Source organism: Mesorhizobium sp. P2_A8, from assembly GCF_056404935.1.
In genome coordinates this window covers 166968-278248 of sequence record NZ_JBFUDB010000001.1, presented here as the reverse complement: position 1 = coordinate 278248, position 111281 = coordinate 166968, and the positions used below count along the sequence as shown (strand labels likewise).

107 protein-coding genes and 1 tRNA gene (1 of these 108 only partly in view) are annotated in these 111281 nt (G+C 63.3%); 49 read left to right on the top strand and 59 right to left on the bottom strand.

Translation table 11 applies throughout. The annotated features are described in order from the left end of the window. Nucleotides 1-2029, top strand: partial view of a xanthine dehydrogenase family protein molybdopterin-binding subunit gene (locus AC1D10_RS01370; protein ID WP_477268436.1) — the 3' portion only. Its footprint begins 212 nt before the window's first position; the window shows 2029 of its 2241 coding nt (coding positions 213-2241); its start codon lies beyond the left edge, outside the window; it ends in the stop codon at nt 2027-2029. A gap of 65 nt (nt 2030-2094) precedes the next feature. After that, a complete protein-coding gene (locus AC1D10_RS01365; protein WP_477268434.1) occupies nt 2095-2469 on the top strand; it encodes a c-type cytochrome in 375 nt (124 codons plus the stop codon). 274 nt (nt 2470-2743) lie between these two features. Here the strand turns inward: AC1D10_RS01365 and AC1D10_RS01360 are convergent, their stop codons facing one another. Further along, a complete protein-coding gene (locus AC1D10_RS01360; RefSeq protein ID WP_477268432.1) occupies nt 2744-4273 on the bottom strand; it encodes a winged helix-turn-helix domain-containing tetratricopeptide repeat protein in 1530 nt (509 codons plus the stop codon). Nucleotides 4274-4502: 229 nt separating this feature from the next. Between AC1D10_RS01360 and AC1D10_RS01355 the strand changes: the two genes are divergently transcribed. Then, nucleotides 4503-4757 carry a DUF1127 domain-containing protein gene (locus tag AC1D10_RS01355; RefSeq protein ID WP_477268430.1) on the top strand — a complete coding sequence of 85 codons (255 nt, stop codon included), beginning with the start codon at nt 4503-4505 and terminating at the stop codon, nt 4755-4757. A 162-nt stretch (nt 4758-4919) separates the two neighbouring features. Here the strand turns inward: AC1D10_RS01355 and AC1D10_RS01350 are convergent. Then, nucleotides 4920-4996 (bottom strand) — tRNA-Arg (locus AC1D10_RS01350). A gap of 279 nt (nt 4997-5275) precedes the next feature. After that, entirely contained in the window at nt 5276-6766 is a 1491-nt protein-coding gene (locus AC1D10_RS01345) for an ATP-binding protein (RefSeq protein ID WP_477268428.1), read from the bottom strand. 277 nt (nt 6767-7043) lie between these two features. Here AC1D10_RS01345 and rpmH point away from each other — a divergent pair, with 277 nt between their 5' ends. The 4 genes from rpmH to AC1D10_RS01325 all read left to right on the top strand — a co-directional run bounded on the left by rpmH (nt 7044) and on the right by AC1D10_RS01325 (nt 10103). Next, nucleotides 7044-7178, top strand: a complete 135-nt coding sequence (rpmH, locus tag AC1D10_RS01340) for a 50S ribosomal protein L34 (RefSeq protein ID WP_008833937.1) — start codon at nt 7044-7046, stop codon at nt 7176-7178. 16 nt (nt 7179-7194) lie between these two features. Beyond that, a complete protein-coding gene (rnpA, locus tag AC1D10_RS01335; RefSeq protein WP_111545239.1) occupies nt 7195-7548 on the top strand; it encodes a ribonuclease P protein component in 354 nt (117 codons plus the stop codon). 14 nt (nt 7549-7562) lie between these two features. After that, nucleotides 7563-9377 (top strand): membrane protein insertase YidC, encoded by a 1815-nt coding sequence (yidC, locus tag AC1D10_RS01330; RefSeq protein ID WP_477268426.1) that lies wholly within the window; start codon nt 7563-7565, stop codon nt 9375-9377. A gap of 165 nt (nt 9378-9542) precedes the next feature. After that, nucleotides 9543-10103 carry a fasciclin domain-containing protein gene (locus tag AC1D10_RS01325; RefSeq protein WP_477268424.1) on the top strand — a complete coding sequence of 187 codons (561 nt, stop codon included), beginning with the start codon at nt 9543-9545 and terminating at the stop codon, nt 10101-10103. A 162-nt stretch (nt 10104-10265) separates the two neighbouring features. Here the strand turns inward: AC1D10_RS01325 and AC1D10_RS01320 are convergent, their stop codons facing one another. From AC1D10_RS01320 to AC1D10_RS01310, 3 genes are read right to left on the bottom strand one after another with little or no spacing between them, the layout of a single operon-like run. Next, complete coding sequence (locus AC1D10_RS01320) at nt 10266-11813, bottom strand: DHA2 family efflux MFS transporter permease subunit (protein ID WP_477268422.1); 1548 nt, start codon at nt 11811-11813, stop codon at nt 10266-10268. Further along, nucleotides 11810-13102: an HlyD family secretion protein gene (locus tag AC1D10_RS01315; protein ID WP_477268420.1), complete on the bottom strand. Its 1293-nt coding sequence runs from the start codon at nt 13100-13102 to the stop codon at nt 11810-11812. The genes AC1D10_RS01320 and AC1D10_RS01315 overlap by 4 nt, the downstream gene beginning before the upstream one ends. Next, nucleotides 13095-13559: a MarR family winged helix-turn-helix transcriptional regulator gene (locus AC1D10_RS01310; protein WP_477268418.1), complete on the bottom strand. Its 465-nt coding sequence runs from the start codon at nt 13557-13559 to the stop codon at nt 13095-13097. Before AC1D10_RS01310 ends, AC1D10_RS01315 begins: the two co-directional genes overlap by 8 nt. Before the next feature lie 172 nt (nt 13560-13731). Here AC1D10_RS01310 and AC1D10_RS01305 point away from each other — a divergent pair, with 172 nt between their 5' ends. The 3 genes from AC1D10_RS01305 (at nt 13732) to yihA (ending at nt 15472) form a co-directional block, all read left to right on the top strand. After that, nucleotides 13732-14052: a hypothetical protein gene (locus AC1D10_RS01305; protein WP_477268416.1), complete on the top strand. Its 321-nt coding sequence runs from the start codon at nt 13732-13734 to the stop codon at nt 14050-14052. 125 nt (nt 14053-14177) lie between these two features. Further along, entirely contained in the window at nt 14178-14816 is a 639-nt protein-coding gene (locus tag AC1D10_RS01300; protein ID WP_477268414.1) for a CatB-related O-acetyltransferase, read from the top strand. Further along, nucleotides 14813-15472, top strand: coding sequence for a ribosome biogenesis GTP-binding protein YihA/YsxC (gene yihA, locus AC1D10_RS01295; protein ID WP_379105078.1), 660 nt, complete (start codon nt 14813-14815; stop codon nt 15470-15472). Before AC1D10_RS01300 ends, yihA begins: the two co-directional genes overlap by 4 nt. Nucleotides 15473-15579: 107 nt before the next feature. Here yihA and AC1D10_RS01290 read toward each other — a convergent pair whose 3' ends face one another. Then, entirely contained in the window at nt 15580-16314 is a 735-nt protein-coding gene (locus AC1D10_RS01290; RefSeq protein WP_477268411.1) for a TetR/AcrR family transcriptional regulator, read from the bottom strand. A gap of 144 nt (nt 16315-16458) precedes the next feature. On the opposite strand from AC1D10_RS01290, the gene AC1D10_RS01285 reads away from it, so the two are divergent. Together AC1D10_RS01285 and AC1D10_RS01280 are read left to right on the top strand one after the other, a co-directional pair. Next, nucleotides 16459-17643: an HlyD family secretion protein gene (locus AC1D10_RS01285; protein ID WP_477268409.1), complete on the top strand. Its 1185-nt coding sequence runs from the start codon at nt 16459-16461 to the stop codon at nt 17641-17643. A gap of 22 nt (nt 17644-17665) precedes the next feature. Then, the gene (locus tag AC1D10_RS01280; RefSeq protein ID WP_477268407.1) at nt 17666-19261 is read left to right on the top strand and encodes a DHA2 family efflux MFS transporter permease subunit; all 1596 of its coding nucleotides are present in this window, start codon (nt 17666-17668) and stop codon (nt 19259-19261) included. Between the two features lie 222 nt (nt 19262-19483). Here the strand turns inward: AC1D10_RS01280 and msrB are convergent, their stop codons facing one another. The 4 genes from msrB to AC1D10_RS01260 form a co-directional block, all read right to left on the bottom strand. Then, a complete protein-coding gene (msrB, locus tag AC1D10_RS01275) occupies nt 19484-19987 on the bottom strand; it encodes a peptide-methionine (R)-S-oxide reductase MsrB (protein WP_477268405.1) in 504 nt (167 codons plus the stop codon). A gap of 212 nt (nt 19988-20199) precedes the next feature. Next, nucleotides 20200-20757, bottom strand: a complete 558-nt coding sequence (locus tag AC1D10_RS01270; protein ID WP_477268403.1) for a fasciclin domain-containing protein — start codon at nt 20755-20757, stop codon at nt 20200-20202. 214 nt (nt 20758-20971) lie between these two features. Beyond that, a complete protein-coding gene (locus AC1D10_RS01265; protein ID WP_477269792.1) occupies nt 20972-21703 on the bottom strand; it encodes an anti-sigma factor in 732 nt (243 codons plus the stop codon). Further along, nucleotides 21700-22239: a sigma-70 family RNA polymerase sigma factor gene (locus AC1D10_RS01260; protein ID WP_379105067.1), complete on the bottom strand. Its 540-nt coding sequence runs from the start codon at nt 22237-22239 to the stop codon at nt 21700-21702. Before AC1D10_RS01260 ends, AC1D10_RS01265 begins: the two co-directional genes overlap by 4 nt. A 237-nt stretch (nt 22240-22476) precedes the next feature. On the opposite strand from AC1D10_RS01260, the gene AC1D10_RS01255 reads away from it, so the two are divergent. Further along, the gene (locus AC1D10_RS01255) at nt 22477-23973 is read left to right on the top strand and encodes an amidase (protein WP_477268401.1); all 1497 of its coding nucleotides are present in this window, start codon (nt 22477-22479) and stop codon (nt 23971-23973) included. 217 nt (nt 23974-24190) lie between these two features. Further along, nucleotides 24191-25084 (top strand): acetylglutamate kinase, encoded by an 894-nt coding sequence (gene argB / locus AC1D10_RS01250; RefSeq protein WP_379105064.1) that lies wholly within the window; start codon nt 24191-24193, stop codon nt 25082-25084. A gap of 31 nt (nt 25085-25115) precedes the next feature. On the opposite strand, the gene AC1D10_RS01245 is transcribed toward argB, so the two are convergent. From AC1D10_RS01245 to AC1D10_RS01235, 3 genes are all read right to left on the bottom strand, one after another. Further along, nucleotides 25116-25514: a RidA family protein gene (locus AC1D10_RS01245; RefSeq protein WP_477268398.1), complete on the bottom strand. Its 399-nt coding sequence runs from the start codon at nt 25512-25514 to the stop codon at nt 25116-25118. Between the two features lie 246 nt (nt 25515-25760). Continuing rightward, a complete protein-coding gene (bchE, locus tag AC1D10_RS01240) occupies nt 25761-27308 on the bottom strand; it encodes a magnesium-protoporphyrin IX monomethyl ester anaerobic oxidative cyclase (protein WP_477268396.1) in 1548 nt (515 codons plus the stop codon). Between the two features lie 116 nt (nt 27309-27424). Then, nucleotides 27425-27901: an Lrp/AsnC family transcriptional regulator gene (locus AC1D10_RS01235; protein ID WP_027040109.1), complete on the bottom strand. Its 477-nt coding sequence runs from the start codon at nt 27899-27901 to the stop codon at nt 27425-27427. A gap of 139 nt (nt 27902-28040) precedes the next feature. On the opposite strand from AC1D10_RS01235, the gene phhA reads away from it, so the two are divergent. Further along, the gene (gene phhA, locus AC1D10_RS01230; protein WP_477268393.1) at nt 28041-28877 is read left to right on the top strand and encodes a phenylalanine 4-monooxygenase; all 837 of its coding nucleotides are present in this window, start codon (nt 28041-28043) and stop codon (nt 28875-28877) included. Nucleotides 28878-28983: 106 nt separating this feature from the next. Here the strand turns inward: phhA and AC1D10_RS01225 are convergent, their stop codons facing one another. After that, nucleotides 28984-29466, bottom strand: coding sequence for a MarR family winged helix-turn-helix transcriptional regulator (locus AC1D10_RS01225; RefSeq protein ID WP_477268391.1), 483 nt, complete (start codon nt 29464-29466; stop codon nt 28984-28986). A 95-nt stretch (nt 29467-29561) separates the two neighbouring features. On the opposite strand from AC1D10_RS01225, the gene AC1D10_RS01220 reads away from it, so the two are divergent. Next, nucleotides 29562-29729, top strand: a complete 168-nt coding sequence (locus tag AC1D10_RS01220; protein ID WP_477268389.1) for a hypothetical protein — start codon at nt 29562-29564, stop codon at nt 29727-29729. 79 nt (nt 29730-29808) lie between these two features. Here AC1D10_RS01220 and AC1D10_RS01215 read toward each other — a convergent pair whose 3' ends face one another. From AC1D10_RS01215 to AC1D10_RS01205, 3 genes are all read right to left on the bottom strand, one after another. Then, nucleotides 29809-31248 (bottom strand): GMC oxidoreductase, encoded by a 1440-nt coding sequence (locus tag AC1D10_RS01215; RefSeq protein WP_477268387.1) that lies wholly within the window; start codon nt 31246-31248, stop codon nt 29809-29811. Next, a complete protein-coding gene (locus AC1D10_RS01210) occupies nt 31245-31460 on the bottom strand; it encodes a hypothetical protein (RefSeq protein ID WP_477268385.1) in 216 nt (71 codons plus the stop codon). Before AC1D10_RS01210 ends, AC1D10_RS01215 begins: the two co-directional genes overlap by 4 nt. A gap of 202 nt (nt 31461-31662) precedes the next feature. Further along, nucleotides 31663-32424 carry a GGDEF domain-containing protein gene (locus AC1D10_RS01205; protein ID WP_477268383.1) on the bottom strand — a complete coding sequence of 254 codons (762 nt, stop codon included), beginning with the start codon at nt 32422-32424 and terminating at the stop codon, nt 31663-31665. Between the two features lie 161 nt (nt 32425-32585). Here AC1D10_RS01205 and AC1D10_RS01200 point away from each other — a divergent pair, with 161 nt between their 5' ends. Continuing rightward, nucleotides 32586-33293, top strand: a complete 708-nt coding sequence (locus AC1D10_RS01200; protein ID WP_477268381.1) for a pyrimidine 5'-nucleotidase — start codon at nt 32586-32588, stop codon at nt 33291-33293. 33 nt (nt 33294-33326) lie between these two features. Here the strand turns inward: AC1D10_RS01200 and AC1D10_RS01195 are convergent, their stop codons facing one another. Next, complete coding sequence (locus AC1D10_RS01195) at nt 33327-34166, bottom strand: LOG family protein (RefSeq protein WP_477268379.1); 840 nt, start codon at nt 34164-34166, stop codon at nt 33327-33329. Between the two features lie 228 nt (nt 34167-34394). Here AC1D10_RS01195 and dapD point away from each other — a divergent pair, with 228 nt between their 5' ends. From dapD to AC1D10_RS01175, 4 genes are all read left to right on the top strand, one after another. Next, entirely contained in the window at nt 34395-35249 is an 855-nt protein-coding gene (dapD, locus tag AC1D10_RS01190; RefSeq protein WP_379105039.1) for a 2,3,4,5-tetrahydropyridine-2,6-dicarboxylate N-succinyltransferase, read from the top strand. A 70-nt stretch (nt 35250-35319) separates the two neighbouring features. Then, nucleotides 35320-35673: a DUF805 domain-containing protein gene (locus AC1D10_RS01185; RefSeq protein ID WP_477268376.1), complete on the top strand. Its 354-nt coding sequence runs from the start codon at nt 35320-35322 to the stop codon at nt 35671-35673. Continuing rightward, nucleotides 35666-36043: a DUF805 domain-containing protein gene (locus AC1D10_RS01180; RefSeq protein WP_256752423.1), complete on the top strand. Its 378-nt coding sequence runs from the start codon at nt 35666-35668 to the stop codon at nt 36041-36043. Before AC1D10_RS01185 ends, AC1D10_RS01180 begins: the two co-directional genes overlap by 8 nt. 12 nt (nt 36044-36055) lie before the next feature. Then, nucleotides 36056-36832, top strand: coding sequence for a hypothetical protein (locus AC1D10_RS01175; protein ID WP_477268374.1), 777 nt, complete (start codon nt 36056-36058; stop codon nt 36830-36832). Here the strand turns inward: AC1D10_RS01175 and AC1D10_RS01170 are convergent. Then, entirely contained in the window at nt 36732-37775 is a 1044-nt protein-coding gene (locus AC1D10_RS01170; protein ID WP_477268372.1) for a 2-dehydropantoate 2-reductase, read from the bottom strand. The genes AC1D10_RS01175 and AC1D10_RS01170 overlap by 101 nt on opposite strands. Before the next feature lie 115 nt (nt 37776-37890). Here AC1D10_RS01170 and dapE point away from each other — a divergent pair, with 115 nt between their 5' ends. Beyond that, a complete protein-coding gene (gene dapE / locus AC1D10_RS01165; RefSeq protein ID WP_477268370.1) occupies nt 37891-39084 on the top strand; it encodes a succinyl-diaminopimelate desuccinylase in 1194 nt (397 codons plus the stop codon). Nucleotides 39085-39086: 2 nt separating this feature from the next. Further along, complete coding sequence (locus AC1D10_RS01160) at nt 39087-39719, top strand: transporter (RefSeq protein WP_379105033.1); 633 nt, start codon at nt 39087-39089, stop codon at nt 39717-39719. Here the strand turns inward: AC1D10_RS01160 and truA are convergent. The 4 genes from truA to def form a co-directional block, all read right to left on the bottom strand. Then, nucleotides 39689-40456: a tRNA pseudouridine(38-40) synthase TruA gene (gene truA, locus AC1D10_RS01155; RefSeq protein WP_477268368.1), complete on the bottom strand. Its 768-nt coding sequence runs from the start codon at nt 40454-40456 to the stop codon at nt 39689-39691. The genes AC1D10_RS01160 and truA overlap by 31 nt on opposite strands. 131 nt (nt 40457-40587) lie before the next feature. Further along, complete coding sequence (locus AC1D10_RS01150; protein WP_379105031.1) at nt 40588-41097, bottom strand: GNAT family N-acetyltransferase; 510 nt, start codon at nt 41095-41097, stop codon at nt 40588-40590. Next, entirely contained in the window at nt 41094-42029 is a 936-nt protein-coding gene (gene fmt / locus AC1D10_RS01145) for a methionyl-tRNA formyltransferase (protein ID WP_477268365.1), read from the bottom strand. Before fmt ends, AC1D10_RS01150 begins: the two co-directional genes overlap by 4 nt. 4 nt (nt 42030-42033) lie before the next feature. After that, nucleotides 42034-42564 (bottom strand): peptide deformylase, encoded by a 531-nt coding sequence (gene def, locus AC1D10_RS01140; RefSeq protein ID WP_477268363.1) that lies wholly within the window; start codon nt 42562-42564, stop codon nt 42034-42036. A 103-nt stretch (nt 42565-42667) separates the two neighbouring features. On the opposite strand from def, the gene AC1D10_RS01135 reads away from it, so the two are divergent. After that, a complete protein-coding gene (locus tag AC1D10_RS01135; RefSeq protein ID WP_477268361.1) occupies nt 42668-43939 on the top strand; it encodes a DNA recombination protein RmuC in 1272 nt (423 codons plus the stop codon). Nucleotides 43940-43953: 14 nt separating this feature from the next. Here the strand turns inward: AC1D10_RS01135 and AC1D10_RS01130 are convergent, their stop codons facing one another. The 3 genes from AC1D10_RS01130 to AC1D10_RS01120 form a co-directional block, all read right to left on the bottom strand. After that, nucleotides 43954-44358: a GFA family protein gene (locus AC1D10_RS01130; protein ID WP_477268359.1), complete on the bottom strand. Its 405-nt coding sequence runs from the start codon at nt 44356-44358 to the stop codon at nt 43954-43956. Between the two features lie 73 nt (nt 44359-44431). Next, nucleotides 44432-45397 carry a cation diffusion facilitator family transporter gene (locus AC1D10_RS01125; protein ID WP_477268356.1) on the bottom strand — a complete coding sequence of 322 codons (966 nt, stop codon included), beginning with the start codon at nt 45395-45397 and terminating at the stop codon, nt 44432-44434. Nucleotides 45398-45543: 146 nt separating this feature from the next. Beyond that, the gene (locus tag AC1D10_RS01120; RefSeq protein WP_477268354.1) at nt 45544-46353 is read right to left on the bottom strand and encodes a transglutaminase-like domain-containing protein; all 810 of its coding nucleotides are present in this window, start codon (nt 46351-46353) and stop codon (nt 45544-45546) included. Between the two features lie 212 nt (nt 46354-46565). On the opposite strand from AC1D10_RS01120, the gene AC1D10_RS01115 reads away from it, so the two are divergent. Together AC1D10_RS01115 and sugE are read left to right on the top strand one after the other, a co-directional pair. Then, on the top strand, nt 46566-46691 hold the full coding sequence (locus AC1D10_RS01115) for a hypothetical protein (protein ID WP_258591069.1): 126 nt from the start codon (nt 46566-46568) through the stop codon (nt 46689-46691). Nucleotides 46692-46896: 205 nt separating this feature from the next. Further along, on the top strand, nt 46897-47211 hold the full coding sequence (gene sugE / locus AC1D10_RS01110; protein WP_477268352.1) for a quaternary ammonium compound efflux SMR transporter SugE: 315 nt from the start codon (nt 46897-46899) through the stop codon (nt 47209-47211). A 165-nt stretch (nt 47212-47376) separates the two neighbouring features. On the opposite strand, the gene AC1D10_RS01105 is transcribed toward sugE, so the two are convergent. Beyond that, nucleotides 47377-47805, bottom strand: a complete 429-nt coding sequence (locus AC1D10_RS01105) for a DUF6481 family protein (RefSeq protein ID WP_091575699.1) — start codon at nt 47803-47805, stop codon at nt 47377-47379. 314 nt (nt 47806-48119) lie between these two features. Here AC1D10_RS01105 and AC1D10_RS01100 point away from each other — a divergent pair, with 314 nt between their 5' ends. Further along, nucleotides 48120-49181, top strand: coding sequence for an LLM class flavin-dependent oxidoreductase (locus AC1D10_RS01100; RefSeq protein WP_477268349.1), 1062 nt, complete (start codon nt 48120-48122; stop codon nt 49179-49181). Nucleotides 49182-49220: 39 nt separating this feature from the next. Here the strand turns inward: AC1D10_RS01100 and AC1D10_RS01095 are convergent, their stop codons facing one another. After that, complete coding sequence (locus AC1D10_RS01095; protein ID WP_477268347.1) at nt 49221-50051, bottom strand: helix-turn-helix domain-containing protein; 831 nt, start codon at nt 50049-50051, stop codon at nt 49221-49223. 94 nt (nt 50052-50145) lie between these two features. Beyond that, nucleotides 50146-50700 (bottom strand): carboxymuconolactone decarboxylase family protein, encoded by a 555-nt coding sequence (locus tag AC1D10_RS01090; protein WP_477268345.1) that lies wholly within the window; start codon nt 50698-50700, stop codon nt 50146-50148. Between the two features lie 302 nt (nt 50701-51002). Here AC1D10_RS01090 and AC1D10_RS01085 point away from each other — a divergent pair, with 302 nt between their 5' ends. From AC1D10_RS01085 to AC1D10_RS01075, 3 genes are all read left to right on the top strand, one after another. Further along, the gene (locus tag AC1D10_RS01085; RefSeq protein ID WP_477268343.1) at nt 51003-52172 is read left to right on the top strand and encodes an AI-2E family transporter; all 1170 of its coding nucleotides are present in this window, start codon (nt 51003-51005) and stop codon (nt 52170-52172) included. A gap of 68 nt (nt 52173-52240) precedes the next feature. Next, nucleotides 52241-53242 (top strand): LLM class flavin-dependent oxidoreductase, encoded by a 1002-nt coding sequence (locus AC1D10_RS01080; protein WP_477268341.1) that lies wholly within the window; start codon nt 52241-52243, stop codon nt 53240-53242. Nucleotides 53243-53354: 112 nt separating this feature from the next. After that, entirely contained in the window at nt 53355-54125 is a 771-nt protein-coding gene (locus AC1D10_RS01075; protein ID WP_477268339.1) for an inositol monophosphatase family protein, read from the top strand. Between the two features lie 91 nt (nt 54126-54216). On the opposite strand, the gene AC1D10_RS01070 is transcribed toward AC1D10_RS01075, so the two are convergent. From AC1D10_RS01070 to AC1D10_RS01045, 6 genes are read right to left on the bottom strand one after another with little or no spacing between them, the layout of a single operon-like run. Further along, nucleotides 54217-54678, bottom strand: a complete 462-nt coding sequence (locus AC1D10_RS01070) for a MarR family winged helix-turn-helix transcriptional regulator (RefSeq protein WP_477268337.1) — start codon at nt 54676-54678, stop codon at nt 54217-54219. Further along, nucleotides 54675-55259, bottom strand: coding sequence for an amino acid synthesis family protein (locus AC1D10_RS01065; protein ID WP_477268335.1), 585 nt, complete (start codon nt 55257-55259; stop codon nt 54675-54677). Before AC1D10_RS01065 ends, AC1D10_RS01070 begins: the two co-directional genes overlap by 4 nt. Continuing rightward, the gene (locus AC1D10_RS01060) at nt 55252-56133 is read right to left on the bottom strand and encodes a UPF0280 family protein (RefSeq protein WP_477268333.1); all 882 of its coding nucleotides are present in this window, start codon (nt 56131-56133) and stop codon (nt 55252-55254) included. The genes AC1D10_RS01065 and AC1D10_RS01060 overlap by 8 nt, the downstream gene beginning before the upstream one ends. Next, nucleotides 56133-57674 (bottom strand): 6-hydroxynicotinate reductase, encoded by a 1542-nt coding sequence (locus AC1D10_RS01055; protein WP_477268331.1) that lies wholly within the window; start codon nt 57672-57674, stop codon nt 56133-56135. Before AC1D10_RS01055 ends, AC1D10_RS01060 begins: the two co-directional genes overlap by 1 nt. Next, entirely contained in the window at nt 57671-60487 is a 2817-nt protein-coding gene (locus AC1D10_RS01050; protein WP_477268329.1) for a molybdopterin-dependent oxidoreductase, read from the bottom strand. Before AC1D10_RS01050 ends, AC1D10_RS01055 begins: the two co-directional genes overlap by 4 nt. Beyond that, nucleotides 60484-61347: an FAD binding domain-containing protein gene (locus AC1D10_RS01045; protein WP_477268326.1), complete on the bottom strand. Its 864-nt coding sequence runs from the start codon at nt 61345-61347 to the stop codon at nt 60484-60486. The genes AC1D10_RS01050 and AC1D10_RS01045 overlap by 4 nt, the downstream gene beginning before the upstream one ends. A 263-nt stretch (nt 61348-61610) precedes the next feature. Here AC1D10_RS01045 and pncA point away from each other — a divergent pair, with 263 nt between their 5' ends. Together pncA and AC1D10_RS01035 are read left to right on the top strand one after the other, a co-directional pair. Next, nucleotides 61611-62225 carry a bifunctional nicotinamidase/pyrazinamidase gene (gene pncA, locus AC1D10_RS01040; RefSeq protein WP_477268324.1) on the top strand — a complete coding sequence of 205 codons (615 nt, stop codon included), beginning with the start codon at nt 61611-61613 and terminating at the stop codon, nt 62223-62225. Nucleotides 62226-62253: 28 nt separating this feature from the next. Then, nucleotides 62254-63678, top strand: a complete 1425-nt coding sequence (locus tag AC1D10_RS01035; RefSeq protein ID WP_477268322.1) for a sodium:proton antiporter — start codon at nt 62254-62256, stop codon at nt 63676-63678. Here the strand turns inward: AC1D10_RS01035 and AC1D10_RS01030 are convergent, their stop codons facing one another. The 8 genes from AC1D10_RS01030 to gcvA all read right to left on the bottom strand — a co-directional run bounded on the left by AC1D10_RS01030 (nt 63679) and on the right by gcvA (nt 72618). Continuing rightward, nucleotides 63679-64398: an ABC transporter ATP-binding protein gene (locus AC1D10_RS01030; protein ID WP_477269790.1), complete on the bottom strand. Its 720-nt coding sequence runs from the start codon at nt 64396-64398 to the stop codon at nt 63679-63681. A gap of 11 nt (nt 64399-64409) precedes the next feature. Continuing rightward, nucleotides 64410-65135, bottom strand: coding sequence for an ABC transporter ATP-binding protein (locus AC1D10_RS01025; protein WP_477268320.1), 726 nt, complete (start codon nt 65133-65135; stop codon nt 64410-64412). After that, a complete protein-coding gene (locus AC1D10_RS01020) occupies nt 65132-66094 on the bottom strand; it encodes a branched-chain amino acid ABC transporter permease (protein ID WP_477268318.1) in 963 nt (320 codons plus the stop codon). The genes AC1D10_RS01025 and AC1D10_RS01020 overlap by 4 nt, the downstream gene beginning before the upstream one ends. After that, nucleotides 66091-66972, bottom strand: a complete 882-nt coding sequence (locus AC1D10_RS01015; protein ID WP_477268316.1) for a branched-chain amino acid ABC transporter permease — start codon at nt 66970-66972, stop codon at nt 66091-66093. The genes AC1D10_RS01020 and AC1D10_RS01015 overlap by 4 nt, the downstream gene beginning before the upstream one ends. Nucleotides 66973-67153: 181 nt before the next feature. Further along, a complete protein-coding gene (locus tag AC1D10_RS01010) occupies nt 67154-68455 on the bottom strand; it encodes an ABC transporter substrate-binding protein (RefSeq protein ID WP_477268314.1) in 1302 nt (433 codons plus the stop codon). 214 nt (nt 68456-68669) lie between these two features. Further along, nucleotides 68670-70148: a hypothetical protein gene (locus tag AC1D10_RS01005; RefSeq protein WP_477268312.1), complete on the bottom strand. Its 1479-nt coding sequence runs from the start codon at nt 70146-70148 to the stop codon at nt 68670-68672. A 30-nt stretch (nt 70149-70178) separates the two neighbouring features. After that, entirely contained in the window at nt 70179-71483 is a 1305-nt protein-coding gene (pncB, locus tag AC1D10_RS01000; protein WP_477268310.1) for a nicotinate phosphoribosyltransferase, read from the bottom strand. 160 nt (nt 71484-71643) lie between these two features. Continuing rightward, entirely contained in the window at nt 71644-72618 is a 975-nt protein-coding gene (gene gcvA / locus AC1D10_RS00995) for a transcriptional regulator GcvA (protein WP_477268308.1), read from the bottom strand. A gap of 266 nt (nt 72619-72884) precedes the next feature. On the opposite strand from gcvA, the gene speB reads away from it, so the two are divergent. The 10 genes from speB (at nt 72885) to AC1D10_RS00945 (ending at nt 84074) form a co-directional block, all read left to right on the top strand. Continuing rightward, nucleotides 72885-73946, top strand: a complete 1062-nt coding sequence (gene speB / locus AC1D10_RS00990) for an agmatinase (protein ID WP_379104979.1) — start codon at nt 72885-72887, stop codon at nt 73944-73946. An 81-nt stretch (nt 73947-74027) separates the two neighbouring features. After that, nucleotides 74028-74834 (top strand): transporter substrate-binding domain-containing protein, encoded by an 807-nt coding sequence (locus tag AC1D10_RS00985; RefSeq protein ID WP_477268305.1) that lies wholly within the window; start codon nt 74028-74030, stop codon nt 74832-74834. Between the two features lie 6 nt (nt 74835-74840). Continuing rightward, the gene (locus AC1D10_RS00980; RefSeq protein ID WP_477268303.1) at nt 74841-75497 is read left to right on the top strand and encodes an amino acid ABC transporter permease; all 657 of its coding nucleotides are present in this window, start codon (nt 74841-74843) and stop codon (nt 75495-75497) included. Continuing rightward, on the top strand, nt 75494-76141 hold the full coding sequence (locus AC1D10_RS00975; protein ID WP_477268301.1) for an amino acid ABC transporter permease: 648 nt from the start codon (nt 75494-75496) through the stop codon (nt 76139-76141). The genes AC1D10_RS00980 and AC1D10_RS00975 overlap by 4 nt, the downstream gene beginning before the upstream one ends. A 239-nt stretch (nt 76142-76380) precedes the next feature. Then, complete coding sequence (locus AC1D10_RS00970; protein ID WP_477268299.1) at nt 76381-78822, top strand: hybrid sensor histidine kinase/response regulator; 2442 nt, start codon at nt 76381-76383, stop codon at nt 78820-78822. Continuing rightward, nucleotides 78822-79199: a response regulator gene (locus tag AC1D10_RS00965; RefSeq protein ID WP_477268296.1), complete on the top strand. Its 378-nt coding sequence runs from the start codon at nt 78822-78824 to the stop codon at nt 79197-79199. Before AC1D10_RS00970 ends, AC1D10_RS00965 begins: the two co-directional genes overlap by 1 nt. A 276-nt stretch (nt 79200-79475) precedes the next feature. Further along, nucleotides 79476-79868, top strand: a complete 393-nt coding sequence (locus AC1D10_RS00960; RefSeq protein WP_477268294.1) for a response regulator transcription factor — start codon at nt 79476-79478, stop codon at nt 79866-79868. Continuing rightward, entirely contained in the window at nt 79868-81610 is a 1743-nt protein-coding gene (locus AC1D10_RS00955) for a YaiO family outer membrane beta-barrel protein (protein WP_477268292.1), read from the top strand. The genes AC1D10_RS00960 and AC1D10_RS00955 overlap by 1 nt, the downstream gene beginning before the upstream one ends. A 2-nt stretch (nt 81611-81612) precedes the next feature. Then, nucleotides 81613-82650, top strand: coding sequence for a HEAT repeat domain-containing protein (locus AC1D10_RS00950; RefSeq protein WP_477268290.1), 1038 nt, complete (start codon nt 81613-81615; stop codon nt 82648-82650). Further along, nucleotides 82650-84074 carry a glycosyltransferase family 2 protein gene (locus AC1D10_RS00945; RefSeq protein ID WP_477268288.1) on the top strand — a complete coding sequence of 475 codons (1425 nt, stop codon included), beginning with the start codon at nt 82650-82652 and terminating at the stop codon, nt 84072-84074. The genes AC1D10_RS00950 and AC1D10_RS00945 overlap by 1 nt, the downstream gene beginning before the upstream one ends. 15 nt (nt 84075-84089) lie before the next feature. On the opposite strand, the gene AC1D10_RS00940 is transcribed toward AC1D10_RS00945, so the two are convergent. From AC1D10_RS00940 to AC1D10_RS00900, 9 genes are all read right to left on the bottom strand, one after another. Next, nucleotides 84090-84374 (bottom strand): Hpt domain-containing protein, encoded by a 285-nt coding sequence (locus AC1D10_RS00940; RefSeq protein ID WP_477268286.1) that lies wholly within the window; start codon nt 84372-84374, stop codon nt 84090-84092. A gap of 311 nt (nt 84375-84685) precedes the next feature. Beyond that, nucleotides 84686-84874, bottom strand: coding sequence for a glutathione S-transferase family protein (locus AC1D10_RS00935; protein ID WP_477268284.1), 189 nt, complete (start codon nt 84872-84874; stop codon nt 84686-84688). A gap of 171 nt (nt 84875-85045) precedes the next feature. Next, nucleotides 85046-85999, bottom strand: coding sequence for a diguanylate cyclase (locus AC1D10_RS00930; RefSeq protein WP_477268282.1), 954 nt, complete (start codon nt 85997-85999; stop codon nt 85046-85048). Between the two features lie 64 nt (nt 86000-86063). Then, nucleotides 86064-87083, bottom strand: a complete 1020-nt coding sequence (gene cheB / locus AC1D10_RS00925; protein ID WP_477268280.1) for a chemotaxis-specific protein-glutamate methyltransferase CheB — start codon at nt 87081-87083, stop codon at nt 86064-86066. A 22-nt stretch (nt 87084-87105) separates the two neighbouring features. Further along, nucleotides 87106-89379 carry a hybrid sensor histidine kinase/response regulator gene (locus AC1D10_RS00920; RefSeq protein WP_477268278.1) on the bottom strand — a complete coding sequence of 758 codons (2274 nt, stop codon included), beginning with the start codon at nt 89377-89379 and terminating at the stop codon, nt 87106-87108. Then, a complete protein-coding gene (locus AC1D10_RS00915) occupies nt 89376-90080 on the bottom strand; it encodes a chemotaxis protein CheW (RefSeq protein WP_477268276.1) in 705 nt (234 codons plus the stop codon). Before AC1D10_RS00915 ends, AC1D10_RS00920 begins: the two co-directional genes overlap by 4 nt. Continuing rightward, nucleotides 90080-91321 (bottom strand): CheR family methyltransferase, encoded by a 1242-nt coding sequence (locus AC1D10_RS00910; protein ID WP_477268274.1) that lies wholly within the window; start codon nt 91319-91321, stop codon nt 90080-90082. Before AC1D10_RS00910 ends, AC1D10_RS00915 begins: the two co-directional genes overlap by 1 nt. Further along, the gene (locus tag AC1D10_RS00905) at nt 91318-91785 is read right to left on the bottom strand and encodes a chemotaxis protein CheW (RefSeq protein WP_477268272.1); all 468 of its coding nucleotides are present in this window, start codon (nt 91783-91785) and stop codon (nt 91318-91320) included. Before AC1D10_RS00905 ends, AC1D10_RS00910 begins: the two co-directional genes overlap by 4 nt. Nucleotides 91786-91808: 23 nt before the next feature. Continuing rightward, complete coding sequence (locus AC1D10_RS00900) at nt 91809-93446, bottom strand: methyl-accepting chemotaxis protein (protein WP_477268270.1); 1638 nt, start codon at nt 93444-93446, stop codon at nt 91809-91811. Between the two features lie 394 nt (nt 93447-93840). Here AC1D10_RS00900 and AC1D10_RS00895 point away from each other — a divergent pair, with 394 nt between their 5' ends. Continuing rightward, nucleotides 93841-97215, top strand: a complete 3375-nt coding sequence (locus tag AC1D10_RS00895; protein ID WP_477268268.1) for an adenylate/guanylate cyclase domain-containing protein — start codon at nt 93841-93843, stop codon at nt 97213-97215. A gap of 257 nt (nt 97216-97472) precedes the next feature. On the opposite strand, the gene AC1D10_RS00890 is transcribed toward AC1D10_RS00895, so the two are convergent. Next, nucleotides 97473-98876: an MATE family efflux transporter gene (locus AC1D10_RS00890; protein WP_477268266.1), complete on the bottom strand. Its 1404-nt coding sequence runs from the start codon at nt 98874-98876 to the stop codon at nt 97473-97475. Nucleotides 98877-99149: 273 nt separating this feature from the next. Here AC1D10_RS00890 and AC1D10_RS00885 point away from each other — a divergent pair, with 273 nt between their 5' ends. From AC1D10_RS00885 to AC1D10_RS00860, 6 genes are all read left to right on the top strand, one after another. Continuing rightward, a complete protein-coding gene (locus AC1D10_RS00885) occupies nt 99150-100067 on the top strand; it encodes an AraC family transcriptional regulator (RefSeq protein WP_477268264.1) in 918 nt (305 codons plus the stop codon). Nucleotides 100068-100307: 240 nt separating this feature from the next. Continuing rightward, complete coding sequence (locus AC1D10_RS00880; protein ID WP_477268262.1) at nt 100308-101579, top strand: ABC transporter substrate-binding protein; 1272 nt, start codon at nt 100308-100310, stop codon at nt 101577-101579. A gap of 146 nt (nt 101580-101725) precedes the next feature. Next, a complete protein-coding gene (locus tag AC1D10_RS00875) occupies nt 101726-102592 on the top strand; it encodes a carbohydrate ABC transporter permease (RefSeq protein WP_477268260.1) in 867 nt (288 codons plus the stop codon). Continuing rightward, a complete protein-coding gene (locus AC1D10_RS00870; protein WP_477268258.1) occupies nt 102589-103401 on the top strand; it encodes a carbohydrate ABC transporter permease in 813 nt (270 codons plus the stop codon). Before AC1D10_RS00875 ends, AC1D10_RS00870 begins: the two co-directional genes overlap by 4 nt. A gap of 15 nt (nt 103402-103416) precedes the next feature. After that, nucleotides 103417-104463 carry an NAD(P)-dependent alcohol dehydrogenase gene (locus AC1D10_RS00865; protein ID WP_477268256.1) on the top strand — a complete coding sequence of 349 codons (1047 nt, stop codon included), beginning with the start codon at nt 103417-103419 and terminating at the stop codon, nt 104461-104463. A 2-nt stretch (nt 104464-104465) separates the two neighbouring features. Continuing rightward, nucleotides 104466-105554 carry an ABC transporter ATP-binding protein gene (locus tag AC1D10_RS00860; RefSeq protein WP_477268254.1) on the top strand — a complete coding sequence of 363 codons (1089 nt, stop codon included), beginning with the start codon at nt 104466-104468 and terminating at the stop codon, nt 105552-105554. A gap of 7 nt (nt 105555-105561) precedes the next feature. Here AC1D10_RS00860 and AC1D10_RS00855 read toward each other — a convergent pair whose 3' ends face one another. From AC1D10_RS00855 to AC1D10_RS00835, 5 genes are all read right to left on the bottom strand, one after another. Further along, on the bottom strand, nt 105562-107148 hold the full coding sequence (locus AC1D10_RS00855; protein ID WP_477268252.1) for an FGGY-family carbohydrate kinase: 1587 nt from the start codon (nt 107146-107148) through the stop codon (nt 105562-105564). Next, nucleotides 107145-107828 carry an HAD family hydrolase gene (locus tag AC1D10_RS00850; RefSeq protein WP_477268250.1) on the bottom strand — a complete coding sequence of 228 codons (684 nt, stop codon included), beginning with the start codon at nt 107826-107828 and terminating at the stop codon, nt 107145-107147. The genes AC1D10_RS00855 and AC1D10_RS00850 overlap by 4 nt, the downstream gene beginning before the upstream one ends. A gap of 13 nt (nt 107829-107841) precedes the next feature. After that, complete coding sequence (locus AC1D10_RS00845) at nt 107842-109320, bottom strand: mannitol dehydrogenase family protein (RefSeq protein WP_477268248.1); 1479 nt, start codon at nt 109318-109320, stop codon at nt 107842-107844. Nucleotides 109321-109475: 155 nt separating this feature from the next. After that, nucleotides 109476-110246, bottom strand: coding sequence for an L-iditol 2-dehydrogenase (locus AC1D10_RS00840; protein WP_477269788.1), 771 nt, complete (start codon nt 110244-110246; stop codon nt 109476-109478). Nucleotides 110247-110248: 2 nt separating this feature from the next. Next, entirely contained in the window at nt 110249-111247 is a 999-nt protein-coding gene (locus AC1D10_RS00835; RefSeq protein ID WP_477268246.1) for an ABC transporter ATP-binding protein, read from the bottom strand. Nucleotides 111248-111281: the final 34 nt, after the last annotated feature.

The following is a 111281-nucleotide window of genomic DNA, read 5'->3' as shown; positions in this document are numbered from 1 at the left end:
AGGCATCCACACCACGCTCGCGGCGCTGGTGGCCGAGGAACTGGATGTGGCGTGGGACAGCATCCGCGTCGAGCACGGCCCCCCGGGCGCGGCCTACTACAACCGGGCCCTGGTGGAAGCCAATGTCCCCTTCGCCGACCTGGATCACGGCCTCGCGGCCGAAGCCATGCGGGGCGCCATGAGCGTGATGGCCAAGCTGTTGCCGATGCAGATCACCGGCGGCTCCTCCAGCGTGGCCGACCTGTCCGACCGGATGCGTGTCGCCGGCGCGGCGGCGCGATTCGCGCTGTTGGCGGCCGCGGCGCAGAAGCTCAGCCTGCCGGCGGCGCAACTGAAGACCGACAACGGCAGCGTCGTCGCCCCCGACGGCCGACGCTTGACCTACCTGGAACTGGCCCCGGCAGCGGCCGCGATCGACCTGCCGGCCAGCCCGCCGCTGAAACCGCGTGAGCAGTGGCGCTACCTCGGCAAGTCGATGCCGCGGGTCGACATGGTGGCCAAGTGCACCGGCACGGCAACCTTCGCCATCGACGTGCGGCTGCCCGACATGGTGTTTGCCACCGTGCGTATGAACCCGGCAATGGGCGCCGCGCTCGTCAGCTTCGACGCCACCGCCGCCACAGCGATGCGCGGCGTGTTGAAGGTGATTGACCTGCCCGGCGGTATCGCCGTCATCGCCAACAACACCTGGCGCGCCTTCCAGGCCGCGCAGGCCGTGCAGTGCGACTGGGCCGGGCCCGGCTACCCGGCCAGCACGACGGCGATGATGGATGGCATCGTTGCATCGATGGCCGAGAAGAACCGGGACAGCCGGCTGCGCGACGACGGCAACGTCGACGAGACACTGGCCGATGGCACGGTGCTCGAGGCCGAATACCGCGTTCCCTTCCTGGCGCACGCGACGATGGAGCCGATGAACGCCGTGGCCTGGCTGCATGAGGGCCAGCTCGACATTTGGGCCGGCGTGCAGAACCCCACGGCGGCGCGTGAGCAGTCGGCCAAGGTCGCCGGCCTCGACCCCGCCCAGGTGCACCTGCACACCACGCTGATGGGCGGTGGCTTCGGCCGACGCCTCGAGTCTGACTACGTGATACAGGCCGTGCGGCTGGCCACGGCCATGACCGGCAAACCGGTCAAGATGACCTGGAGCCGCGAAGAAGACATGACGCTGGACTTCTACCGCCCGGCGGCCGTGGCACGTTTGCGCGGCGCGGTGGCCGGGAAGCAGGTGCACGCGCTCGACGTGCGGGTGGCCTCGCTGTCGGTGGCCGAATCGAACCTTGGCCGCCTTGGCCTGCCGGCACTGGGCCCGGACAGGCTGATCATCGAGGGGGCCTACGACCAGCCCTACGGCATCGCCAACTACCGCGCCACGGCTTACCGCACGCCGGCCGGGCGGCCGGTGAGTTATGCGCGCTCGGTGGGCAACTCGTACAACGGCTTCTTCATCGAGAGTTTCATCGACGAACTGGCCGCGCAGGCCGGCGCCGACCCGCTGAACATGCGGCTGGCGCTACTCAGCCACGAGCCGTCGCGCAAGGTGCTGTCGGCGGTGGCGGCCATGTCGGGCTGGGACCGGCCGCTGGCCGCCGGCCGCGGCCGCGGGGTGGCCTTCCACCTGTGCCGCGGGGTGCCGGTGGCCCAGGTGGTCGAGATCACGACCACCAAGGAGGGTGTGAAGATCGACAAGGTGTTCGTTGCCGTCGACGTGGGCACGGCGCTGGACCCGCGCAACATCGAAGCCCAACTGCAATCGGGCGTGATCTTCGGGCTCAGCGCCGCGCTTTATGGCGAGATCACCTTCGCCAAGGGCGCTGCCGAGCAGACCAACTTCGACAGCTACCCGGTGCTGAGCATGCAGCAGGCGCCGGAGATCGCGGTCAAGGTGCTGGAGAACGGCGGCACGATCCGCGGCGCGGGCGAAACTGGCGTCCCGCCCGCGGCCCCGGCGCTGGCCAATGCGATCTTCCATGCCACCGGAAAACGCATTCGTGAACTGCCCCTGCGAAAGCACATCGATTTTGTCTGACGGAGAGTGCAACGCCACTGTCTCATCTCCACCTGCATCCGTGCCTGCTCTTCTGGGAAACACGCATGACAAAAATTATGGTTTCTGTTGCGGGCTCTTCTCTGGTCCTTCTCTCAACAATAATCTCCGCCGCTGCAGAAGGAGATGCGGCCTTGGGGCAAAAAGCGTTTCAGCGCTGTTCCGCCTGTCATTCGACCACCGACCAGAAGAAGGTGGGACCCGGCCTCGGCGACGTAGTTGGGCGTACCGCAGGCACGATGGAGGGCGTCCGCTATTCGGCAGCCATGAAAGCATCAGGATTGGTGTGGGACGAGGCGACATTGGATCGGTTCCTCGCAGCGCCCCGCGATGTCGTGCCGAAGACCACAATGACCATTAGCGTGCCCAAGCCTGAAGATCGGCAGAATATCATCGCCTACCTGAAGTCCCTATCCCGGTAGTGGCGATCGGCCGGCCGGGCATAGCGTTTGTTGACGAAAATTTCGTCGGTCAGTTGAACGTTCGCGCTCGCCCGCTGCCAGTCAGCATGGAACGACAGTTCATGATCATATCAGGCGCGGCATCATTGCAAAGACCAGCGTCGGCATACCGTAAGGCCGCGAGGCGGGTGCTTTGGCCAATTGTGCCTGCACGCTGTAAATCGCAAAAGGACAAGCGTTCGGTCGGGGCAAACCAACCGGCAGCAGCGTCAACGACACTACAAATGCCGGTGCGTCATTCCGGAAGACCGGCCTTGCGGAAGCCATCAACGAAATGCTCGAGCGTCGCAGCGTCGCGGAATGGCTCCGTCGTGGCCCAGTGGCGGGTTGTGAAATGCGGGTTGCCGACGAGGAACAGTTCGACCTCCGCGCGCGCCTCGTCGAGCCGGCCGAGTTGCGCAAGGCTTGCGGCCAGGAAACGGCGTGAGCTTGTCCGATATGTCTCGTCCCTGCGCAGGGTCTCGACGGCGGCTTCGTAATCGCGGGCCGCATATTGCGCCGCGCCGAGCGTCAGATAGTACCAACTTGGCGGAAACGGGTTCAGCCGGAACGCCTTGCGAATATGCTCGAGACTCTCCTCGACTCGCCCGGCCAGAGCCGCGATGTCGGACAATGCCGCCCAGGCGTCAGCCTCGTTCGGGTCGAGCTCGAACGCCTTGGCGAACTCGGCATCCGCCTCGGCGAAGTTGCGCTCATAGGCAAGCAGGTAAGCCAGGACCCAGCGGCAGCCGGCATCGTTGGGATCGATCGCCACGGCTTTGCGCGCCAGTTCCAGAGCAACGCTACGGGCAGATTCAGTTGGTCCGCCGGAATGCACCCACCCCATCCAGTGGTTCATGGCAAGCCAGCGATACGCCTCGGCATATTCCGGATCGAGCGCGACCGCGCGCGTGAGCATCAGATGCGCTTCCTGGGCCATCTGCGGCGAATCATCCATCAGCTTGCGCGCCCGCACGCAGAGATCGTAAGCCTCGAGATTCTTGGGCCGGTTGCGCGGCGGCGGTGCGCGCAGCCGGCCAAGCAGCGCCTCCACGATCTTGGCCGTCACCTCGTCCTGAACGGCAAAGATGTCTTCCAGGCCGCGATCGAAGCGTTCCGCCCATAGATGATCGCCACTCACCGCGTCGACCAGCTGCGCGTTGATGCGCACGCGCCCCGCGGCGCGTCTTGCGCTGCCCTCCAGCAGGTAGTGCACGCCAAGATCCTGCGCGATGGCGCGCACGTCCATCGCCTTTCCCTTGTAGGCAAAGACCGAGTTGCGCGCGATGACGAACAGGCCGGAGATCCTGGACAGGTCGGTGATCAGGTCTTCGGTCAACCCGTCCGCGAAGGAGTTCTGCTCGGGATCGTTGCTGACATTGACGAAGGGCAGCACGGCTATCGATGGTTTGCCGGGCAGCGGCAGAGGTTTTCGCTTCGCATCCGCAAGCTGTTCGATGGCCCCCGTGAAGCGGTAGCCGACGCGGGGGACGGTGACGATCCATTCGCCGCCCCCATCACTGCCATCCCCGGCCGGACCAAGCAGCTTGCGCAGCTGCGCAATCTGGACGGTGAGGTTGCCTTCCTCGACGGCCGTCCCCGGCCACGCCGCGTCCATCAATTCGGTCTTGCTCAGGATGTCGCCGGGCCGTCCGACGAGTGCCGCAAGCAGCTTCAGCCCACGGTAGCCAACGGCAACGGGGACATCGTTCCGAAGCAGCGTTCCCGCACCGGAATCAAGCACGAACGGACCAAAGGCAAAGCGCGATCCCTGCATACGGCGCATCTATAGAGCAATTCCAGGAAAAGTGTGAAACGGTTTTCCGTCCGGAATTGCGTCAAAACAATGAGTTAGAGCAGGTTTCCGGTTCCGTGGACCGGAGAACTGCTCTAGCCCGTTTGGAACTTTTGAGAACTATTTGGGAGGGCTTAATTACGGCGCTGTCCGTATCCGGCAGAATTCAACCTCTTTCAGGTCGAGGGTTTTTGGACCCTCAAACCCTATGGAGGTTGCCATGACCAATATTCTTGAATTTGCCCCGCATAAGGCAGCGCGGCCGGGAACGCCGGTGGCGCCGGTGTCGCGTCGGCACCTGACGACCCTGCGAAGCATTGTCGCGACCTGGCGCGACCGGACCTGGCGCGAGCGGATACGCTTCCGCTGGGAACTCGAGCAAATGTCGAAGGCCAATCCCCATTTGATCGACGATATCGGTCTGACGGACCGGCAGGTCGAGGCAGAGATCGCCAAGCCGTTCTGGCAAGCATGAGGCGAGTGCTGCAATGACACCGGATCGCCAGTTTCCACGTACCGCAGCGGCTCGCCGGCACTTGCACTCGCCTGAATTTGCCAATCCTGCTTCGAAGGTTGCAAATCCATCCCGCCTGCGCTCTTCAGCAGGTGCCGCAGCTAACGGTTTCGATGATTGGAATGGCGCGCCCGAAGAGATTCGAACTCCTGACCCCCAGATTCGTAGTCTGGTGCTCTATCCAGCTGAGCTACGGGCGCGCAACAGGCCATGCTTTCCATGACCCCGCGAGCCGATCGTGAACGACCGGCCGCGACGAGACGTGTTCCCTAGCGACTGAATTTCCGAAAAGCAAGCCGATCCGGCAAAAGTTTTGTCGCAGGGGCTTCAGTCCAGCGGCGATAGCCCGAATCCGGGCACTTCCAAACGGCGTCGAAGCCATGGCTCGCTCAATCCCTGAAGGGAAGTGCGCCGATCCCTGCAGAAAATAGGCGCCGAGTCCGCAGGCAACAGCATCGGGCGAAACAGCGCCCGACCCATCATGCCGGGCGGCGCAGGCCGTTGCGGGCCTGGTCGAGCCGGACCGGCTGGTCGGGAATGGTGACCGCGAATGTCGTGCGCCCGCCAATGCTTTCCACCAGCTCCACCGTGCCGCCGTGCGCCCGGATCAACTCGTGTGCGATCGCCAGGCCAAGCCCGGTGCCGCCGCTGCGCGCCGAGCCGCGAAAAGCCGCGAACAGGTTTTCCCGCGCCTTGGGTGGTAGTCCGGGCCCGGTGTCGGTGACGACGATGCGGCTGACGCTGCCCAGCCGCACGGCCGACACCGCCAGTCGCCGGACCAGCGCACCTTCGGTGTCCGACGCCATGGCCTGTACCGAATTGCGGCAGAGATTGGTGAGCACGCGGAACAGCTGATCGGAATCGGCGTCCACTTCGAAGGCCGGCTCTATGGCATTGACGAACTCGATGCCCTGCTCGATGTCGAGCAGGCCATGCACATCCTCGACCAGCTGGCGCAGCCGCAGCCTGCGGCGCGAAGGCGGCGGCTCCTGCGTACGGCCGTAGTGAAGCACGCCTTCGGAATAGGAAACGGCGCGGTCGAGTGCGCGCAGCAGTTTCGGTGCGAAGGCCTGCACCGTCGGGTCCTTGACCTGACGCAGGCGGTCCGACATCAGCTGCGCCGAGGCCAGGATGTTGCGCATGTCATGGTTGATCTTCGACACGGCCAGGCCGAGGTCGGCAAGGTGCTTCTGCTCGGAGAGCATCTTCTGCAGTCGCACCTGCATCTGCGACAGCTCGCGTTCGGCAACGCCGATCTCGTCGGCGCGGGCGGCAGGATGGATGATGCGTCCGGGATCGTCGGGCGCTTCGGAAAAAGACAGCATCGAGCGCGTCATCGTCCGGATCGGCCCGATCATGATCAGGTCGATCGCGGCATAGACCAGCATGGCGGTGAACAGCGAGATCAGCAGCGAGACGAAGGCGACATTGCGCGAATATCTGAGCATGGCATTGCGCAGACTGTTGTCCGGCATGATCAGCTCGAACTCCTTGTCGCTGTCGCCGACCGGACCGAAAACGCGCAGCATGCGGTTGCCGCCGAAAAACAGCGTGTCGAGCGCGCCGGTCATGCCCTTGATCATGCCGATGCTGGCGATGTCGACGTGTTCGTCGACCTTCGGCGGCATCTCGGCCACCACCAGCAACCGTGAGACGCCGCCGTCACGCACCGCGATCGCCTTGGCGCCGATTGCCATCAGCACGTCGTTCTGGGCCGTACGCGACAGCGAGGTGGATTCACCTTGCACCAGCACGATCGACACCGCCGCGGCCGTGCTCAGCCGCTCCTTCAGCCAGTTCAGCCGGTAGCTGGCGATCCAGGGCAGGAAGATCAGCACTTCGGCCAGAAGCACGAAAACGATGGTCAGCAGCAGCAGTTTGGTCGACAGGCCGCGCGACAGCGGCACCGTGCGCACGGCGGTTGGCGCCGCCGTGCCGATCCTTTCCTCCGCTTGTATGGTTTCGCTCATGCGGCTATGTCTTCACGATCACTTGATCAACGCAGATTAGGCGATTACGGCTTTTTTGCCAATTTCATCCTTCGTCGGAAACATAAACCGGCCTGATGGCGACCGGCTTCGGCCTGACGACGCCGGATTGACTTCCAAAACCCTTCTTTCTATAAGCCCGCTCACGCTCGGGCCATTCGTCCCGGCGCGGTTTCGATCGCGCCAAAACCGGCCCGGCAAAGCTCCTGTTACACAGTGACAGAATCAAGAAGGGCCGCACCCCGCGGTATTAAAACAAATGAAGCGTACCTACCAACCGTCTAAACTCGTCCGCAAACGTCGGCACGGCTTCCGTGCCCGCATGGCTACCAAGGGTGGTCGCGGCGTCGTCGCAGCTCGCCGCAACCGCGGCCGCAAGCGGCTCAGCGCCTGAACGGAAGACGAGATCGTTGCCCGCATCCGGCAAGCCAGTGGGACCAAATCCCAAGCGGCTTCTGAAGCGCGCGGAATTCCTGGCCGTCCGTCGTGGTGAAAAGCGACGCGGGCGGCTTTTTCTCGTTGAGGTTCTCGACCGCGGCGACGGTCTGTCGCCGCGCGTCGGCTATACCGTCACCAAGAAGGTCGGCAACGCGGTTGTCCGCAACCGCGTCCGGCGGCGGCTGCGAGAAGCCGTCCGTACGCATGCGGCAAGTGACATGGCGCCTGGCAATGACTATGTCATCGTCGGGCGCGAAGACGTGCTTACCATTCCGTTCGGCCAGTTGAAGGCCGAACTCTCCCGCCGATTGCGCGGAACACGATAGGCCAAGGGCTTTCGATGGAAAACAACCGGAACTTCTTCATCACCATCGCGCTGTCGGTGCTGATCCTGGCGGTATGGCAATATTTTTACGTGTTGCCGCGCAGCGAACAGCAGCGCGAGGCCGCCCGCATCGAGCAGCAGCGCGTCGAAGAGCAGAAGAAGGCCGCCGACGCCGCCAACCCCGGCGCCGATACCGCAACGCCCGCCGCACCTGGCGCCATTCCCAATGCACCCGGCACCGACGCCGTGACGCCGGCCGGCCGCGAACAAGCACTCGCCACGACGACCCGCGCCAAGATCGACACACCGAGCCTCGAGGGTTCGATCAACCTGACCGGTGCCCGTCTCGATGACCTCAAGCTCAAGCACTACACCGAGACGGTCGACAAGAACTCGCCCGAGATCAGCCTGCTCAATCCGGCCGCACTGCCCAATGGCTATTATGCCGAGATCGGCTTTGTCGGCAACGACAAGACCGGCGTGGTGCCCGGTCCCGAGACGGTGTGGGCCGTCGATGGCAATGCCACCCTGACTCCGACGACGCCGGTCACGCTGACCTATTCGAACGACAAGGGCCTGACCTTCAAGCGCACCTTTTCGGTCGACACCAACTACATGTTCACGGTTTCCGATACGATCCAGAATTCGGGCGCGGCTGCTGTTTCGCTGTCCAATTATGGCCGTGTCACCCGTTTCGACAAGCCGGCCGTCGCCAGCACCTATGTGCTGCATGAGGGCCTGATCGGCTTCACCGGCACCGAAGGCCTGCAGGAACACAAATACGCGTCCATCGAGAAGGACAAGCAGGCGACGCCGGGCAAGTCGACCGACGGCTGGCTCGGCATCACCGACAAATACTGGGCGGTGACGCTGGTGCCGAGCGAGAAGCAGCCGTTCCAGCCGCGCTACGCCTATTTCGAGGACGGCCGCCATCGCTACCAGTCCGACTTCCTGACCGACCCGATCACCGTCGATGCCGGTCAATCGGCGACGGTTGAGAGCGAAGTCTTCGCCGGCGCCAAGGAAGTCGGCAAGATCAACGCCTATGCCGAAGACCGCCACATCAAGCGGTTCGACCTCCTGATCGACTGGGGCTGGTTCCACTTCATCACCAAGCCGATGTTCTGGCTGATCGACACGCTCTACAAATTCTTCGGCAATTTCGGCCTGGCGATCCTCGCCACCACCGTCATCGTCAAGGCCATCTTCTTCCCGCTCGCCAACAAGTCCTACGCATCGATGGCGAACATGAAGAAGGTGCAGCCCAAGATGCTCGAGATCCGCGAGAAATACGCGGACGACAAGATGAAGCAGCAGCAGGCGATGATGGAGCTGTACAAGACCGAGAAGATCAATCCGCTCGCCGGCTGCTGGCCGGTGGCGCTGCAGATCCCGGTCTTCTTCTCGCTCTACAAGGTGCTCTACATCACCATCGAGATGCGCCATGCGCCGTTCTTCGGCTGGATCCAGGATTTGGCGGCACCCGATCCGACGTCGATCTTCAACCTCTTCGGCCTCGTTCCGGTCACTTTGCCGCACATGCTGATGATCGGCGTCTGGCCGCTGATCATGGGCGTCACCATGTTCCTGCAGATGCGTATGAACCCGACGCCGCCGGACCCGACGCAGGCCGCGATCTTCACCTGGATGCCGGTGATCTTCACCTTCATGATGGCGGGTTTCCCGGCCGGTCTGGTCATCTACTGGGCCTGGAACAACACGCTGTCGATCCTCCAGCAGGGCGTGATCATGAAACGCCAGGGCGCCAAGATCGAGCTGTGGGACAATCTGGTCGCACTGTTTCGAAAGAAACCGTCACCGGCGGAATAGCCTCTTTTTTGTCAAAAAGCCCCGGCTGGTCCGGGGCTTTTTATTTGGGCAAAGGTCAGGTCACGTTCCCGTGATCGGCGAAACTGCAAGCCGTCACGGGCGTGACTGCGGGTGCATTTCCAAAGGCGATCAATTCCGATCAGCCCTCACCCGGAGGAAGACCACATGCGTATGCCGTCATTCAGGATCATCGCGCTTTCCGCACTTGTCGCTGGCGTGGCAATTGCCGCCCCAGCCTACGCCAAGAACCCGAATGTTGGCGGCGCGCCGATGTACACCACCAAGACCATCGTCGAAAACGCCGTCAACTCGAAGGATCACACGACGCTGGTCGCCGCCGTCAAGGCGGCCGGCCTGGTCGACACGTTGCAGGGCGCCGGTCCGTTCACCGTCTTTGCACCGACCAATGAAGCGTTCGCGGCACTGCCCAAGGGCACCGTCGACACGCTGCTCAAGCCCGAGAACAAGGACCAGCTCACCAAGGTCCTGACCGCGCATGTCGTGGCCGGCAAGATCTCCGGCAAGCAGATGATGGCCAAGGCCAAGGCGATGGGCGGCAAGTATGAGATGAAGACTGTTTCCGGCGACACGCTGACCGCCGAGGTCAAGAAGGGCAAGCTCTACATCATGGACGAGTCCGGCGGCGAGGCCAAGGTGACGATCGCCGACGTCAATCAGTCGAACGGCGTCATCCATGTCGTCAACAAGGTGCTGTTGCCGAAGTAACGGCTTCCGGCGAAGGGGATCAGCAGGTCCGACCTCATGACGCGGTGTTTCTCGGCAAGCCGTATCGGGCATCGGCCGGGGTCCTGTAGTTCCTCACAGGACCCCGGTTTCTTTTTGGCTGCGGCTTGCCCCAAAGAACGGACGTCGACCGCTGCCAAGGCATCACTCCATGACCGCGCTGTGGTCGACCTCGGCCGGCGTCGCCGGCTTGCGCAGCAACAGAACCAGCGGGATGGCGGCAAGAGACAGGATCATCATCAGCTTGAAGTCGTTCATGTAGCTGATGATCGTCGCCTGCAGCGTGACCACGCCGTCGAGCGCCGCGCGGCCGGCGGCGCTGTAAGGGTTCATCGCCTGGAAGATCGCCGGGTTGCCGAACGCCTGGTTGTAGGGCGTCACATAGGTGGCGATGTTGGCGTGGTTGATCTGCACGTTCTGCGTCAACAGCGCGGTGACGACCGAGATGCCGACGCTGGAGCCGATGTTTCGCGACAGATTGTACAATCCGGTGCCTTCCGCGCGCCGCTCCGGCGCCAGCGTGGCGAAGGTGATGGTGGTCAGCGGAACGAACAGGAAGCCGAGCCCCGCACCCTGGATGAAGCCGGTGCGGATGATCGTCCATTGCGAGACATCGGGTGTCCAGCCGGTCATGTCGTACATTGCCCAGGCGGTGATCAGCAGCCCGGCCAGCAGCAGCCAGCGCGTATCCACCTTGCCGACCAGCCTGCCGACCAGGAACATGCAAGCCATGGTGCCAAGGCCGCGCGGCCCCATGACGATGCCGGCCGTCACCACCGGATAGCCCATCAGCGTCTGCAGATAGGGCGTCATCAAGGCCAGCGAGGCGAGGTAGGTGATGCCGATGATGAAGATGAAGACCATGCCGACGGCAAAGTTCCGGTCGAGGAAAAGCCGCGGGTTCACGAACGAGTTGCGGGCGGTGAAGGTGTGGACGAGGAAGATGTAGAACGCCGACGCGCAGATCAGCGCCTCGACGATGATCTCGGATGACGAGAACCAGTTGAGCTGCTCGCCGCGATCGAGAAACATCTGCAGCGAAGCGATGGTGAGGCTGAGCATGCCAAATCCCAGCCAGTCCAGCCTTGCCTTGAGGTCGGTCTTGGTTTCCAGGACGAACATCGACACGCCGGCGAAAGCCAGCATGCCGATCGGCACGTTGATGTAGAACACCCAGCGCCAACTGACATTTTCGGTCAGCCAGCCGCCGATGACCGGCCCGAGCACCGGTCCGACCATCACCGAAACGCCGAACAGCGCCATCGCCGAGCCGCGCTCTTCGACGCTGTAGATGTCGAGCAGGATGCTCTGTGACAGCGGCACCAGGGCCGCGCCGAACAGGCCTTGCAGCAAGCGGAAGCCGACGATCTGCGGCAGCGACTGCGCGAAGCCGCAAAGCACCGAGGCGACGACGAAGCCGGTGATCGAGATGAGCAGGATGCGCTTGCGGCCGAAACGGTTTGCAAGGTAGCCCGACGGCGGCGTCATCACCGCCGCGGCGACGATGTAGGACGTCAGCACCCAGTTGATCTGGTCGGCGCTCGCCGAAACGCTGCCCTGGATATAGGGAAGCGCCACATTGGCGATGGTCGTATCCAGCGCCTGCATGATCACGGCAAGGATCACGCAGGCGGTGATGGCGCCGCGATTGGCGACCACCGATGTGCCACCTGTCGCGGACGCGCCGGTCATGACTTCTGCTCGAACCGGTTGATGAGATCCGTCACGAAGTCCGGCAGGCCGCGCGCATGGCCGGTATCGATGCCGACCACGACGCTCATTCCGCCGCGCAGCGGCGGCTTGCCCTGCGGATCGTCGACCGTCACGCGCATCGGGATGCGCTGCACGACCTTGACCCAGTTGCCGGTGGTGTTCTGCGCCGGAAGCAACGAGAAGCTCGACGATGACGCCGGGCTTATGGAGGCGACGCTGCCGTGCCAGACGCTGCCCGGATAGCTGTCGACGCTGATCGTCGCCGTCTGTCCCGGCCGCACATAGGTCAGTTCGGTTTCCTTCGGCTCCGCCGCGATCCAGAGGTCGGTCGCCGACACCAGGCTGAACGCCGGCTGCGACGCCGGCAGGTACTTGCCGATCTGGAGCGCGTCGACATTGGTGACGATGCCGTCGAACGGCGCCTTGACGATGGAATCGCCGAGGTTGCGCTGGGCGTCGTCCACGGCGGACTGGGCCTGCAGGTAGAAGGGGTTCTTCTCGACCGGCTGGTTGGCGTCGCCACCCAGCTGGGCAAGCGTCGCCTGCGCCTGCGCCTTGGCGACCGACACTTTCTGGCGGGCGGCGACGAGGTCGTGCTGGGCGCTGTCGAAGGTCGCCTTGGAGGCGGTCGAGGTCTTGAGAAGATCCTGCTGGCGCTGGAAAGCGGCCTCGTAATAGGGAATGTCGGCTTCGGCCTGTTCGATCAGCGACTGCGACTGCTGGTAACTCGCCTGCAAGGTCAGCACCTGGTTGCGCACCGTCCCAAGCTGGGCCTGGGCCGCGGCGAGAGCGGTCTCGAAAGAGGCCGGCCTCAACCGAAAAAGCACCTGGTCCTTCTTCACCGCCTCGTTCTCGTGCACGTCGATCTCGAGCACGGTGCCGGAGACATCGGTGGAAACGCCGAGCGACTGCGCCTGGATGTAGGCATTGTCGGTGGTCATGACCTGGCCGCCGACAACGTAGTAATAGCCGCCGACCGCCAGCGCGACCGGAAGCAGGGCGAAAAGGATCGGCCGTGTCAGGCTGCGCTTGGGCTTGACCGGCGCCGGGGGCGCGACGGCAACCCCGGCTTGCTGCTGTGGCTGCGTGGAAGGAGCCTCAAGTCTCGCCGGCTCCAGGGCAACCGGTGCTTCGAGTTGGTCATCGGCGATGACGGTGTTGGCTCGCCTCTGCTCGCGCTCGCTATCCAGCCGGATGATCTGGTCGGTCTTCCGATCGGTGGAAGGTGTATCCCCGGCGGGCTTCTTGGGTGAGGTTGAATCAGCCATGTGCTTTCTCCCGGTCGACGGCTGGCTGGGCGCAAGCCTCGAGCAGATTGGATTTGATCAGGGATAGGGTTTGCAGCAGGTGCGACTGGGCATCCGCCGAGAGGCCGACGAAGGCCTCGTCGCGCGTTTTCTGGCCGTTGCTGCGCATGATTTCGAGCAGCGGATGGGCTTCCGGCGTCAGGTAAAGCAGCCATGCCCGGCGATCTGCGGGATTGGGCCGGCGCTCGATGAAGCCGCGCGCCTCCATCTTGTCGAGCAGCCGGGCGAGTGTGATCGGCATGATCTCGATCAGGTCGGCCAGTCTGTTCTGATGGATGCCTTCATGCAGCGACAGATAGGCCAGCGCCTGCCATTGGGCGCGGGTCAGCCCCAAGGCCCGCGAACGCTGCTCGAACCGCTTTCGAAGCAGGCGCGCGACATCGTGCAGCACGAAGCTGATGTTGGGTGACGATGGCATGGGAAGGACTGGATTTCTTGGGCGTGACTTTTAGTGAGCATGCTTATTATCATCATGCACATAATCCTGCTGGACGCGGTGCACAAGACGCACTAAGTCCGCTTGGAAAAAATGTCGCACACGCTGCGGCGCAACAGAAAGGTCCGGCGACAGGCAGTTGCAGGACGAGGACATGACGATGAATTGGCTCAAGATCGCGACCGTGGCGGCGCTCGCCGGATGGCCTTGCACTGCGCTCGCAAAGGAGGCGGTCAGCTGCGGCGGCGCCGCCATGCTGGGTGGGGCGCAATTGAACTGCAGCCACGTCGAACCCCAGATGCCGCCTCAGTTTTGCACGTATAGCTGGGCTCTGCATACGCCGGCCGGCGACCAGAAAATCGTCGAAGGCACCTTCATGGTGCCGCCCGGGGCTTCCAACGTCACCGTCTATCAGGGTAGCGGTTTCGACAGCGCGCTGTCCGATCCGATCGTGATCTGCCGCAGCAGCAAATGAGCGACGCCGCCACGGAAGGCTCGCTCCCCAGCCGATTGGTGCTATAGGGCGGATCACGCTATTTTGAACGGGTGCATGCGGACTTCGCCTGGCACCCGGCGGCCAATTTTCTGACGGACCTCGACATGGACGGACCCAACCCTGACATCAAGCACCCGATCCCGATGCACACCCGCGTCGGCTTCCTTAAGGGACTGGTGAGCGCGCCGAACATCGAGATCGGCGATTTCACCTATTATGACGACCCCGACGGGCCGGACAAATTCGCCGAGAAATGCGTGCTGCACCACTATCCGTTCATTGGCGACAAGCTCATCATCGGCAGGTTCTGCGCCATCGCCGAGGGCGCCCGCTTCATCATGAACGGCGCCAATCACGCCATGTCCGGCTTTTCGACCTATCCGTTCAACATCTTTGGCCATGGCTGGGAAAAGGGTTTTGACCCGGCGACCTGGTCGAAGGAAGTGCGGGGCGACACCGTGCTCGGCAACGATGTCTGGGTCGGGATGGATGCGGTGATCCTGCCCGGCGTGACGATCGGCCATGGCGCCATCGTTGCCGCGAAATCGGTGGTGACGCACGACGTGTCGCCCTATGCGATTGTCGCCGGCAACGCCGCCAAGGTGGTCAAGATGCGTTTCGACCACAGGACGATCAGGCGGCTGCTGGCGGTGGCGTGGTGGGACTGGCCGGTAGACAAGATCAGCCGCAACCTCGATGCTATCCGGGGTGCCGATATTTCTCTTCTGGAGGCAGCAGCTTGAACGCTCTGAACAACACCGTGATCGGCACCGAACTGTTTACGCGCGGGTGGATATTCATCCGCGGCGTGCCGGCAATGAAGTTCCTGCCGCCAGAAGGGCCGCCGGAAATTGCCTTTGCCGGCCGCTCGAATGTCGGCAAGTCGTCACTGATCAACGCGCTGGTCAATCAGAAGGGGCTGGCGCGCACCTCCAACACGCCGGGGCGTACGCAGGAGCTCAACTATTTCGTGCCGGATGGGTTTTCCGGCGAGGGCGCCGACCTGCCGCCCTTGGCGCTGGTCGACATGCCGGGCTATGGCTACGCCACCGCGCCCAAGGAGAAGGTCGACGAGTGGACCAAGCTGGTCTTCGACTATCTCAAGGGCCGCGTCACGCTGAAGCGGGTCTATGTGCTGATCGACGCCCGCCACGGCATCAAGGCCAAGGACGACGAAGTGCTGTCGCTGCTCGACAAAGCGGCGGTGTCCTACCAGATCGTGCTGACCAAGACCGACAAGATCAAGGTTGCCGGTGTGCCGCGGCTGATCGAGGAGACGCTGGCAAAAATCAAGAAGCGGCCGGCGGCGTTTCCGTTCGTTCTGGCGACGTCGTCGGAAAAGGCCGAAGGCCTGCAGGAATTGCAGGCTGCGATCGTGCTCGCCGCGAATGGCGGCTAGATCTCGAAAAGTGGAATCCGGATTTCGCGAAAGATCATGCTCAAACAGACGCGCGATTTAAGGAAACGTGAGTAACGGGTTTCCGGATTTGCGGAAAAAACAAATAGCTAACGCTTGGCCTCGATGGCAATCATCTGGTGGCTTTCTTCCGCCACAAGGCTTTCGGTGCCGTAGGCCTTCAGGAACATGGCGACGCCGGACCTGACGATGTGGTCGATTTCATCCTGGCTCGGGGCTTTGGTGCGGTAGGCGAATATGCACTGACGGAAAAGACCGGCCAGGCACAGGTCGGTGAACTGATAGGCGGCAAGATCGACATCGTCGATCCGCAGCAGGCCGCGCTCGATGGCGGCATTGAGAAAGATCATCAATTTGTCATGGCCGCGTTTTGGGCCGCGTTCGTAAAAACGGGCGCCCATGTCGGGTATCCGGTCGGATGCGCCGATCACCGTACGCTGCGCCTGGATGACCTTGGCCGACGTGATCTTGAGGGCAAGAACCTTGCCGAACTTCACCAGCGTCTCGCGCAGGTCGTCGGCGTGGTCCAGCACATCATACATGTTCTTGAAGATCGTGCCGCGCTCTTCCTCGATCAGCGCTTCGAACAGCTCTTCCTTGTTGGCGAAGTAGACGTAGATCGTGCCTTTGGAGACACCGGCCTCGCGGGTGATGTCGTTCATCGACGCCGCTTCGAAGCCCTTGTCGATGAAGACACGACGGGCGCCCTCGATGATCTGGCTGCGCTTGACCGGATCCTGGCCCGCCGCCGGACGGCCACGGCGCAGGCTGTCCAGCAGGTCGCCGCACTGGTCGGTTTCGGCGTTGGGTGGAGTCTCGGCCATGAAAGTCACACCTCGAAAATAATTCGAACCAATCGGTTCGATTGCCCTTGATATGGTCCTCTTTCCGCGCTATGTCAACGCCCGGATCGAACCGAACGGTTCATTATTATACGTTAGAGACTATTCCAACTTTAGAGAGATGTCATGTCCTCGAACGCGCCGACCACCGCCGAAGTCCGTCCTTTCCCAAATGCCAAGGTCGCGCCGGCGACGGAAGCACCGGAAGTGCCTGTCCTGCCTGCCGTATCGTCGCCGCCGGTGGAGGCTCCGGCCAAGAAGAAGCGCTCGGTGCGCTCCTTTCTGCTGCCGATCATTGGCGTTGCCCTGCTGAGTGCCGGCGCCTGGTACGGTTACAATTACTGGACCACGGGCCGCTTCATGATCTCGACGGACGATGCCTATGTCCAGGCCGACATGGCGTTCATCTCGCCCAAGATTTCCGGCTATGTCGATCAGGTCAAGGTGAGCGAGAACCAGCAGGTCAAGGCTGGCGATCCTCTGCTGGTCGTCGATGACGGTGACTACAAGATTGCTGTCGCCCAGGCCGAGGCGCAGATCGCCACGTTGAGCAAGACGCTCGACCGTATCGACGCCCAGACCGACGCGGCGCGCGCCTCGCTGCAGCAGGCGCAGGCGCAGAAGGTCGCCGACCAGGCCGCGGCCGACAATGCGGCGAAGGTCGCCGATCGTGCCTCGCAACTGCTCAAGACGCATGTCGGCACGCAGGCGCAACTGGACGATGCCCAGACGGCGGTCCAGCAGGCCAATGCCGCCCTTGTCGGCGCCGACGCGCAGATCGCCGCGGCACAGGCCAATATCGGCGTGCTGCAGGCGCAGCGCGCCGAATCGGCAAGCACGCTGGCATCCTTGCAGCTCAGCCATGACAAGGCCGTGCGCGATCTTTCCTTCACCGTGCTCAAGGCGCCTTACGACGGTGTCGTCGGCAATCGCTCGGTCGAGCAGGGCGATCTCGTCAGCCCCGGCCAGAAGCTCGCCGTCATCGTGCCGATGGACAAGCTCTACATCGTCGCAAACTTCAAGGAGACGCAGCTTGCCCGCCTGGTTCCCGGCGAGAAGGTCAAGATTGCGGTCGATGCGACCGACGGCCAGGATTTCGAGGGCACCGTCTCGTCGCTGGCGCCGGCTTCGGGTGCCGTGTTCTCGCTGCTGCCGCCCGAAAACGCCACCGGCAATTTCACCAAGGTGGTGCAGCGCGTCCCGGTCCGCATCGACGTGCCGGCCGACGTGCTGAAGAGCGGCAGGCTGCGCGCCGGCTTGAGTGTCGTCGTCGCCGTCGACAGCCGCACCGCGCCTTCGGCCTCGAATTGAACGGCCGCCGGGGAGCAATGCCATGGCCACCGCAACCCTGACAGCAGGAGCGCCGCCCGCGAGGCCGGCTGTGCCTGACACCATTTCCACGCGGCGCGTCATCGCCTTCCTGGCGATGGTGTTCGGCATGTTCATGGCCATCCTGGACATCCAGATCGTCTCGGCCTCGCTGGCCGAGATCCAGGCCGGCCTGAGCGCCAGCTCCGACGAGATCCCGTGGGTGCAGACCGCCTATCTGATCGCCGAGGTGGTGATGATCCCGCTGTCGGGCTTCCTCAGCCGGATGCTGTCGACACGCGTTCTGTTCACGGTCTCGGCGGCGGGCTTCACCGCAGCCAGCGCGCTGGCAGCGACCGCCACCAACATCGACCAGATGATCGTCTACCGTGCCGTCCAGGGCTTCATCGGTGGTGGCATGATCCCGAGCGTCTTTGCCGCTGCCTTCACCATTTTCCCGCCGTCGCGCCGCGCCGTGGTCTCGCCGATGATCGGCCTGGTGGCGACACTGGCGCCGACCATCGGCCCGACTGTCGGTGGCTATATCAGCCATGCCATGTCCTGGCATTGGCTGTTCCTCATCAATGTCGTGCCCGGCATCCTGGTGACGACGGCGGCCTGGACGCTGATCGACTTCGACAAGCCCAATCTCAAGCTGTTCAGCAAGTTCGACTGGTGGGGTCTCGCCGGCATGGCGGCCTTCCTGGGCTGCATGGAATATGTGCTCGAGGAAGGCCCGAACAATGACTGGCTGCAGGACCAGGGCGTGTTCATCTGCGCCGTCATCATGACCGTCGGCGCGGTGGTCTTCTTCTGGCGGGTGTTCACCGCCGAGGAGCCGATCGTCGACCTGAAGGCGTTCAGCAACGTCAACTTCGCCTTCGGCTCGTTGTTTTCCTTCGTCATCGGCATCGGGCTCTACGGCCTGACCTATCTCTACCCGGTGTTCCTCGGGCGCATCCGCGGCTACGATTCGATGATGATCGGCGAGGCGCTGTTCGTCAGCGGACTGGCGATGTTCGTCACCGCACCGATCTCGGGCATCCTGTCGAGCAAGATGGACCCACGCCTGATGATGATGATCGGCTTCTTTGGCTTCGCCACCGGAACATGGTGGATGACACATCTGACCGCCGACTGGGATTTCTATGAGCTGCTTATCCCGCAGATCCTGCGCGGCTGTTCGATGATGCTATGCATGGTGCCGATCAACAACATCGCGCTCGGCACCTTGCCGCCCGACCGGCTGAAGAATGCGTCAGGCCTGTTCAATCTCACCCGCAACCTCGGTGGCGCGGTCGGCCTGGCGATCATCAACACGGTGCTGATCGACCGCAATGCGTTCCACTACGCAAGGCTCTCCGAGCACGTGCAGTGGGGCAGCGCCGCCGCGCAGACCAAGCTGCAGAACATGACACTCAATTTCGAGCAGACCGCCGGCCTCGACGCGACAAGTGCTGCGATCTCCAAGCTGTCGGGCATGGTGCAGCAGCAGGCCGCGCTGCTGTCCTTCATGGACGTGTTCTATCTGCTGACGGTGCTGTTCGCGACGCTCGGGCTGTTCACCATGATGATCCGCAGGCCGGCAGCGGCCGGTGGCGGCGGTGGTGGCGGCCACTAGAGCAATTCCAGGAAAGTGTGAAACGGTTTTCCATCTGGAATTGCGTCAAAACTAAAGAGATTCAGAGCGGTTCGCCGTTCCGTGAAACGGTGAACTGGTCTGATATCAAAACGTGGACATCCGTTTCGGGAAGCTCCTCCAGTCCACGCCCGAAAATGTCTGACCACGCAAAAAACTCCGGGCCGCAAGCCCGGAGTTTTTCGTTATGCTGATGGGTTCTTGTCAGGCCGTGGCGGGCTTGAAGATCAACGCCACCCCGTTGATGCAGTGTCTTAGGCCGGTCGGCGCCGGGCCGTCGTCGAAGACGTGGCCGAGATGGCCGCCGCAACGGCGGCAATGCACCTCGGTGCGGGTCATGCCGAGCGACCTGTCCACGGTCTTGCCGATGCCATTGGCGATCTCTTGCCAGAAGCTCGGCCAGCCGGTGCCGGAATCGAACTTCGTCTCGGACGGGTAGACCGGAAGGTCGCAGCCGGCACAGGCAAAGATGCCCTTGCGGTGTTCGTTGAGCAGCGGGCTGGTGCCGGGATATTCGGTGCCTTCCTTGCGCAGCACGTCAAAGGCAGCCGGTGACAGGATGGCTTTCCACTCGGCGTCGGTCTTGGTGACCTCGAATTTTTCGGCGGCCAGTGCTGCCTGTGGACTGCCCATGCGCAACACCGTGGCCGCCGCCCCGACGACGCCGATGGCGGCGACACCGCTCAAAAGTAAGTCGCGACGGTTCATGACCAATTCCTCCTGTTGTCTGTCTGCCAAACTATACCGCCACGCGGAAATCAAAAGCCGGTGACGGTGGCCCTCACACGACCACTCCGCGCCGGTCCACATCTCAACAATGTGGGCGGTGCGGAGTGCGCGGGTCGCTTGCTGATCACGGGAGCGAGACCATGCAATCGACGAGAGCCCTTGCTGCGATTTCGTCGGCAGCGAGCCCCTTGTTACATCTTTGGCAAAAGAACCTTGTCGATGACGTGGATGACGCCATTGGACTGTTCGACATCGGCGATCGTCACATTGGCGACATTGCCGTTCTCGTCGGTCACGGTGACCTTGCCGCCGTCGGCCTTCAGCGACAGCTCGCAGCCGCCAACGGTCTTGACCTTGTGGGCGCCGCCATCAGCCTTGGCCATCGCGGCCACGTCCGCCCCCATCGCCTTGGCGCCGATGACATGGCAGGTCAGGATCTTGGTCAGCTTGTCCTTGTTCTCGGGCTTGAGTAGGGTTTCGACCGTGCCGGCCGGAAGCGCGGCAAAGGCGTCGTTGGTCGGCGCGAACACCGTGAACGGCCCGGCGCCCTGCAAGGTTTCGACAAGGCCGGCGGCCTTGACCGCGGCGACCAGCGTCGTGTGGTCCTTCGAGTTCACGGCGTTCTCGACGATGTTCTTGTTGGCATACATGGCGGCACCGCCAACCATAGGGTTTTCGGCATAGGCCGCGGTAGCAAGGGCAGAAACAGCAATCGCGCTGGCAAGCAAAAGGGTGGCGTATCTACGCATGATGTCAAACTCCTCGGGTTTTTCTCTTCCCATCTTTGGGGACGCGAGGAGATACGGAACGCAAATGCGAGAGTTTCAAAAATATCGGGAATTTTTATTTTTATCCATGCCGCCAAGGAGATTTATACGCCAAGCGGCCCGCCGACAAACAGGCCCAACTAGACATGCGTGGCGGAAGATAGACTTCTGGTTTTCCAGTTTCGGTGAAAGTCGGTCAGATGCTCTTCAGATCGCCCGCCGCGACCACCGGTCCGGTCGGCTGTCCGGTCGGCGAACCGCCCGCCGGCTCGAGGCTGACGGCGAGTACCGCGCCCTGGGCGAGCTTCTGCTGGGCTGCCGGCGAGACGACAATATGCGCCGTCGATCCAGCCGGAATGACGCCCATCGAGACCGGCGGGTTCTTGCCCTCGATCATCCACAGCTCGAAGTCCTTGCCGGCGGCGCGCTCGCCGGAGACATGCGACAGGCCGACCTCGTGATGGGCGGCATCGTAGACGGCGAGATATTTGACATCGCTGCCCTCGGCGGCCAGCGAGGCGACGAGGCGCGCCTGCGGCTGCTCGACCGGCGGGTTGAGGGTGGGCACGGCGATGTAGATCGCCAGCGCGGCGACCGCCACTGCTGCGAGGCCACGCCAGAAGGCCAGGCTGGACCACAGCCCGCGGCGCGATTCCGTGGGCGTGGTGACAGTCGCCGCGGGGGATGCGAACAGGCGACGATCGACAGCAGCCTCGACCGAAGCCGGCGGCTCGATTTCCGCGTAGGCAGCGGCGAGCGGCGAGAAAGAGACCTCCCAGCCGTCGACAAGACGGGCGAACCCGGTCTCCGCATCGATGCGCCTGGACGCGATCTGCCGCTCGTCCGCCGACAGCACGCCGAGAACGTATTCGGCAGCGAGCAGGTCGTCGCCTCCACGTTCCGGTCCGTTGTCTTCCGCCAGCGTCATCTTTCCAGACATTCTCTGAGTTTCAACAGGCTGCGGCGCAGCCAGGTACGCATCGTGTTCAACGGCACGCCATGGCGCTCCGCCAGTTCGGCATAGCTCTCGCCCTTGAGATAGGCGCCCCGAACGGCCGCCGCCCGGTCCTTTTCCAGCTCATCGAGACAATGATGGATGCGTTCGGATTCATCACCCGCCACCACCATCGCCTCGGGCCCTGGCGCCGGATCGGCCACATCGAGCGCGGCATCGATATCGACGGCGGGCTTGCGCCGCGCTCTTATGCGATCGATCGCATGGTTGCGCGCGATGGCCACCAGCCAGGAAATCGGGCTCAGATCGGATACGGCAAAACGGTCCGCCTTCGTCCAAATCTTGACGAAGACTTCCTGTAGCGCTTCTTCCGCATCTCCCCGATCATTCAATACACGAAGGCAGACGCCGAAAAGTTTCGCGCTGGTCTGCCTGTAGAGCAGATCGAACGCAGCCCGATCCTTCATCGAAGTCCGGACGATCAGCTTGGTGATGTCCTGCGGCGTCATGCGAGCCAAATTAGGCAATTGCGATGTATTTGCAACGACGGAAACATTCTTGTGCACCTAAAGTTCCCTGCTTCGGGTCGCCCGGGCGTTCGGTCGATTGGCAATGAAATCGCCACTGGCTCCATCTGTTCATTTGAGCATGATCTCTGGACAAACGGGTTCCGTTCGTCCGAGAAAACCGGTTTCCACTTTTCGCGATCATGCTCTAGCTTGCCTTTAGCGACGGGGGGAATGCGCATGTCGGTTGAACATACACTGTGGGCGCAAGACGCAACCGGCCTCGCCGATCTGGTCCGCAAGGGTGAAGTTTCGCCGGTTGAACTGACCGAAGCGGCCATCGCCCGTGCCGAGGCCACCCGTCCCGACATCAACGCCACCGCCGAGCCGCTCTATGATGCCGCGCGGGCCCGCGCGAAGACTGTCGACCGCTCGCTGCCGCTGGCCGGCATTCCTTTCGCCATCAAGGACCTCGGCATCGCCATCAAGGGCGTGCCGACGCATGGCGGCAGCCGCATTCCGGCATGGCTGGCCGATGTCAATTCGGTGCTGACCGACCGCTATCTCGCCGCCGGGCTCATCCCGATCGTCACCTCGACGTCGCCGGAACACGGGCTGCGGCTGGTGACCGAATCCAAGGCATTCGGCATCACCCGCAATCCCTGGAACACCGGCCATACCAGCGGCGGCTCGTCCGGCGGTGCGGCGGCGCTGGTCGCTGCCGGCGTCGTGCCGGTCGCGCATGCCTCCGATGGCGGTGGCTCGATCCGGGTGCCTGCCGCCTGCACCGGACTTGTCGGCCTCAAGACGTCGCGCGGCCGCATACCGCTGACGCCGTTGGTGAGCGAGAGCTGGTATGGCATGGTGGTCGACCATGCGCTCACCCGCTCGGTGCGCGATTGCGCGCTGCTGCTCGACCTCACCCACGGTCCCGACCCTTTATCGCCCTATGCGGCGCTGCCGCCGAAAGGCAGCTTCGCCGCTGCTGCCGCACGCGATCCCGGCAAGCTCAGGCTGGCCGTGTACAGCAAATCGCCGCTCGGCCTGCCGGTCTCGGCCGAGACGCTTGTGGCGCTCGACACGGCGGTGGCGCTCGCCCGCGAGGGCGGTCATACCGTCGAGGACATCGACCTGCCCTTTATCGGGCGCGATTTCCTGGCTGATTTTGCCGGCAGCGTGGCCTCGGCCGTCGCCGGCACGATGCGGGCCGAAGCGCTGCGTGTCGGCCGTTCCGTTTTGGGCGACATCGAGCGGGCGACGCGGGTCGTCGCCCGCTTCGGCGAACATCTGTCGGCCGGCGAGACCTATGCCGGCCTGCAGCGGCTGCATGCTATCTCGAGACAGCTGATCGAAGGGACTGCGCAGTATGATGCCGTGCTGATGCCGATCATTGCGCACCCGCCACTCGCCTGCGGCGCCATGGACCCGAAAGGCGCCGACGAACTCATCGAAAACCTGCTCGACAGGCTTCATCTCAGCGCCTTGCTGAAGCTGAAGCCATTGTTCGGCCAGATGATGGACAAGAGCCTCTGGTTCACCCATTGGCCGGCGATCCAGAATGTCAGCGGCCAGCCGTCGATCGCATTGCCCGTCCATGTCACCGACGCCGGACTGCCGCTCGGCATCCAGGCGGCGGGTCGTCCGGGCGACGAGGAGACGCTGCTGTCGCTTGCCGCGCAGATGGAGAAGATCTCGGGTTGGCTGGGCCGCAGGGCGCCGCTGAGAGTGCCGTCATGATGACGAGGTCGTGAGGCGCTCGAATATGACAGCAAAGCCATTTGCGGCTGGCGCCAATTCCCGCTAAGACGCCGCCGTCCTTTCCAAGTGCATGTCGCCCAAAAGTGTCCAGCGGTTTTGGGATAACGACATGCATAAACCCAGTGCATGTCGCCCAAAAGTGCCCAGCGGTTTTGGGACAACGACATGCATAAACCAAAAGCCGGGAACCAAGCCGATGACGGAGATAACCGCCACCGCCGAAATGCAGGCCGCCCTGCTTTCGCGGGCGCTGCCCTACATGCAGCGCTACGAGAACAAGACCGTCGTGGTGAAATATGGTGGTCACGCCATGGGCAATATCGAGCTTGGCAAGGCTTTCGCCCGTGACATCGCGCTCTTGAAACAATCCGGCGTCAATCCGATTGTCGTCCATGGCGGCGGTCCGCAGATCGGCGCCATGCTGGCCAAGATGGGTATCGAATCGAAGTTCGAGGGCGGCCTGCGCGTCACCGACCAGAAGACGGTCGAGATCGTCGAGATGGTGCTGGCCGGTTCGATCAACAAGGAGATCGTGGCGCTGATCAATGCCGAGGGTGAATGGGCGATCGGCCTGTGCGGCAAGGACGGCAACATGGTTTTTGCCGAAAAGGCGCGCAAGACGATGATCGATCCGGACTCCAACATCGAGCGCGTGCTCGATCTTGGCTTCGTCGGCGAGCCGGTCGAGGTCGACCGCACCTTGCTCGACCTTCTGGCGCGCTCCGAAATGATCCCGGTGCTGGCGCCGGTGGCACCGGGCCGCGACGGCCACACCTACAACATCAACGCCGACACTTTCGCCGGCGCCATTGCCGGCGCCTGCCAGGCGACACGCCTGCTGTTCCTGACCGACGTGCCCGGCGTGCTCGACAAGAACAAGAAGCTGATCGACGAACTGACGGTGGCCGAGGCCAAGGCGCTGATCAGGGATGGCACGGTCTCCGGCGGCATGATCCCCAAGGTCGAGACCTGTATCGAAGCGATCGAGCGCGGCGTCGAAGGCGTCGTCATCCTCAACGGCAAGACGCCGCATTCGGTGCTGCTTGAGCTGTTCACCGAACACGGCGCCGGCACGCTGATCGTGCCCTGAGCGACCCTCTTGGCAGCTTGCTGCCAATCTATCAGGCGGATTGGGGAAGGCGCGCGATGACCTTGATCTCGAAGTCGAATCCCGCCAGCCAGTTTACGCCGACCGCGGTCCAGTTCGTGTAGGGCGGCTCGCCGAACGCCTTCAGTCGAACGGCGTCAATCGCCGGCCATTGCGTGGCCGGATCGGTGTGGAACGTGGTCACGTCGACGATGTCGTCGAACGTGCAGCCGGCGGCCTTCAGCACGGCCGCGAGATTGTCGAAGGCAAGCTGGACCTGCTTTTCGAAGACCGGCTCGGCCGACCCGTCCTCCCGGCTGCCGACCTGGCCCGAGACGAACAGAAAGTCGCCCGAGCGGATCGCCGCCGAATAGCGGTTGATCTCATAGAGGGCCTGCCGGCCGGCAGGGAAGATCGCGTCGCGTTTGGTCATAGTTTCACTCCATCTAGACAAGGCAGACCCAACCCCCGACGATCGCGAAATGGCTTCGCCGGGAAGGCGAGAGCCGGTCGCAAGGCTTCAGGGTCTTGGATCGCTGCGCTCCACTGTCCGGGGCGGCTATTGACATACGCCCCGTATGCCCGATGTGGGTGGATACGGAGCGTATGTCAATACGCATACGCGCCGTATGTTATTTTTCAGAGGTGACGTTAGCCACGGGCCAAGCTCATCGAGCGGTCAGGCATTGGGCGAGATCGGGATCCCAGGCAAAGCCAGCTTGCGCGCCGGGCGGCGAACGGTCATCGATTCCTCCTCGGCGTCCTGCGGCGCGCCCCAGAACTCGGCAAGCGTCGGGCCGTCTTTCACCCGGCCGTCGCGGGCCACAAATCCCCAGACCTCGCGGAACCAGACGCGGCGGCCCATTTGCGTGTACCAGCGCATCGAATGCCGCTGCTCGGGGTCCTTGTGAAACAGGATGCGGGCCAGCGCCTTCGGCCGCGACTGCACCGCTAGTTCGATCAGCTTGACGCTGAAGAACAGCATCCACGGCTTCAGCCTGGTCATCTGCAGCACCTGGTGCTTGTAGTCCCACAGTCGGGCATCCTTCTGGATCACCTTGCGATCGCGCGCGATCCTGAAGAACGGTGTCCAGCGATGCGGCGTCACATACAGCGCCTGGATCTGGTCCGGGTCGTAGGCGATGAGCTGGCGAAAGCCGCGCCATAGGTCGCGAAAACCTTCGTCCTCGAAACCGGCCACCCAGGTCGCCATCGACAGGATGCCGTGCTGGCGCAACAGCCGGATCGCCTCGCGGTCGGATGAGGTGCTGCCGCCCTTGCGGATCAGTTGCAGCGTCTGTTCGTCGGTGGTTTCCATGCCGAGCAGCCAGCGGATGACGCCGGCCTTGCGGTAGAGATGCAGGATGTCGGCATCGCGCACGATGTCGTCGGCGCGGGTCGAGCCGACGATCAGCACCGGCACGTTCTCGGCGATCATGGCGTCGAGAAAGGAGCGCCAGGCCTTCTTCGAAACCGTCGGATTCTCGTCGGCGAGGTTGATCAGCTCGACGCCGTGCTCGCGATGCAGCCAGGCGATCTCCTTGGCGAGTTTCACCGGATCGCGATGCCGCCAGCGGGTCCAGAAGCCGCGCTGGCCACAATAGTTGCACAGATGCGGGCAGCCGCGCGAAAACTGCATGACCACTGCACGCTTGCCGCCCCAATAGCTGTAGCGCCTGTGGTCGATCAGCTCCCACCCGACGCGGTAGGCGTCGAGATCGGCGATGGTCATCGCCGGCTGGGTGGCGAAGGGGCGGCGCAGATCGTCGCGAAAGGCGATGCCGGCCACGCTCGCCTGCGGCTGGTGCATTTCCAGCGCCTCGACTAGCGCCACGACGGTCGCCTCGCCCTCGCCGCGTACGATGAAGTCGAAGGCGTCCGTCGCGGCGAGGATGTCGCGCCAGTGATAGGTCGGGAACACGCCGCCATAGATGACGATGGTCGCCGGTTCGCGCTGCTTGATCATGCGCGCGATGAGCAAGGCGGTCGGGTGCGCCGAGGTCGAGCCGGAATGGCCGATCAGGACGAAATCGGGGCCATCGTCGAGTGCGTTGCACACCACCATGTCGAGCGGCATCGGCCCGAATTCGGCGTCGACGAGCCGCACCTCATGCCCGGCATCGATCAGCGGCCCGCCCAGCGCCAACAGGCCAAGTGGCGGTAGGTGATCGTCGGGCACGCGGCTGCCGATGGCGGTGTGAGGTGGATTGATCAGGACGATTTTCATGGCGGACCCCTGGGATGGTTGGTCCGCGCATGCTGGCCGGCGATATGGACACGCGCTTGGCCCGTTTCAGCAGTTTGCGTGCAGCTTTTCCGCAGGAATGCCGTGGGCGAGCACCATCACCGCCTGAGGTGGCCGAGCGGCACGTGGCCGGGGCCTTTGATGTTCTGCAACACCAGCTGGGTGTGGACGTCACGCACGCCGTCGAGCCGCATCAGCCGGTGCATGACGAAGGCGTTGAGCTCGTCGACCGACGGCACCATGACATGCAGCAGGAAGTCGTGGTCGCCGGTCATCGTCCAGCATGAAGACACCTCGTCCATGCGCTGCACGGCGGCAATGAAGCTTTCGGGCGAGCCGTCGCTGTGGCTGACGAGGCGAACCTGGATGAACACCTCGACCATCAGGCCGACAGCGCGCCGGCTGATCACCGCGGCAAAGCCCTTGATGATGCCGGCCTCCTGCAGCGCTTCGAACCGCCTCGCGCAGGGCGTCGTCGACAGGCCGATCTCTTGCGCCAGCTCGGATACCGGCTTGCGCCCGTCGCGTTGCAGGACATCGAGCATCTTGATCTCGAAATCATCGAATTGAGGCATTTTCACTCCTCTGATGCGGTTGTCGAGTGAATCTTATCTCGAACATCGCGTTTGAGCCATCATCAAAACCGATTTGCCTCGGAAAATCCGGTTAGGATTGCGGCACATTCGCCATTCATGATTTGCGAGGAGAAGAACCATGACGACGATGAGCGTTGCCGAATACGCTCGCGATTGCGCGGCACAAGGGTTGCGCGGCGACTATTCGGTCTGCCGTGCCGATTTCACCGTCTCGCAGGGTTACAATTACAGCGCCGAGGAACAGGCGGTGTGGCGCACGCTGTGCGACCGCCAGACCAAACTGACGCGCAAGCTCGCCCACCACTCCTATCTCGACGGCGTCGAGAAGCTCGGCCTGCTCGACCGCATCCCCGACTTCGACGACGTCAGCGTCAAGCTGCGCAAGCTGACCGGCTGGGAGATCGTCGCCGTACCGGGTCTTATTCCCGCGGCACCGTTTTTCGACCACCTCGCCAACCGCCGATTCCCGGTCACCAACTGGCTGCGGACCAGGCAGGAACTCGACTACATCGTCGAGCCCGACATGTTCCATGATTTCTTCGGTCACGTGCCGGTGCTGTCGCAACCGGTGTTCGCCGACTTCATGCAGATGTACGGCGAGAAGGCCGGCGACATCATTGCGCTGGGCGGCGACGAGATGATCACCCGGCTCTACTGGTACACGGCCGAATATGGCCTGATGCAGGAGAGCGGCCAGAAGCTGAAAGCCTTTGGCGCCGGCCTGATGTCGTCGTTTACCGAATTGCAGTTCGCCGTCGACGGCGAGGACGCTCACCACGTGCCCTTCGACCTCGAAACGGTGATGCGGACGGGTTACGAGATCGACAAGTTCCAGCGCGCCTATTTCGTGCTGCCGTCGTTCGACGCCTTGCGCGATGCTTTCCAGGCCGCCGATTTCGAGGCGATCGTCGCGCGCCGCAAGGGCCAGCCGGCGCTCGATCCGGCGACGGTCTGACGGCTTAAAGCGCGTCGCGTCGAAACGGATTCTTGCGACCCGCTTTAAGTTTTGCTTCTATGCATGTCGTTATCTCAAAAACCGGGCCACTTTTGAGCGACATGCATTAGCCGGCCTCGGCCTTCAGCCGCGCCAGCTGGTCGCGCTGCAGGTCGAGTGCGGCTTTGACGAAGCGCGATATGGTGGCGAGCTCGGCGTCGCTGAAGGTCTCGATCACCTTTTCGCCTTCCCGCGCGATGGCGCCGTAATAGCGCGCCGACAGCTCCCGCGTGGCCTCGGTTGCCTCTATCACCACCTTGCGCCTGTCCTCGAGACTGCGCGTGCGCGTCAGCAGGCCGCGTGCCTCCAGCCGGTCGATCAACGCGGTCACCGCGGCCGGCGTCAGCCCGGTCGCCGTGGCGATCGCGCCGGCCGATTGCGGGCCGCCATACAGCAGTCCCAGGCAATGCCGCTCCGCCGTATTCAGCCCGAGCCTCGTCCCCACCGCTTCGTCGTAGGCCTGCGTCGCGTCCTGCCATTGCATGATCGCAAGACCGATGGCCGTCGTCATTTCGGCACGATTCCCGCTTGACGAATTTACTTCGATCATCTAACTATCAATCTGTCTAACATTTAGACTGTCTCAACAATATGCGGTCGCAGCGCCCACAAGGCAAGAGCCGGCCGCCACCATGGAGTAAAAAAATGAGCTTGATTCAACAGCGCCCGCCCCTCTCGCATGAGGAAGAATTCAAATATGCCAAGCTGGCGCTGGAATGGTATGGCTGGGGCTCCCCCATCGGCCTCGGCATTCTGCTCGTGGCGCTGGCCGCTGCCGCGGTGCTGGTGCGCATCGCCGTCTACGGCTTCTGAGCCATGCCGCGCATCTACCGGCGCCATCATTGGCGCCGGTATTCCCGGGATGCTTCGATATCCCGAGACGTTGGAACCGTCAGACGGTGACCACCTTGCTCAGATGGTCCCCCAGCCGGCAGGCCAGTGCGGTGATGGTCGTCGTCGGGTTGCATTCGCCCGATGTGCAGAACACCGAGGAGCCGCCGACATAGAGGTTGTCCATGCCGTGCACCTTGCAGTTGGCGTCGACCACACTCTTGGTGACGTCGGTGCCCATGCGCGTGCCACCCATATGGTGATGGCCCGCCGTCTCGTCATTGGTCGGGTAGTCGCCGCCATTGGCGATCCAGTCGGCAATGCGCACCCGGCCGAGATTCTTCTCGATCAGCGTCGTGCCGAACAGCCTCAGCCCTTCGAGAAGGGTGCGGCGTTCCAGTTCCGATTTCTTCCAGTGCAGCTCGATGCGCGGCACGCCGGCATGGTCGACATCGGTCTTCGACAGCTCGATCTGGTTGGAGGCCATCGGCGCCTGTTCCCAGGCAACATAGAGCTGGGCCGCGCAGCGCAGGTTCTGGCTGAGCTTGGAGGACATCCACTCGGCCATGTCGGGGGCCGTGCAGGCGAGGTCGGCAATCAGGCTCTTGACGCCCGGATACGGCGTCTCGATCAGCCTGATGCCGAAATTCATGATCTGCAGGCGCTCCATCGCAGCAAGCGTCGGCGAGAAGAAGGCCTCGTTGACGGCATCGACCTCGAACTCGCCATAGTCGTCCAGGATGGCATTGCCGCCCTCGAAGGTCGGATGCTCCATCCAGTAGCGGCCAAGCGCTGTCGCATTCGGCACGACACCGCCGTTCGAGCGCTGGTTCGACCACAAAAGCAGTCGCGAATTTTCCAGTCCACCGGTGCAGACAATGAAATAGTCGGCACTGAAGGATCCGGCATCCTGCCCGTTGGACCACAGCCTGGCGCCCGTCACCCGCTTGCCGTCGCCGGCAAGTTCAGTGGCGTAGGTGTTGAGCACGACCGCGATGTTTCCGCTCCTGTCGAGCTCGTCGGCGAATTTTTCGCCGAAGCGCACCGCCGGGCTCTTGATCAGCTGCACCCAGCGAATGTCGTCGGAGACCGGTACATCCGGCTGGAAATTGGGAAGTTCGAGGATATCGTGCACTTCCCGCAGATAGGGTTCGATGTCGGTGCGGCGGATCGGCCAGCCCGTGTCGGGCGCCCAGGCCTTCGGCTCGAAATCCTGCTTGTCGAGCACGCGGCACCAGCCTGCCCAGTGGTTCGAACTGCCACCCATGAACCGCAGCCGCGTAACGTCGAGATCGAAGTAGAAATCGCCCACCGTGGTGCCACGGTAGAAATCCTGCGACTCGTCGCTGAATTCACGGGAGCCGGCCTCCAGCACCACGACAGGAATGCCCGCGGCGCCAAGCTTGCGCGCAATGGTGGTGCCGGCCGGCCCGGAGCCGAGGATGCAGACCTTGGCGGTGAAGTTGGCGGCGCGAAACGCCTCATAGTTGTCGAAGATCATGCCAGATCGCTCCGCTTCAGGATCCAGCCATTGACCTCGACGATCTCGTTCGGGTCGGGCCGGGTTGGATCGGCCCGGGTTGGATCGGCCCGTGTTGGATCGGAATGCGAGGCATCGGCATCAGGCAGCGTGCGGAACAAGGACAGGGCGGGCAATGCGATGAGCGCCTGCACGATCGTGCGGCGGGATATTTTCTTGATGAAGAAACTCATGACGACTGGTCTCTCGGGTGGGGGCCTCGGCTACGCATGGCGCTCCCGGAAAGACAGGTCCCGGAACGACACATGCATCGCGGCAGAAGCCAGTATCGTGCCAGCCTAGCCGCAAAGCAGCGAAAGCCGGGTAAACGGCGCAACCGAGTGCGAACAGGGTTAGAATTTCGTTAACCGGCCGGGTAGCGGATCGGCCGGATGATCACGCCGCTTCGGAAATGTCCGTGTCGAGGATCGTCAGATTGCGGCCCCGGTGCTTGGCCTGGTAAAGGTGCCGGTCGGCGGCCCGCATCAGGTCCGATACGCTGATATCCTCGCCACAGACGGTCCCGCCGATGCTGACCGTTAGCGGAACGGTCCGCTCGTCGACGGGCCGGAAACGGATCAGCTCGACCTCGCGGCGAATGCGCTCGGCGACCCGCTTGGCCTCCTGGTCAGTGGCACCGATCAGGAAGGCGCCGAACTCCTCGCCGCCGATGCGGCCGAGCACATCGCCGCCGCGCACGCCGCGCTCGATCGCGCTGGCGATCAGAAGCAGCGCGTCATCGCCGGTCAGGTGGCCAAAATTGTCGTTGATCCTCTTGAAGTGGTCGGCGTCGATGATCAGCAATGCGCCGCGATCGGACTTGCGGCGGGAGCCCTCGAGCGCGGCAAAGAAGTTTTCCCGGTTGAGCATGCCGGTCATGTCGTCGCGGCTCGCCTTTTCCGCCAGGCGGCGATGCGCGGCGGCGAGCTGGGCATGGGCTCGGGCGAGATCGCGATGCGCGCTTTTCAGCCTGTCGCTTTGCCAGAAAGTGCTCGCGCTGGCGACCCATGCGAGGACCAGCGGACACAGCGTGGAGGTCAGCCAGATGGTGCGGTTGACCGGAAATCCCATCGCCGGGACGATGATCAGCGTCAGCAGGAGAGAGGCCGCGACAGACGCAAAAGCAACGGCGGCGGATCTCAGAATTATGCTGTTCATCGCGGGCTCCCACAGGTCTGTCTCTGTGCCAGCAAGCCCTGAAGGTCACCTTTCCCGGATGCCTAAAATTTGAATCGTGGTGCCATTTCCGCCACTCTTGACGCGTAGAAGTTGTGGATAAAGTCTCTTTCGGAATGTCCGTTTCATGCCATAAGGAGCGCATGACCACGCTGCCTGATCCCGCCCGCTTCGCCCATGTCACCGACTGGGTGTTCGACCTCGACAACACGCTCTATCCGCATCATTCGAATCTGTTCTCGCAGATCGACGTCAAGATGACCGCCTATGTCGGCGAACTGCTGGCGCTGCCGCGAGAGCAAGCGCGCAAGTTGCAGAAGGAGCTCTATCAGGAATACGGCACGACGTTGAACGGGCTGATGACACGCCACGGCATCGATCCCGACGATTTCCTCGAAAAAGTGCATGACATCGACTATTCATGGCTGGTGCCCGATCCCGTTCTCGGCACCGCCATCCGCCAGCTTCCGGGCCGCAAGTTCATCTTCACCAACGGCGACCGCAGGCACGCCGAACGCACCGCGCGCCAGCTCGGCATTCTCGACCATTTCGACGACATCTTCGATATCGTCGCCGCCGGGCTCAATCCCAAACCGGCGCGCCAGACCTACGAGAAGTTCGCCGAACTTCACGCCGTCACCGGCCACAATGCGGTGATGTTCGAGGATCTTGCCCGCAACCTTGCGGTGCCGAAGTCGCTGGGCATGACCACGGTGCTCGTGGTGCCACGCAATTTCGAGCCGACCTTTTCCGAGATCTGGGAGCGCGACCCGGCCAACGAGGATGATGTCGATTTCGTCACCGACGATCTGGCGAGCTTCCTGACGGCGATCGTCGAAGTTACGGCGTAGGTTCGTCCGTGTTCGGCGGGACGTTGCCTGCTCTCACAGATTGTAGAAGCGGCTGATGATCCCCCAGGCTTCGTCGGCGGTGTCGACGAAGTCGATGATGTCCTGGTCGCCGGGGCTGATCGTGCCCTGTTCGGCGAGGAAATCGAGATCGATCGCCCGTTTCCAGAAGGATTTGCCGAACAGGATCACCGGCACGCGCTCCATGCGGCCGGTCTGGATCAGAGTCAGTGTCTCGAAGAATTCGTCCATCGTGCCGAAGCCGCCGGGAAACACCGCGACAGCCTTGGCGCGCATGACGAAATGCATTTTGCGGATGGCGAAATAGTGGAAGTTGAAGCAGAGCTCCGGCGTCACGTAGATATTCGGGGCCTGCTCATGCGGCAAGACGATGTTGAGGCCGATCGACGGCGCGCCGACGTCGTCGGCGCCACGGTTTCCCGCTTCCATAACGCCGGGCCCGCCGCCGGTCACCACGACATACTCGCGGTAATATGAAGCAGCCGACTGCTGCGAGCAGAGGCGGGCGAACTTGCGCGCCTCCTCGTAATATTTGCTGTTTTCCTCGAGGTTCTTCCTCTGCGTCTCGTTCTTGGCCGCCCAGGCCTCGCCGCCGGGCTCCGGCAGGCGTGCGCCGCCAAATAGGATCACCGTTGAACGGATGCCGCGTTCGGCCAGGATCATTTCCGGTTTCAAGAGTTCGAGCTGCAGCCTGACCGCGCGCAATTCGCGCCGCGTCATGAATTCGGGATCGTTCCAGGCCAGCCGGTATGTCTCGGCACGCGTCTGCGGCGTGTCCGGCACGCTCTTCGACCGCTCCAGATCCTCGTCCGAATGCGGCAGCGGGGTCCATCCCGCCTTTTCCATAGGAGTCATAATTGTCTTACCCGTCCAAATTCTTCAGTTGCGCCGTCCCATGGCGCAGCCGCGATTGACCCCCATTGAGCCTTAACATAAGCAGGTTCCGCAAAAGTGTCCGGCGGTTTTGCGACAAGAACCTGCTACATGCAAAGGCCCAGGCAGGCAAAGCCTGCCAGGGGTCCGCGCGACTTTCAAAACAGGTTAAGGCGCAGCCCCTTAACAGCTTGGTAATGGAGCGAATTCATGTCGAAGCCCGATCTGGCGAGCCTCGAAAAGACCATTGAGAAGGCCTTCGAGGAACGCGACACGATTTCGACTGCGACCCGTGGCGAGACGCGCGACGCCATCCAGTCGGCGCTCGACCTGCTCGACCGCGGCACCGCCCGCGTCGCCGAGCGGCAGGCCGACGGCAAGTGGCACGTCAACCAGTGGCTGAAGAAGGCCGTGCTGTTGTCCTTCCGGCTCAACCCGATGGAGATCATAAAGGGCGGCCCCGGCCAGGCCGTGTGGTGGGACAAGGTGCCGTCGAAGTTCGACGGCTGGAGCGCCGTGGACTTCGAGAAGGCCGGCTTCCGCGCCGTGCCATCGTCGATCGTGCGCCGTTCCGCCTATGTCGCGCCGGGCGCAGTGCTGATGCCGTCCTTCGTCAATGTTGGCGCCTATGTCGACAGCGGCACCATGGTCGATACTTGGGCCTCGGTTGGCTCCTGCGCCCAGATTGGCAAGAACGTGCATCTGTCGGGGGGCGTCGGTATCGGCGGCGTGCTGGAGCCGATGCAGGCCGGTCCTACCATCATCGAGGACAATTGCTTCATCGGCGCGCGCTCGGAAGTGGTCGAAGGCTGCATCGTGCGCGAAGGCTCGGTGCTCGGCATGGGTGTCTTCATCGGCCAGTCGACCAAGATCGTCGACCGCGCCACCGGTGAGGTCTTCTACGGCGAAGTGCCTCCCAACTCGGTCGTGGTGGCTGGTACGATGCCCGGCAAGAACGTGCCGGGCGAAAACTGGGGGCCAAGCCTCTACTGCGCCGTCATCGTCAAGCGTGTCGACGCCAAGACCCGCTCCAAGACCTCGATCAACGAATTGCTGCGCGATTGATCTTTTCCGGAAACGGACGCACCTTCCGCCGGCGCGACAATGAGTCGCGCGTGACTGATGGAGGGGTGACATGGACTGGAAGTATCTGCTGACCAGCTACGAGGGTCGCATCAACCGTGCCAAGTTCTGGGCTTGTGTCGGCGTTGTGTTTGTCGGTGGGATCATCGCGATGATCCTCGACAACATACTCGGCACGACGTTCAACCAAATGCCCTACGGCTTTATCTATTTGCTCTACTCGCTCGCCATGCTCTATTCGATCTTCGCCGTCTACGCCAAGCGCTGGCACGATCGCGGCAAGTCCGGCTGGTGGAGCCTGATCATCCTCGTGCCGATCATCGGCGGGATCTGGTTTCTGGTCGAGTGCGGCATTCTCGAAGGCACCAGGGGTGCCAATCAATATGGACCGGACCCGCTTGCCTGACAGATCGAATCTCACCTGGCTTTTCTTCAAAACCTCGGGCCGCGTCAGTCGCGCGGCCTATTTTCTTGGCGGGTTGCTCGTCGCCATCATACAGGCCTTTCCGCTCTACCGCTTCACGCTGGTGCCGGAAGGCTCGGCCGAGAGCAACATGTGGTCGTTCATCTTCTTCATCGCCTTCATCGCCTCGCTGTGGTCGAACATCGTGCTGGCGGTGAAGCGTCTGCACGACCTCGACAAGCCCGGCATTGCCGCGCTGATCCTGTTCGTGCCGGTGGTCTCGATCGTCGCCTTCCTTGTCTTGTGCCTGTTTCCAGGGCAGCCTGGACCCAACCGCTACGGCCGGCGCACCAACGAGCCGGCAGAGTCCTGAGCGCCAACAGCCATGCGCTACCGCACGCTTGATCCGAAACTGATCATCGACACCGCCGAACGGCTGGAGGGCCGCGTTGCCGACCGTTTTCCCGAGGCTGGACTGCGCGGTGTCGCCGCCGAACTGGTGTCGCTGTCGCGCGATCTGACCAAGGCGGCTCAGGCGCTCGAAGCGCCGATCTGGTGGCTGCGCGGGCTCATCGTCGCCGCCGTCGTCGCCGGCGCGCTGATCTTCCTGTTCGTCGGCACCATCCTGCCGCTCATTCACATCTCCCGGGCCGATGATGCGGTGCAGTCGGTGCAAGGCATCGAAGCCACGATCAACATGATGATCCTCGCTGTGCTCGGCTTCATGGCGTTGATCCGCACCGAGGAGCGCATCAAGCGCAAGCGGGTGTTTCGCCAGCTGCACGGCCTGCGCTCGCTGATCCATGTCATCGACATGCACCAGCTGACCAAGGATCCGGCAGCCCTCTCAGTCAATTTCAAGCCGACCTCGCACTCGCCGGCCCGCATCACCAATGCCGCCGACTTGGCGCGCTACCTCGACTATTGCTCCGAAATGCTGTCGATCACCGGCAAGATCGCGGCGCTGTTCGCGCAGTCGGTCAATGACGACGTGGTCATCGACGGCGTCAACGACATCGAGAACCTGGCATCCAACCTGTCGCGCAAGATCTGGCAGAAGATCACGCTGATCGACGCCCACCCTGCGGGGCAGCAACCTGCTCCGGCGCCAGCCCCGGCGACCCAGGCCGCCTCGCTTCCGCCTCGCGCACCAGCGCGGTAACCCTTTTCAACACGGGCGCCGGCGTACCCGCCTTTTCGGCGAGGCTAAGGACAGCCCCCTGCAATTCATCGATCTCCGTCGGTCGGCCGCGCTGCAGGTCGTCCCACATCGACGAGCGGGCTTGCGGGTCGATTGCCAGCATGCGCCGCGCCAGCAGCCTGAACAGCCAGTCCGGCAGCCTGAGCACCGTCGGCAGCAGCGCCGGCCGCAAGCCGGCGATCCGCGCCGGCTCGATGCCGGACGCTTTCATCGCCGTGAGCGCCTCGTCGATCTGGCCGGCCAGGATCAGCCGCCAGCGACGGTCGGCGAGTTCGGTTGCCAGCGGCAGGTCCGACAGCGCCACCAGCGCGTTGTTCAAATTCATCAGCAGTTTGCCCCACAGCACGGCCCTCATGTCGCCATGCGCTTCGACCGCAAACCCTTCGACGCCGAGAAGGCTGACCAGGCCGGCGTCGCCGTCTTCAATCATCACCTTGCCGTCGCTGGCGCGAAGCACGCGCAGCGGCAGCTCGCCGTCGCGAGACTGCACCACATTGAACGGCACCATGCCGGCCAGCACCGTTCGGCCGTCGACCCCGGTGCGCAGCCTGTCGGCATTGTCGACGCCGTTCTGCAGGCTGATCACCACCGCACCGGGGCGGGCGTGGGCCCTGATGAGGTCTGCCATATCCTGCGTCGCGCCGCTCTTGACCGTCACCAGGATCACATCCGCCTCCGGCAGGGCGACAGCCGGATCGGCGGTGACGACAAGCGCCTCCCGCTTGACCGAGCGGTCGCGGCCCTGGAGGTCGCTGACCCGCAATCCGCCCAGCCGCAACGCCGCCTCGATGCGCGGCCGCGCCAACAGGGTAACCCGCCGTCCGGCGAGCGCCAGGCAGCCGCCGGCATAGCAACCGATGCTGCCGGCGCCGGCAACGACGATCCTTCTGTCCGCGTTTGCCATCTGTCGCTCCGCACCGGGCCGCAACTATACGACATGAAAACCATAATGTCGGCGCCATCACTGGCCCTTATGTCTGGCCGTGACAGGCCCCCCGCTTTCGATTATCGCTTTTGCCATGACGCTTCCGACCGATCCCGCCGAAAACCTTGCTGCCCTTATCCGTTGTGCTTCGGTGACGCCCGCCGAAGGCGGCGCGCTCACCGCGCTGGAGACGATGCTGAAACCGCTCGGCTTCCTGGTCGATCGCCCCGTGTTTTCCGAAGACGGCACGCCGGATATCGAGAACCTCTATGCAAGGCGTTCCGGCAACGGCCCGCATCTGATGTTCGCCGGCCATACCGACGTGGTGCCGGTCGGTGACGAAGCCGCCTGGACGCATCCGCCCTTCGGCGCCGAAATCGCCAATGGCGAGATGTACGGCCGTGGCGCCGTCGACATGAAGGGCGGCATTGCCTGCTTCATTGCCGCCGTAGCGCGCCATGTCGAAAAGAATGGCGGCCCGAAGGGGTCAGTCTCGCTGCTGATCACTGGCGACGAGGAAGGGCCGGCCATCAACGGCACGGTCAAGCTGCTCGAATGGGCGGCTTCCAGGGGCGAGAAATGGGATGCCTCGATCGTCGGCGAGCCGACCAACCCGGACGCGCTTGGCGACATGATCAAGATCGGCCGCCGCGGCTCGATGTCCGGCGCCATCACCGTCAATGGCCGCCAGGGCCATGTCGCCTACCCGCAGCTTGCCGACAATCCGGTGCGCGGGCTGATGAGCCTGGTCGACGCCTTGCTGCATCCTGTCTTCGACAAGGGTACCAGGGATTTCCAGCCGACCAATCTGGAGGTCACCTCCATCGATGTCGGCAACCCGGCCACCAATGTCATTCCGGCCAAGGCGACCGCGACCTTCAACATCCGGTTCAACGACACCTGGACGGCTGAGACCGTCCAGGCGGAAATCCACAATCGCCTCGATCAGGCGGCCAAACGCAAGAAGTACCGGACCGGCAAGAAGACGCCGGTCGACTATGACCTCGTCTGGCGCGACCGGCCGAGCCATGTCTTCCTGACCCGCGACGACAAGTTGATCGAAACGCTCCGCGGCTCGATCAAGTCGGCGGTCGGCAAGGAGCCGACGCTGTCGACCTCGGGCGGCACCAGCGATGCGCGTTTCATCAAGGACTATTGCCCGGTGGTCGAGTTCGGGCTGGTCGGCAAGACCATGCACATGGTCGACGAGCGCGTCGCCATTGCCGATCTCGAAACGCTGACACAAATCTACCAGCGCTTCATCGAAGACTGGTTCGGGCAGGGATGAGCATGCTTTCGGCGGACGAAACCCAAGCTTCGTTGACCGGTGCCTGGCGGCTGATGCTCGGCAAGGCCGACGGCCTGCGCCTGCTCGACCTGTCGGCCGACGGCTTCTGGAATTCCTTTTTCGCCATCATCGTTGCCGCACCGCCGCTGGTGGTCGGCTGGGTCGGCATCGCCAATGAGATCGGCGATCCCGACGCCTTCGCCGGACGCTTCAGCATGCTGGTGCGCCTGGCGACGGTCGATATCGGCTCCTGGGTGCTGCCGCTCATCGCATTGGCCCTGGTCGCGCCGCGCGCCGGGATTGGCGGCCGCTTCGTCCACTATGTCGTTGCCAGCAACTGGGCTTCCGCCATCACCGCCTGGCTGATGCTGCCCTCGGCGCTGATCAGGCTTTTCCTGTCGTCCGCAAGCCAGATATCAAGCGCGGTGTCGCTGCTGTTGTTTGCCCTGTCGATGGCGCTGACCTGGCGCATGACCAACGCCACCATTGGCAAGGGTGCCGCGGTCGGCACCGCCGTTTTCGTCGGCATGTTCATCGCCTCGCTATTGGTGCTGTTCGGCTTGCAAATCCTTCTCGGCATCACCGTGCCGGACGATGTCGGGCCTCAGAGCCTTTCCGGGCTCGTCTCCGGATAGTCGACGCCCACCAGAAACAGCCCATCGGGCGGCGCCACCTGGCCACAGGCGGCCCGGTCGTGTGCCTCGAGCGCCGCTTTCAGGTCGGCGACGGTCCAGCCGCCTTCGCCGACGCGCTTGAGAGAGCCGACCATCGAGCGCACCTGATTGTGCAGGAAAGAGCGCGCCGAAGCCTTCACCTCGATCAGGTCGCCCTGCCGGCTCACATCGAGCCGCTCCAGCGTCCTGACCGGGCTGTTTGCCTGGCACTGGGTCGAACGGAAGGTGGTGAAGTCATGCCGTCCGAGCAGGACTTTTGCCGCTTCGTGCATGGCACCGGCGTCAAGCCGCTTCGGCACCCACCACACCTTGCCCTTGTCGAGCGCTGCCGGCGCGCGGCGGTTGAGGATGCGGTAGAGATAGTGGCGGCCGGTGGCCGAGAAGCGCGCGTCGAAGCTGTCGTCGACGACCGCAGCCTTCAGGATAGCGATGCGCGCGCCGGCCGCCTGCAGATGGGCGTTGATGGCGTCACGCACCTTGTCGCCCGGCCACGCCTTGACGAGGTCGACATGCGCCACCTGGGCGGTCGCATGCACGCCGGCATCGGTGCGGCCGGCGGCGCGCAACCGGACCTCTTCGCCGCAGAATTTTTCGATCGCCTGCTCGATCGCCTGCTGCACCGAAGGCTGATCCGCCTGGTGCTGCCAGCCGGCAAACAGGCTGCCGTCATATTCGATGTCGAGGCGAAAACGCGGCATGCTAGAGCATGATGCCGAAACGTGTGATGCGGCTTTCGGACGACATCATGCTCTATCTCTCTGAGGTAGAGGCGGATTCAGATTTCATGTCGATTCGACCTGAAATCATCCGGCTCCAGGGCTGTTGCCGCTTACGCGGCGAGCGCCGAGCCGAAGGCCGAGGCGTAGACCAGCCTGCCGGCTTCCGGGGCGTCGCCCCAGGCCAGTGCCTGCAGTGCCTCGCCCTGGTACTCGCTCTCGAACTTTTCGGCGCGTTCATGGCTGTAGCCGAAACGGCTGTAGTAGGCCGGATCGCCCAGCACGACGGCCAGCGTCTCGCCGGCGTCCTTGAGGCGGATATGCGCCTCGCGGATCAGCGCACCGCCGATGCCGCTGCCATGGAACGAAGGTTCCACCGCCAGTGGCGCGAGCGCCACGGCGGCAAAGTTCTTGCCGCCGCTCTGGACGAACAGCCGCGAAAACAGGATGTGGCCGACCACCTGGCCGTCTTCTTCCGCCACCAGTTCGGTGACGGCGTCGCCGCCGGTAACCAGCGCGTCGACCAGTCCGGCCTCCGCCTGCTGGCCGAAAGCGTGCTCCTCGACGAGGCGGATGGCCTCGCGATCTCGCGGCGTCGCCGCGCGTATCGACATCATGCTCATGAGAATCTCATTCCTTTTTCGATCTTGGCCCCGCGCAGGAATTCCGACGCGGCAGCGGGCCTTCCGCCCGCCCGTTGAACTTCGACCAGACTGATCGCGCCTGCCCCGCAGGCGACCGTCAGCCGGCCATCGAGAATTCCTCCCGACTCGCCGGCGCCTTGCGACAGCGTCGAGCGAAGCAGTTTGAGCCGCTCCAAGCGGCCGCCAATTTCTATCTCGGACCAGGCACCGGGAAAGGGCGACAGGCCGCGGATGGTATTGTGGACCGCGCCCGCCGAGCGAGTCCAGTCCACGCGAGCCTCGGATTTATCGATTTTTTTGGCGTAGGTCACCCCATCCACCGCTTGGCGAGTAAATGTCAGGGTGTTCCTTTCCAGTCGCGCCAGCGCTTCCACCATCAGTGCAGCACCGACACTCATCAATCGATCATGCAGATCGCCGGCTGTCATATCGGGTTCGATGGCGCATTTTTCAACCATTCCCACCGGACCGGTGTCCAGGCCCTCTTCCATGCGCATCACCATCATGCCGGTTTCGCTGTCCCCGGCCATGATCGCGCGCTGGATGGGCGCGGCACCCCGCCAGCGCGGCAGAAGCGAGGCATGGCCGTTGATGCAGCCAAGCCGGGTTGCCTCCAGAACCGCCTTCGGCAGCAGCAAGCCATAAGCGACGACGACGGCGACATCGGCCTGCAGGACGCGGAAGGCGGCCTGCTCGGCCTCGCCCTTGAGTGATACCGGTGTGCGCGTCTCGATGCCCAGCCGCCCCGCCTCGCTCTGCACCGGCGACGGCGTCAGCTCCAGGCCGCGCCGTCCGGCGGCGCGCGGCGGCTGGGTATAGACGGCGGCAACCTCATGTCCGGCCTCGGCGATCGCGCGCAGCGTCGGCACCGAAAACTCCGGCGTGCCCATGAAGATGACGCGAAGGGGCATTCCCCTATCCCACCATCTTGCCTGGCGACTTGTCCCTGGCGAGCTTCTTGAACTTCTTCACCACCATGTCGCGCTTCAGCTTCGAGATGTGGTCGATGAACAGGACACCATTGAGGTGGTCGATCTCGTGCTGCAGGCAGGTCGCCATCAAGCCCTCGGCCTCGGTCTCCTGCAGCTTGCCGTCACGGTCGAGATATTTGACCCGGACAGTGGCAGGGCGTTCGACCTCGGCATAGTAGTCCGGGATCGACAGGCAGCCTTCCTCGTAGACGGAGCGCGTGTCGGCGCTGCTCAGGATTTCCGGGTTGATGAAGACATGCGGCGCCGGCGTCTCGTCTTCCTTGGCCAGATCGATCACCAGCATGCGCACCGGTTCGCCGATCTGGATTGCCGCCAGCCCGATGCCGGGCGCGTCATACATAGTCGCCAGCATGTCGTCGGCTAATTTGCGCAAAGGCCCGTCGACGCGCTCCACCGGCTTGGAAACCTGGCGCAGGATGGGGTCGGGAAGGATGATGAGCGGCTTGATCGGCATGGCGTTCCACCTAAGACCTCCAGCGAAAAGCGTCAACCGGGGCGCCTTGCCAGCGTTCACGTTTTGATCTGTGCCAGCCGACCGAATCGGCTATGCTGTCCACATGAATGATCTGACATCCATCCTTTCGGAGCCTGTCGCGCGGCTTGGCGCTTCCACGATCACGCTCGGCCATGCGCTGGCTTTCGGCGTGTTGCTGTTTCTTGGCCTGTTCGTGGCGCTGGTCATCGCGCTGTGGCGGTCGGCCAAGGCGCGCGCCGTCGCCGCCGCCGAAGCGGCCGATCATGCCCGCGACGCCGAGGCGCGGATGGCCGGCATCCTGCAGTCCCAGGCCGAGATGCAGGGCCGCATGGGCGCCATCGCCGAAGTGTTCGGGGCACGGCAAGCTGAACTGACGCAGTCGATCGGCCAGCGCCTCGACGCCATGACCGGCCGCCTCGGCCAGACCATGACCGAGCAGACCAAATCCACGCATGAGAGCCTGGCCAAATTGCAGGAGCGGCTGGCGATCATCGATACCGCGCAAGGCAACATCCAGTCGCTCGCCGGCCAGGTCGTGCAATTGCAGGCGATCCTCTCCAACAAGCAGACGCGCGGCGCCTTCGGCCAGTCGCGCATGGAGGCCATCGTTGCCGACGGCCTGCCGCATGGCGCCTACGAGTTCCAGGCCACACTCTCGAACGGCAGCCGGCCCGACTGCCTGGTGAAGATGCCGAACGGCGCGCCGTCGCTTGCCATCGATGCCAAATTTCCGCTCGAAGCCTGGAACGCCATCCGCGCCGCCGATGGCGCCGACCTGCAGAAGATCGCCTCTCAGGCCTTTCGCCGCGACATCGAGATCCATGTCCGCGATATATCGGAAAAATACCTGATCCAGGGTGAGACGCAGGACACCGCCTTTATGTTCGTGCCGTCGGAATCGGTGTTCGCCGAGATCCACGAGAATTTCGAGGCCATCGTCCACAAGGCGCACCGCGCCCGCGTCGTCATCGTCTCGCCGTCGCTGCTGATGCTGTCTATCCAGGTCATTCAGGCCATCCTCAAGGACGCGCGCATGCGCGAACAGGCGCATCTGATCCAGGGCGAGGTCATCCGGCTGATGGAGGACGTTGCGCGTGTCGACGAGCGGGTGCGCAAACTGCAGGTTCATTTCGGCCAGTCGGCCAAGGACATCGACGACATCCTCGTCTCGACGTCGAAGGTGACCAAGCGTGGCCAGAAGATCGAGGCGCTGGAGTTCGGCGCGCAGCCCGACGGCGAGGCCGGGCCCGAAGCCGCTTCACGGCCTCCCGCTGCGAAGGTCGAAGCTGGCGCCCGCGTTGCCGATTCGAAGACCGGGCAGCTCAGGCTGAGGGTCGTCGAAGGCGACGACTGAACCGGGCAGCAGCGCTACTGCTCTTCCACGGTCCTCATGCCCTGAAATTCAGGCAGCCAGTGCAGTGCAGAGCGGTGCCAGTATTGCGTCCGCGGAACCAGCTCATCGCGTTGCCGCGCGGTGCCGACCCGGATGCCATAGACCTTCGGCCCGTCGCCAACCGATGTGGCGTAGAGATGCGAGCCGCACTCGCCGCAAAAGCCCTGTGCGCGCTTGGCGCCGCTGTCGCCAACCTTGATGTAAACCTTCGGTGTGCCCTTGGTGATCCTGTAGTTCTCTTCGGGGACCCGCACCGATACGCGAAAGGCCGTGCCGGTCAGTTTCTGGCAGTCCGAGCAGTGGCAGATCGAGGTCTTTTCCGGGTCGATCTCCGCTTCATAGGTGATGGCGCCACAATGGCAGCCGCCGTCGATTTTCATCGTCGCTCCTCCAAAATCACTCCTGCCTGGGCTCAATCTTAGCTGGGCAAAGCCGCGAGGCAACGGCGCAGCGCTAGTCCAGAACCGGATCGGATGCGGATTCGATCAGCTTGCGCCGCCGTTCCCAGGTGCCCGTGGTCTGCGGCTTGACGAACAGCCGCGTGATCTCCGGCATCTCTGTCTTCAGCCGTTTCTCGATACGCTCCACACAGGCTTCGATCTCGGGCGCCGTCAGGTGATCCTCGAATTCGATGCTGAGGCCGGCGACGATCTCTTGCGGCCCCATGTGGACGGTCAGAACGCCGTTTGCCTTCTGCACCGCAGGATCCTGCTGGACGATCGCCAGCACCTGTCTCTGCACCTCCGGTGAGGCCGGCTCGCCGATCAGCAGGCCCTTGCTTTCGCGGGCCAGGAAAATCGCCGTCGCGCCCAGGATCAATCCGATGCCGATCGAGGCGGCGCCATCGAGTTCCGGCATCTCGAGCAATTCCGCTGCCAGGATGCCCGCGAAGGCGACGACAAGGCCGAGCAGCGCGGCGCTGTCCTCGAACAGCACGGTGTAGACGCTCGGATCCTTGCTCGATTGCACGGCCTGCAGCCAACCCTGCTTGCCCTTCTGCTGGCGGAACTCCTTCAGCGCCACCAGCCAGGAACTGCCCTCGAACAGGAAAGACAGACCGAGAACGATGTAGTTCACCTCAGCGTTGGCGACCGGCTCAGGTGCCATGATGTGCACCACGCCCTCATAGAAGGACACCCCGGCGCCCAGCGCGAAGACCAGGAGGGCAACAATGAAGCTCCAGAAATAGAGCTCTCGGCCGTGACCGAGTGGATGTGTGCGATCAGCCGGGCGGGCGGCGCGATGCATGCCGTAGAGCAGCAGACCGCCATTGCCGGTATCGACCAGCGAGTGCACGCCTTCCGACAGCATCGCCGAACTGCCGGTGAAGAAGGCGGCGGCGAACTTGGTCAGCGCGATGGCGAGATTGCCGGCGAGCGCCGCGTAGATCACCCTTTTTGAGCCGCCATGCCCGGCCATGCTGTTGTCCCGTTCAAGGCGCCCAGACTAACGGCCAGACCGCCAAAGCTCCACAGGCATCACAACGCGCGAACTGTCGGCTTGTTCAAACGGCGCTGGGTAATGAGGTCGGTCGTTAGAGAGGGGGGGCGGGCGGAAGACGGCGACTATCCGAGGATCTCGTCGGTCCACACCTTGAAACCAGCAAGCGTGCCCGGCCCGAAAATATGGGTCAGCGGCACGTCGGCGGCGTCACGGCCGGAGGCGATCAGGATGCGGCCGATGCGCGGCGCATTGTTGCGCGGGTCGAAGACATGCCAGCGGCCGCCGAGATAGACTTCCATCCAGGCGGCGAAATCCATGCTCGACCACGGCTTTGGCGTGCCAATGTCGCTGATGTAGCCGGTGCAGTAGCGCGTCGGGATGTTGAGCGCCCGGCAGAAGGTGACGGCGAGATGCGCGAAATCGCGGCACACGCCACTCTGCTCGCGATAGGCTTCCGCCGCGGTGCGTGTCGGCCGCGCATTGCCGTAGTTGAAGACGATATGATTGTGGACGAAATCGCAGACCGCCTGCACACGCGCAATGCCGAGCGGCGTGTGGCCGAACAGGCGCCACGCTTCGCTCGCCAGCAGATCGCTTTCGCAAAAACGGCTGGGCAGCAGAAACAGGAGCGTGTCCGCCGGCAGGTCGCGCACCTCGTGCTGCCATGCCATCAGGTCGCCCATCTCGAAGGTGCCGGGATCGCGGATCACCGCGTCGGTGCCGAAGGTAAAGCGCCCGGGCGGGGCGACGAACCGGTTACACCAATTGCCGAAACTGTCGCGATAGCTTTCGATCGGCACCGGCGGATTGGTGGTCAAAAAGTCCGGCCGCTCGAGATCGGAGGCGCGGGAATAGTGGACATTCAGCATCGCGATGAGCGGCGTTTCCTGCGGAAAGTCGAAGCTCATCTCGCAGCCGATGTGGATTCGCATTGTCGTCCTGACCGGCCTGCCTGTTCATCGCCCAGCGAAAAGCCGGGCTGATGCTGCAGTGCGAAGACAACCATGGCACGGACCGGCTCGGTTTACGAGCAAATTAGAAACCGGTTGAAAGCGGCCGACTGGCGGCATCGACAGGCGCTGACCTCTTGCAGTCGGACGTTTCTCTTGTTTCACTTCGCTTTCCACATCAGGAGGAACGAATCATGGCTAAAGGTGCGATGAAGGCAGGCAAGGAAGCCCGCAAGCCGAAAAAGGACGCCAAGAAGCCCGCCGCGGCGCCGGCCCTGAAGGCGCCGCCGGTCAAGGCGATGAAGCTCAAGGACAAGTAGGTCCGGCCATCCGCTTCGGGACCGATTGCGACCGGCGACGTTGTTGCCGGTCGTTGTTGATCGAGCGCTCGAAATTCCTATGTTGGCGTGGCGGGGACGACCTCGCGCTTTCCCCGAAATTCCGGCCGGGACGACCCGCCATTGTTGATTGAGCATCGGATTCCGAAAATCGAATTCGGCCCTATGCTCCGATGGAGCGTTGTCGATGTCGTGGATTCTTCTGTTTTTTGCCGGCCTGTTCGAAATCGGCTGGGCAATCGGCCTCAAATACACCGACGGTTTCTCGAAACTGGTGCCGACCGTGCTGACCGTCGCCTCGATGATCGTCAGCCTCGCCCTGCTCGGCCTGGCGCTGAAGACGCTGCCCGTCGGTACCGCCTATGCGGTGTGGACCGGCATCGGCACCGTCGGTACGGCTCTGCTCGGCATCTGGCTGCTCGGCGAGCCGGCCACCGCGGTCAGGCTGGCCTGCATCGCGCTCATCGTCTGCGGCATCATGGGACTTAAGTTCGCAGCCTGATCATACCCCTGAAGCGCGTGGCGACGCGCTTCAGGTTCTTGTTTTGATGCATGTCGTCCTCCCAAACCGGGGCGACCTTTTTGGGGCGACATGCATCGGACAAACACGTTCAGGGCCGCTGCAAGGCGACCCTGATTCTCGAAGCGGATGCTTCGTAGCTGGAGGCTAGCGGGCGGAGAAGCCTGGAGGCGTCCTGCCCGTGCGCTGCTTGCGCGCCGCATAGCGTGCGTCGCGCTTGGCCTTGCGTTCGGCTTCGTCGGCCAGCAAACGGGCAATGCGCTCGTTTTCTTCGGCTTCCCGAATCTTGGCTTCAGCCTGTGCCGCCTCTTCGGCCGCGATACGTGCCGCTTCGGCTGCTGCCTCGCGCTCGGCCTTCTCGACCGCCTCGCGTGCCAGCTTTTCCTGCTTCAGCCTGGCCTTTTCAGCCTCGCGTATCTGGCGAGCCTCTAGGATCGCCTTGCGTTCGGCCTGTCGTGCCTGCACCGCAGGATCGTCTGCCGCCGGCTTTGACTTGAAGCGCTCCAGAAGCGCCTTCTTTGCCTCGTTCGCGGCATTGCGCCGCTCGAAAATGTCTTTTTCCCTGTAGATAGCCAAGTCCACTTCCCTGAAGTCAATTCGCGACGCTTACATACGCGCGAATACCGAGAGTTCAAGCGCCAAAACGGCATGCCAGCCATGAAATTCCGGGTTGTTGCAGTCGGGAGACGCCTTTTCGGGCGAAACCGACATGCACTGTTCACCGTCCGCCCCTCTGGCGGCGCGGCTGACGCGTCGCTACCTCTAGAGCGGTTCACCAAAACGGTGAACCGCTCTTTCACTCTGTTTTCACGCAATCCGGACGGAAAACCGTTTCACACTTTTCCTGGAATTGCTCTAGCCGGAAAACCCAACACCAGGATGACATTCGAATGGAACTCGGTCTCTACACCTTCGCCGACGTCAGCCCGCAGCCGGGCCTGGGCGCCATCGGCCCGCGTGAGCGGCTGCGCAACCTGATCGAGGAGGTCGAACTGGCCGATCAGGTCGGCCTCGACGTCTTCGGTCTCGGCGAGCATCATCGGCCCGACTATGCGGCCTCGGCACCGGTGGTGGCGCTGGCCGCTGCCGCCGAGCGCTCGAAGCGCATCAAGCTGACCAGCGCGGTCACCGTCCTGTCTTCCGACGATCCGGTGCGCGTCTTCCAGCAATTCGCCACGCTCGACCTTCTGTCGGGCGGCCGTGCCGAGATCATGGCCGGCCGCGGTTCGTTCATCGAATCCTTCCCACTGTTCGGCTTCAATCTCGAGGACTATGACGAGTTGTTCGCCGAAAAGCTCGACCTGCTGCTTGCCATCCGTGACAGCGTAAAGGTCACCTGGGCCGGCAATCTGCGGGCGCCGATCAACGATCGTGGCGTCTATCCGAGGCCGTTCCAGGACAGGCTGCCGGTCTGGATCGCCATCGGCGGGACGCCACAATCGGCAGCGCGCGCCGGTGCGCTCGGCCTGCCGCTGGCGCTCGCCATCATTGGCGGCGAGCCGGCGCGTTTCGCGCCGCTGTTCGATCTCTACCGTGAGGCCGCCAGGCGCGCCGGCAGCGATCCGGCAGGCCTCGCAACCAGCATCAACGTGCACGGCTTCATCGCCGAAACCACCGAGCAGGCGGCCGATGATTTCTACGGTCCGCAGGCCGAAGTGATGAACCGCATTGGGCGTGAGCGCGGCTGGGGTCCGACATCGCGGGCGCATTTCGACCAGTCGCGTGGTCCCAATGGCGCCCTGTTCGTCGGCAATCCGGAGCAGGTGGCCGAAAAGATCGTCGCCCAGCACAGGATCTTCAGCAACGACCGCTTCCTGCTGCAGATGGCGATCGGCACCATGCCGCATGCCAAGATCATGAAGGCGATCGAACTCTACGGCACCAGGGTGGCGCCGATCGTACGCAAGGAAACAGCGAAGTCCGCGCCGGCACTGGCAGCGCCCGTCGCCTAGTCTAGGCAAGCGGCAGGTCCGCAGCCCGTCCGTTGCACGCTACCGGTTACCGGCGGCCGCCATCATCTCGGCATGATGGATCTCGGTCGCCTCGTCCGCCGGGAACATGCACTCGATGCGCAGTTCCTGAGCGGCAACGGTTTGCGGCGTGCCCACCGTGGTGACCATCGAAAAGTAGTTGAGGACCCGGTCTCCCCTGATGAAACCCAATGGAATGGCGGGCATGAAACCGATCGCCACGGGGTTCTTCCAGTCACTTTTCGCGTCCGGATAGGCGAGCAGTTCTGCCAGCAAGGCCTTGGTCTTCTCGTCGACAACACGGCCGATGGATTCGCGATAGACACGTTCGAACAAACTCCTCGCCACATCCTGCCAATTGGCGATGAACGGACGCATGCCCTGAGGATCGAACATCAGGTGCAGCATGTTGCGCGGTCCCTGGCGAGCGGCGATGTCGATGAAACAGCCGAAGAAGCGCGGCGTGGCTTCGTTGGTCATGAGCACGTTCCAGTATCGATCCATGACCACGGCGGGAAATGGCTCGTGCTGCCGCAACATGCGCTGCAACGCATTGGTCACGCTCTTCATCTCGGCGGAGTCCCACTCGCTCTCGGAAAACATCGGCGCATAGCCTGCCGCCAGCAGCAATGTGTTGCGGTCGCGCAAGGGGATATCGAGCGCCTGGGCGATGGCCATCAAGGTCTGGCGGTTGGGAACGCTGCGGCCGCTTTCGACGAAGCTGATCTGCTTTTGCGAAATGCCGGTATCGAGTGACAGGTCGAGCTGGCTGCTGCCACGCAGATCACGCCAGTGGCGCAGGAGCACGCCTAGGTTCGGCATCATGTTGGTCGTGATTTTCGCCGATTTCATGGATCATATCCTCGCAACCCCCTGCACCGTACACGGCGCATATGCCCCGACATCGCATGGATGGCGTCGGCCAATCCATGCGATGCCGATTGGCTCAGGCCGCCGCGGACCACGCCTGGGGCTGGAGGCGTTCCTCGATCGGCGTGCCGGCCATGTTGGTGGTGGTTGCCGCCACCGTGGAAATGCCGACACCGGTCACCACTTCCAGGATCTGGGCCTTCGAATAGCCCGCCGAAGTAAACGCGTCGATGTCCGCATCGCTCACGTTTCCTCTGTTCTCGATCAGCGCCTTCGTCAGCGCCGAGAGTGCCGCATATCTGGGATCTCTCGGCAACCGGCCATCACGGATTGCCTTGACTTCGCTTTCGGCAATCCCGTCTTCGATGGCGAAGGTCGAATGCGCCGCAACGGTCCATGGACATTTGATCGTGACCGCGTTGGTAAGCAGTAGGACCTGCTTTTCGATCTCGTCGAAGCTGCCGCCGTGAAAACTGCCGAAGATGCCGACGAATCCGTTGAGAAGAACCGGATTGTTCGCCATCGTCGCCAGCGCGTTCGGAAGGAAGCCAAATCTCTCTTCCAGCGCCTTCAGTGCAGGCTTGGATTTTTCCGGCGCCGTTTCGATTGTCTGAAGGTTGAATCTCTGCATTGTAACGTCCTCTTCCAAGGTCAATTTCCGACTGCACTTTCGTATTGCGCCACGGCGGTGTTCGATCGTTGTTCGCTTGTGGCGCCACGAAAGCCTGCCTGTATTAGGCTTGTCGAAGGAGTGGTCTCAATTACACGGCATGTAATATTTCGATCGATCGCTGCGCTGCTGCCGTCTGATTTCCCACCAAGCCTCACGCATGGCGGTCTCGTTCCCGACGCCGGCTCATGGAACCTGCGCCCGTAACCTGCGTTTCATGCAGGCAATTGCCGATCGCGGAGGGCGGCGGCTCGAGGGTGACCATGAAAACCGAACCCGCTGCCTTGGGCGCAGGCGTTGCCGATGAGCCAGATCCGCGCGTCGAGACCCGCGCCGATACGCATCTGATGCGTTCGCTGCTCGTCGGCATCTTCCTGTTCATGGCTATCTACGCGCTCTACTTCGCCCGCGCCTTCTTCATGCCGGTGATGCTGGCTTTCCTGCTGGCCCTGACGCTGACGCCGATCGTCCGGCTGCTGCGCAAGCGCGGCATTCCAGAAGTGGTGTCGGCGACCCTTCTGGTGCTGCTGTCGATCTGCATTTTCGCCAGTGCCGGCTACCTGCTCAGCGGTCCGGTCATCGACCTCATCAACAACACCTCGTCGATCGGCCAGCAGCTGGCCGAGCGGCTGGCGCAATTGCGGCGTCCACTTGAGCGGATCATGCAGATCTCGCACCAGATCGAGCAGCTGACCGCGACATCGCAGGAGCCCGGCATCCAGAAGGTGGCGGTCGCCCAGTCAGGTATGCTGTCGTCAGCGGCCAGCAACATCCTGTCGGCGGGAACAAGCCTCACCATCATCTTCGTGCTGTCGCTGTTCCTGCTCGCCTCGGGCACGATGTTCTACGAGAAGATCATCCAGTCCTTCGCCAGCCTCAGCGAAAAGAAGCGGGCGCTGCGCGTCGTCTACGACGTCGAACGCGAAATTTCGCACTATCTGCTCACCGTCACCATCATCAATGCCGGCCTCGGCGCGGTGATCGGCCTTGGCCTGTGGGCGCTCGGCATGCCCAACCCGCTGGTCTGGGGCGTCGCCGCCGCCCTGCTCAACTTCCTGCCCTATGTCGGGGCGCTGATGACCATCTTGCTTGTCGCGGTGATGGCGCTGATCAGCTTTGACACCATCTCCTACGCGCTGCTGGCGCCGGCCTTCGTGCTGTTGTGCGACACGGTCGAAGGCCAGTTCGTGACGCCGATGGTGGTTGGCCGGCGCCTGGAGATCAACGCCGTGGCGATCTTCATCGCCATCGCCTTCTGGTCGTGGCTCTGGGGCTTCGTCGGCGCCCTGATGGCGGTGCCGTTGCTGGTCGTCATCAAGGTGTTCTGCGATCATTTCGAGGGGCTCAGCCACGTCGGCAATTTCCTCGCCGCGCAGCAGACGGCAGTCGTCGTGGACGATGACGTCGCCGATCCCGAATCCGCAAAAGGCTGATCAATATTTTTGAATTTGCGGCGCCGCCAGGCGCTTCCTACATGCGGTTCCTACACAGGATCCCGTTCATGACAGCCCTTTCCGTTCTCGACCTGTCGCCGATCGTCGAAGGCAGCGATGCCTCGCAGTCGCTTGCCAACTCGCTCGATCTAGCCCGTCATGCCGAACGACTGGGCTACAAGCGCTACTGGCTGGCCGAGCATCACAACATGCCGGGCATTGCCAGCGCGGCCACCGCGGTCGTCATCGCTCATGTCGCCGGCGGCACCAGGACCATTCGCGTCGGCGCCGGCGGCATCATGCTGCCCAATCATGCGCCGCTGGTGATTGCGGAGCAGTTCGGCACGCTGGCCGCCTTGCATCCGGGCCGCATCGATCTCGGCCTTGGCCGCGCGCCCGGCACTGACATGGGCACGGCACGCGCCTTGCGCCGCAACCTCGAGGCTGGCGTCGACAATTTCCCGCAGGATGTCGTCGAGCTGATGGGCTACTTCCAGCCGGCCGAGGAAGGCCAGCGCATCCGCGCCGTGCCCGGCGAAGGCCAGAACGTGCCGATCTGGATCCTCGGCTCCAGCCTCTACGGCGCGCAGCTCGCCGCCATGCTCGGCCTGCCTTACGCCTTTGCCTCGCATTTCGCGCCGGCGGAACTCGATCACGCGCTCGACGTCTACCGCTCGCGCTTCCAGCCGTCGGAACAGCTCGACAAGCCGCATGTCATGCTCGGCCTCAATGTCTTTGCCGCGCCCACCGACGCCGAGGCGAGGCTGCTGTTCACCTCGCTGCAGCAGGCCTTCGTCAATCTGCGCACTGGCAGGCCCGGTCGGCTGCCGCCGCCGGTCGAGAACTATGACCGCGATCTCGATCCGATGGCCAAGACCATGCTTGGCCAGGCGCTGTCCTGCGCCGTCGTCGGGTCCCCGGAGACGGTCAGGCAAGGTATCGACGCGTTCGTGCGCCGCACCGGCGCCGACGAGCTGATGGTCACCGCGCAGATGTTCGACCATGCGGCGCGGGTGCGGTCGTTCGAAATCCTGGCCGAGGCCCACAAATCGCTGTCGCAGGCGGCCTGATAGTCTTGGAACGGGATACTCCTGGCTTGGAAGGTGCGGTCTGCTTCTGCTAAGGGCGAGGCATCCTTCCGCAACATCGAGCTCCCCCGTGAAAAATGACCATGACGCACGCATGCAATTTGCCATCGAGCTGGCGCGGCGGGCGGGCGAACTTGGCCTGAGATATTTCCGCGACCTCGACAGCCTGACCATCGAGAGCAAGGGCCATCAAGACCTGGTCTCGGAAGCGGACCGCGAGGTCGAACTGTTCATCCGCGCCGCCATTGCCGCCGACTATCCGCAGGACGGCATCGTCGGCGAGGAACATGCCTCGGTAACGGGCTCGACAGGCTATGTATGGGTGATCGATCCCATCGACGGCACCGCCAATTTCGTGCGCGGCATTCCGGCCTGGTGCGTGGTGATCGCGTGCGCCCTGAATGGCGAGACCGTGGTTGGCGTCATCCACGAGCCGTCGACCGGCGAGACCTTTCACGGCCGGCTCGGCGGCGGCGCCTTCGTCAACGGCAGGCCGATCAGGACAAGTGCTGCCACCAGCCTGGAAGAAGGGTCCGTCGGGACCGGATTTTCAAACCGCGCCGACACCGAAAATGTCGCCGTGCTGGTCCGCATGATCCTGGCCGAAGGCGGCGTCTTCTTCCGCAACGCATCCGGCGCCTTGATGCTCGCTTATGTCGCCGCCGGCCGCCTGCTGGGCTATGTCGAGGAGCACATGAACGCCTGGGATTGCCTGGCCGGCATGCTCCTGGTCGAGGAAGCCGGTGGCACGGTCGTCAAACCCGATCCGACGACGGTGCTGCAGAATGGGACGCTGGTGATATCAGGCGGCAGGGGAGTCTTCCCGAAACTGCATCAGCTTGGTTCAGAGGCGTTCAAGCTCTGACCCTGCCGACCTCGTCACCCCACGGCGAAGCGGCACAATCAGGGGCAGTGCCGACCCGGGCTCATGCGGCCTGGAATCAACAAGGCTGCACCTACGCCAGTTTGGCCAGCAGCTTCATGAAGGTCGCGATCTCCTTGGCCGAGAGCGGCGCCAGCGTTTCCTGGGTGATCTCTCGCGCCAGTGGGATCAGGCGCTCGATCGCCTCGCGGCCCTCCGCGGTCAGGTTGACCAGCAGCCGCCTTTTGTCGACCTCGTGCTTGGAGAGATCGACCAGGCCGCGTGCCTTCAACCGGTCGATGACGCCCTTCACCGTCGCCGCATCCATGGCGATCAGCGTGCCGAGCTGGTTCTGCGAGGTCTCGCCGACATCGCGCAGCTTGGCGAGTGCCGCGAATTGCGGCGGCGTCAGGTCGGCGATATGGGCGGCGAAGATAGAGACATGACGCTGGTGCGCCTTGCGCAGGATGAAGCCGACCTGCTCCTGCAAGCGATAGTCGTTCTCATCAGGCTCTTCGGCCTCGACGAGCTTCAGCAGATTGTCCCCGCCACTCACCGCAGCCCGTCCCAGGCCTTGATATCCCCAGCCGCCAGTCCGCCCATGCGGTCGTGCACGCGCGGGCCACAGGTCATGGCGAGGCAGAACAGGATCTCGTCGGGGCGCGGGCCGTCGTTGATGCCGACTTCCATGGCGTCGAAATGGCTGCGCACATAGGCGGCATTGATGTGGCCGAGCGGCACGTCGAGCCGCGAGCCGAAGGCCCCGACCTTCTTGGCCGACGGTACGATCGCCTTGGCGTCGCCGAGCCGTTCGCGCATGGCATAGCCGCCGGGCACATGCCACAGCGCGCCATGCTCCAGCTCGCCGGCGGTGCCGACGATGGCGCCCTTGCCATAGCCGTCGATCTGCTTGGGATCGCCGCCGAGTGCCGCGATCAGCCGGTCGGCCAGCAACAGGCCGAGCGGCTTCAGATCTTCCATGGCGCTCTGCAAGTCTTCCACGTAGCGCCCGGCAAACGGGTTCTTGACCAGCGCCATGGCGGCAGCGCGCCGGCGCGGCACCTTGGCCACCGGCCCGCCCTCGTGAAAGATCTCTTCGGTCAGAACCGCGATCTTGCGGATCGGAAACTCAGGCATGGGCAACTTCCTTCCCTGGACTTTTGTTGGGCGCGGCAAGCGCCATGGCACCACTGATGCGGGTCTGGCCGGCAAGAAACAGCGCCGATGCGGCAATCAAGCCCCTGCGGCGGAAATCTTCGGCGACGGCAAGTCCGCTGTCCAGCGCCGTGGCGATTTCCGCTGAAGAAAGCCGTCCGACCTCCTGCGTCACCAGCCGGTCGCCAAGGTCGCTGTCCGGCGCCAGGTCGCGCGCCGGCACACGCCTGATGGCCGGATGGCCAGGCAGGTCGACGGCATTGGCGATCAGCGTCGCCGCGGCATCGGCTTCGGCCCCGGTCCACGCCAGCACGGTGACGGCGTCGGCGATGCCAAGCGAAAACGAGCGCCCGCGCCAGCCGCTGGTGGCGACGCCGCGCACGCCATCCTCGGCGCGGATGATGATGCGGTCGGCCAGGCCATGTCCGGTGCCGGCAATGGCAAGCGTCATCGTCTGGCCGGCGCCGAGATGGAGCGCGCTGTCGCCGCCATTGTTGACATAGGCGCGGTCGATCCGACGGCCCGCAAGCAAGGCGCCGAGTACTTCGTCGGCTACCGAACCGGCGACGGCGGCCATCGGCGTGATGAAATCTTTCGCCAACGGCACGACAGCCGCTTCCATGCGCCGCGCTGTCGGACCAACGAGGACGCGAGGCCGAAGCGCGGCCGGTCGGCGCAGTTCAGGCAATTCCTCGACCAGTTCGGACAAAATGGTCTGGAAGCGTGCCGCGGCCTGCTCATAGGCCTTGCGGCATTCGGGCGCCTCGCCAAAGGCCTCGACGATCAGGTCGATCGGCCCGTGGTTCAGATGCAGTCGCTTGCCGTCCTGCAGCCAGTGCGCTTGCGGGCCGGTCATTATCCGGCCCCGTTCGGGGGCATACGGTGCAATTGTGCCAGCGGCGGCCATGGATTGCCGGCCGCGGCACTCGAGCCACGGCGCGGATTGAGATACTCGCCGCCCTTGGCGACGATATCCTCGACGCTGCGGATTTCGGCCTCGTAGCCGCCGAGCCTGATGTAGTCGTCGCGGCGCAGAGTGAATTCGATCGGCGCCACCAGCGCCGGTGTCGGCACATAGCCGAAGGCGCCTTCCGGCACCCGCGTGACATCGACCATCAGTGTGATGCCGCCGCCCGGCCAGACATAGACCGGCGCTCCGCCGACCGTCACATAAGTCTTCAGGCCCTGCACGGAACGGGTCAAGTTGACCGGGTTTTCGGTAACGCCGGCGCGCAGCGAACCGCCGGCGCCGCCGATAAACAGCACGGTGCATAGCGCCGGCTCGCAATTGTCCTCGATCAGCCCGACGGATTTCTGCAGCCGCTCCGGGAAGGGTTTCTGCACTGGCTTCAGTTCGTCATCGAGTTCGTAGTAGGCAAACTGCTCGCCGGTGGTCGAAACCATCAGCAGCGACAGCCCGGGACGCGCACCCTTCTTGGCGTTCCACTCGCCGAGGATCGACAGCGGGTCGGATATGCTGGTGCCGCCCCAGCCGAGACCGGGCTCGGACACCTTGAAATAGCGGCCCGGCGTCGAGCGGCGGCCGATGATTTTTATGCCCGTATCCTGCCAGCCCAGCACCTTGCCGGCCTGATGCTCGGAGACGACGCCGGTGATGTGGTCGTCGACCACCACCACCTCGTCGACCAGCCCGCGCCATTGCGTGGCGAACATGCCGATGGTGGCGGAACCGCAGCCGACCCGCATGCGGTGTTCCTGCTTGCCGTCGATGACGGGTGGTTTGCCGGCTTCGACGATGATCGTGGCGCCGCCGTCGATGCTGAGCTCCACCGGCTTGCGGTTGCACAGATTGAGCAGCGTATCGCAGGTGGCGCGGCCTTCGGCCTTCGAGCCACCGGTCAGGTGATGCACGCCGCCCAGCGACAGCATCTGCGAGCCGTATTCGCCGGTCGTGACATGGCCGATCGCCTCGCCAGCCGCGCGGACTATGGCGGTCTCGGGACCAAGGTGACGGTCGGTGTCGATCTTCACCTTGACGCCGCAATAGGAGAAGATGCCCTCGGTGACGACGGTAACGAGATCGACGCCCTCGACTTCCTGGCTGACGATGAAAGGGGCCGGTTTGTAGTCGGGATAGGTGGTGCCGGCACCGATGGCGGTGACGAAGCGGCGGCCGGTGTTGACCAGTTCGCCGTCCCATGCCTCGCCCTCGGCGACGAATGGCACCATGGCCGTGCCCGACTCGGTCGCGTGGTCGAGGATGGTCAGCGGGTCCATGCGCACGATCCTGCCGCCGACATTGCCGTAGCGGTCGCAGGCGCCGGTGCGGCCATCGGCGATGTAGCACATGACCGGGCAGGCATCGCAGCGGATCTTCTCTGCCACCTGCTTCTCACCGGGATCGTGGGTTTCGAAGCGTTCGGCAAGCTCGCTCATGGGCGTGCCTCCTTTTCGCGGATAGCGGCCCGGATGCGCGTCGGCGTCGCCGGAACCTTGGTGACCAGAACACCGGTGGCATGCCTGATCGCGTTGAGGATCGCCGGCGCCGTCGGGATCAGCACATGCTCGCCCAGCCCCTTGGCGCCGAACGGTCCTTCCGGATCCGGAACCTCGATCAGGATGGTCTCGATCGGCGGCACGTCGCCAATGGTCGGGATGAGATAGTCGTGCAGATTCTCGGTGCGGCCGGGGATATACTCTTCCATCAGCGCCATGCCGATGCCTTGCGCAATGCCGCCCTCGATCTGGCCCTCGACCAGCAGCGGATTGATCGCCGTGCCGACATCGTGCGCGGCGGTGATCTTGATCAGCTTCACCGTGCCGAGCTTGAGGTCGACCTCCAGCTCGGCGATCTGCGCGCCATAGCCATAGACCGCATAAGGCTTGCCCTGGCCCTTGGCATCGAGCGGCAGCGTCGGTGGATCGTAGGTCTCCTCGGCGCGGAACACGAAGCCGTCGGCGTCCACGTCCAATGCTGCGAGATCTACGTGGCGCGTGGCCTCGCCCTCGCGGATGACGATCGCCGGGCCATCCAGTTGCAGGGACGCCTTTTCGGAAACATTGGCAAAGCGCAGGATCTTTTCGCGCAAGGCGCGGCCGGCCTTCTCCGCTGCCTTGCCGGTGACAAAAGTCTGGCGCGAGGCCGATGTCTTGCCGGCGTCGGGGGAGATGGCAGTGTCGGCGCTTTTCAGCCGGAATCTCTCCAGCGGCAGGCCAAGCGCGTCGGCGCAGATCTGGGTGATGACCGTGTTCGAGCCCTGTCCGATGTCGACCGCGCCCTGATGCAGGATGATCGTGCCGTCAGCCGCTATGCCGACGCGGATAGTCGACGGGTTGGGCAGCGAGGTGTTGCCGCAGCCATACCAGCAGGAAGCGATGCCTATGCCGCGCTTTTTATCCCCACTAGTACTGTTGAATGCATCCGCATCGGTCTTCGCGCGCGCCCAATGCGGCCGCAACGACTCGAGGCATTCGGCAATGCCGACGCCGGAGTCCAGCCGCTGTCCGGTGACCGTTTCGGATCCGTTCCGAAGGCAGTTCTTCAGGCGAAACTCGAGCCGGTCGATGCCCAGCTTGCCGGCCAGCTCGTCATAGAGCGTCTCTTGCATGATCGTCGCCTGCGGCACGCCGAAGCCACGGAAGGCGCCGGAGATCGGCCCATGGGTATGGATGGCGCGGCCCTCGGCGCGGTAGTTCGGCGTCGCATACGGGCCAGACGCATGCACAGGCACGCGGTTGGCGACGGTCGGCCCCCAGCTGGCATAGGCGCCGGTGTTGAAATCACCGGCAAAGATCATGCCGGTGACAACGCCGTCGGCATCGGCGCCGATGGTCGCCTTCATCTCGGCCGGATGGCGCTTGGTGGTCGACATCATGGATTCGTTGCGGGTGTAGGCGAGCGCGGCCGGCCGTCCTGTCTTCAGCGCCACAAGGCCGATCAATGGCTGCAGCGAGACGTCAAGCTTGGAGCCGAAGCCGCCGCCGGTCGCGGTCGGCACGATGCGCACCTTGTCGACGGCAAGGCCGAGCACTTTGGCTGTCTCGTCGCGGTCCATATAGGGCGCCTGGGTGCAGGCGACGACGACCAGCGTGTCGCCATCCAGATAGGCATAGCCGGCTTCCGGCTCGATATAGGCATGCTCGACATAGGAGGTATCGATGGCGCCGGACACGGTGATAGCAGCGCCGGCAAGGGCTGCCTCGGGATCGCCGCGCTCGACAAAGCCGGAGGTGAGCAGGTTCGCCGGACGGTTTTCATGGATCAGTCTGGCGCCGCTGGCCTGCGCTTCGCAAGGCTGCAGGACATGCGGCAGCTCGCTCCAGTGGACGGGGAAATCCGACAGGTCGAGATCGAGGATAGCCTCGCGCTCGCCGGCGACCAGCGCCACAGCCTCGCCACGAAGCCGGGCAAAGCCCTCGGCCAGCGCCGGCTGGTCGGCGAACGGGCCGATAACGCCGAAACAGTTGTTTCCCGGAATATCGGTCGCGGTGAAGACGCCGGCCACGCCGGGATGTTGCTTCGCCCAGCCATCGAGGTCGCCGAAGGCGAATCTGGCATGATAGTGCGGCGAGCGGACCACCAGCACGGCCAGCGCATCGGCGGGGAAGGAATCGCCGCCGAATTTCTCGCCGCCGGTCACCTTCGGCACGCCGTCGAGCCGGATGGGCGAGGAGCCGATGGCATGACCGGACTGAGGCAGGCGGAAATCGAGGCTTCCGGCATGCTGAGAGGCATCCATCACCGCCGCGATGATCTTCCGGTAGCCGGTGCAGCGGCAGAGGATGCCGCCGAGGGCGTCCTGCACCTCGGCCTCGGTCGGGTTGGGCTTCTTGTCCAGCAATGCCGTCGCCGCGACCAGCAGCGCCGGCGTGCAGATGCCGCACTGCGCTGCGCCATGGTCGAGGAACGAGGCCTGCAGCGCCGACAGCCGGCCATTGGCGAGCCCTTCGACTGTCGTAACCGCCGTTCCCGCGGCGGAAGCCGCCGACATCAGGCAGGCGCAGACAGGGTCGCCATCGACCAGCACCGTGCAGGCCCCGCAATCGCCGGCGTCGCAGCCGACCTTGGTGCCGGTCAGCAGCAATTCGTCGCGCAGCACGGAGGAAAGCCGGCGCAGCGGCGGCACGTTGACCGAGATGGCGGCGCCATTCACCACAAAGGCGATGTCGGCTCGCCCAGGGCCGAGGCCAGGCTGAACACCGCCCGGATCGGACAGAGCTTCACGCACGTCGGGCGAGACCTGGCTCATGCCGCCACCACCTCGTGGTCATTCATCGGTCCACAGGCCTTCAGCACGGCGCGGGCAACGATTTCGCGCACCGCATCGAGCCGGTATTCGGCACTGCCGCGAACGTCGGCGATCGGCGACAGCTCAGCCATCGGCGCGGCCAGGACCGCATTGGCGAGCGCTTGGCCGGCGGGCAAGCCGCGCAAGGCGGCTTCGACGCCGGCGAGGCGCTTGGCCACCACCGAGCAGGAGCCGGCGGCGACCGCCGCTTGCCTGACAATGCCTTTGTCGACGACCAGACGCGCCGCCACCATGGCGATGGAAATGACGAGGTAGCGTCGTGCGCCGAGCTTGACGAAGCCTGACGTGCCGGTGGCGGCAGGTTTCGGCACGCGGATGGCCGCGACCATCTCGCCGGGCTGCAAGGCCGTGCGGCGATTGCCGAGAATGAAATCCTGCAGCAGCACGTGACGCGTCGCCGCCACTGAGCGCAGTTCGACCTCGGCATCGAGGATCAGCAGGGCGGGCACGCCGTCGGCGGCCGGCGAGGCGTTGCAGAGATTGCCGGCGACCGAGGCGACGTTCTGGATCTGCTCCGAGCCGACTTCACGCGCCGCCTGCTTCAGTGCGTCGAAGGCCGGCGGCAAGGGATGGCGGATGATGTCTGTCCAGGTCGTGCGTGCACCGATGACGAAATGGTCGTCCGTCTCGACTATACCGCGCAGCGCCGCCAGGCCATTGATGTCGAGGACATTGTCGCGGAAGGGCTTGCTGCCTTGTGCCGGATAGAAATCGGTGCCGCCGGCAAGAATGCGCCAGGCGCCTTCGCCAAGCAAAGCGAGCGCTTCGTCGACCGAGGTGGGTTTGGCGTAACGGATCACGCTTTGCCTTCCAGAAAAGAGGTCTTCCAGAAACCGGTATTTCGAAAGACCCTGCCAGCATCGGTGCCGGGCGAAATTCATTCGTATGCAAATGATATCAAGACGGCAGGAATTGTCAAAGCCAGAGTTTGTGGCAGCTCGCCCGGGCACGCATTTGTTATGCCTTGAGAGGTTGACGCCGCCGGCCATCTGGTCGAGTTTCTGCGTCCGGTCGCGTCAGCGGCATTTTCCACTGGAGCCTGCGTACAGAAGAGGAAAGCCCCATGGCCGACGAAGCGCTTGTTGTCATCGACCTGCAGAACGACTTTTGTCCGGGCGGCGCGCTGGCGGTTGCCGGCGGCGACGAGATCGTGCCGCTGGTCAACGACCTGATCCGGCACGCCGACCATGTCGTGCTGACACAGGACTGGCATCCCGCCGGCCATTCGAGCTTTGCCTCCAGCCATCCGGGGTCGCAGCCTTTCACGATGATCGACATGACCTACGGCCAGCAGACTTTGTGGCCGGACCATTGCATCCAGGGCAGCCTGGGCTCGGATTTCCACTCCGGCCTCGCCTGGACCAAGGCCGAGCTCGTCATCCGCAAGGGGTTTCGGCCGGCCATCGACAGCTACTCGGCCTTCTTCGAGAACGACCGGACGACGCCGACCGGCCTTGCCGCCTATCTCAGGGAACGCGGCATCGATACGCTGACCCTGGTCGGGCTGGCGACCGACTTCTGCGTCGCGTTTTCGGCGCTGGACGCCGTCAAGCATGGCTTCAAAACCACCGTCCGGCTCGATGCCTGCCGTGGCATCGACCTCAACGGTTCGCTCGATGCCATGCTGCAGCGCATGCGCGATGCCGGCGTCACGCTCGAAGACCACGTCCTGGATTGAACGGACCGTGGGGCGCAAGAGGGGCTTTTTGCGGATTGGGACAGGAGCGGGCGCTGCGATCGCCGTCGCGCTGCTGTTTCCGGAACAAGCCTTGGCGGCGGAGGAACACGGCCTGCCCGGCGCCTCGATGTCGCTGTGGTGGACGCTGCCCTTTGCCGGCCTGCTGTTGTCGATCGCCACCGGCCCGCTGCTGTTTCACCATGTCTGGGAGCACCATTACGGCAAGATCGCGGCCCTCTGGGCGGCGCTGGTGATCGTCCCGCTGGCATTGGCCTTCGGTATCCCCAGCGCGACCGCGGCGGTGCTGCATGCGCTGCTCGCCGAATACATGTCTTTCATCATCCTGCTGTTCGCGCTGTTCACCATTTCGGGCGGCATTCTCGTTGCCGGCAACATCCACGGCACGCCGCTGGTCAATGCCGGGCTGCTGCTGGTCGGCGCCTTGCTGGCCTCGGTCATCGGCACAACGGGTGCCTCGATGATCCTGATCCGGCCGATCATCCGGGCCAACGACGCCAGGCCGTTCAACGCCCATGTCGTCATCTTCTTCATCTTCCTGGTTTCCAACATCGGCGGCTCACTGACGCCTTTGGGTGACCCGCCCCTGTTCGTCGGTTTCCTGCGCGGTGTCGATTTCTTCTGGACGACCACCAATCTCTATCGCGAGACGCTGTTCGTCGGCGGCATCGTGCTGGCCGTCTTCCTGGCGATCGACATCATCCTGCATCGGCGCGAGGGCGGAGCGCCGAAGATCAAGGACCCGACGCCGGATTCGACGATACGCCTCCGCGGCCTGCCCAACATTCCGCTGCTGGCCGGCGTCATCGGCGCCATCCTGCTGTCGGCGACCTGGAAGCCGGGTGTCAGCTTCTCTGTCCAGGGCGTCAGCCTCGAACTGCAGAACCTGGTGCGCGACGCCATCATCCTGGTGCTGGCCTTCGTTTCGCTGGCCGTCTCACGCAAGGAGTACCGCGAGGCGAACGGCTTCAACTGGGGTCCGATATCAGAAGTGGCGAAACTGTTTGCCGGCATCTTCATCGCAATCGTGCCGGTGATCGCCATCCTGAGAGCCGGCCCCGGTGGCGCGCTGGCGCCACTGGTCGCGCTTGTCACCTCGGCACAAGGCACGCCCAACGACCTCGCCTATTTCTGGCTGACCGGCGCGCTGTCATCCTTCCTCGACAATGCACCGACCTATCTGGTGTTCTTCGAACTGGCCGGCGGCGACCCACGGCACCTGATGACAGAGTTTGCCTCGACCCTGGCGGCGATTTCGGCGGGCGCGGTGTTCATGGGCGCCAACACCTATATCGGCAATGCCCCCAATTTCATGGTCTATGCCATCGCCAGGCAGCGCGGCGTCAGCATGCCGGGCTTTTTCGGCTACATGCTGTGGTCCGGGCTGGTGCTGATCCCGACCTTCCTGGTTGCGGGCTTTCTGTTCTTCGGCTGATCAGCCGACACCGACGTAGCGGCGAACCGCTGACGGGTCGGCGCGCAATTCCTCGACATCGACCGTCTCGCGGTTGCGGCCGTTCTCAATGAACGAGACACGATCGGCGACGGACAGCACTGCATCGACACGCTGCTCGACCAGGATGGTCGAGACATGCATGTCGCGCAGTTTCGATACCGTTTCGCGGATTTTTGCGATCATCGACGGCATCAGCCCTTCGGTCGGCTCGTCGAGCAGCAGCACCTGCGGCTCGAGGCACAGCGCACGCGCCATGGCCAGCATCTGTTGCTCGCCGCCGGACAAGGTGCCCGAGCGTTGCCTGAGCCGCTGGCGCAGCAGCGGGAAGAGGTCGAGCACGCTTTCGCGCGTCGCCTTGCCCTTGCTGCGCGCCATCAGCCCGATCTCGATGTTTTCAGCCACCGTCATCTCGGCGAACAGTCGCCTTCCCTGCGGCACATAGGCGACACCGGCCTTCGGCACCTCATGCGCCGGCAGACCGGTCAATTCTTGGCCACCGAGCCTGATCGAGCCGGCGCTTGAGGGAACCAATCCCATGATGGCCTTGAGCGTCGTCGTCTTGCCGGCGCCGTTGCGGCCGAACAGACACAGCACCTCGCCCTTGTTCAGCACGAGGTCGAGACCGTACAGCACCTGGACCTCGCCATAGAAGCAGTCCAGTCCCGAGATCACCAACGCTTCAGGCGTTGCCTCCGTCATGCTCGTTACAGTCATGGGGCGGTCCCCAGATAGGCTTCCTGAACAGCCGTGTTCTCGCGGATCGCCTCGGGCGTGCCTTCGGCCAGGATCTTGCCGGCGTTGAAGACGGTGATGCGGTCGGCTAGCTGCATGACGACCGGCATGTTGTGCTCGATCAGCAGCACGGTCGCATTTCTGGCGATCTCGCGCACCAGGGTGATGAAGTTGTCGATCTCGCTGTCGGCCAGGCCTTGCGTCGGCTCGTCGAGGATCAGCAGGCGCGGCTTCAGCGCCAGCCCCATCGCCACCTCCAGCAGACGCTGGTGGCCATAGGACAGCTGTCCGGCCGGCATGTGGGCGCGATCGGCAAGGCCGGTGCGTTCGAGCGCGGTCATGACGCCGGTCCGCACCGCGCCCTTCGAGCGGCCGTCGCTCAGCGTCCGCTGTACCGGCAGCGCGACATTGTCATAGGCGGAGAGATTGGCAAAGACGCTGGTGATCTGGAACGTGTAGGCGATGCCCTGGCGGACACGGACATAGGCCGGCAGGCCGGTGATGTCGGCTCCGTCGAAGACGATCATGCCGGAAGAAGGCTGGATGCGACCGCTAACCAGGCTGACGAAGGTGGTCTTCCCCGCCCCATTGGGACCAATGACGGCGCGGATCTCGCCGGGCATCAGCGCGAAGTCGACCCCATCGACGGCACGCAGACCCCCGAAATTGCGCGACAGGTCCTTGGTGGTCAAAAGCGGCATCATGGCAGCCACCCGAGCCAACGCTGCCGGATGCTGCCGAGAATGCCTTTTGGGAAAAACAGCACCAGCAGGATGAGGGCCACGCCGACGATCAGCAGATAGGCCGAGGTGTAGCCGCTGGTGATGTCGATGACATAATACATGAACAGCGTGCCGATCAGCGGCCCGAGCGTCGTGGCGCCGCCTCCCAGCAGCACCCAGAGCAGCGGCAGGATCGAGTATTGCACCGAAGCGAAGCTCGATCCGACATAGCCGAACAGCAGCGCATAGGCGGCACCCGAGGCCGCGCAGATGATGCCGGAGAGAACGACGGCGGCGAGCTTGTTGGAGAAGGTGTCGTAGCCCAGCATCTTCGTCCGCTCCTCGTTCTCGCGGATGGCGACCAGCACGCGGCCATATCTGGAGCGGACGATCGCCAGGGTGACGAGAAGCACGATTGCAAACAGCCCGAGCGCACTCATGTAGCGCACTGTCGGGTTGGTGAGATCGAGCAATGTCGCACCAAAGGTGAGCACCCGCGCCGGCTGCGGCACGACCATGCCCTGGTCGCCACCGGTCCACCCTGCAAAATAGAGGATAAGGAGATAAAAAACCTGGGCGAACATCATGGTGACGATCATGAAGGCGACGCCCGTCGTGCGCAGCGCCAGCAGGCCGATGACCAGTGAAAGAACAACACCACAGCCGAGGCCCGCGGCGAAAGCCGCCGGCACGCTCCAGCCGAGCTGGATGACGGCAAGGCCGGCACCGTAGAGCCCGGCGGCAAAGAACATGGCGTGGCCGAGGCTGAGCAGGCCGACATAGCCGAACAGCATGTTGTAACCCATGGCGAAGACAGCCAGCACCATGATGCGGGCGAGCAGCCCGTGATAGTACTCCGGCAGCAGGAAGCTCAGCACGAACAGCAGCGCGATGACGCCGAGATGCAGACTATAGGCCTTTGCCGGCGAAGCTTCGCTCATCGCGATGCCGTCCCGAACAGGCCTTGCGGCCGGAACACCAGCACCATGGCAACCAGCAAGGTGGCGATGATCTTGGCCAGCGTTGGCGAGAAGAACATCGAGATGATGCCGTCCGACAGGCCGATCAGCACGGCGGCGACGACGGTGCCGCGCAGCGAGCCGAGACCGCCGATGATGACGACGATGAAGGAGAGCAGCAGCGGATCCTGACCCATCAGGTAATGTGCCTGGCTGATCGGCACGATCAGCACCGCCGCGATGGCCGCCAGCATGGCGCCGAGCGCGAAGACGCCGCCATAGACGCGGCCGACGGGAATGCCGAAGGCCTGCGCCGTCTCGCTGTCATACTGCGTGGCGCGCATGATCAGGCCGATCTTCGTACGCGTCAGCACCAGCCATGTCGCGAGCAGCAGCAGGGCCGAAGCGGCGATAACAGACAGTTTGTAACCGGAATAGCCGAACCACGGCAAAAGGATGCGATAGCTGAACGGCGGCTCCACCGGCCGCGCCTCGGGACCATAGAAGGTCAGCGCCAGCTGCTGGATGATGTAGAGCATGCCGATGGTGGCAACGATGGTGGCTTCCGGATTGTAGTTGAGCCGGCGCAGCACCAGCCGCTCGGCGACCAGCGCGATGGCGCCGACGATCAGCGGCGCAACCACCAATGCCGCCAGGAAGCCGAGCGCCGGATGGCCGCCGATCGCCGTGGTGATCGCCCAGGCGAGCACGGCGCCGAGCATGAAGAACTCGCCATGCGCGACATTGACCACCCGCATGACGCCGAACACCAGCGACAGCCCAAGAGCCGTCAGCGCCAGCACGGCGGAGGTGACGAGGCCTTCGAGGGCGGCGAGGAGGAGGTGCGGACCAAAGTGCATCGGCTAAGCACCCAGCGCAGGTGCGAAACGCACCCCCGTTGAGGGGAAGTGGTCCTCGCAGCGGACGGAAAGCCAATTGCTTGGCTTTCCGAACGACGAACGACCGGAGCGACAGCGAAGGGCCGGGTCTTGCAGGACAGAGAGGGGTGGGCCGAAGGGCACTGCGCTTAAAGAACCCGCCTCACAGCGCCTGCGTCGTATAATCCCCTTCAGCCTCGTAAAGCCCGTCCTCGATCTTGGTCTTGTGGACGACCTTGAGCTTGCCGCCTTCGACCTTGGAGATGTTCTGGATTCCAAAACACTGGTGGATCTTGCCGTTGAAGGTTTTGGCGCCCTGCGGATGCTCCGGGCCTTCGGCGAAAGCGGTCAAGGCCTCGGTCGCCTCGACCAGCTTGGCGCGGTCTTCGGGTCCCTTGTAGCCGGCGTCTTCCATCGCCTTCTTGACGACGTAGAGCGTTTCCCAGCAGCCGAACATGTGCGCTGCGGTTGAGACGTCCTTGGGGTCGCCGACGGCGGCGCCATTGTCGTCGATGCCGACAGCGGCGCGATAGGCCTTCTGCGCCTCGGAATCATCGGCCTGCGCATAACGCGGCGAGCCTTCCCAGAAATGGCTGCCGTCGAGGAATTCGAGGCCGGGGCTGTTTATGTCGGTGGCTTCGAGCGAATCGATGAAGCCGAACAGCTGTGGCCGGTTGGAGCCGTAGAACTCGCCGAGTTCCTTGACGAAGGTGAGCACCGCCGGACCGACCATGACGTGGTAGATCACCTCGGTCTCGGCCGGGATCTGCGGGAAGTACTTGGTGAAGGACGATTCCGTCGGCGGGATGGCGATCTGGGCGATGACGTCGGCGCCTTGCGCCTTCAGCGCCGGCGGCAGGTAGTCGCGGTGATCGTAGCCGAAGGCGAAATCCGGGAAGATCATGGTGACCTTCTTGCCGACATTACCGGCAATCCACGGCGCCATCGACTGGATCTGGCTCTTCACGTCGGTGATTCCGGGCTGGAAGACATAGCGGTTCAGCTTGGTCGAGGCGACATGATGACCTTCGCTGACGACGAAGTAGGGGATCTTGGCCTCGCCTGCGGCCGGCGCCGAGCCGATGACGACATGCGAGAACAGCGTCCCGAAGACGATGTCGGTCTTGTGCTGGGTGGCGAACTTGCCGACCACCTCGGCGCCACGGCCGGGATCGGTGCCGTCGTCCTCGATGATCACCTCGACCTGACGGCCATTGATGCCGCCGGCGGCGTTGATCGCCTTGATCGCGGCGGCGGTGGTCTTCTCGTACCAGCGGCCATAGGCGGCGCCGATGCCGGTGCGATGCGACTGGAAGCCGATCTTGATCGGCGCCGAACTCTGCGCCTGGGAATAGCGGACGAAGCCTGGCGCGGTGACCAGGCCGGCGGTGGCGGCCAACCCCTTCAGCGCCGTGCGCCGAGTGAGACCGGTTTTCGAGAGGTCGAAGGTCTTGCTCTTGTCCATGATGCCGTTCCCCTTGTTCAGCGTTAGGAGCGCAAAGTCCGCTCAGTTCCGGAAGTCGAAAAATTGCATGTGTACAAACTAAATCACCAAAGTCAGGACACGGCAATGCCGGTTCGAGCTCTTTGTCTTGACTCAATTCCGGACGGAAAACCGTTTCACGCTTTTCCTGGAATTGCTCTAGGGGAATCCCGGCTTGTTTTCCAGCGCAAACGGCTCAGCCCACCGTTGGCGTGGCGAGCAGCCAGAGGCCGAACACCGTATAGGCGATCATCAGCACGGTGAGCGGGAACTGGCTGAGTGCTGCGCGGGAGGGCTGCGGGTGCAAGCGCCAGGCGAAACCGTGGGCGACGAGGACGGCGAGCACATGGCCAAGGATGATGGCGCCGGCCTGGGCATTCCACAGCCACCACGCCGAGTCCGCCCCGGCAACGATGCCGGCCTCGATCTGCATGTCGGCGGTGCCGAACAGGTTCCAGCCCAGCGCGAACGGGTCGGACAGTGCCGCTACCGCATACTGGCCGTCAACGAGCAGCGACGTCAGGTAATGCGCGACATGATAGGCAAGCGCGATCGGCACGATCGACCAGACCAGCAGCCCGGCTGCATGGCCGAGGGGACGATCGCTGCCGGCAAGACGCTGACCGAGCCAGACGGCGAGCATGAACACCGCTGCCAGCAGCAAGAATGTCAGAACGAGCCCGAAAGTGGCGCTGCCGATCATGGCGGTGCGGCCGGGAAATTCGAGCGGATTGATGCCGAACAGGCCGAGCCAGAAGAAGGTTTTCGACAGGCCGTCGAAGGATACCGACGACAGGGCAAGAAGCAGGAAGGCAATGCCGCTGGTCGGCAACGGTTCGGCGGCCAGCAGTTTGGCGCCCGGCCAGCAGAGGCCAAGTCGGCCGGTTTCATTGCGCTCGACGACGGCGAAACGCGCCACCATCGAGAAGAAGACCGTCAGGAACTCACCACCGCGGCTCCAGTCGCGGTAGCCGAACGCCAGCATGGCTAGGAAGGTGAACAGCCAGTAGAGGCCGGCGGCCAAGGCCAGCCGCGCCGGATCGTCGGGCGCCGGATCGATGAGTTCGAACCAGGCAAAGGCGAAGAACAACAGGACCGCCGGCCAGCAGCCGAGCCATTGGGGAAGCCGCGATGCCGGTTCATGCCTCGCGCCAAACAGGCGCGAAGCAAGACGCCACGGCCCATACCACGGGTTCAGCCATGACCAGATGTCACCGAAGACCCCTTGCAGCAGTGTGAGGCCGGCCCACAGCAGGGTCCAGATCATCAGCGGCAGCGGGTTGGAGAGAGGGTCGCGGCTGCCGAAAAGGCCGGCGGTGATGAGGATTGCAAAGCCGGCAAAGGAGATCAGGCTGACAAAGGTTCGGGTGCTGTCGCCGAAGGCGAACAGCAGCAGGCGTCGGCGCCAGAAACGATCGAGCCAATCCGCAGGCAACAGCGCCAGCACCAGGAAACTGACGGCGACGGCGAAAGCCCCGCCAACCAGATAATAGCCGGTCGGCAGGAGCAGGACGTGGCCACGGTCGGAGGCGTGGGCGAAGGCAGGGGAGGGAAGAAGAAAGGCCAGAGAAGCGACGAAGCACGAGAGCAGGGTTCTCGAGGAAAAACGCTCTACGGCGCCCCCAGAGATGTCCGGCAGGACAGAGGGGCGCGCGAAGGAACTCACGCTATCCAAGATTGCGATCTTGGCTGGCGTAGCCACCCCTCACACCTTGACCAGTTGCTCCACGCGATCCTTTTCGCCGAAGATCCTGAGATAACGCTCGATCTCTTTCTCGTCGCCCGTCGCCTTGGCCGGATTGTCGGAAAGCTTGACCGCTGGCCTTCCATTGGCCTCGGTGACCTTGCAGACCAGCGATATGGCGTCCAGGCTGTTGGTTTCGGTTGGCGCGCAGCCCTCGAAATCATTGGTGAGGTTGGTGCCCCAGCCGAACGACATGCGCACCTTGCCCTTGAAGTGGCGGTAGGTTTCCTCGATGGTTTCGACCTCGAGCCCGTCGGAGAAGATCAGCAGCTTCTGCCGGGGGTCCTTGCCTTTGTCGCGCCACCAGGACAGGATTTTCTCGCCACCCTCGATCGGCGGCGCGCTGTCGGGGCGAAAACCGGTCCAATCGGCCACCCAGCCCGGCGCGTCGCGCAGGAAGGACGCCGTGCCGAAGGCATCGGGCAGCACGATCAGCAGGTTGCCGCCATAATAGCGCTGCCAGTCCTGCAGCACCTTGTAGGGCGACTGTTTCAGCTCTTTTTCCGAGTTGGCGAGCGCTGCGAACACCATCGGCAGTTCATGCGCATTGGTGCCGAGCGCTTCGAGGTCGTTGTCCATGGCCAAAAGCACGTTGGAGGTGCCGGTGAAAGCCTCGCCAATGCCTTCCTTCAAAGCCTCGACGCACCAGCGCTGCCACAGGAAGGAATGGCGCCGGCGCGTGCCGAAGTCCGAGATGCGGATGCCGGGAAGCGCCTTCAATCGTTCGGTCTTCGCCCACATCTTGGCCTTGGCGCGGGCATAGAGCACATCGAGCGCGAACGGGCCGAACGCCCGCATGGCCGCGCGGGAACGGAGCTCATTTATGATGGCGAGCGCCGGGATCTCCCACAGCGTGGTGTACATCCACGGCCCGCTGAAGGTCAGCTCATACTGGCCGTCGCGCTTCGACAGGTCGTATTCCGGCAGCCTGAAATTCTCCAGCCAGGCGAGGAATTCCGGCTCGAAGATCTGCTTGCGGCCGTAGAAATTGTTACCGCCGAGCCAGATCATCTCTTTCTTGCTGAAGCGCAAGGTGCGGGCATGGTCGAGCTGTTCGCGCAGTTCGCCCTCGTCGATCTCGTCGGCCAGCCGCACTGAGGTGGTGCGGTTGATCAGCGAGAAAGTCGTGTCGACCTTGGGGTACATGCCCCAGATCATCTGCAGCATCAGAAGCTTGTAAAAGTCCGTATCGAGCAGGCTGCGCACGATCGGGTCGAGCTTCCAGGTGTGGTTGTAGACACGCCGCGCAATATCGGTCTTAGCCATGTTTCAACACCGCCTTCGCTGCCTGCTACTCACAACCGCGACAGGCCTCATAGCATCGAATTGGCCAAAACGCTGCCCGGTTTCAGGCTGGCCCGACAAAAAGAAAACCCTGCATGCGGCCGAACACGATCGGCCGTCGCAGCCAAATGACAAGCCGGCGTCAGCTTCCGGCTCTGCTGCCCATGACCCTGAGCGCCGGACGCTTGCGGCGGGTGACGACGCGCCCCGCCACCGGCGCATCGGCGCGGCCGTCATCCTGCGCCTTCTCGGCAAACAGCCAGTCGATGAACAGCTGCACGATAGGCGTCGACTTCATCTCGTTGCGGCAGACGACATAGAAATCGTCGACCGCCGGCACCGACAGGCTGAACGGCGCCACAAGCATGCCCCTGGCCAGCAGCGAGCTCGCCGTCACCGAATCGCCCAGCGCGACGCCGTGGCCGTGGACTGCGGCTTCAACTGACATGCGTGCGTCGCCGAGATGATGACGGCGGCCGCGCTCCAGATCCAGCGCATCGGCGGCCGCCAGCCAGGTGTGCCATTCGCGGCCGTCGTCGCCATGCAGGAAGACATGGTCGGCGAGGTCCCTGACGCTGCGGATCGGACGGTTGTTGATCAATGTCGGGCTGACGACGGGAAACAGTTCGAGCCCCGACCATTTGCGCATCCAGCAATCGGTCCAGCTGCCGTCGCCGTAATGCACGCAGACGTCGATCTGCGGCGCGCGGATATCCTTGGCATCGTTGGAAGGGATCAGCGTAAGCCTGATGTCAGGATATTGCGCCATGAAACTGCCGAGCCGCGGTGTCATCCACAGCAACAGCAATGCCGGCACGCAGGAAACAGAGAGTGTGCCGCTGCTCGCTGGCCTTGTCATGCGTTGCGTGGCGGCGGCGATGCCGTCGAAGGCGCTCGATACCGCCGGCAGCAGTTCGGCACCATGCGGCGTCAGTTTCACCCGCTGGCCGGCGCGCTCGAAAAGCTTGACGCCGAGCGACTGCTCGAGCGCCTTGATCTGGTGGCTGATGGCGCCATGCGTGACATTCAGCTCACTCGCCGCCTTGGTCAGCGAGCCATGGCGGGCCGTTGCCTCGAAGGCGCGCAGCGGATTCAGCGGTGGCAGGCGCTTGGCCATGAGCATCCATTGAAGCACGATTCCGGAAAGTGGAGGCCGGTTTTCGGATGAGATCGTGCTCAGAGTTGATTGTGAGGTTTTCTCACAGCAAACACCCTAACAATATCAATTGATTTTTCAATGCGGCTGCCAGACACTTTGGCCGGAACAGCATCAAGACGTGAAATCTGCAGGCAGCCAGCGGGACAGCGACCCGGCCGGATGAAGGCCGGTTCGCCTGAGGTCACCGACGGCCGCATTGCATCAGCCCGGCAGGAGGAACGGACATGGGTTACGATCGCGGCAAGCTCGACGCGTTGCGTCGCAAGTATGGCGAGAGCCATGGCGGCGAGATGTTCGACCCGAAATTCCGGCGCGTCGCCGACAAGATCTTTTCCAAGACCGGCACGCGCCTGGCGCCCTATTCCGGCATCCCGACCTTCCTTGCCGCGCCCTACCGCGAAATATCAGCCGACAATCCGGATTTCGGCGACCTGCAGGTGGCGATCATCGGCGTGCCGATGGACCTTGGCGTCACCAACCGGCCGGGCTCGCGCTTCGGGCCAAGGGCGCTGCGTGCCATCGAGCGCATCGGCCCCTACAATCACGTGCTGGAATGCGCCCCGACGCACGAACTTCGCGTCGCCGACATCGGCGACACGCCGTTCCGCAGCCGCTACCGGCTCGAGATCAGCCATGAGGATATCGAGCGCCGCACCAACCAGATTGTCGATGCCGGCGTCATCCCGCTTTCGGTCGGTGGCGACCATTCGATCAGCCACCCGATCCTGAAGGCCGTCGGCAAGAAAGCCCCGGTCGGCCTGATCCACATCGACGCCCACTGCGACACCAGTGGCCTGTTCGACATGACCAAGTTCCACCACGGCGGACCGTTCCGCAACGCGGTGCTCGACGGCGTGCTCGACCCGACGCGCACCATCCAGATCGGCATTCGCGGCTCGGCCGAATATCTGTGGGAGTTCACCTACGAGTCCGGCATGACCGTCGTTCATGCCGAAGAGGTGACCGGTCTCGGCATTCCCGCCATCATCGAGAAGGCGCGCAAGATCGTCGGCGACGGCCCGACCTATGTCTCCTTCGACATCGACAGCGTCGATCCGGCCTTCGCGCCCGGCACCGGCACGCCTGAGGTTGGCGGGCTCACCACGCGCGAAGTGCTCGAACTGCTGCGCGGCCTAAAGGGCCTCAACATCGTCGGCGGCGACGTCGTCGAAGTGGCGCCGCAATACGACGCGACCACCAACACCGCCCATGCCGCTGCCCAGGTGCTGTTCGAGATCCTGAGCCTGATGGTGTTCAGCCCGGCGATCACCGGCAAGGGGGCCTGACGTCTAAAAAAGCAAGGGCGGCCGCCGCGCTGGAGCCGGCGGCCGACCCAAACAAACAAAGCTTCCAGAAGGGGAATACCAATGACAATCCGAAAGACACTTGCATCCATCGCCGCCATGCTGGTGCTTGGCACCGCCGGTCTCGGCTTCGCCACACAGGCTGCCAACGCCGACGCGCTGGCAGACATCACCAAGGCGGGAACCATCAATGTCGGCGTTTTCGCCGATTTTCCGCCCTTCTCCTCGGCCAGCGCCGACATGAGCCTCAAGGGCTATGACATGGATGTCGCGCAATATATAGCCGACACGCTCAAGGTGAAGCTCAATCCCGTCGCCGTCACCGGCCAGAACCGCATCCCGTACCTGAACGACCATCGCGTCGACCTTTTGATGAGCGTCGGCTATTCGAAGGAGCGCGAGCAGGTGATCGACTTCGCCGCCGCCTACGCGCCCTACTACATCGCCGTGATCGGTCCGGCGGCGCTGGCGATCAAGGGCAAGGAAGATCTTGCCGACAAGTCGATCGCCGTCAACCGCGGCACACTCGAAGACACCTCGCTGACCGAAGCAGCACCCGCATCGGCCGACATCAAGCGCTTCGACAACTACAATTCGGTGATTCAGGCCTTCATCTCCGGCCAGACGCAGTTGATGGTCGTCGGCAACGATGTCGGAGCACAGGTGCTGGCCAAGCAGGACGCGCTGAAGCCGGAGCAGAAGTTCCAGCTTTTGACCTCGCCCTCGCATATCGGCCTCAACAAGAATGAAGACACCCTGAAGAAGGCGGTCAACGACGCCATCGCCAAGATGCTGGCCGACGGCAAGCTGGACGCAAGCTCACAGGCCTGGCTGAAGACGCCGCTCAATCCCGACAACCTCAAGGATTGAGTTTCCGTGGCCTTTGCCTGGCTTCCAGGTGCTGCGAGCGACATAGCGCGCGGAGCGGTCACGACGATCCTGTTGATCGCCGTGACCACACTCGCCGGAACGTTCCTCAGCATCCTCGGCGCGGCAGGACGACGCAACGGTCCCGTGCTGCTCAAGCGGGCCATCGCCATCTATGTCGAGGTGATCCGCAACACGCCGTTCCTGGTGCAGTTGTTCTTCATCTTCTTCGGGCTGCCCAGTCTCGGCATCAGGCTCGATCCGGTGCTGGCCGCCATCCTGGCGATGACGCTCAACATGGCGGCCTATACGATCGAGATCGTCGGCGCCGGGCTTGACGCGGTGCCGGGCGGACAGACAGAAGCAGCCCTGGCGCTGGGCTTGAGGCCACGCCAGGTTTTCATCAAGATCGTGCTGCCGCAGGCGCTCAAGGTGATCTTTCCGGCGCTGACCAGCCAGATCGTCATCATGATGCTGGAGTCCGCCGTCGTGTCGCAGATCGCGGTGCGCGAGCTTACCTACGAGGCCGACATGCTGCAGGCGCGCACCTTCCGCTCGTTCGAGACCTATCTTGTCGTGACGATGGTCTATCTCGTCCTGTCGATGGCCTTGCGTAGGCTGCTGGTCACAGGCGGGCGCCGCGTCCTGGGGGCTGGCGTGTCATGATCGAGTTCACCCTCTGGGACATCGTGCGCAACCTGCTGCTCGCCGCCCGCTGGACGGTGCTCCTGTCGCTGGCGGCCTTTGTAGGCGGCGGCGTGGTCGGCATGGTCGTGCTGTTCTTCAGGATCGCCAAGAATAAATGGAGCCGGCGCGTTGCGTCCGGCTATATCGCGCTGTTCCAGGGGACGCCGCTGCTGATGCAGCTGTTCCTGATGTTCTTTGGCCTGCCGATGCTCGGTCTGCGCATCGAGCCGTGGACGGCGGCGGTGCTCGGCCTCACCTTCTTCGCCAGTGCCTATCTCGCCGAGATCTGGCGCAGCGGCGTCGACGCGCTGCCGCGTGGCCAGTGGGATGCCGGCGCCAGCCTCGGCCTGCACTATCTGCAGGAGTTGAGGCTGATCATCCTGCCGCAGGCGTTTTCGATCACCCGCGCGCCGACCGTCGGCTTCCTGGTGCAGCTCATCAAATCGACTGCGCTCACCTCGATCATCGGTTTCGAGGAGCTGGTGCGAACCTCCAACGCCATCAACAATGCCACCTTCGAGCCCTTCAAAGTCTACGGGCTGGTGGCGCTGATCTTTTTCGTCATGTGTTTTCCGCTGACGCAATACTCGCGCACGCTCGAACGACGCGCGGCCGCTCACTGAGCCGAGAGTATGTTTGTGTTGATCAACATCGACTGCGACTGCTGAGCATGCCGAAGTCATGGTCCGCATCGAAGTTGACGCCTGCTGACTGGCTTGATGCTCAAGAAGCGCGCAGCAATCGAGGCGCCACCACCAAGCTGCCCTGATCGCCGGGTCGGCCGCGCCACCGACCGCACTGTAGCTTCTTTAGACCTCGGATAGGTTTTGCCGGTATTTATCGGAAAAAAGGAGCCGAAGTCATGACCGAGATCTGGCACTCACTCCTCGCCAACCTTGCCCTGGTCTCCATCCTCGTGGTCGCCTGGGACCTTGTGGCGGATTTCACCGGGCGTCTCTCGCGGCGGATGCAGTCGTTGCTTCTCGGCGTGGTCATGTGCGTGGGCGCGATCATTTCCATGGCGACGGCCCTGTCCGTCTCCGGCTTCGTCGTCGATCTGCGCGCCGCCTTTATTGCTGCGGCCGCGTTCTTCGGCGGATGGCCGGCAATGCTCATCGCCACGGTCGGCTCGATTGCCTATCGCATCCATCTCGGCGGGCAGGGCGCGAGCGTCGGGGTCATGGGTATCCTCATCACCGCAGTCGTCGGCATTGCGTGGCACCACATCGTCGCGGTCCGATCGCGAACCATGTACGATATATTCGGTCTCGGCGTGTCGGTCGCTCTCGCCGGGCTGATCACGCTCCTGGTCATTCCCGCGCAAGTCGTCACCGGCCTTGTGCAGCAGAGCACGTTCCCGTCCCTCGTGTTCCGCTTCCTCAGCACAATCATCATCGGCGTACTGCTCGACCGGCAGCAGCGCCGGCGGGATCTCCTGATGTCCAACATGACCTACCGGGCCATGGTTCGCGAACTGCCGGATTGCCTGAACATAAAAGATGTCGACGGCCGCTTCATCGCCGCCAACCCCGCCACCGCCGAAATGGTTCGCGCTGCTTCGGTGGAGGAGCTCATCGGCAAGACGGATTTCGATTTCTATCCGAAGGAGGTGGCAGAGCGATTCCGGCAGGATGAGATGGGCGCGCTGGAGACCGGGCAGACACTGCGGATCGATCAGCCCGCGCTTTTGCCGGATGGCAGACAAGGCTGGCTCTACACGCTCAAGGCCCCGTTCCGCGACGAGTCCGGCAAGATCGTCGGCGTCATCACCTACAATCGCGACATCACCGAGCAGAAGCGCACCGCCCAGCTCAAGAACGATTTCATTTCCACGGTCAGCCACGAATTGCGCACCCCGTTGACCTCCATCCGCGGCTCGCTTGGCCTGATCGCGGCCGGCGTGGCCGGCGAACTGCCGCCCAAGGCCGCCAATCTCGTCAACATCGCCCACACCAATAGCGAAAGGCTGGTTCTTCTCATCAACGACATCCTGGATATGGAGAAGATCGAATCAGGCGTGATCACCTTCAAGATCAAGCAGATGCCTGTCCGTCAGGTCCTGGAGCAGGCCATTGCCGCCAGTTCCAACTACATGGCCGAGAGCCGGATCAGGATCGTTCTGGTCGACGATGCCCCGCGCGCCGAGGCCAACATTGATCCGGATCGCCTGCATCAGGTGATGGCGAACCTCCTGTCGAACGCGATCAAGTTCTCGCACACCGATGGTACCGTCACGGTGAAATTCCAGCGTCGTGACCGCGACATGCTGCGCATTTCCGTGATGGACCAGGGCGCCGGCATCCCCGAGACGTTCCGCAACCGCATATTCGGGAAGTTCGAGCAGGCGGACGCCTCCAGCACCCGCAAGATAGGCGGCACCGGCCTGGGCTTGAGCATCGTCAAAGCCATCGCCGAAAAGCTGGGTGGCGCCGTTTCCTTCGAAACCGAGGAAGGCAAGGGAACCTCGTTTCACGTCGACCTTCCCGAAGCGCACAGGCAGGCCGAGAAGCCGGTTTTGGTCGAGCGCCGGGCGCGCAAGCGCGATGGTCGCCTGCGTGTCCTCATCTGCGAGGACGAGCCCGACGTCGCAGCGGTGATCGCAGCACTTCTCGATGCGGAAGGCTTTTCCAGCGACGTCGCGCCCGATATCGAGACCACCAAGGCGCTCCTGAGCTCCCGCGACTACGTGGCGCTGACGCTCGACATCAAGCTGGCGGGGGAATCCGGCATCAAGCTCTTCCACGACATAAGGGCATCACCGGTGAATTCCGACATTGCGGTCATCGTCATCTCTGCCGTCGCCGACGAGGCCAGGCGCTCGCTGAACGGCAGCGCCGTCGGCATCGTCGACTGGCTGGAGAAGCCGGTGGATTCAAAACGGCTTCACACGGCTCTCGCCAAGATCGTCGGCCGCAGGGTCGAGCCGAGGCCACAGATTCTGCATGTCGAAGACGATGAGGGCGTGCTTGCGGTGATGTCGGAGGGGCTGGGTTCCGGCGTCTCGATCACATCCGCAAAGACGCTGCAGGAAGCCCGGGAGGCGGTCGCGAAGCATCGCTTCGATCTGATCATCCTGGACATTGCACTTCCCGACGGATCTGGCCTGGACCTCCTCGTCGATCTGCCGCTGGAGACCGGGGTCATCGTGTTTTCGGCGGCGGAGCTCGACCAGAAACTCGGCGATCGCGTGCAGGCGATCATGACCAAGACCAGGGCGTCGGAGATCGATGTGGCAAAGCTGGTCAGGAGCATGTTGGTTTCGTCCCGCACTCGGCCTGCCGCGCCCGCCAAGGAGTCACGCTGATGCCCGCAAGGATCCTCTATGTGGATGACGAGGACGATATCCGCGAAATCGCCCAGATGTCGCTGGAACTCGAGCCGGAATTCGAGGTGCGGTCCTGCTCTTCCGGCATGCAGGCGCTGGCCGATGCCGCCGAATGGCGACCCGACCTCATTCTGCTCGACGTGATGATGCCAGACATGGACGGACCGGAGACGCTGAGGCGCCTGGCCGAGTCTCGGCCGACGGCTTCGATACCCGTGGTGTTCATCACCGCGCGCACCCAGACGCATGAGGTCGAACGCTATCTGGCGATGGGGGCGGTAGGGGTGATCGCCAAGCCGTTCGACCCGCTTGCGCTTGCCGGTGACGTCAAAAGATTGCTTGTGCCACGCGCCTGAAACGACGGTTGGCTTAGGCACAGAGCGCAGTCTGGCTGCAGCCTGTGCGATGCCGTTCACGGCTCCTATACCATGTCGCCTTATTCATCTACTGATTGTGCTGAGGTCCAGGCGTCTCGAATCAGGTTGTCTATTATCGCGCGGCATCGGCGGACGTCGGCGAGAGATTTGAGAAGAATGTGCCTGTCTGCATGAACCGCGTTGGCGGATGTCGGTTCATGGATCAATCACTCCGGGGGGCTAGCGGCAAACGAGGCGCGAACCGGAGCAAGGCTGGTGAACGGAGCGAAGACAAGAGTCCTGATTTGCGATGACGATCCCTTGTTGATCGAACTGATGGAATTCAGGCTCAGGGCAAAGGGATACGAGGTCATCAAGGCGGTAGACGGGGCGGAAGCGCTCTCGAAGGCGCAGCATGAGGCGCCGGACATCATCGTGCTCGACGCGATGATGCCCAAGGCCGACGGCCTGGAGGTTCTTGCCCGCATCAAGAGCGATCCGGCTTTGTCCGAAACCCCGGTTGTCATGCTGACCGCCCGCAAGGGCGAAAGGGACATCGTCTCGGCCCTTGAGAAGGGGGCCGACGACTACCTTGTGAAACCCTTCATTCCCGAGGAGCTCCTGGCCCGGCTTGCGCGTCTACTGGCGCGGAAGAGCGGGAAACGCTGATGCGGCGCGGCCGGCGCGCCATCACTGCCGCATGCGTTTTCTTGGCGGTTGCAGCGGCGCCTGCCGCCGCGCTGGCCCAGACGGTCGACGAACTGTACGCCTCCGGCGTCAAGGCCAGGCAAGCCCAGCATTTCGACGAGGCGGCGGAGCTGCTTCGGCGTGCGCTGGCGCTCAAGCCCGACAATGCCGACGCCCTTGTGCAACTTGGCTTCGCCGAGCTTGGCCGCAACAATCTGCCCGCGGCGCGCGAAGCCTTTTCCAGGGTGCTTTCGCTTGCGCCGGCCTATCTGGATGCCAGCTTCGGCATGGCTCAGGTCGAGTTCCGGTCCGGCAATCTGGACGCCGCCCTGCCGCTCGCCGAACAGGTGTCGCGTGCCGAGCCCGGCAATGCCGATGCGAGTAAGCTTGTCGCCAACATCCGCGAGGCCCAGCAGGCCGGCAGCAGCAAGGCGAAGCCTGCGACCGCGAGGAAGAAGCCGCGCCCGCCGCGGCCAGATCCCGTCGCCGGCCTTATGGAGGAGGGCCGGAGATTGCGGGCGGCGGGACAATTGCCCGAGGCGGAGAAGGCCTATCGTCGCGCCCTCCGGCTGGCGCCGAAAAACACCGACATCCTGGTCGCCATGGGTCTCGTGGCTGGCTCGCAGCAGAAATTCGACGAGGCCGGGCAGTTCTTCGACCAGGCGCTGGCCATTAGGCCCAGCCTTCTCGATGCCCGCCTCGGCAAGGTGCGCCTGGCGATCTGGCAGGGCGACGTGCCGCGCGCGCGCACCATGATCGATGATGTGCTTGGCACCGCGCCTGACAATGCCGAGGCGATCGCTCTCGACGCGCGGATTTCCCTGCTCGAGCAGGATTACACGCGGGCCGAGCAGTCGTTTCAGCGGGTGCTTGCGGTCGATCCGCACAATGCTGAGGCGCTGGTGGGGATCGGCGACCTGCGCCGGGGGCGTGGCGACGACGCCGCCGCGCGGGACGCCTACCGGCAGGCGCTTGCCCTCGAACCCGGCTCGCGCGATGTCGAGCAGAGGCTCGCCGCGCCGCCGCCACGCAAATGGCGGCTCGATCTGGGCAGCGAAGTGAGCGATGTCACCGACGGGCTTGCCGATTGGACCGACAGTTCGGCCGGCCTTGCCTACCGGCTCAGCCCGCAGACGACCATTTCGGGTCGCACCCGGGTGGCGACCCGCTTTGGTCGCACCGACGTTCAGATCGAGGGCCGCATCGATCAGGCTTTCTCGCCCACGGTCTCCACGTATGCGCTGGCGGCGGCGACGCCGGATGCCGATTTCCTGGCGCGCTACTCGATTGGCGCCGGCGCTTCGTGGCAGGTCATGTCGCCCGCGAAAGCGTTCGGCCCGTTCTCGCTCAACATCGATGCTCGTTATGACAATTTCGCCAACGCCGACATCACCACCATCTCGCCCTGGGTTCAGGCCTATGTCCTGGATGGCCGGCTCGGGCTTTCGGCCCGATGGGTGCACGCGGCCGACGATATCGGCACGCGCGCCGATGGCTATGTGCTGCGGGCCGATCTTGAGGTCGCGCAGGGCGTCAATATGTTCGGTGGTTACGCGGATGCCCCCGAGATCTCCGACGGCACGCTGGTGCCGACGCGCACCGTCTTTGGCGGCATCTCCTGGGACGTTACCGACCCGCTGACACTGCGCGCCAGCCTCGCCCATGAGCAACGCCCGACATTCGACCGAACCATATTCGGGCTCGGCCTAACCACGCGGTTCTGATCATGTTGTACATCTGGTACCTGTCCATCCTGCTCAGTGTCCTTTCCCTGGCGATCATGCTTCTGCTGATCGTGCGCCGGATGCTGCACGAGCGCCGGGGGACGGCGGGCGCCGATCAGCGTCGCCTTCTTCTGACGGCGCTGATCGCCTTCACCGAAAACCGGGATCGCGAGGCATTGAAGGCGGCGCTGCTTGCGGTGCCGGCGAGGGTGGCGATCGATGCGGGCTTCGAGTTCATTTCGCTGTTGCGCGGCGAGGAGCACGACGAGCTCCTTTCAGCCTTCAACGAATGTGGCCTGCCGGCGCTTGTCGGCACCCAGCTGGAAAAAGGCAACGGCGCCGAACGCATCCACGCGGCCGAGATGCTGGCGGCGCTGCGTTCGGAAAACGCGGTGGCAAGCCTGCTTTCGGCACTCGACCGCGACCGGTCGCGCGAGGTCAGGATCGCCGTCGCCATCGCGCTCTGCGATGTCGGTGCCTTGCCGCCGCTCGTCATAACGCTGCGCAAGATCGGCGTGGCGGGGCAGCGCTCGCGGCGCCTGATCGAGCTTTTCAGGCGCTTTCCGCCAAGGCGGTTCGACGAGCTTGAGGATTACGCCAGGCGTCAGGACGCGGTGCCTTTCATAAGGGCGGCCGCGATCGACGCGCTTGCCCGCGGCGGCAATTTCCAGTTTGGTGAGTTCTTTGCCCGCGCGGCCGGCGATCCGTCGCCGGAGGTCGCCGCAGCCGCATTGCGGGCGCTCGGCCTGACCGGACATGCCAACGCGCCGGCCATCCTGGTCAAGGCGATGGAAAATGGCGGCTGGGACGTACGCGCCGACGCTGCCGATGCGGCGGGCCGGCTCGGCCTGTCTGAACTCGCGGCGCCGCTGGCGCAACTGATGGACGACGAGGCATGGACCGTGCGCTATGCTGCCGCCAACGCATTGCGCTCGTTCGGCGAGCAGGGCGAACAGGTGCTGCGCGAGATCGCCGCCAGCGAGGTCTCGCGCAGCCAGCGCACGGCCTCGCTGATCCTTGCCGAGGGGCCGGCCGCCTGATGTTCGACTGGAGCCAAGAGATCGTTCTGGGTGCCTCCATCCTGTCCTGGTTCATCATCGGGGCCGGGCTGGCGCAGACGGTGGTCTACCTGCTGCAGCTCATCATCGCCGCCTACGCGCTGTCCAAGCGCCCGCCGGTCGCGCGTTCGGCACTGCTGTGGCACCGTTATGGCGACGTCGCGCCGCCGATCGCGCTGCTGGTGCCCGCCTACAATGAGGAAGTGAACGTAGTCGAGAGCGTGCACTCGATGCTGGCGCTCGAATATCCGAATTTCGAGGTCATCGTCATCAACGACGGCTCGAAGGATCAGACTCTGCAGCGCCTTATCGAAGGCTTCAAGCTGGTGAAATTCCACCGGCCCTATGAGGAGGCGCTGACGCACAAGCCGATCCGCGGCCTCTATTCCTCGCCGATGACCGAACGGCTGTTCGTGGTCGACAAGGAAAATGGCGGCAAGGCCGATGCCCAGAATGCCGGCGTCAATGTCTGCCGTGCGCCGCTGTTTTGCGTGATTGACGGCGATTCCATCCTCGAGCCCGATGCGCTCATGCGCGCCGCGCAGCCCTTCATCGACGATCCAGAGCGCACCATCGCCGTGGGCGGCACGATCCGGATCGCCAACGGCTCTAGGATCGAAGGCGGCAGGGTGCGCGAGGTCCGGCTGCCGCACCGGCTGCTGCCGCTGCTGCAGGTGGTCGAATATCTGCGCGCCTTTCTCATGGCGCGGCTTGCCTGGAGCCGCATCAACACGCTGATGCTGGTGTCCGGAGCCTTCGGTCTGTTCCGCCGCACGGAAGTTGTGGCGGTTGGTGGCTTCACCAGTGGGTCGATGGGTGAGGATATGGACCTCGTGATCAAGCTGCATCGCCACATGATGGACACCAAACGCAGATACAGCATCCAGTTCATTCCGGAGCCGGTGTGCTGGACCGAAGCGCCGGAGTCACTGCGCGTTCTGGCAAGGCAGCGCACGCGCTGGCAGCGCGGTGCGCTTGAATGCTTCTTCCGCTACCGCTCCATGCTGTTCAACCCCCGCTATGGGCGTGTCGGCTTCCTCGGCTTTGGCCACATATTGGTTGTCGATGTGCTTGGGCCGATATCGGAGGTGCTGGGCTATGTTCTGATCCCGGCCTTCTGGCTGCTCGGCATCCTTTCGACCGAATATCTCTTGGCGTTCACGTCGCTGGTTTTCACCTACGGAGTTTGCGTGAGCGTGTGTTCGCTGGTCCTCGAAGAGGCCGAGCTTCAGCGCTTTCCGCGCGCGCGGGACCTCGCCGTGCTCACGGCCGTGGCTGTGATCGAGAATTTCGGCTACCGCCAGCTCAACAATTTCTGGCGCGTGAAGGGCTGGTGGCAGTATCTGCGCGCCGACCAGAGCTGGGGCGAGATGACCAGGACCGGGCTGACTGGCCCGAAGAAGTGAGCCCACTCGGTTGAGTCACTTCAGCGTCCGCTCGATCTCGGTGATAAGGGCATCGAGTGCGATGTGCGCGGCCCCGTCATCCGCCTGCTCGATCAGCAATGTTTCCAACGCCGATGCCCGCACGCTGATCTCCGAAAACCCGAACGTTCCCGCGGCTCCGGCGAGCGAGTGCGCGGTCGCAATCAGCGAGCCGCTGGAGCCCGGTAGCGGGCCTCTATGACGCGCCGCCTTCAACTCCGTCAGTTGAGCGGCGCACCGGGCCAGGAAACGCTGCCGTAGGGGGGCGAAGGGATCTTTCAAAATGGGAGGCGCTCCACGGCTGGGTTTCAGGTATTCAACCAGAAAACCCGGTGGAGTGGAACGAACTGCTTGTCACCCACGCTCCTGTCAGAGCGGAACTGGCGGTGGGCCGCTTTGACCCAAATGCGATTTCGCGATCGGTTCGCAAGCGGCAGCTTCGCGCCTGAAGTCGGTCGTTGAGCTGGCCCCAGCGGAATCCCAAAAGCAGAAATTCGAGCGAACAGGCGAAACGGCACGTTCCCACCCCAGACCGGACGCCCAGCAGTCATTGGCGATGAGTTCGATCTCCAGCCGCAAAGTGAGCGAGCTGGTCAACATAGGCCTTCCTGAAGGCCGGGCGCGCCCAGGCCCGTTGGCCCGTTCAATGTATGCTCGGAATTGTTCGGATAACCCGGTATGTCGGCGGCCAGCGTTTCGCGCAGCACGTCTGCCATCATGATGTCGGCGACAGCGAAGCGTCCTGCCGCTATCCATTCACGGCCTTGCAATAGAGCTTCCATGGCCCAACCGTTTGCCTAACCAGTGGGCAAGCCCGTTGTCCGGCTCCTTAGATCGGCCGAGGAAAGCCCCCGATCTTCGAATGGTTACTCGTACGTGACAATCGAGTGTCGCCTCCTCGCAGGCCCAACTTGGCCTCAGATCACGCACCGCACTTCGGAATTGCCTTAAGCCTAGCTGCGGGACATATGAAGCGCCACACGATTTCGTCCTTCCGATTTGGCACGAAACAGTGCCAAATCGGCGGCATTGACGAAATCGTTTGGCGTCTCGTTCTCGTTGGGCACCGTTGTTGCGACGCCAACGCTGATGGTCACGCGATCCGGGCCGTGGGGTATGTTCAACTCCCGCACGCTCTGGACGAGCCGCTCTGCGATCGCACTGGATTGTTCCAGTAAAGTGTCGACCAGCACGATGACGAACTCTTCGCCTCCGTACCGCGCAGCGAGGTCGGTGGAGCGGCCGGAACCGCTCTGGATTACGCGGGCGATTTGCTTGAGCACCTCGTCGCCGGCCATATGGCCATAGGTATCGTTGTATCGTTTGAAGTTGTCGGCATCGATCATCAACAGCGACAATGGGGACTGTGCGCGAAAAGCGCGTTTCCATTCAGCCGCCAGATATTCGTCAAAATAGCGCCTGTTGCCGAGACCCGTCAGGCCATCGATCCGGGTCAGACGTTCAAGCTCGAGATTTGCACTGATCAGCTGTCGCTGGCTTTCCCTTAGCGCTCGGTATGCCGCGTCTCGCTGGACGTGATCCAGATAGGCCCGCGTGTGATATCGAATACGTGCGATCAACTCGATACGATCCGGCAGTTTGACGAGATAGTCGTTCGCTCCCGCAGCGAAGGCTTCGCCCTTGGTGGCTGGATCTTCCTTGCTCGACAGCACAATGACTGGGACCGCGCGTGTCGACGCATGCTTCCTGTATTCTCGCACCAGATGCAGCCCATCGACCCCGGGCATGACGAGATCCTGCAGGATAACGGTTGGCTTTACCTCATCCGCGACCGTCATCGCTCTCAACGGGTCGGTGCAGAAGTGTAAGGAAATATCGGGCTCGTTGGCTAGAGCGCGCCTGACCGCCTCGCAAACCATGATCTGATCATCGATGAGCAGAACCATGGATGAATAGTTATCTGCGAGTGGCGGGACCAGCTCTGGTTCTTGCGTCATCGGACGTGCCCTTTCACGTGGAGCGCTCGCAGGCTTCGATTATACGTGAGCCGATCGCACTCAAAGGAAGAATATCAACAGCCGCGCCGATGTCAGCGGCGGCCTTCGGCATGCCATAGACGGCACTGGTTGCTCTATCCTGCGCGATTGTGAAATGCCCCTTGTCGCGGAGCTGTCTCAGCCCGCGCGCACCATCCCTGCCCATGCCTGTGAGCAGAATACCAATCACCGAGCCAGGCCACCATTGCGCCGCACTTTCGAAGAACACATCTACGGACGGCCGATAAACATTGTCCTTGGGGCTGGGCGTATAGCCAAGTTGCTGAGCTGACTTGAAAACCAGATGATCCGCAGAACTGGCGACGAGAACGGTGCCCGCTTGAGGACTATCCCTTTCCCGCGCCGGACGGATCGGGAGAGGCGTATGCTGCCCGAGCCAATCAACAAGGCCTGGAACGAACTGAGCATCGAGATGCTGGACGAGCACGATCGCGCCGCCAAAATCAACGGGAAACGCGCTCAGGACTGCGGCAACGGCAGCCGGCCCGCCCGCGGAGGCACCGATTGCAATCAGGCGTCGAGGTGTCGGCTCAGCCGCACGTGACATCCGCCTTTTTGCCTTGGTCGGCGCATCACCGATCAGCTTGCCGATCGTTGCTATCTTGTTCGTCAAAAGCCGAGCGGATTGCGAGGACGCGTTACCTTCGATGCCCACTGACGGAATATCGACTGCGTCAAGCGCGCCATGACCCATTGCTTCGTAGACGCCGGCGAGGTTGGCTTCGATACTGGCGGTCACCAGCAAGATCGAGCACGGGGTTTCCGCCATGATTCTGCGGGTCGCTTCCACGCCGTCCATTTCTGGCATTGCTAGATCCATGAGTATCAGATCCGGCAGATCACGTCTGCAGACCTCGACCGCCTCACGCCCATTGGTCGCGATCCATGCGACCTCATGTTCGCCGGTCGACAGGACCAGTCGACGCAGAAGTTCAACCGCCATCGGCATGTCGTTGACTACGCCGATTCTCATTCGTTGGCTTCCGATTTCGATCTCATTCAGCCGCCTCGCCGATCATGTCCACGACGGCATGGATCAGGGCCTCGTCCTGAAAGCTACTCTTGGTCAGATAATAGTCCGCACCTGCGTCGAGCCCGCGCGCGCGATCTTCTTCCCGATCCTTGTATGAAACGATCATGATGGGTGTGTTCTTGAGATGAGCGTCCTTTCTGATCAAACTCACCAGCTCAATGCCATCCATGCGAGGCATGTCGATGTCGGTGACGACGAGATCGAAAGGACCAGACCGGACGGCATTCCACCCGTCCATACCGTCGACCGCCACTTCGACCTCATAACCGTAATTGCCCAGCATCTTGCGCTGGAGTTCGCGAACCGTCAGTGAATCGTCAATCACGAGCACGCGCTTGCGCCTGCTCGCTTCGGGACCGCCCGCGGCGCGCCGAAGAGCTCGAAATCCGCTGGACGACGCAAGCTTTTCCACCGATCGGATCAGATCGTCGACGTCGAAGATCAGAACAGGCGAACCGTCTTCCATCAGGGCTGCTGCGCTGATGTCCTTGATCTTGGCAAACCGTGGATCGAGAGGTCTGATCACCAACTCGCGTTCCCCGAGAAAACGGTCAACGATCAGGCCGTACGCATCGCCCCGACCCGCATCCACGACGACGACCGAGAGTTCGTTCGGTTCCGATCCGGGCTCACCTCGATCCAGCACCTCGCGCGCGGTGACCAGCCCGATCTGTCGATCGTTCAATCGAAAATGCGGCCGGCCCTGCAGGAGATCGATCTGCGTCCGCTGCAGTTTCAAAGTCTTGGAAATGGCAGCGAGTGGAAAAGCATAGGGCTCTCCATCGACATCGACGAGCAGCGTGCGCAGGACCGACAACGTCAGCGGCAGTTGCAGTTGAAATCGGGTTCCGTGCCCAAATTCTGAGGAGACGCTTGCGACTCCCCGGACTTCCTTCGTCATGGCTTGCACTGCATCGAGCCCCACACCGCGACCGGAGATGTCGGTAAGGCCCGATTTCATCGAAAAGCCCGGCAGAAACAGGAATGCGAGCAATTCGGTTTCGCTGAGTGTGTCAACACTTTCCCTGGTTGCAAGCTGCCGGGCGACGACAGTCTCGCGCAGCTTCGGGAGCTCGATCCCCCTGCCGTCGTCCACCACGGCTATCTGCAGCAGCCCGGCATTATGCCTCGCTTCGAGCCTGATGAGCCCCTCTTCGGGTTTCCCCATCGCGAGGCGCTCCTCGGGCGGTTCAAGCCCATGGTCTACAGCGTTGCGAAGAAGATGCCCCAAAGGGGCATCGAGCTGCTCGAGGATATCGCGGTCGATGCCGGTCGAGCCGCCTACGATCTCCAGTCGCACCCGCTTGCCAAGGGTACGACCGAGGTCGCGGATCGTTCTCGCATAGTGTCGCACGCCGTCCTCAAAAGGCCGCATCCGGCTCGCCAACGTTTCGTCGTACAATCTGTTGGCAAGATCGGTCGCTTTCCGATCCACTGAATCCAATTCATCGAGACGCTCCGCCAGGAACGCTTGGCTCAACCGAAGCTTTCGCTGCGCTTCAGCCAGCGCCTCCACCACCGCCGCATCGTTTGAAACCGGCGGCAGCACTGCATGAAGATTGTCGAACGCACTTGCGAGGTCCGATTGAAGTCGCTTCAGCCGTAGCAGCCCGTCAGCGAATGGCCTGAGCCGCCGAGCTTCCATCAGCGACTCACCAGCCAACCCGAGCAATCGGTTCAGGCTGTCTGCCGTCACCCGAACCATTCTATCAGAGCCGATGCTGCCGTGGGCTTGCGGTACCGCCCCAACGAGGAGGTTCGCTGAAGAGGTCGTCGCCAGTTGCTCCTGGGCATGATCTGGAGTTGCGAAATCAGCTGCAGAATCTTGGGGCCCGGGCTTTGCCTCGGGGAGGGACAATTCCTCGAACTTCGCGAGAAAGGTTTCGACTTCAGAGTTGGCGCTCTCGCTCGATGATCCCGATGCGATCAATTTCAAAAGGTCAGAGCCTTGCAGAAGCGCATCTATATGCTCCCGTCGCACCCTCAGATGCCCACGTTGCGCGGCGACCAGGCAGTCTTCCATCGCATTTGCAACTTTGACCGCGGGCATCAGGTCGATGATGCGGGCAGCTCCTTTCAGGGAATGCGCGGCACGCATGCATGCTTCCAGGGCATCGGCGGCGATAGGATCGCGTTCGAGTGCCAAAAGCCCAGAGGTTAGAGCCTGTGACTGCGTCTCCAGTTCGGCCTGGAAGAGGCTGAGCATCGAAACCTGGCTGAAGTCTTCATCTGTCATGCGATGCTCCGATCCAGCATCGTGAGCAGTTGTCGTGGATCGAGACAGCCAACGGCTCGTCCCTGCCACGGCAGCACGGCAACCGTAACGGCCGACAGTGCCTTGCCAATCATGGCCGGAACAGCGAGAGTGTCGCGTTCCCGGTACCGATGTAAGCCGTGGATCTCATCAACCGTAAAAGCAACCCGCTTGTCGCGCTCGCCTACCACGACTAGGCGGCGAAATACCTTGGTTCGTGTGCCTTGTTCCCCCTCCTTGCGCTCGTCTATCCCGAGCAATTCGGCCAGGGACAGGCAAATGAGCAATTCACCACGGACATTCGCAATACCGAGCAGTGCACTGTTCCTGCGATGTGGAACTGAATGAACGCGACGAGATTCAGCCACTTCATGAAAAATACCGACCGGAAGTGCCAGCCATTCCTCCCCCAAACGGAAGAGAACGGCCGTCTGCAGCGCGTCGCTGTCTGCCGACTCGATCCCTGCACGACCAGCGTTATCAGGCCATTCGTCGCGATATGCCGAGGGCGCTGCACGGTCAAGGAGGCGTCGTGCAATCTTCTTGTAGGTCGGGCAATTCCGGCAGTGGAGATGCTGCTCCAGTAGCGGACATGACTTGTCACCCCGTACGCCTATTTGCCGCCAGCAGTCGTCGATTTCAATCTCCTCCACCGGCTGAGCGATCCTTGTCGAAGCCGCCATCAGCTGCCGCTCCTTTTCTGGACCCGACCCAGCCGGCCGGCCAGCGCCTCGGCGCCGTTATGGTCGCCTTGCTTGCTAAGCAGCAAGGCCAGATGGACAAGAGCTTCTCGATGATTTGGCGCGAGATAGAGCGCCTTGCGATAACTTTGCGCGGCTTCGGGTGCAGAACCATCCGCATCCTGGACGAGGCCCAGCAGGTAGAAGATTTCCGCGGAAGGACCGAACTCCTTGAGATGCGCCAGGGCGACCTCCTGTGCCTCCTTTACCCGTCCTGCATTGGCGATCCGTTCAACCGCGATGAGGCTTTCCGAGGCCTGTGCAAGCGGCTTGGCCGGAGCCTGCCCACGGCCTTCATTGCCAATTGTCGGTCGGAACGGAAGAAGAGACTCGCTCTTGTTGACCTTCGGGGTTGGCGTCCGCACCGGGACGGCGGCCGAAACTTTCGGCGCCGTGGTCTTGACGGGCTCCGATTTCAGAAAGGCAAAGGCCAATGGCCATTCAGCGGAAATAAAGCCATGCAACCTTGGAAGAGCTGCTTCCGCCGGACCGACCAGAAGAAGTCCGTCTTTGGCCAGCAGGTCCTTCGTGCAGATCAATGCGCGATCCTGCAGCTCTCGATTGAAATAGATCAGCAAATTGCGGCAAAGCAGGATGTCATAGACCTCTTGCCCGAAAGACGCGCGAGAACCGAACAGGTTTCCTACCCTGAACCGAACCTGTTTCAGCACCCCAGCAATAGGCCGCAACCCGCCATCGGCCGCTTCGAAATAGCGATCCTTGAATTCGAGATGGCTGCCGCGAAACGAATTGCGCCCATAGATGGCGCGTTCAGCCGTCGCGATATTGCGGCTGCTGACGTCCACGCCATCGATCTTGAACTCGTGCGCCTCAAAGCCGGCATCGAACATGGCCATGGCGACCGAATAAGCCTCTTCGCCGGTTGAACATGGCAGGCTCAGGACTCTTATCGGCTGAGCAGGCTTGTGCACGCGCGCATGCCGCGCCAGCATCGTGAACGCTTCTCGGTCGCGAAAGAACCAGGTCTCTGGGATCACCACCGCATTGATCAGCTCCTGCAGCTCCTGCGAGGAACCGGTCAAGTGTTCCCTATAGGCCTGAGGGTTGGTTATCCGGCATGCTGCCATCCGGTCTCTGACCGCCTGACGAACCACTGTCGGACCAACGCTGGCACTGTCCAGTCCAATGGTTTCCGTCAGGAGCTTTTCTATTGCGCCGGTCATTGATCACCTACTGCGGCCTGGCGGAGCAAAGCGGTACGAATCTCTTCCGAAAGCAGCGCTTCCACTTTGACCCACTGAATGATCTCCGAACCATCGGAAGCCACCGGCCCAAGATAGGGCGGGGTTCCTGGTTCAAGTCCGAACGGCGCGAAATCGGCCGGGTCTCGCTCGAGCGTATCCGTCACCCGTTCCGCGATCAGCCCCAGCAGGCGTTGCTCGCCATCATGCGCCGGATAGCGCGTCACAACGATCCGGGTGCTCAATAGGCGCTCCGAGGGTCGGCCAAGCGCAAGAAGAGTAACATCGATCAGGGGGATGGGTATTCCGTTATAGCCGACCAAACCCACCACACCAGTTGGCGCACCCGGAAGAACTTTCACATCGATATAGGGCAGAACCTCTTCAATTTGGTGGACATCGATCAAGTAGCGATCCGGACCCATGCTGAAGGCGAGGAATAGCATTGTCACCTCCTACTGCCGGCTCGCTATGCTCGCAGCTTGAACCTCGAAATGCTACTTCGCATGCCGCCTGAGACTTGATTGAGCTCGTCGATCGCGAGCGTCGATTGCTGAAGGGATTCGACTGTTTGCTGAGCTGCCTCGCTTAGCTGGGTTAGCGTGTCGCTGATCTGCCCCGCGCCGGTCGCCTGTGCTTGCATGCCTTCATTGGCGACTTCGAAACGTGGCACCAGCCCCTGAACCTGCTGAATGATCTCGAAGAGTTGCCCGCCGACCTGCTGGATTTCTTGCATACCCCGGCGGACCTGCTCGGAAAACTTGTCCATGCCCATCACCCCGGCCGCGACTGCCGACTGGATGTCCTTGACCATCTGCTCGATATCGTAGGTGGAGACAGCCGTCTGGTCCGCGAGCCTTCGGATTTCCGTCGCCACCACTGCAAAACCCCGGCCATATTGGCCTGCCTTCTCCGCCTCGATGGAAGCGTTGAGCGACAACAGATTCGTCTGATCCGCGACTTTGGTTATGGTCGTCACCACCTGATTGATGCTGCCGGCTTTCTCACTCAAGATCGCGAGTTTGGAATTGATCGCGCCGGCCGCTTCCATGACCTGCTGCATGGTTTCTTCCATACGAGTCAGCCCCGCTTGCCCTCCGCCGGCGACGGCAGCCGTTTGTTCGGCAACTGTGGAGACCTCGTTCATCGTGCGGACCAGCTCGTTTGATGTGGCGGAGATTTCCTTGGCTGTCGCGCGGATTTCTGTTGTGGTCGCTGCGATTTCAGTCGCAGTTGCCTGCTGTTGCTTGGATGTGGCGGCGATCTCAGTTATCGACGTGCCGACCTGTATGCTGGACCTTTGAACCTGACCAATGAGGGTTGTGAGATCGTCCGCCATTGCGTTGAAGCCGTCGGCAAGCACGCTGAATTCGTCTCGGCGCCTAAGATCGAGGCGTTCGCTGAAGTCGCCTTGCCGCATCAATTGAACCGCGTCGACCAAACGGGTGAGCGGACCTGTAATGGCGCGAAACAGCTGGTAACCCAAAAGAAGGGCTAGCCCGAGGGCTATCAACAAGCCAACGCTCAGACCGACTTCGGCCGTTCTAACGATCGAGCTGATCCGCTGCGTCGCGCTGTTTGCCTCGCCTCTGTGATCCTCAACCATGGCCTGCAGAGCGGACTGCAATTTTACAAAGATCGGCTCTACGGTGTTCTTGATGGCCGGCCTTTCATTGGGAGTTTCACCTTTCGACAAGGCAGCCCGGCTTGTGTCCAGCACAGCAGTTTCAGCCAGACGAAATTGGTTGGCGAGTTCTTTGACGACTGCATAATTCTGCTTGTCGATGTCGGAGACGATTGTTGCTTCATAGTCGTCCATCGACCGCTGCACTTGGTCGCGATTGGTCGTGATCGCGCTTTCAAGCGTGCTTCTATCCGACGGGTTGTCCTGAAGGGCATATTCCTGAAGCAGACTATGGGCCGTCATCTGGCCCATCATGATCTCGGTGCTGTGATAGAGGTCTGGAAGGATGCCCTTCTCGACCTCAGTCGCCTCCTGCCCCGCCTGAAGAAACCAGGCGTACGCGATGACGGCGATCACGGACATGACCACCAGAACGGCCGCGAAACTGACGAGGATGCGGTGGCGTATTGTCAGACTCTTCATGGAACCGGTTCACCAATTGGGGGCATCGTGAGCTGCGCGACAAGCGCTCGTTCCGACGTATTCGAAAAAGGTGCGTCGAAAAGCGGTAGTCTGATACTGAATGGTTTCTTTTCCGTTCCATCGCTAATGATGGCGAGGCGGCTCGCCAATCAGCGCCGCCAGAAGCGGTGGTCATCCACGCACATCAGCCCGACATCGGCTGGGGTGGCACGCCGCGTCAGGAGGAGCGTGGATGAGCTACTTGAGGCCACGAGTTGAATGACTGCTTAGGCCAGCTCGATGCCCGAAAGCCGACCTCCCGCTTGCGGCCCAAACAGGCCATTCAAAACCCGGTCCTAGACAGGCTGTCTCCCCTGGTGGATCATAGGTGGCTAGGCAAGCCAGGGGCGCCGCCATGGACGTCGGAGGTTGGCTGCGGAGGCTTGGCCTCGAACAGTATGAGGCCTCCTTCCGCGAGAACAAAATCGACGACACGGTCCTGCCGAGGTTGACGGCTGAGGACTTGAAGGATCTTGGTGTCGGATTTGTCGGGCATCGTCGCAAGCTGCTCGACGCCATCGCAGCCTTGCGTGCTCAAGCAAGCGTACCAACGCCGCTGTTAACCGATGCGCCTCTGGCAATCGACAACGCCGCGAAGGACACCGCCGAGCGCCGCCAGGTTACCGTGATGTTCTCGGACCTTGTCGGCTCGACAGCACTTTCCGCGCGAATGGACCCTGAGGATTTGCGTGAGGTGATTGCGGCCTATCAGAAGTGCGTTGCCGAGGGCGTGCGTCAGTTTGGCGGGTTTGTGGCCAAATACATGGGCGACGGCGTGCTGGTGTATTTTGGCTATCCAAAGGCGCATGAGGACGACGCAGAGCGAGCCGTGCGCGCGGGGCTGGCGGTCATTGATTCGATCGCAAGGCTCGCGACCCCGGCACAAGGGCCCCTTGCGGTACGTGTCGGCATCGCAACGGGGCTGGTGGTGGTGGGCGATCTCATCGGCGAAGGAGCGGCGCAGGAGGAAGCGGTGGTCGGCGAGTCGCCGAACCTAGCGGCGCGGCTGCAAGCTTTGGCGGCGCCTGGCGAGATCGTGATCCCGCTCGCGACGCGCCAACTGCTCGGCGGGCTGTTCGAACTCGTAGACCTGGGTCTGCACGACCTGAAAGGGTTCGACGCCCCAATCCGTGCGTGGCGCGTGCTTCGCGAGAGTGCCGTCGAGACCCGCTTCGAAGCGCGCGCGACGAACGGCCTCGCCCCCACAGTCGGGCGCGAGCACGAGTTTGCTCTGCTCGCGCAGCTCTGGAGCAAGGCCGCGTCCGGCGAGGGGCAGGTGGTCCTGCTCTCCGGTGAGCCCGGCATTGGCAAGTCGCACGTGATTCAGGCGCTTCGCGAGCGCCTGCGGGACCGACCGCATGTCCGCATCCGCTGCCAGTGCTCGCCGTTCCACGCAAATAGCGCCCTTCGCCCGTCGATTGTCCAACTCACCCGCGCGGCCGGCTTCCAGCCAGACGATTCGCCGAGCGTAAAACTCGACAAGCTGGAGCGCCTCTTGGCGCGGTCCACAGACAAGCTCCGCGACGTCGCCCCTTTGTTGTCGGCGTTTCTTTCGCTCCCGGTAGGCAGCCGCTACGCACCCCTGAACCTCAGCCCTCAGCGCCAGAAGGAGCTGACCCTCGAGGCTCTGGTCCGGCAGCTTATTGGCTTGGCGGCCCGCCAGCCCGTGTTGATCGTTTTTGAGGATATCCACTGGATTGATCCAACTTCGCTGGAGCTTCTCGACCGATTGGTCCAGCAGATCCCCCGCCTTGCAGTATTGGCGATCTTCAGTTTCCGCCCTGAGTTCGAGCCGCGGTGGATCGGCCACCCGCGGGTCACCTCGCTCACGCTGAACCGCTTAAGTCGCCGGCAGGGCGCGACCCTGGTGGAGCGATTGACCGGGGGCAAGGCGCTGCCGGGCGGGTTGCTCGAGCAGATGGTGGCCAAGACAGACGGCGTGCCCCTGTTCCTCGAGGAGGTGACCAAGGCCGTAATGGAATCCGACGTGCTGACCGATGAAGGCGACCGCTACGTACTCTCCGGTCCGCTGCCACCGCTGGCGATCCCTGCAACCCTGCAGGATTCTCTGCTGGCGCGGCTCGATCGGCTAACGACGCCAGCGCGGGAGGTCGCGCAGATTGGCGCCGCCATCGGCCGCGAATTCTCTTATGAGCTGCTGGCGGCGGTGGCGCAGCGCGAGGAACGGGAACTGCAGGGCGCCCTCGACCAACTAATCAGCGCCGAACTCGTGATCGCGCGCGGTCGGCCGCCGCACGCGACGTGCATTTTCAAGCATGCACTGGTGGGGGATGCCGCTTATGCCACCTTGCTGCGCAGTCGCCGCCAGCAGTTGCACACCCGGATCGCCCACGCGCTCGAGCAGCATTTCGGCGAGGTCGTCGAACACGAGCCCGAGATCGTGGCTCAGCACTATACGGCTGCCGGCCTCCTTCTTCAGGCCATCAGCTATTGGCAGCGCGCGGGAGAGAGCGCCAACGACCGTTCGGCCAACGATGAGGCCCAGAGCCATCTGCAGAAAGCGCTGAACTTGATCGAAACGCTCCCTGCGGGCCCGGAGCGCCAGCGGCGCGAGCTCGCAGCGCTAACGGTGCTGGGCCGCGTGCTCACCGCCAAGAATGGCTACGCAAATGCCGAGGTCGAGCGGGTATATTCTCGCGCACGCCGCCTTTGCGAGGTGATGCCAGAAGATGCGGATGTCTTCCCGGTTCTGCTCGGCCTGGCCATCTACTCGGCCACGCGCGCCGAACTCACGTCCGCGCACGAGCTGAGCGGACGGCTTCTCGACCTTGCCCTGCACAGTAACGATCCCGTGTGGGTGGTCGAAGCCCACTATGCTCGGGGAATCAGCTTTTCTTGGCGCGGCGACTTCGGGGAGGCACGGAAACATTTAGAGCTGGCCTCCGAAGCGTATCGCCCACAGCAACATCGAGCTCATCTTGCGCTCTACGGCCAGGATCCCGGACCGATTTGCCTATGTCGCGGGTCAGTGGTGCTTTGGCACCTCGGCTACCCCGACCAGGCGCTGTCCCGGATGGAAGACGCTCTTGTCTTGGCCGAGCGATTGGCGCACCCCTTCAGCCGCGCTTACGTGCTGATATGGGCAGCCTGGTTACGACTATTCCGACGCGAGGTGGCCGAAGCCGAGGACCGGATCGACCGTGCGCTCACGTTCGCGACCGAGCAGGCGTATCCCTTTTGGGCTGCCATGGCCGCCCAGCAGAAGGGATGGCTCTCGGCGAAGCAGGGCCAAAAGGAGCGAGCGATCGCCCAGATTGAGGATAGCCTGGGCCGGATGCAGGCCGTCGGAACGCAAGTGACGCAGGCGTACACGATGGGCTTCCTTGGGGAGGTGCTCGGGAGTGTCAATCGCGCGTCGGACGGCGTGCGCCTGATCGATCGGGCTCTCGACCAGGTGAATCGGACCGGCGAGTTGTGGTGCGATGCCGAATTGCTGCGGCTCCGAGGTGCCATATATGCTGCTGCGGAACCAAGCGATTGGCACGAGGCTGAAATCTCGTTCCGCCAGGCGATCGAACGGTCTCGTGAGCAAGGTGCCAAATCCTGGGAGCTCCGCGCCACCACATCGCTTGCGCGCCTTTTGGTTGAACAGGGCAAGCGCGCGGAGGCGCATGACCTGCTCGCGCCGACCTACGGCTGGTTCACCGAGGGCTTCGACACGCTCGATTTGAAAGAGGCTAAGACCTTGCTCGACAAGCTGGGGGCATGATGACGCACATGCCAGCAATGCAATGTCCGGGCCTGGCGCAAAACAGCCGCCGATGAGCTGGGCGCGAAGGTCGGCTTTTCAATTCAATCATCCCAAAAGCGGATGTTCCGCTTCCGGCCGATATGGGACGTTCAAGGCCTCGGAGCCACGTGTCTGCTCACGGTACCTTGTGGAGTTTCGCGGCAGTTCTGAAGGCACCGTCTAATGAGTCACAGTATTAGGACATAACGCCCGCCGAACCGACGGCCGTTTTGCCTTCAACCCCCAAACACCAGCGGCGGCGCCAGGCGATCCCGGCGCAGCCAGCGCGCCAGCAGCAGCGCCGCCACCACGGCCAGTCCCGACGACAGCCCGATCCAGATGCCGACGCCATGGAAGCCGAAATGGAAGGCAAGCAGCACGCCGAGCGGCAGGCCGACGCCCCAATAGCCGATCGCGGCGTAGATCATCGGCACCTTGGTGTCGTGCAGGCCGCGCAGCATGCCGGCGGCAACCGCCTGCGCGCCGTCGAAGATCTGGAACAGGGCGGCAAAGACCAGGAACGACACGGCAAGCGCGATCACCCTGGCATTGGCCGGGTTGTTGAGATCGATGAAGGCGCTGATCAGCAGATGCGGCCACAGGATCATCACCAGCCCCATCAGCGCCATGAACGAGACGCCGATGACGAAGGCGGTCCAGCCGGCGCGGGAAACGCCCTCCGGATTGCCGGCGCCATGCGCCAGGCCGACGCGCACCGTCACCGCCTGGTTGAGGCCAAGCGGCACCATGAAGCTGATCGAGGCGATCTGGATGGCGATCGCATGCGCGGCCAGCGAATCCGCGTCGATCAGGCCCATCAGCAGCGCCGCCGCATTGAAGATCGTCACCTCGAAGGCGAGGAGGCCGGCAATCGGCAGGCCGAGCCGCAGCAGGCCCCCGAAGCGCGGCCAGTCGGCGCGCCAGAAGCGCCCGAACAGATGGTAGCGCCGGAACTTCTTCTCCAGCATAACAACGACAGCCATGCCGACGAACATCAGCGTGCTCGACAGCGAAGTGGCGAGGCCGGAACCGGCAATGCCCATCGAGCGGACGCCGAGATTGCCGAACATGAACACCCAGTTGAAGAAGACGTTGCAGGCGACAGCGACGAAGACGATGACCAGCGCCCAGCCCGGCCGCTCCAGCGCCGAGATGAACGAACGCAGCACGATATAGCCATAGAACGGCAGCACCGCCCATTCGAGCCAGCGCAGATAGATGCCGGCCTGATGTGCCAGCACGGGGTCCTGACCCATCGCCAGCAGAATGGCCTCGCCATGCCAAAGCACCAGCCAGATCGGGATCGAGATCAAGATCGCCAGCCACAGGCCCTGGCGCACGGTGCGGCGCAGGTCACGCACCGAATGGCGGCGGCGGCCAAGCTCGGTGGCAATCATCGGCGATGTCGCCAGCATCAGCCCGAGCCCGAAGATCAGCGGCATGAAATAGAGGTTGGCGCCAAGCGCGCCGCTGGCCAGCGTATCCGGTCCGAGCCGACCCATCATCATGACGTCGGTGGCCGTCATCGCGGTCTGGCCGAGATTGGTCAGCACCATCGGCCAGGCGAGCGCCAGCGTCGCCCTGATTTCCTGACGCCAAAGATTTTCCGGCGCGTGAGCGCCGGCTTCGATCGCAGACATTGTTCCGCTCTTTCCAGGTGCGGCACGTCGGGATCGAGCCGGAAGCCGCTTTTCAAACGGCAAAACCTTCGGTTTCGCGGCGTTTGCGCCAGCTTTTGTACGAAACGCGACATGAAGGCAAGAGACGAGGGGCGGGAACAGATTGAGCCAGTGGAACGCCGGGACCAACCGGTGCCTGCCGTTGAGGTCCATTTCACATCAGGCCAATGGGCTGCTACGGATTGTCCGGACGACAACGCGCATGACAGATCCCACGTTTTTCCAGGAGACAGGATGCAATTCAGGCGCAGAAAAAACACGGCTGCAATCCCGCGGACGGCGCCGTCCTTCGAACACATTGTCACCGAGGTGAGCGACAGTTTCTTGTGGCGGCTCGACGACTACCCATGGGAGCGCAATGTCTGGAACTTCCATCCCGAGTACGAGATCCACCTGCTGCGAAAATCCTCCGGCGTGGCGCTGGTCGGCGATCACATCGGCGAATTCGCGCCGGGCTACCTCTCAATCGTCGGTGGTGGCCTGCCGCACGATTGGGTCACCGCGGTGCAGCCAGGCGAACTGATCGAAGGCCGCGACATTGTCCTGCAATTCGATGCGCAGAGGCTGCGCGGATCGGCAGGCCTGCTGCCGGAACTGCGCGAACTGGAACCGTTCCTGGAACGATCGCTGCGCGGAATGGTCTTTCATGGCCAGACCGCACGCGATGGCGCCGAACTGATGGAGAGGATGGGTGAGGTTAGCGGGCTAAGCAGGTTCTGTCTGTTCCTACACCTCGTCGATCTTCTCGCGAGGACCGACGAATACGAATTGCTGTCGTCGCCGGATTTTTCGCCGGTACTCGATGCCGCCTCGCTGGACATCATCCAACGCACGCTGACCTACCTGTTCCAGCATTTCGCCGAAGACCTGAAGCTGCCGGAGGTGGCGGAACTCGCCGGAATGACGGAGAGCACATTCTCGCGTTTCTTCCAGAAGAACACCGGCAACAGCTTCAGCGATCACCTTGCCAAGCTCAGGCTCTGGCAGGCCTGCAAGTTGCTGGCGGACACCGACATTCCGATCACCGACATCTGTTTCCAGGTCGGCTACATGAACATCTCGAACTTCAACCGGGCCTTCATGCGCAAGCATCGGATGACGCCGTCGTCCTATCGCCGGCTGTCTCGGCAGCGGCTGACATTGCGCGCATAGCGCACCACAGCTCGCCGCTTCGAACCCAATCGATACTCATGTGACAGGCTCCGTAAACGGATGCCGGTTTTTGCAACGCACAATGCATAAAAGTACAGGTCTGCTGCAACGGGGCTTCTAGCATGGCCCGCTGCAACTCCGCATTTTGGCGATGGGTGGCATGTCACTCGGGCGATGGTGAGGATCGCGCAACCCGAGGACTTAGGCTTCCCGCGAAGTGTCCCTGGAGGAGAAAAGATCATGAAACCAATCCGGCTTGCTGCCAGCCTTGGCGCAGCTTTTATGCTTTCCACTGCCGTTTCCACCATTGCTCTGGCGCAGGCGCCGGTCTGCTCGGCGCCGGTAAAGGTGCTGGCGCAGCCGCGCGACGGGCTGACGCTTCTGGAGGACTCCAAGGACGAGTTCCAGAAGCTTGCCGGCGCCAGCTTCCAGATCGACTACCTGAACGAGAATGACCGCCGGGCAAAATCGCGCGCTGATGCGTCCACCGTCGGCAACTACAATGTCTACTATGTCGACGAGGCCAACGTCGCCCTGTTTGCGTCGTCGAAATGGATCGTACCGCTCACCGACTATTATCCGGCGGACTACGACTACGCCGATTTCGACCCGGGCCGGCAGAAGGTCGCGACCTATGACGGCAAGGTCTGGTTTGCGCCGCTGACTGGCGGCGGTGACCTGATGGTCTACCGCAAGGATGTCCTGGAGGCGGCCGGACTCCAGCCACCCAAGACGCTGGACGAGCTGATCGCCGACGTGCCGAAGCTGACCAATCCGGACAAGGGCATGTACGGCATTGCCTTGCGCGGCGCACGCGGTTCGGGCGCCAATGTCTGGCGTTGGATGCCCTTCTTCAAGGCCTATGGCGGCCAGTGGTTCGACGGCGACAAGCCGGCCTTCAATTCGGACGCCGCCGTCAAGGCGACCGAGACCTATCTGAAGCTGTTCAAGGATTCGGCACCCGGCACGCAGACCGGCAGCTGGGATGAATCGACCGGCGCCTTCCTGTCGGGCCAGGTCGCCATCCTCGTCGAATCGACGCCGCTATCGGGCATGGCGGTCGATCCCAAGACCTCGCAGGTGGTCGGCAAGATCGGCTTCCTGCCGCCGCCGGCGCCGCTCACGGGTGGTGGCTACGGCCACGGCCTTGCCATCGCCGCGAAGGCCAATGCCGACGACGCCTCGAAGAAATGCGCCGGCCTGTTCATCGCCTGGGCAACATCGAAGGAAAACGAGAAGCGCCGGCTCGATGCCCACCAGTTCGGTGAGTTGAACCGCACCAGCATCCTGTCCAGCAAGGAATTCGCCGATATCTACGGCGCCGATCTCGGCCAGGCACTGGCCGACACAGGCAAGGTCACGGCGGTCAACTTCTGGCAGGATCCGCGCTGGCCGGACCTCGGCGACCGCTGGGGCATCATCCTCGAGGAACTGGTCACCGGCACCCGCACCGACATCAAGGGTGGCCTCAATGAACTTGAAGCCTACGCCAACGAGTTGGTGAAGAAGTAGCAACCTCCCTCTTGCGGCGCACGGCCCGCGGCATTCGAGCGAATGCCGGGACCTGTGCGTCGCAGGAAGGCCTGCCGCCGCTTGAAGCATCTCCGTGCGGGAGTTCAGCCATGTCCAAACATTCGAGACGCAGCGAGGCCTGACCGATGGCGCGACGCTCATCCTTGCCGGTAACCTTCATCGTGCCGACGCTCGTCATTCTTTTGATCCTGTCGATGGTGCCGACGCTCTACGCGATCGTCATCGCCCTGCAGAACCGCGAGCTGAGTTCCACGACCTATTCCTATGTCTGGTTCTCGAATTTCTATGACCTGTTCTTCGACCGCCGCTTTCTCAATGCCGTCTGGGTGTCGGTGAAATGGGAGATCGTCACCGTCGTCGCGACCATGGCCGTGGCCATCGGGTTGGGTGTGCTGATGTTCGAGGTCGCGTCGCCGCGCCTGCGCAACATCTATTGCCTGCTGTTCATCATCCCGGTCCTGCTGCCGCGTGTCTCGGCGGCCTTCGTCTGGAAGTTCGCCTACCATCCGCTCTACGGCATCGCCACCTACCCCTATCGGCTGCTGACCGGCGGGCTGATCCTCGACCCGCTGTCCAAGCCGGCGACGGCGTTGTTTGCCGTCGCCTCGGTCGATGTCTGGCAGTGGGGCCTGTTCTTCGCCGTCATCGTGCTGAAGCTCCTGGAAACGCTGCCGCCACAGCCGATCGAGGCGGCGCGGCTCGACCATGCCAAGCGCTGGCAGATCCACGCCTATGTTACCTTGCCGATGCTGAAGGCGCCGCTGGTCAGCCTGATGTTCGTCAAGATGATCGAGTCGCTGCGCTCCTTCGACCTGATCTATGTGATGACCCGTGGCGGTCCGGGCGTGGCGACCGAAACGCTCGACATGTATGCGTTTTCACAAGGCTTCATCGAGTCCGGCAAGGTGTCCTATGCCTCGGCGATGGCCGTGTTGATGATGATCGCCACCGTCATCACCTTCACCATGCTGTGGAAGCGGGTGCAGGCATGAGACCCGGCCGCCTGATCGGCAAGGCCGTACTGGCATTTGCCGGCTTCATGGCGGTGTTTCCGCTGCTGTGGACGGCGCTCAATTCGCTGAAGAACAATGTCGACATCATCACCCGCGTTCCGCGTCTGGTGTTCACGCCGACACTTGCCAACATCAGCTACATCATCGGCCGCGACAGCGTCATGACCGGCCTCTACAACTCGGTCATCGCCTGTGGCGTCGCGGTGCTGATCGGCGTGGTGCTCGGCCTGCCTGCCGCCTATTCGGTCGCCCGCTATCCCAACCGCTGGGCAGGCGACATCCAGTTCTTCGTGCTGTCGCTGCGCTTCCTGCCGCCGGTGGCGGTGGCCATTCCGCTGATGGTGATCTGGCTGCAGCTCGGGCTCTACGATACGCTGGCGGCACTGATCGTCACCTATTCGCTGCTCACCATCTCGGTGATCATGTGGCTGGCCATCCCCGCTTTCCAGAGCGTGCCGAAGGAGGTCGAGGAAGCCGCCTTCGTCGACGGCTACGGCGCCTATTCGGTGTTCTGGCGGATCGCGCTGCCGGTCGCGGCCCGTTCGCTGATCGGGGCGGTCGCCTTCAGCTTCGTGCTGGTGTGGAACGAGTTCCTGATCGCGCTGATGCTGTCCAGCTCCAACGCCAAGACCTTGCCGATCGTCGCCTCGGAACTGTCCCAGCAAGGCATGAACGTGCCGTGGGGAATCCTGAACGCTTCGGTCGTGCTTTTGTCGCTGCCGCCATTGCTGTTCCTCGGCGTTCTCAGCGGCTTCCTGAATTCCGTTTTCCGGCAAAAAAAGACTTGAAGCGAGGACGACACGATGCGGGCACTGGTGCTTGAGAAAAAGGGCGAGCTGGCCCTGCGCGAGATTGCGCTGCCGCTCGATGTCGGGCCGGACGATGTCAGGATCGCCATTCACACGGTCGGCGTCTGCGGCAGCGACGTGCACTATTACACCCATGGCGCCATCGGCAGCTACGTCGTGCGCGCGCCGATGGTGCTTGGCCATGAAGCCTCGGGGACGATCGTCGAGGTCGGCGCCAATGTCAGGACACTGAAAATCGGCGACCGCGTCTGCATGGAGCCGGGCGTGCCGAACCTGTCGTCGCGGGCGACAAAGCTCGGCATCTACAATGTCGACCCGGACGTCACTTTCTGGGCGACACCGCCGGTGCATGGCATTCTGGCGCCTCAAGCCGTCCATCCGGCAGCGTTCACCTACAGGCTGCCGGACAATGTCTCCTTCGCCGAAGGGGCGATGGTCGAACCCTTTGCCATCGGCATGCAGGCCGCGGCCCGCGCCCGCATCGTTCCGGGCGACGTCGCGGTCGTCGTCGGCTGCGGCCCGATCGGCATCATGATCGCGCTGGCCGCCCTTGCCGGCGGTTGCTCGAAGGTGCTGATTTCCGACTTTTCCGCCCCCAAGCTGGAGATCGCAGCGCGCTATCCGGGCATCGTCCCGGTCAACATCGGCGAGCAGTCACTGGCCGATGCGGTTGCCGCAGCGACCGACAATTGGGGAGCCGACCTCGTCTTCGAGGCCAGCGGCAGCCCGAAGGCATTCGCCAACCTGTTCGATGTCGTGCGCCCCGGCGGTGCGGTCGTCCTTGTCGGGCTGCCGGTGGAGCCGGTGGCGCTCAACGTGCCGGCGGCCATCTCCAAGGAAGTGCGCATCGAGACGGTATTCCGCTACGCCAACATCTTCGACCGAGCCTTGCAAATGATCGCATCCGGCAAGGTGGACCTCAACCCGCTGATCACCGGCACATACCCCTTTAGCGACAGCATCGAGGCATTCGAGCGCGCGGCGTCGGCACACCCGGAAGACGTGAAGCTGCAGATCCTGATTTCCGACGAGAAGGGATGACCATGTCCGCGATCACCTGCTCCCATGTCGAGAAATCCTATGGCGCCACCACCGTCATTCGTGACCTCAACCTGAGCATCGAGGAACACGAGTTCGTCGTGTTCCTCGGCCCTTCCGGCTGCGGCAAGTCGACCTTGCTGCGCATGCTGGCTGGGCTTGAGGACATCAGCGGCGGTGAGGTCTCTATCGGCGGCAAGGTGGTCAACGACCTCGACCCGGGTGATCGCGGCATTGCCATGGTGTTCCAGAACTATGCGCTCTATCCGCACATGACGATCTTCGACAACATCGCCTTCGGCCTGAAGCGCCAGAAGGTGGCGAAGGCCGAGATACAACAGCGCGTCGAGGCGGTGTCGAAGACGCTGGGGCTCGATCCCTATCTCGGCCGCAAGCCGGCCGAACTGTCCGGCGGCCAGCAGCAGCGCGTGGCGATCGCCCGGGCCATGATCAAGACGCCGAAGGTCTTCCTGTTCGACGAGCCGCTGTCCAATCTCGATGCCAAGCTGCGCAACCATATGCGCGTCGAGATCGCCCGGCTGCATCAGTCGTTGAAGACGACCACCGTCTACGTCACCCACGACCAGTTGGAGGCGATGACGCTCGCCGACCGGATCGTGCTGCTGCGGGACGGCAAGATCGAGCAGATCGGCTCACCCGCGGAAATCTACGAGCGGCCAGGCAATCTTTTTGTCGCTGGATTCATTGGAACGCCGAACATGAACTTCCTCGACGTGGCCGTCGGGCGGACGGAAAACCGCTGGACGCTGACAAGTGCCGGAGCGGTCTTTTCCATCGAAGGGTCCCGCTTCGATCTGCGAGGCGTCGAGCGCGCGGTGCTGGGAATCCGTCCTCCCGATTTGAAGACCGCGGGTCCTGATGCCGGCCAGGGTCTGCTGGAGGGCAGAGCCGATCTGATCGAGTTTCATGGCAACGATGCGCTGGTGATCTTCGGTTCGGGCGGCAAGGAAATCAGCGCTCTGGTTCCGACTCGCGAATGTCCTGCCGTCAACAGCCATGTCCGCTACAGGGTCGACGAAACGAGCATTCATCTGTTCGATGCCAAATCCGGCGTGTCTCTGCTGAGACAATAGGCCTGCCCTACCGGATCGCGTCCAGCATTTGCCGCTGCCGGTGCATCTCGAGGAAAACCCGGTAATCGCGGTCGAAACGCCCCGCCGATTTCGGGTTCGACGCGCGCGTCCTGCCGCCTTGCTGCATGGCAAGACAGGCGGCGTTGAGATCGGGGAAAAGCCCGGCGGCGGTGGCTGCTACCATGCCGGTGCCGAGCAGTACCGCCTCGTCGGCCAGCGGCTCGATCACCGTGCAGCCGGTGGCGTCGGCATAGAGATCCATCAACAGCGGGTTCTTGGTGTGGCCACCGGTGACATGCAGCGTGTCGATGAGATAGCCATTCTCGTTCAGCGCCTCCAGCACATGGCGTACGCCGAGCGCGATGCCGACGGCGGTGCGCCAGTAGAGCTTGCACAGGCTGTCGAAGGAGGAGTCCAGCGTCAGCCCGCTGACCACGCCGACGGCATGTGGATCGGCAAGCGGCGAACGGTTGCCATGGAAGTCAGGCAGCACATGCAGCCTTGCCGCGAGCGCCTCACCTTCTGCGGTGCGCAGCTCGGCGACACGCCTGGCGATCTTCGCATGCATGGCGGCATCCGGCTCGCCGCCGGCGCCGTGCCAGCGGATGATATGGTCGAGCAGCGCGCCGGTGGCGGATTGACCACCTTCCGATAGCCACAGCTTCGGCAGGGCGGCGCCGTAATACGGACCCCAGACGCCGGCGAAGGGCTGTGGATCCGGCGACATCGCCATGACGCAGCTCGACGTGCCGGCGATCAGCGCCAGGTGCCGGCCGATGTCCTGTTCGTTGCCTGCAAAACCGCCGAGCACGCCAAGCGCGCCGGCATAGGCATCGATGACGCCGGCGCCGACCCGGCATTTCTCGCTCAGGCCAAGCTCTGCCGCCGCTTGCGCCGTCAGCGGGCCAATATCGGTGCCGACCGGGCTGGCCCTCTCCGGCAGGTTTCCATGCTCGAAAAGATCGTCGAGGCCGACGAGCTCGAAGAAGTCGCGCCGCCAACCAGTCTCCTCATGCGCCAGATAGGTCCATTTGGCGGTCAGCGTGCATTGCGAACGGGCCAGCGAACCTGTCGCCTGCCAGGCCAGGAAGTCAGTCAGGTCGAATAGATAGCCGGCTTCATTCCAGCTTTTGGGCAGGTTCCGCTTCAGCCACATCAGCTTCGGCGTCTCCATTTCCGGTGACATGACGCCGCCGACATAGTCGAGCACGGCGTGGCCGCTTGCCGTGCATTCGTCGGCCTCGGCGATGGCGCGGTGGTCGAGCCAGACAATGGTGTCCCAGCGCCTGTCGCCTGACGCCGAGACGCTGAGCTGGCCGCCTTGCCGGTCGCGCACGACCAGCGAACAGGTGGCGTCGAAGGAGATGCCGACGACATCCTCGGCGGCGACGCCGGCTTTCTCCCGCGCGGCCCGCACGGCGGTGCAGACAGCCGACCAGATATCGCGCGAATCATGCTCGGCGTGATCGGGCTTCGGCTGGTTCATGGCGATCGGCCGCTCGGCGCGGCCAAGCAAGCTGCCCCTGGTGTCGAGAATGCCCGCACGAGCGCTCCCGGTGCCGACATCGACCGCGCAAACGAACTGTTTCGTCAAGATGCTCTTACTCTCGCTCCCAGGCCTGCAATCAGATCGGGCAATTGCAGCATGTCAGCGAATATAAAGTCCGGTTCACTCGACGCAAGCCGCGCTTTCAAGGTCGGGTTGCCGGCATGCGAGCCGCCGGTGAAGGCAAGGACACGCATACCCGCCGCCCGCGCAGCCGAGATGCCGGCCGGGCTGTCCTCGACGACGAGGCATTTGCGCGGATGGGCCCGCATGCTGGCGGCGGCATGGAGGAACAGGTCCGGCGCGGGCTTTCCCTTTTTCACCATGGCGGCGCTGAACAGATGCGGCTCCATCAGCCCAAGCAATCCGGTGACGTCGAGGGCGTAGCGGATGCGGTCGAGCGTGCCCGAGGACGCGACACAGAACGGCAGTCCGAGCCTCGGCAGCATCTCCTTGACACCGGGAATCGGCTTCAACTCCTCGCGGAATTTGCGCATCAGCTCGACGCGCATGTCGGTCAGCTGGCTGTCGGTGATATCAAGCGCGAAGTCGCGGGTGAGGATCTCGCGCACGCTTTTCATGCTCTTGCCGAGGAAATGCTCGTAGGCGACGTCCTCGGCGATGCTGCCACCGGCAAGCCTGATCATGGCAAGCAGTGCCGATACGGAAAGCGCTTCACTGTCGACCAGTACGCCGTCGCAGTCGAAGATGACCAGTTCCGGCGTCATCGCGTCGAATGGGTCAGAGCTTGCCGGCGAGATAGCGCGTCAGCGTGGCGCGCGTGCCGTTCGCCCACAGCACGTTGAGCGCATGGGCAAAGGCCTCGACAAACGCCGTGGCGCGGCCGACATCGCCGTAGATGTCCTCCATGGCAAGCCACGCGGCGGGCGCGTCCTTTGCCGCTTTTGCCGTCGCCTGCAGCCGATCCCAGCTCGGGTCGTTGGGTTCGATGACGGCGCCGCTGTCGGTCGTGCCGAAGCAGTAGCGGCACCAAAGGGCCGATTCCAGCGCCAGGCCGGCGACGCCCTTTCCGGCCTTCAGCCGGTCGGCGATGGTCGGTATGATGAATTTCGGCTGGCGGTTGGAGCCGTCGAGGCAGAGCCGTCGCACCGTGTCGCCGATCTTGGGATTGGAGAAGCGGCTCTCGATGAGCTGGTAGTATTCCTCCAGATCCGTGTCCGGCACCGGCGGCACGGTCGGAATGATCTCGTCATGCTCGAGTTTCGCCAGAAAGCCGGCGACCAGGGGTTCCTGCATCGCCTCATGCACGAAATGGATGTCCATGAGACCGGCCGGATAGGCGATCGTGGCATGGCCGCCATTGAGGATGCGGATCTTCATCAATTCATAAGGGGCAACGTCTTTGACGAACTGCACGCCGACCTTTTCCAGCGGCGGACGGCCGTCCGTGAAATGGTCTTCCAGCACCCATTGCCGGAACGGTTCGCAAAACACCGGCCAGTTGTCCTCCAGCCCGAAATCGCTGGCCAGAATGCCGCGCTCGCGGTCCGTGGTGGCTGGGGTGATGCGATCGACCATGCCGTTTGGAAAAGCGACATGCTCACTCACCCAGTTTGCCAGATCCTCGTCGATCAGCCGGGCAAGGCCGATGACGCCGTCTGAGGTCACATGGCCATTGTGAGGAATGTTGTCGCACGACATGACGGTGAACGGCACGGTGCCCTCGTCACGGCGGCGGACCAACCCGGCGAGAATGATGCCGAACACCGTTTTTGGCGTCGCGCCTGCTTGTGCGTCAGCGACGATGTCGGGATGGGTCGGATTGAAGACGCCGGAGGCCGGGTCGATGAAGTAGCCACCTTCGGTGATGGTCAGCGAAACGATCTTGATGGCCGGGTCGGCAAGCCGTTCGATGATGCCTGTCGCATCGCCCGGCATCAGGAAGTCGATCATCGCGCCGGTGACGCGGGCGCTCATATGGCCGCTGTCCTGCTCGACGACAGTGGTCAGCCAGTCCTGCTCTTCCAGCTTGCCGCGGCCGATCTTCTCGCCTTCGAACACGCCGGCGCCGACCAGCGCCCAGTCATGGCCGATGCCCGAATTGAACAGGTCGTCGAGATAGACGGCCTGGTGCGAGCGGTGGAAATTGCCGACGCCGAAATGCACGATGCCGGGTTTGAGTGCCGCGCGGTCATACTTCGGACCGGCGACCTTGGCGGGTAGACTGGAGAGGTTTGAAGACGAGAGTTTCACGGTCATCTGTATTACCCTTTGGCCGGGCTTCGGCCTTCGTTACTTCCCCTCTCCCCGTAACGGGGAGGGCAAGGGGCGGCACATCTTCCGAGGTCGATGCGGCCTCTGATGTCGGCCTCTTCTCCCCGCGGAGGGACGAGGAGAAGAGGCCGTTCCCCGCCTCAACTCATCCACTGGCCGCCATCGACGTTGTAGGTCTGGGCGATGATGTAGTCCGCGTCGCTGCTGGCGAGAAAGACCGCCATGCCCGTAAGATCCTGCGCCGTTCCCATGCGGCCATACGGCACCGCCTCGCCAACCAATTTCTTCTTCTCGCCCTTCGGCCGGTTTTCGTATTTGGCGAACAGCGAATCGACGTGATCCCAGTGCTCGCCGTCGACGACACCAGGGGCAATCGCGTTGACGTTGATGCCGTGCTTGATCAGATCGAGGCCCGCCGACTGGGTCAGCGAGATGACGGCGGCCTTGGTGGCGCAATAGACGCCGACGAGCGCCTCGCCGCGCCGTCCGGCCTGGCTCGCCATGTTGATGATCCTGCCCCCCTTGCCCCGCGCGATCATCGAGCGGGCGGCGGCCTGCAGCATGAACAGCGTGCCGGCGACATTGACCGAAAACAGTTTGTCGTAGCTTGCCTTGGTGATCTCGACGATCGGTGCCAGATCGAACAGAGCGGCGTTGTTGATCAGGATATCGAGGCCACCGGTCTTCGTCTCGACGGCTTTCACCGCCGCCTCGATGGAGGCGAGGTCGGTGACGTCGAGCTTGACCGCATAGGCCTTCCCGCCGATCTCGGCGGCTGTCTTCTGCGCGGCCTCGAGATTGATATCGGCGATGGCAACGGTGGCGCCTTCGCTTGCATAGGCTTCGGCGAAGGCTCTGCCGATACCACGGGCCGAGCCCGTGATCAGCGCGGATTTGCCGGTCAAGCGCATGCTCACATTGCCTTCCCGTCGGCGCCGAAGCGATGCAGCTTGGCCTTGTCGGGCGTCAGGTAGATGGTATCGCCGTGGCGGACGGCGAGTTCGCCGTCGGCGCGCACGGTCAGCGGACCGACGCCATCGGCCTGGACATGCAGGAACGTGTCGGAGCCGAGATGTTCGGCAACGCCGACGGTGGCTTTCCATTCACCGGCCGTGGTCGAGATCTCCATATGCTCGGGGCGGATGCCGATGGTCTTGGCGCTGTGTTTGGCAGCGGGTGCGCCTTCGATCAGGTTCATCTTCGGCGAGCCGATGAAGCCGGCGACAAACAGGTTCTTCGGCGTCTTGTAGAGTTCCATCGGCGAGCCGACCTGCTCGATGTTGCCGGCGTTCAATACGACGATCTTGTCGGCCATGGTCATGGCTTCGACCTGGTCGTGGGTGACGTAGATCATCGTCGTCTTGAGCTGATGATGCAGCTCGCTGATCTCCAGTCGCATGGTGCCGCGCAACGCGGCATCGAGGTTGGACAGCGGTTCGTCGAACAGGAAGGCCGAGGGCTGGCGCACGATGGCGCGGCCGATGGCGACACGCTGGCGCTGGCCGCCGGAGAGCTGGCCGGGCCGGCGTTCGAGATAGTTGGTCAGGTTCAGGACGCGCGCGGCGTCCTTCACCTTCCTGTCGATGGTCGCCTGATCCTCGCCCGCCATCTTCAGCGGGAAGGCGATGTTCTTGGCCACCGTCATATGCGGGTAGAGCGCGTAGGACTGGAACACCATGGCGAGCTTGCGTTTGGCCGGCGCTTCACCGGTGACATCACGGCCATCGATGTTGATGGTGCCGCCGCTGGTGTCCTCCAGTCCGGCGATCAGCCGCAGCAGCGTTGACTTGCCGCAACCGGACGGGCCGACGAAGACGACGAACTCGCCATTTTCGATCACCAGGTCGAGGCCGGGGATGATGGACGTCGATCCAAAGGATTTGGAGACGTTCTTGAGCGTGATGTTTCCCATGGTTTCCTCCCCGAGGGGTTATGTCTGCCGATTG

What these genes read in the sequence shown, in the direction of transcription:
- AC1D10_RS01365 (WP_477268434.1), top strand. Translation starts at nt 2,095, where the DNA reads ATGACAAAAATTATGGTTTCTGTTGCGGGCTCTTCTCTGGTCCTTCTC.
- AC1D10_RS01360 (WP_477268432.1), bottom strand. Translation starts at nt 4,273, where the DNA reads ATGCGCCGTATGCAGGGATCGCGCTTTGCCTTTGGTCCGTTCGTGCTT.
- AC1D10_RS01355 (WP_477268430.1), top strand. Translation starts at nt 4,503, where the DNA reads ATGACCAATATTCTTGAATTTGCCCCGCATAAGGCAGCGCGGCCGGGA.
- AC1D10_RS01345 (WP_477268428.1), bottom strand. Translation starts at nt 6,766, where the DNA reads ATGAGCGAAACCATACAAGCGGAGGAAAGGATCGGCACGGCGGCGCCA.
- rpmH (WP_008833937.1), top strand. Translation starts at nt 7,044, where the DNA reads ATGAAGCGTACCTACCAACCGTCTAAACTCGTCCGCAAACGTCGGCAC.
- yidC (WP_477268426.1), top strand. Translation starts at nt 7,563, where the DNA reads ATGGAAAACAACCGGAACTTCTTCATCACCATCGCGCTGTCGGTGCTG.
- AC1D10_RS01325 (WP_477268424.1), top strand. Translation starts at nt 9,543, where the DNA reads ATGCGTATGCCGTCATTCAGGATCATCGCGCTTTCCGCACTTGTCGCT.
- AC1D10_RS01320 (WP_477268422.1), bottom strand. Translation starts at nt 11,813, where the DNA reads ATGACCGGCGCGTCCGCGACAGGTGGCACATCGGTGGTCGCCAATCGC.
- AC1D10_RS01315 (WP_477268420.1), bottom strand. Translation starts at nt 13,102, where the DNA reads ATGGCTGATTCAACCTCACCCAAGAAGCCCGCCGGGGATACACCTTCC.
- AC1D10_RS01310 (WP_477268418.1), bottom strand. Translation starts at nt 13,559, where the DNA reads ATGCCATCGTCACCCAACATCAGCTTCGTGCTGCACGATGTCGCGCGC.
- AC1D10_RS01305 (WP_477268416.1), top strand. Translation starts at nt 13,732, where the DNA reads ATGACGATGAATTGGCTCAAGATCGCGACCGTGGCGGCGCTCGCCGGA.
- AC1D10_RS01300 (WP_477268414.1), top strand. Translation starts at nt 14,178, where the DNA reads ATGGACGGACCCAACCCTGACATCAAGCACCCGATCCCGATGCACACC.
- AC1D10_RS01290 (WP_477268411.1), bottom strand. Translation starts at nt 16,314, where the DNA reads ATGGCCGAGACTCCACCCAACGCCGAAACCGACCAGTGCGGCGACCTG.
- AC1D10_RS01285 (WP_477268409.1), top strand. Translation starts at nt 16,459, where the DNA reads ATGTCCTCGAACGCGCCGACCACCGCCGAAGTCCGTCCTTTCCCAAAT.
- AC1D10_RS01280 (WP_477268407.1), top strand. Translation starts at nt 17,666, where the DNA reads ATGGCCACCGCAACCCTGACAGCAGGAGCGCCGCCCGCGAGGCCGGCT.
- msrB (WP_477268405.1), bottom strand. Translation starts at nt 19,987, where the DNA reads ATGAACCGTCGCGACTTACTTTTGAGCGGTGTCGCCGCCATCGGCGTC.
- AC1D10_RS01270 (WP_477268403.1), bottom strand. Translation starts at nt 20,757, where the DNA reads ATGCGTAGATACGCCACCCTTTTGCTTGCCAGCGCGATTGCTGTTTCT.
- AC1D10_RS01265 (WP_477269792.1), bottom strand. Translation starts at nt 21,703, where the DNA reads ATGACGCTGGCGGAAGACAACGGACCGGAACGTGGAGGCGACGACCTG.
- AC1D10_RS01260 (WP_379105067.1), bottom strand. Translation starts at nt 22,239, where the DNA reads ATGACGCCGCAGGACATCACCAAGCTGATCGTCCGGACTTCGATGAAG.
- AC1D10_RS01255 (WP_477268401.1), top strand. Translation starts at nt 22,477, where the DNA reads ATGTCGGTTGAACATACACTGTGGGCGCAAGACGCAACCGGCCTCGCC.
- argB (WP_379105064.1), top strand. Translation starts at nt 24,191, where the DNA reads ATGACGGAGATAACCGCCACCGCCGAAATGCAGGCCGCCCTGCTTTCG.
- AC1D10_RS01245 (WP_477268398.1), bottom strand. Translation starts at nt 25,514, where the DNA reads ATGACCAAACGCGACGCGATCTTCCCTGCCGGCCGGCAGGCCCTCTAT.
- bchE (WP_477268396.1), bottom strand. Translation starts at nt 27,308, where the DNA reads ATGAAAATCGTCCTGATCAATCCACCTCACACCGCCATCGGCAGCCGC.
- AC1D10_RS01235 (WP_027040109.1), bottom strand. Translation starts at nt 27,901, where the DNA reads ATGCCTCAATTCGATGATTTCGAGATCAAGATGCTCGATGTCCTGCAA.
- phhA (WP_477268393.1), top strand. Translation starts at nt 28,041, where the DNA reads ATGACGACGATGAGCGTTGCCGAATACGCTCGCGATTGCGCGGCACAA.
- AC1D10_RS01225 (WP_477268391.1), bottom strand. Translation starts at nt 29,466, where the DNA reads ATGATCGAAGTAAATTCGTCAAGCGGGAATCGTGCCGAAATGACGACG.
- AC1D10_RS01220 (WP_477268389.1), top strand. Translation starts at nt 29,562, where the DNA reads ATGAGCTTGATTCAACAGCGCCCGCCCCTCTCGCATGAGGAAGAATTC.
- AC1D10_RS01215 (WP_477268387.1), bottom strand. Translation starts at nt 31,248, where the DNA reads ATGATCTTCGACAACTATGAGGCGTTTCGCGCCGCCAACTTCACCGCC.
- AC1D10_RS01210 (WP_477268385.1), bottom strand. Translation starts at nt 31,460, where the DNA reads ATGAGTTTCTTCATCAAGAAAATATCCCGCCGCACGATCGTGCAGGCG.
- AC1D10_RS01205 (WP_477268383.1), bottom strand. Translation starts at nt 32,424, where the DNA reads ATGAACAGCATAATTCTGAGATCCGCCGCCGTTGCTTTTGCGTCTGTC.
- AC1D10_RS01200 (WP_477268381.1), top strand. Translation starts at nt 32,586, where the DNA reads ATGACCACGCTGCCTGATCCCGCCCGCTTCGCCCATGTCACCGACTGG.
- AC1D10_RS01195 (WP_477268379.1), bottom strand. Translation starts at nt 34,166, where the DNA reads ATGACTCCTATGGAAAAGGCGGGATGGACCCCGCTGCCGCATTCGGAC.
- dapD (WP_379105039.1), top strand. Translation starts at nt 34,395, where the DNA reads ATGTCGAAGCCCGATCTGGCGAGCCTCGAAAAGACCATTGAGAAGGCC.
- AC1D10_RS01185 (WP_477268376.1), top strand. Translation starts at nt 35,320, where the DNA reads ATGGACTGGAAGTATCTGCTGACCAGCTACGAGGGTCGCATCAACCGT.
- AC1D10_RS01175 (WP_477268374.1), top strand. Translation starts at nt 36,056, where the DNA reads ATGCGCTACCGCACGCTTGATCCGAAACTGATCATCGACACCGCCGAA.
- AC1D10_RS01170 (WP_477268372.1), bottom strand. Translation starts at nt 37,775, where the DNA reads ATGGCAAACGCGGACAGAAGGATCGTCGTTGCCGGCGCCGGCAGCATC.
- dapE (WP_477268370.1), top strand. Translation starts at nt 37,891, where the DNA reads ATGACGCTTCCGACCGATCCCGCCGAAAACCTTGCTGCCCTTATCCGT.
- AC1D10_RS01160 (WP_379105033.1), top strand. Translation starts at nt 39,087, where the DNA reads ATGCTTTCGGCGGACGAAACCCAAGCTTCGTTGACCGGTGCCTGGCGG.
- truA (WP_477268368.1), bottom strand. Translation starts at nt 40,456, where the DNA reads ATGCCGCGTTTTCGCCTCGACATCGAATATGACGGCAGCCTGTTTGCC.
- AC1D10_RS01150 (WP_379105031.1), bottom strand. Translation starts at nt 41,097, where the DNA reads ATGAGCATGATGTCGATACGCGCGGCGACGCCGCGAGATCGCGAGGCC.
- fmt (WP_477268365.1), bottom strand. Translation starts at nt 42,029, where the DNA reads ATGCCCCTTCGCGTCATCTTCATGGGCACGCCGGAGTTTTCGGTGCCG.
- def (WP_477268363.1), bottom strand. Translation starts at nt 42,564, where the DNA reads ATGCCGATCAAGCCGCTCATCATCCTTCCCGACCCCATCCTGCGCCAG.
- AC1D10_RS01135 (WP_477268361.1), top strand. Translation starts at nt 42,668, where the DNA reads ATGAATGATCTGACATCCATCCTTTCGGAGCCTGTCGCGCGGCTTGGC.
- AC1D10_RS01130 (WP_477268359.1), bottom strand. Translation starts at nt 44,358, where the DNA reads ATGAAAATCGACGGCGGCTGCCATTGTGGCGCCATCACCTATGAAGCG.
- AC1D10_RS01125 (WP_477268356.1), bottom strand. Translation starts at nt 45,397, where the DNA reads ATGGCCGGGCATGGCGGCTCAAAAAGGGTGATCTACGCGGCGCTCGCC.
- AC1D10_RS01120 (WP_477268354.1), bottom strand. Translation starts at nt 46,353, where the DNA reads ATGCGAATCCACATCGGCTGCGAGATGAGCTTCGACTTTCCGCAGGAA.
- AC1D10_RS01115 (WP_258591069.1), top strand. Translation starts at nt 46,566, where the DNA reads ATGGCTAAAGGTGCGATGAAGGCAGGCAAGGAAGCCCGCAAGCCGAAA.
- sugE (WP_477268352.1), top strand. Translation starts at nt 46,897, where the DNA reads ATGTCGTGGATTCTTCTGTTTTTTGCCGGCCTGTTCGAAATCGGCTGG.
- AC1D10_RS01100 (WP_477268349.1), top strand. Translation starts at nt 48,120, where the DNA reads ATGGAACTCGGTCTCTACACCTTCGCCGACGTCAGCCCGCAGCCGGGC.
- AC1D10_RS01095 (WP_477268347.1), bottom strand. Translation starts at nt 50,051, where the DNA reads ATGAAATCGGCGAAAATCACGACCAACATGATGCCGAACCTAGGCGTG.
- AC1D10_RS01090 (WP_477268345.1), bottom strand. Translation starts at nt 50,700, where the DNA reads ATGCAGAGATTCAACCTTCAGACAATCGAAACGGCGCCGGAAAAATCC.
- AC1D10_RS01085 (WP_477268343.1), top strand. Translation starts at nt 51,003, where the DNA reads ATGAAAACCGAACCCGCTGCCTTGGGCGCAGGCGTTGCCGATGAGCCA.
- AC1D10_RS01080 (WP_477268341.1), top strand. Translation starts at nt 52,241, where the DNA reads ATGACAGCCCTTTCCGTTCTCGACCTGTCGCCGATCGTCGAAGGCAGC.
- AC1D10_RS01075 (WP_477268339.1), top strand. Translation starts at nt 53,355, where the DNA reads ATGCAATTTGCCATCGAGCTGGCGCGGCGGGCGGGCGAACTTGGCCTG.
- AC1D10_RS01065 (WP_477268335.1), bottom strand. Translation starts at nt 55,259, where the DNA reads ATGCCTGAGTTTCCGATCCGCAAGATCGCGGTTCTGACCGAAGAGATC.
- AC1D10_RS01060 (WP_477268333.1), bottom strand. Translation starts at nt 56,133, where the DNA reads ATGACCGGCCCGCAAGCGCACTGGCTGCAGGACGGCAAGCGACTGCAT.
- AC1D10_RS01055 (WP_477268331.1), bottom strand. Translation starts at nt 57,674, where the DNA reads ATGAGCGAGCTTGCCGAACGCTTCGAAACCCACGATCCCGGTGAGAAG.
- AC1D10_RS01050 (WP_477268329.1), bottom strand. Translation starts at nt 60,487, where the DNA reads ATGAGCCAGGTCTCGCCCGACGTGCGTGAAGCTCTGTCCGATCCGGGC.
- pncA (WP_477268324.1), top strand. Translation starts at nt 61,611, where the DNA reads ATGGCCGACGAAGCGCTTGTTGTCATCGACCTGCAGAACGACTTTTGT.
- AC1D10_RS01030 (WP_477269790.1), bottom strand. Translation starts at nt 64,398, where the DNA reads ATGACGGAGGCAACGCCTGAAGCGTTGGTGATCTCGGGACTGGACTGC.
- AC1D10_RS01025 (WP_477268320.1), bottom strand. Translation starts at nt 65,135, where the DNA reads ATGATGCCGCTTTTGACCACCAAGGACCTGTCGCGCAATTTCGGGGGT.
- AC1D10_RS01020 (WP_477268318.1), bottom strand. Translation starts at nt 66,094, where the DNA reads ATGAGCGAAGCTTCGCCGGCAAAGGCCTATAGTCTGCATCTCGGCGTC.
- AC1D10_RS01015 (WP_477268316.1), bottom strand. Translation starts at nt 66,972, where the DNA reads ATGCACTTTGGTCCGCACCTCCTCCTCGCCGCCCTCGAAGGCCTCGTC.
- AC1D10_RS01010 (WP_477268314.1), bottom strand. Translation starts at nt 68,455, where the DNA reads ATGGACAAGAGCAAGACCTTCGACCTCTCGAAAACCGGTCTCACTCGG.
- pncB (WP_477268310.1), bottom strand. Translation starts at nt 71,483, where the DNA reads ATGGCTAAGACCGATATTGCGCGGCGTGTCTACAACCACACCTGGAAG.
- gcvA (WP_477268308.1), bottom strand. Translation starts at nt 72,618, where the DNA reads ATGGCCAAGCGCCTGCCACCGCTGAATCCGCTGCGCGCCTTCGAGGCA.
- speB (WP_379104979.1), top strand. Translation starts at nt 72,885, where the DNA reads ATGGGTTACGATCGCGGCAAGCTCGACGCGTTGCGTCGCAAGTATGGC.
- AC1D10_RS00985 (WP_477268305.1), top strand. Translation starts at nt 74,028, where the DNA reads ATGACAATCCGAAAGACACTTGCATCCATCGCCGCCATGCTGGTGCTT.
- AC1D10_RS00975 (WP_477268301.1), top strand. Translation starts at nt 75,494, where the DNA reads ATGATCGAGTTCACCCTCTGGGACATCGTGCGCAACCTGCTGCTCGCC.
- AC1D10_RS00970 (WP_477268299.1), top strand. Translation starts at nt 76,381, where the DNA reads ATGACCGAGATCTGGCACTCACTCCTCGCCAACCTTGCCCTGGTCTCC.
- AC1D10_RS00965 (WP_477268296.1), top strand. Translation starts at nt 78,822, where the DNA reads ATGCCCGCAAGGATCCTCTATGTGGATGACGAGGACGATATCCGCGAA.
- AC1D10_RS00955 (WP_477268292.1), top strand. Translation starts at nt 79,868, where the DNA reads ATGCGGCGCGGCCGGCGCGCCATCACTGCCGCATGCGTTTTCTTGGCG.
- AC1D10_RS00950 (WP_477268290.1), top strand. Translation starts at nt 81,613, where the DNA reads ATGTTGTACATCTGGTACCTGTCCATCCTGCTCAGTGTCCTTTCCCTG.
- AC1D10_RS00945 (WP_477268288.1), top strand. Translation starts at nt 82,650, where the DNA reads ATGTTCGACTGGAGCCAAGAGATCGTTCTGGGTGCCTCCATCCTGTCC.
- AC1D10_RS00935 (WP_477268284.1), bottom strand. Translation starts at nt 84,874, where the DNA reads ATGGAAGCTCTATTGCAAGGCCGTGAATGGATAGCGGCAGGACGCTTC.
- AC1D10_RS00930 (WP_477268282.1), bottom strand. Translation starts at nt 85,999, where the DNA reads ATGGTTCTGCTCATCGATGATCAGATCATGGTTTGCGAGGCGGTCAGG.
- cheB (WP_477268280.1), bottom strand. Translation starts at nt 87,083, where the DNA reads ATGAGAATCGGCGTAGTCAACGACATGCCGATGGCGGTTGAACTTCTG.
- AC1D10_RS00920 (WP_477268278.1), bottom strand. Translation starts at nt 89,379, where the DNA reads ATGACAGATGAAGACTTCAGCCAGGTTTCGATGCTCAGCCTCTTCCAG.
- AC1D10_RS00915 (WP_477268276.1), bottom strand. Translation starts at nt 90,080, where the DNA reads ATGGCGGCTTCGACAAGGATCGCTCAGCCGGTGGAGGAGATTGAAATC.
- AC1D10_RS00910 (WP_477268274.1), bottom strand. Translation starts at nt 91,321, where the DNA reads ATGACCGGCGCAATAGAAAAGCTCCTGACGGAAACCATTGGACTGGAC.
- AC1D10_RS00905 (WP_477268272.1), bottom strand. Translation starts at nt 91,785, where the DNA reads ATGCTATTCCTCGCCTTCAGCATGGGTCCGGATCGCTACTTGATCGAT.
- AC1D10_RS00900 (WP_477268270.1), bottom strand. Translation starts at nt 93,446, where the DNA reads ATGAAGAGTCTGACAATACGCCACCGCATCCTCGTCAGTTTCGCGGCC.
- AC1D10_RS00895 (WP_477268268.1), top strand. Translation starts at nt 93,841, where the DNA reads ATGGACGTCGGAGGTTGGCTGCGGAGGCTTGGCCTCGAACAGTATGAG.
- AC1D10_RS00890 (WP_477268266.1), bottom strand. Translation starts at nt 98,876, where the DNA reads ATGTCTGCGATCGAAGCCGGCGCTCACGCGCCGGAAAATCTTTGGCGT.
- AC1D10_RS00885 (WP_477268264.1), top strand. Translation starts at nt 99,150, where the DNA reads ATGCAATTCAGGCGCAGAAAAAACACGGCTGCAATCCCGCGGACGGCG.
- AC1D10_RS00880 (WP_477268262.1), top strand. Translation starts at nt 100,308, where the DNA reads ATGAAACCAATCCGGCTTGCTGCCAGCCTTGGCGCAGCTTTTATGCTT.
- AC1D10_RS00875 (WP_477268260.1), top strand. Translation starts at nt 101,726, where the DNA reads ATGGCGCGACGCTCATCCTTGCCGGTAACCTTCATCGTGCCGACGCTC.
- AC1D10_RS00870 (WP_477268258.1), top strand. Translation starts at nt 102,589, where the DNA reads ATGAGACCCGGCCGCCTGATCGGCAAGGCCGTACTGGCATTTGCCGGC.
- AC1D10_RS00865 (WP_477268256.1), top strand. Translation starts at nt 103,417, where the DNA reads ATGCGGGCACTGGTGCTTGAGAAAAAGGGCGAGCTGGCCCTGCGCGAG.
- AC1D10_RS00860 (WP_477268254.1), top strand. Translation starts at nt 104,466, where the DNA reads ATGTCCGCGATCACCTGCTCCCATGTCGAGAAATCCTATGGCGCCACC.
- AC1D10_RS00850 (WP_477268250.1), bottom strand. Translation starts at nt 107,828, where the DNA reads ATGACGCCGGAACTGGTCATCTTCGACTGCGACGGCGTACTGGTCGAC.
- AC1D10_RS00845 (WP_477268248.1), bottom strand. Translation starts at nt 109,320, where the DNA reads ATGACCGTGAAACTCTCGTCTTCAAACCTCTCCAGTCTACCCGCCAAG.
- AC1D10_RS00840 (WP_477269788.1), bottom strand. Translation starts at nt 110,246, where the DNA reads ATGCGCTTGACCGGCAAATCCGCGCTGATCACGGGCTCGGCCCGTGGT.
- AC1D10_RS00835 (WP_477268246.1), bottom strand. Translation starts at nt 111,247, where the DNA reads ATGGGAAACATCACGCTCAAGAACGTCTCCAAATCCTTTGGATCGACG.